This window comes from Chryseobacterium cucumeris, from assembly GCF_001593385.1.
GTDB lineage: Bacteria > Bacteroidota > Bacteroidia > Flavobacteriales > Weeksellaceae > Chryseobacterium > Chryseobacterium cucumeris.
Genome location: NZ_LUVZ01000012.1, coordinates 1 through 115,343 on the forward strand (window position 1 = coordinate 1; position 115,343 = coordinate 115,343).

Consider the following 115,343-nt stretch of genomic DNA (forward strand, 5'->3'; position numbering starts at 1 on the left):
ATCTTTATATCTTTCGCTTTTCAACGAAGCAATCTCTCTGTCAGTGTCGCTCCGTATTTGCGAGTGCAAAAGTAAAACTTTATTTTTTAATGACCAAATGTTTTTGAAGAAAATTTTAAAGTTTTTTTAAGTAACCTTAATCCTTCTCAAAACCTTAATCTCTCTACTCCTGCGCTCCCTCTAATTGGGACTGCAAAGATACAAACTCTTTTTAAACTGGCAACTTTTTTTTCAAAAAGTTTTAAAGTTTTTTTCGTCCGTCTCTTTTTGGAAGTAATATCGTTTCTGCCCAGCTAAAGGCTCTTCTGCGCTACTGAATGTCTTTCGTTTTTCAGTGGGGCAAAGATAGTAACTTCATACAACGCAAAACAAGTTTATTTAACATAAATTTCATATTCGGATAGGTTTTTATCCTAATCAGCTGGAAGGCAGAGAGAAAAATTTTAAACATTTGTTTGGAGGAGTGGTTGGAGAGTAAGTGGGTTAGAGGGTTGGAGGTGAATCTGTGTGTGTGAAGAGGGAATGTCAGATCCGGGATGCGGGATGCGGGGTGATTATGATCAAATAGGATATATATTATATAATAGAGACTAGACTAGACTAGAGAGCTGACTTTCCTCGACGAAGACTGAAGAGTATATTTAATATATAATAATATAGAGTAATAAGATTTAACTCCTGTACCCGTAATTAATTATAATGCTTCGACTCAGCTCAGCATGACATGACTAATACTAACTACTAAAAGGCCTCAGATATTATCCTGCCAACTTACAAGCGCTCTTGTAAAGAATTTGGATTCCTGCGGAATGATACAATAGGAATAGGGATTTATACTCAATAATATGTTTACATAGAATTCTGCAATATGAAAATTCAAACCAATATTTCTTTTATACCTGGAAACCCGAACCTCGAAACTCAATAACCAGAACCTCATCATTCATCATTCACCACTTATCATTAACGACTCCTACCCTAGCCCTGATAGAAATGGTTACCCCGCAGCTTGCCTCGGAGGGTGGGTTTTAGGTGTGGAGCCCTTCGGCTTCGCTCAGGGTGACAGCGTTGGAGTGCACGGGCGCGAGGAGTAGGAATGGATAGCAGGAATTAGCTCCTGAAAAAAGTTCGAGAGTTTGAGAGTAAAAGGGTTTGAGAGTGCGGGAAGAAGAATAAAGAGGTAGGCTCTATTTTATATTATATATATAAGGCAAGCTTAATCAAATAACCGTAGCTGCTGATCACGGGATCCAGTAAAGTTAGACGTTGAAAGCTTTGGAAACTCTTTGCCTTCAAAAAACTTCTTTTTGCCGATCTTAAAGGTGGTATGAATCATTTCTGCAATATTCCCTTCTCCTTTCTGTCGTTCAAAATATCTTTTATCACCCAGTTTTCCTCCTCTCATGGAGCGGATAAGATTTAAAACTTTTTGCGCCCTGTCCGGAAAATGGGTTTCAATCCAGTTTATAAAAACTGGTTCCACGGTATCGTTTAGTCTTACAAGGGTATAACCGAATCCTAAAGCACCTGCATCCGAAATAGCTTTTAATATGTTTAAAGGCTCATCACTATTGAGTCCTGGGATAATGGGTGCTACCATTACATGTACGGGGATATTGTTTTCAGAAAGAATTTCAACTGCTTTTAATTTATTTTTTGCAGAGCTTGTTCTCGGCTCCATCTTTCGTCTCAGTTCTTCGTTGATGGTTGGAATGCTTAGAGAAACAGATACCAGATTCTGTTCTGCCATAGGTTTTAAAATATCTAGATCTCTTAGCACCAGTGCATTTTTTGTCAAAATATTGACAGGATGTCTGTAATCAAGACAGAGTTGCAGTAATTTTCTGGTAATTTCAAATTGTCTTTCGGCCGGCTGATAGCAGTCGGTATTTCCTGACAATAGAATCGGGGCAGCTTTGTATCCTCTTTTCTGAAAAAATTTCTCCAGCAACTCAGGGGCATTTTTCTTTACCATGATTTTTCTTTCAAAATCAACCCCGGCACTATAACCCCAGTATTCATGAGTAGGTCTTGCAAAGCAGTAAGAACAGCCATGTTCGCATCCCTGATAAGGGTTCATCGAATATTCCATTGGAAGGTCTTCACTTTTGACCTGATTGACAATGGTTTTGGGAAATACTTCCGTAAAAGAAGTCTTTACGGTTTCGAAATCCTCATCTTCTGGTTCATAGGTATACCTGTCGAAACGATTGACAACGTTTCGCTGAGCTCCCTGACCTTTTATGAAATTTTCGCTTTGCATTCCGGTGTAAAATTAGAATGGAATTTTTATAAAATAATGAGTTTTAACATTAAAGTTTTCCACAAAAAAATCCAACACTTTCAAAAGCGTTGGATTTAAACATAATTAAATATATTTTTTTACTACTTCAGCGCGAATAATTCTACTCCATGAGTTTCATCATCATTATTTTTTTCATCAAAGTGTCTGTGATAGTCCGAATAGGAATCACTATATTTTTTATCTTTTTTAGTCAAAATTTTTTTAATGCTTATTAAACTCAATACTGCCAAAAGACCAACTCCTCCTGCCAGTAAAACTCCAACTTCTTTTTTCATATTTTCTCTGATTTATTATTGATACCATTGCAAAAAGCATACCTATTTTATTTTTTTTAATTATAAATTTTGTTAACATTCAACTTTATTTTTAGGAAAATTGCAATCTGCTATTTTTCTTATATTTAAAGTTTGCAATGGTTTAATTATTGTACTTAAAAATAAAAATATTATTATGGAAAATCCAGAAAACATAGACAGAATGACAACCTTGAGCCAGGTGATGAAAACACTCTCTGAAAGAGGAATACACAGGGAGTTCAGAATGAATGATAAATGTGAAATGAAGTTTGAAAACTCTGACAAGGTGTATCAACCCTCTGAAATGGTCATTTTAAAAACTTATCGCTTCGAGGGAGACAGCAATCCTGATGATAATGCTGTACTTTATGTTGTGAAGGACAATGCAGGAAATCGTGGGATGATTATAGATTCCTATGGTGCAGACAGCAATTATCCAGGCGAAGAATTTGATAAGTTTTTAAGAGATATCCCTATTCAGGAAAGTGATGAATTCAATTTTTAACAACTCAATCACATATTAATTTTTTAAACCATTAAGGTTGTTTTCAATTAAAAACTGTACAGTGGTTATGACTGACCGCAAAAGGATCTGTCTTAATGGTTTAAAGAATTATTCTTCAGTTTTTTCCTTTTTTCTGAACACATTATTCAGGAAACCTTTCTTTTCTTTTTTCTCTGCTTCCGGTTGGGGAGTTTCTTTTTTATTTTTTATTTCCTGTTTTATTTCTTTTACCGATTGTTTCATATCCTTTACAGAAGAAACTGCTTCTTTGACTTTCTTTTCTGTTTTTTCAACATTTTTACCAATCAGGGTTTTCTTCAATCCCTGCTCTATTCCTCTCCAGAAAAGATTAAAGAAAGACTTTGTAGGGTCACGTTCTACATTTTCTACCGTAACAGCTTCCGGAAAGCTTCCTGAATCTGATTTCAGAAAAATATTGGCTACTGCAGTCAGAAACCCTTTTTTCTCATGGTTATTCTTATTTAATACGGCAATTTTTAAGTCTTTATGTTTAAGATTAAAAGTTCCGTGTAATCCGGCAGGGTTTCCTTTAAAGTTAAAAAGCATTTCCTGAATAGTTCCTGCAGTAGCGGTCACATGAAGATAAGGTCTGATAAAGGGATTGATTCCACTTGCAGGGAGATTGGAAGTTTTCCCTGAAATTGCAAATCTATCATTCTGATCAGCCACATCAAAGTTCCAGTTGACGGAAAGTGGTGAGAGGTTCATGAAAGAACAATTGATGTTAATATCTACTTTTGTTGGCTTTCCTTTAATTTTAGATGAATTCAGGTTTTTAACGTTCATATTAAAGTTGCTGAAGGTCAGTTTTCCCGGTCCCATACTTTCAGGAGTATCTTCTTCGTAGACCAGGACAGAGTTTTTTAGATCCAGATTATGAATGGTCATCGGAATCTTAATGGAACGCAGCATTTTAGAATATAATGCTTTTATCTTCGGATCATCTTTAGGAATTTTGCTTCTGAAAATATTCGCATTTGCAGACTCAATGTCTACCTGGGAAGCATTAACCATTTTGTTGTGAGAAAAAAGATCCCACTCTCCTTTTGCAGTAATTTGTCCGGCTTCTAAATTATACAGATCTCTTTCAACGGGTATCATTTTGATAAACTGTGCTCTTGAAACGAGAGGCTTCATGGCAAAATTGTTAATCTGTACCTTATTTTTATTCAGTTTAATAAGCCCAAGGCTCATATTGTAAAACTGCGTTTTATAAGCCAGATTTCTAGTGGTAATATAATAGTCTTTTACTTTGAAGGACAGCCCTTTTTGATTAGGTCTAGGTGATAATTCAATATCATTTACCGTTGCGTTAAGATCATGGAAAGTCAGTGGTTGTTTTCCTTTATCATAAGTAATGTTTGAGTTTTTTAAGGATGTTTTTCTGATGATAAAGGAATTAATAATCCCTGGTCCGGCAGATTTATTGGTTGTTTTTTCACCTGCTTTAAAAGTTCCGTTAACATTTTCTACGAGAAGATCTTTAAGATCCACATTCAGTTTTTTATCAACGAATTCCAGTTTATTGATATTAAAAGCAATATGATCTGTTTTTAACACTACTGTTGCTTTTCTCTCTGCAGGATGCCCTGGTGTCAGTATGACGTCCCTGATTTCACCGTTTGCAGGCTTCAGCGCAAGACTTCGTATTGTAATATTCTGAGCATTGGAATATTCAATATTCCTTGCGGCTATAGTAAAATCTTTATATCCTATCGGAATAACCTGCTCAGAAGTTTCTTTATTAAACATCAGCTGATTGATATTTACACTAAGATTCCCTACTGACAGAAGATTATTTCCATCCGTTTTTGTGATCTTTACTATGGCATTATTCAGCTTTATATTTTTTAAATCAACTTCAAAATTTGTTTTTTTTTCGGCTTTCTTGGTCTTTACTCCTGTATTATAGACTGTCAGAACAGGATTCTCAAAGTCTGCATTCGTAAGTGAAACTTTATTTTTGTTTAAAATAACATCCGTAAAATCCATTTTGGGAACTGCAAATTCAAATAATTGAGCCTTCTTAGGATAAAACTTTTTAAACTGAGCAAAAGAGAGCAGCGGGGTCAGCCTGAAATTCTCAACAGCCATCTGTCCGTTACTTGTATTTATACTGCTGATGGTAACCGCATATGTTTCATCTGGACGAAGAAAGAATTTTTGTCCTTTGATGCTGTATTTGTCAAAAACAACGGGTAGTTTATTTTCTACGGATTCTTCCGTCATCTGTAAATTTTCTACAAACAGATCCAGTTGTTGAACAGACAGAAATTTCTGCTTTGTATGCCTGAAAACAGCAATTTTACCTTCGTTAATTCTTATATTTTCAAATGAAACCGGATTTCTTTTCTTTTCGGTTTTGCGGTCGACAGGTTTGGCAAGAATGACATTTAAATTGGGTTTAGCCAACAAAAGGTCTGACGAGCTGATTCTTTTATTAAAAACAGCATCATAAATTCCGAAACGGCTTATTTTCAAGGTATCAATAGTTCCCTGCAAACCAATAACGTCTGTATTTTGCGGATCTTTACTGTTAACTGAAATTCCTGTTGCAAAGATATTTCCTGTTCCCAGATCAACATCCAGCGTTTTGTAAGAAACTTTATAGTTTGTATTTTTTTTGATGTATTCCGGAAGCTGGGTTTTGAGCCATAGATTCAGTCCGAAATTCGCAGCAAGAAGAATTCCTGCCAGGACTCCGAAAGTTATTAATAGCCTTTTAACCCATTTTTTCATATTTTGTGATTTGGTTCTTTCCTATTATATAGATCAATTCTTTATTTCCAGTTCTATTACATACCCTTCATGCCCTCTTACATTGATAAAATTACCTCCTTCAAATCCAAGATACTGACCTTTAATTCCTGTAAGCTTTCCTGTAAACTCAGGTTTTTTATCTAATGTAAACGATGAAACTTTCTCCGGTTTTTCAAAAGGATAATCAAACATCCACAGCTCTTCACCGTCACTGTAAAATTTCTGGAAATCGTCGGGAAAATATTCTTTTATCTTTTGTCGGAAATCAGCAAGGTCTACTTCTCCTTCAAAATCATCCTGCAGCATCTTTCTCCAATTGGTTTTATCTGCCAGATGTTCTTTTAAAGCTACTTCTATCATTCCTGCTTCATAACGGTTTTCCGTTCTTGCGATGGGTAATGCAAAAGTTGCACCCTGATCAATCCATCTTGTAGGAATCTGTGTATTTCTGGTTACGCCTACTTTTACATCTCCTGTATAGGCCAGATAAACAGTGTGTGGCTGCAGCTGAATTTGTTTTTCAACTTCAAGATCTCGCTCTGCAACCCCCAAATGAGCTGTAGATAGTTCCGGGCGGATAATGGTATCGCTTGCATAAGGGCTTTCAAAAAAACAGTTTTTGCAGAATCCCATTCTGTAAATTGGTTTATTTTCACCACAATTTACACATTGAAATCCGGTATGTTTGATGCTTAACTCCTTTCCAAACAGCTCATTCATATGGATCAGATCTCCAGAAAGATTGAGGTAGTATTGGATTGGCTTAGCATCGACGCTTGTCATCTTTAAAATTTGCCCTTGAAACTGCATATTATATTTATATTACTTTTTTAAGTAAATTTAATGATTATATTTTTCAAAAAGTAAAATTTATATTTTTGTGCTCATAAAAAATACAAATGGTTTATCTTGTAACAGGCGGTAGTGGGTTCATCGGTTCCCATTTAATTGAACGATTATTAAGAAATGGACATTCTGTCATAAACATTGACAATTTTGATGATTTCTATGACTATCAGGTAAAAATTAAAAATACTTTGGAGTCAATCAGTAAAAATTCGGATTTTGAGTTCTCAGATAAAGAGACGGATATTCCGCGTTTGGTTTCCCTCACCCATTCAGACCAATATTCCCTCTATTGGCAGGATATCAGGGACCTAAAAGGTCTTGAAAACATCTTTAAGAATCATCATATTGACATGGTGGTCCATCTTGCTGCACTTGCCGGTGTTCGCCCTTCTATTGAACGTCCTCTGGAGTACGAAGAAGTGAATGTACGAGGTACTATGAATCTTTGGGAACTGTGTAAGGATTTCCATATTAAAAAATTCATTTGTGCATCTTCATCAAGTGTTTATGGAAACAATGAGAAAATTCCCTTTACGGAAACAGATAATGTAGACAATCCTATCTCTCCTTATGCTGCTACCAAGAAAAGCGGAGAAATTATAGGACATGTTTACCATAATCTATACCATATAGATATGATCCAGCTCAGATTCTTTACGGTATATGGGCCAAGACAGAGACCTGACCTTGCTATACACAAGTTTACAAAGCTCATTTCGGAAAATCAGGAAATTCCTTTCTATGGTGACGGAAATACGGCCAGAGACTATACTTATATAGATGATATCATTGATGGAATTACTAAGTCTATTCTTTATCTTGAAAACAATTCAGGAATTTATGAAATTGTGAATCTGGGCGAAAATCAAGTAATCACTTTGTCTGAAATGGTGGCTACAATCGAAAAGACGCTGGGAAAATCTGCCATCAAAAAAATTCTGCCATTGCAGCCGGGAGATGTCACAAAAACCAATGCCGACATTGCAAAAGCAATGGATTTGATAGGGTATAAACCGGCCACAGACTTCCAAAATGGCATAAAAAAATTTGTGGAATGGTTTTTGAGAAAACGACAATAAGTAAATTGCTGACATAGCTGCCAGTTAGTTTGTGACAGCCATTTATAAGAAAAAATTATAAAAAGAATTGAAAATCAAGTATAAAAAAGTTTATTATACAACCTATTTTTATACTTTTGCAAAAAATTAGAAAATTATGTACTGGACATTAGAATTAGCTTCATATTTAAGTGACGCACCTTGGCCAATGACAAAAGCAGAGCTTATCGACTACGCCATCAGAACTGGTGCACCTATGGAAGTAGTAGAAAACCTTCAGGCTATTGAAGACGAAGGAGAAATTTATGAATCTATCGAAGAGGTATGGAGTGACTATCCTACTGACGAGGATTTCCTTTGGAACGAGGACGAATATTAATAAAGCGATAAGCTTTAGGCTGCATGCTTAGAGCTTTTTTGCCCTTTTTATATATAATTTACACGATAAGTGTTATTTAAAACGCTTAAAGCATTTTGCATTAAGCATAAAGCAAAAAATTTATGAGTTTTTTAAACAAAGTTCTTAAAGGGTTTTTGGGAGACAAAAAAGCGCAGGACCTAAAAGAAGTAAAAAAAGTTGTAACAAAAATCAGAGCTGTAGAACCTAACATTCAACAATTGTCGGATGATGGGTTGAGACAAAAAACTGCTGAGTTTAAAGAGAATATAAAATCTGCAACCAGTAAGATCACAGCTCAAATAGAACAGATAAAAGAGCAGATAAAAAATTCAACCAACGTTGATGAAAAAGAAGCTCTTTTCTCAAAAATTGAGTCTTTAAAGAAAGAATCTTACGAAATTGAAGAGAAAGTTCTGGTTCAGGTTCTTCCCGAAGCTTTTGCATTGATCAAAGAAACGGCAAGAAGATGGGCTCAGAATGGAGAAATCCGTGTAACTGCTAGTGACTGGGATAGAGAACTTGTCGCTTCAGGAAAAGATTTCGTTAGCATTCAGGGAGACACAGCTATTTGGAAAAACTCATGGGACGCTGCCGGAACTCCTGTAGTTTGGGATATGGTCCACTATGATGTTCAGTTTATCGGAGGGGTTATTCTTCACAGTGGTAAAATTGCCGAGATGGCAACCGGTGAAGGTAAAACTTTGGTAGGAACATTACCTATTTACTTAAATTCACTTCCGGAAAGAGGAGTGCACGTTGTAACCGTAAACGACTACCTAGCAAAAAGAGACTCCGCTTGGATGGGTCCTCTTTATCAATTCCACGGAATGTCTATCGATTGTATCGATAATCACCAGCCGAATTCAGACGGAAGAAGAAAAGCATACAACTCAGATATTACTTACGGAACGAACAACGAGTTTGGTTTCGATTATCTGAGAGATAACATGGTGACATCACCTTCAGAATTGGTACAAAGAGAACTTAACTTTGCTATCGTGGATGAGGTGGACTCTGTTTTGGTAGATGACGCCAGAACACCATTGATCATTTCAGGTCCGGTTCCTCAGGGAGACAGACAGGAGTTTGATGTTCTTAAGCCTTCTATCGACAGAATTGTTGAAGTACAAAAGAAAACCGTTTCTGCTATTTTCAATGAAGCGAAGAAATTAATCGCTGCAGGAAATACAAAAGAAGGTGGTTTCAAATTACTTCAGGCATACAGAGGTCTTCCAAAAAACAGACAATTAATCAAATTCTTATCGGAAAGCGGAAACAGAGCATTGCTTCAGAAAGTTGAGGCGCAATACATGCAGGACAACAACCGTGATATGCCGATCGTAGATAAAGATCTTTACTTCGTAATCGAGGAGAAAAACAATCAGGTAGACCTTACAGACAAAGGTGTTGAATACATGTCTCAGGGTAACTCTGATCCTAACTTCTTCGTACTTCCTGATATCGGAACTGAGATTGCTGAAGTAGAAGCTAAGAACCTTTCTAAAGAAGAAGAGTTTGAAGCAAAAGAAAGACTTTTCTCTGATTTTGCTGAAAAATCCGAGCGTGTTCACACAATGAGCCAGCTATTGAAAGCGTACACATTATTTGAAAAAGATGATGAGTATGTAGTCATTGATGGTGAAGTAAAAATCGTTGATGAGCAGACAGGTCGTATCATGGAGGGACGTCGTTATTCAGACGGTCTTCACCAGGCGATCGAAGCGAAAGAGAATGTAAAAATTGAGGCAGCTACTCAAACTTTTGCAACCATCACGCTTCAGAACTACTTCCGTATGTATAACAAGCTTGCGGGAATGACGGGTACTGCTGAAACTGAAGCTGGAGAGCTTTGGGAAATCTATAAATTAGACGTTGTGGTAATTCCTACCAACCGTCCTATTTTAAGACATGACAAGCAAGACTTAGTTTTCAAAACTAACAGAGAAAAATATAATGCTGTAATAGAGGAAATTGAAAAATTAACAGCACAGAAAAGACCTGTATTGGTAGGTACTACTTCTGTTGAGATTTCTCAGTTACTATCAAAAGCACTTCAGTTAAGAAAGATTCCACACCAGGTATTGAACGCGAAGCTTCACAAAAAAGAAGCTGAGATTGTAGCTGGAGCAGGACAGCCGGGAGTTGTAACCATTGCAACCAACATGGCAGGTCGTGGTACCGATATTAAGCTTTCTAAAGAAGTAAAAGATGCAGGAGGTTTAGCCATCATCGGTACAGAAAGACACGATTCAAGACGTGTTGACAGACAGCTAAGAGGTAGAGCGGGACGTCAGGGAGATCCGGGAAGTTCTCAGTTCTATGTATCTCTTGAAGATAACTTAATGCGTTTGTTCGGTTCTGAAAGAATTGCTAAAATGATGGACAGAATGGGTCACAAAGAGGGAGAAGTAATTCAGCACTCTATGATCAGTAAGTCTATTGAAAGAGCTCAGAAAAAAGTGGAAGAAAATAACTTCGGAACAAGAAAAAGGCTTCTTGAGTACGATGACGTTATGAACAAACAGCGTGATGTAATCTACAAGAGAAGAAAGAATGCTTTATTCGGAGACCATTTGAAATATGATATCACAAATATGATTTTCGATGTTGCCAATTCTATCGTTGCGAAAGGAAAAGCTTCAGGAAATTATAAAGATTTTGAATACGAAATCATTAAAACATTCACAATGGAATCTCCGGTTTCTCAAAGTGATTTTAATAATAAAAACGTTCAGGATCTGACCAATATCTTATTCAAAGCAGCTCAGGAAGACTACAAAATGAAGCTGAACCTATTGAAAGAAAAATCATTCCCAATCATTGAGAATGTATACCAAAATCAAGGTTCAATGTTCAAAATGATTCAGGTTCCATTCACAGATGGACACAAAACAATGACAATTGTAGCTGATCTTAAAGAAGCTTACGATACTCAGTGTGAAAGTTTAGTGAACGATTTTGAAAAGAATATCACTTTATCAATTATCGATGAAAACTGGAAGCTTCACCTTCGTGAGATGGACGACTTAAGAAGATCTTCACAAGGAGCTGTTTACGAGCAGAAAGATCCATTGGTAATTTACAAGCAGGAATCTTTCCACTTATTCAGTGAAATGATCGATAAATTAAACAAAGAAATTATTTCTTTCTTATATAAAGGAGAAATTCCGGCTTAAGAAAAATTTAATAAAATCATACAAAAACCGCTCTGGCATTGGCCATAGCGGTTTTTTGTTATTCGGTATATAATAATTTTATGATAAATATCAATCTTATTATTTATTTAGAACAGTTAAAAATAATATATTTGCAGAAAATTTGAGTTTCATGAAAAATGTACTGATCTGTGCTTCCGCACTGGGAACAATGTTGGTTTCTGCGCAAAAAAAAGACACCATCAAATCCAATGATATTGAAGAAGTAGTTGTTAACGGAAGATATTATCAGAAGTACAAGCTGAATGAGGTTTCAGGTTCACTGAGAATTCAGACGCCTATTCTTGAGCTGCCACAAAATGTACAGTCTGTAAGTTCACAGGTTCTTGCTGATCAGATGACTCTAAATATGTCTGAAGGAATTGTCCGTAACGTAAGTGGGGCAAGAAAAGTAGAACACTGGGATAATGTATATTCCAATGTTTTCATGAGAGGAGCAGGTATTGCTACTTTCATGAACGGGATGAATGTTTCTTCTACTTGGGGACCCATCAATCCTGACGCATCTATCATAGACAGAATAGAGTTTGTAAAAGGTCCTGCCGGATTTATGGGATCTATGGGAGATCCTGCCGGATTTTATAATGTAGTAACTAAAAAACCTACAGGAAAGTTTGCCAACAGTGTGCGTTTCACAACGGGAAGCTATAATCTTTTCAGAGGAGAAGCTGATCTGGATGGAGTTCTTGTAAAAGACGGGGTTTTAGACTACCGTATCAATTTGATGGGAAGCTCTAATAAATCCTGGGTGGAAAATGACAAAACAAACAAATTCATTGTTGCCCCTTCCATTACTTTCAGACCTACAAAAACCACTACATTTACAGCTCAATACAACTATCAATACTTAAAATTCAACCAGCCTGGAGCTTATTTGATGTCAAACGACGGATACGCTTCACTGAATGTACATACCAACTTTAATGACCCTAACTTTAAGAAAACTGAAGTAAAAGACCAGAGTTTATTCTTAAGTTTAGACCAGAAGCTTTTCAAAGATTGGGTTTGGAGCACACAATATGCTTATATGGACCTGAATTACGACGGAGGTTCTTGGTGGGGAACTTTTGATGCGAACAATAAGAATGTTTTCAACAGAACCTTAAGCAACTGGCAGGCAAAAGGAAAAAATCACATTTTCCAAACCTATGTAAGAGGTAAGCTTAACACAGGAAACATTGTACATAAAATAATTGCAGGATTCGATTATGGAGACAGAAAGTATAATGCAGACTTTTCATCTTTTGCCGGAGGTCCTTTCCCTATTAATATTTATAATGTAAATTATGGAGTAGATCCTTCAAAACTTCCTTCTTCTGACTTTTATAGCTTAAACACTTCTGCTCCGTTTTATAACGATCAGGGCGTAAAATATACTTCTTATTACGCTCAGGATCAGATTGAAATGTTCAATAATAAATTGAGATTAACATTAGCAGGAAGATATACAAGCGGTAAAACTTATTCCGCATATCCTAATCTAAGTCCAGGGACTCCCATTGTACCTGATACAGCTGGTGAGTTTACACCAAGAGTTGGAGTGAGTTATTCTATTAATGAAAATTTCTCTGCTTACGGTATCTATGATAAAACCTTCGTACCACAATCCGGAACAGGAATTAACAAAACCAAAATTACAGATCCTTTCAGAGGACAGAATATTGAATTCGGATTGAAAAAAGACTGGTTCGGAGGAAAATGGAACTCTACTTTTGCAGTATACGAAATCAGAAGACAAAATATTCTTGTTGCGGGACCTAAAGAACAAAATGAAGGACAGCCCTTCCAAGTGGCTACAGGTGAGCAGAGAGCAAGAGGTTTTGAAACCGATATCAAAGGAGAAATCATCAAAGGATTGAACATCATTGTAAACTATGCCTACACTGATGCAAAAACCATCAAAGACACAGATCCTGCAAGAATTGGAGTTCAGTCTCCAGGAAATGCAAAAAATGTTCAGAATACCTGGATCAACTATAGATTCCAGAATGGTGTTTTAAATGGTTTCGGTATTTCTGCAGGATATCAATATCAGGGAGGAAGACAATCCTGGTATGGGGTAAGTGCCACAAAAGATCAGAGTCTTCCTGATTATTTTGATACCAACTTCGGCGTTTCTTATGTTGCTAAAAAATTCGATATTAACTTTATGTTGAACAATGTTCTTAACAGAAAGCTTTACAGCGGATATAGAGGTGATGGAGGAGAATATGCCTGGATCTACAATGCTCCGCGTAACTGGAGAGTATCAATAGGATATAAATTTTAAAAAATCAAAGGTTAGCCCCTCATGGGGTTAACTTTTTGCTATGAGAAAAAAGCATCATCATAAAAAGAAGGTTTCTTCCACAAAAAAATGGTCTGCAAAGTTTCATTTGTGGCTGGGTTTATCTGTTGGAATCATTGTATTTATAGTCTCTCTTTCAGGGACTTTATATGTTTTTAAGGATGAAATACAGAATAGCTTACGCAAAGAAGCCATTTACCTGAAAAAGGAGGATATCGGAAAAAAGCCATTGTCTATTAATCTGCTTCGTGAAAAAGTTACGCTGGAACTTAATGAAAAATATCCTGTAAGCGCTGTAGAAATTCCTTTGGATAAAAATAAATCCTACCAGTTTGAGTACTATGACAAAAGCAAAAAAGGATGGAATTATTTTCAGCAGGTACACATTAACAAACTGGTCTATGTAAATCAGTATACCGGGCAAATTCTGGCGGTTTATGATGAAAAGTATGATGTGTTCAACATCTTGAAATATATCCACTGGGGACTTCTGCTTAATTCAGAATGGGGACCGTATACTGTAGGAATCCCAACTGTTATTTTCGTCATTATGCTGATTACAGGAATCATTTTATGGTGGCCTAAAAACAAAAATGCAAGAAAAGGACGTTTTTGGTTCAACTGGGAAAATGTAAAAAACTGGAAGCGTAAAAATTATGATCTTCATAATGTTCTTGGATTCTATGCATCATTTATTGCATTGCTATTAAGTATTACAGGGCTTTATTTTGCTTATCCCTATGTAAAAAACACTTTTACTTTTGCATTATCAGGTTCATGGGAACTTCCAAAGGAAAAAGAAAGAAAATCTCCGGACTCTCTGATAGCAAAGAATGAAGCTGTTTTTGATCTCGCTGCGGCACAAACTCAAAAGCTGTATGCAAAATCATCCAGCTTCAGAATTACTTTGAACGGAAAGAATAAAAAAGGAAAAGAACTGAAGAATCTTCCTGTAACGGTTTACGGAATGGATGGAAGATACAGTGAAAGAAACATCCTGACATTCGACAAATACTCCGGAAAACTACTCGCCAATAAACCTCATCACAATCTCAATACTGCCGAGAAATATTCCAACGCCAATTACGACATCCATACCGGTTCCTACTTCGGAATCATTGGAAAGGTCATCTGGTTTATAGCCGGCCTCACATGTACATCGCTCCCTGTAACCGGATTTCTGGTCTGGTGGGGAAAAAGAAAGAAAAAAGGAAAGAAAATATAATGAAAAAAGTGCTTTTATCAGCTGCCTGCTTAGGAACTGCCACTGTTTTTGCTCAGGTAAAAGATAGTTTACAAACTAAAAATGTAGACGAGGTTGTCATGACTGCTTCCAGAAAAAAGGAAAGCATCAAAGAAGTTCCAAGCTCCGTAACGGTGGTAGGAGAGAAACAGATTCAGTCTCAGCTGACCGTTAACTCAGATATCACAAGCATCCTGCAGTATACCGTTCCCAGTTTAGGAACCAATTCGGGACAGACATCCAATACAGGACAGACCTTAAGAGGACGTCAGGTTCTGGTTTTGATTGATGGAATTCCACAGTCTACCCCACTTCGTAACGGAGCAAGAGATTTAAGAACCATTGACCCTTCAGCGATCGAAAGAATAGAGGTAATCAAAGGAGCTTCTTCCATTTATGGTAACGGAGCAGACGGAGGGATCATCAATTATATTACAAAAAGAAGCAAAACAGATAAAAAAATCTCCGGGATTTCACAGATCGGGCTTACAGGGCAGCCTTATGGAGGTACTTTAGGAGTAAGAGCCAGTCAGCTTTTATCGGGAAAGATCAACAAGTTTGATTATACCCTTTCATTAGCCTACGAAAGAACAGGATATACAAAAGACGGTGATGGTGTTTTGATAAGTCCTACGTATAGCATTGCGAAGATGGACAACTACAACGGACTGTTGAAAATAGGTTATGACATCAACGAAAATCAGAGAATTGAGGCTTCTTACATTGGCTATTCATCAAGATCAGATCTGAATGTAGGATTAAAAACAGGAAAATACGGCATCAAGCCAACGATTGGTGAAGGAATTGGGAAAGGTTTGGAAACCACTCCTCAGGGAACTCCTAAAAACCACAACATAAGAGTAAGCTACGACAATAAGAACCTGTTTGCAGGAACGTCTTTGAATATCAACCTTTACTATCAGGATTTTAAAACCGTTTACGGTTACAGCGACACCTTTTTCAACGGCGGGCAGTCGAATGTAATTTCAAAAAAAGCAGGAGCAAGATTCAATTTTGATACCCAGCTTTGGAATTCAGCGAACTCTCAGGCAGAAATCATCTACGGAGCCGATATTCTGAATGATGAAACCGTTCAAAAGCTGGAAGACGGACGTTTCTGGACTCCGAATATGAACATGACCAATATTGCACCTTTCGTACTGGCAAAAATAGATCTGTTTAAAAAGTTCACCATCAAAGGAGGACTTCGTTACGAAAACATCAAAGTAAATGTAGATGACTTCAATACCCTTTCTACCCTGAAAAGTGACGGAACTTTCACCAAAAGTATTCCTGTCGCGGGTGGAAAACTGAACTACAATGCATTGGTAGGAAATATTGGAATTCGTTACAATATTGAGCCTTATATCAACCTTTTCGGAAGCTTCTCTCAGGCCTACTCTATCAATGAGTTAGGAAGAATTTTAAGAACCTCAACCTCTGAAACCATCAAAAGCCTGGAAACAAAACCAATCATTGTAAACAACTACGAATTGGGAGCAACAGGACAGCTTTCCAGCTGGTTGAATTATGAATTAACTTCTTATGTAAGCACATCGAAACTGGGAGCATCATTCGTACAAAGTCCAGACAGAGCATTGATGATTCAGAGATCTCCCGAGATTGTATACGGGGTAGAAGGATTTTTACACTTTAGCCCTAAAAAATGGATTCAGTTTGGTGGAAGCTACAGCTGGATGGAAGGAATTACCTCTATAAAGGACGACGGTGATTATTCTACCAAGATCAACAACAGCAGAATTTCTGCGCCTAAAGTATTGGCTTATGTTCAGGCAAGACCTGTTCCAGCTCTATCCGTTGGTCTTGATATGCTTCACTCTTTCCAGCAAAACAGATTTGAACCAAATGCCAAGACGGGATTGTATGCTTATGGTGAAGGATATGTACCTGAGTATACTGTTTTCAATTTCAAATCCAGTTATGAGGTTGACAACAACTGGAGAGTATCATTAGGTATTGAAAACATTTTCAACAAACTGTATCAGCCTGCTATTTCATGGTGGACTGCAAGAGACAGTGATTTTACCAATGCTCTTGGATTGAGAGGGACATTCATGATTGAATACAAATTTTAATTAATCTAAATAAAAGTAAAGCATATCTTTGCTTTACTTTTTACTGTTATATGAAGAAAAAGCATCATCATAAAAAGAAACCGGGCTTTATCAAAAAATGGTCTGCCAAGCTGCATCTTTGGTTCGGGTTGGGAATAGGATTTCTGATCTTTATTATCTCTATTACCGGAGCATTATACGTATTTAAAGATGAAGTGGAAAATATCACCCGAAAAGACGTCATCTACCATCACGAGCAAAATATAGAGCAGAAACAGGTCCTTCCCATCAGAGTGATGGAAAAGGCTGTTGCGGAGCAGGTAAAAGAAAAGTATCCTATCCACTGGGTAAATATTCCTATTGATAAAAAAATGTCCTATATGTTCTTCTGGTATGAACATAATACAGATGCCTGGAACTATTTTGATGAATTTCCTATCTACAAACAGGCCTATGTAAACCCATACACAGGGAAAGTACTGAGAGTCTATGATGAAAAAAACGGATTCTTCAATATTGTAAAAATGATCCACTGGAGCTATCTTTTGAAGCAGGACTGGGGAACGTATGTGGTTGGAATTCCTGTTATCATTTTTATCATTATGCTGATCTCAGGGATTATCCTCTGGTGGCCAAAGAACAAAGCAGCAAGAAAACAGCGATTTGCCTTCAAATGGAAAAATCTCAAAAGCTGGAAACGAAAGAACTACGACCTCCATAATGTCTTAGGATTTTACGCGTCGATTTTTGCTTTAATCTTCTCAATTACAGGTCTTTTCTATGCTTTTTTTGTAGTACAGGCGATGATTTACGTGATATTTTCCGGTGGACAAACAAAGTATCCTGACTTCTCACACATTAAAACCAAAGCTCCCATTGAGTTGAGAACGGAAGGAACACTGGATAAAATCATCAATACAGTACAGACAAAATATCCTGAATCTTATGGTTTCGCTATCGATTTAGGACATCCGCATATGGATGACCACGAACATCCCAACTTTGAGGTGTACGTAAAACATCTTTCTTATTCTTACCATAAAAGCAGCAGCTTAATCTTTGATGAGAACTCAGGGGAATTGCTGCACACTCATGATCCTAAGGACAAAAACTTTGGAGAAAAGGTTGTGAGCGCCAATTATGATATTCACGTTGGTGCTATTCTGGGACTTCCCACCAAGATCATCGCTTTTATTGTAAGTATTATCTGCGCTTCTCTTCCGGTTACCGGATTTATGATCTGGTGGGGGAGAAAAAAGAAAAAACCAATAAAAACAGCTTAAAGTATTAAATAAAACCTACTTAATAATCCATTAATACAATCTTTTTTATAATTTTAGCCCCTAGAATTTAATAATAGAAATGTCATTAATAGATTTATCAAAACAAGTTGCCCTTGGAGTTGACATCGGCGGAACCAATACTAAATTCGGAATCGTAAACCACCGTGGTGAAGTTCTGGATAAAGGAAATCTGAGAACTGATGCCTATGACAAAGTGGAAGATTTCATCGATGCTTTATATGAACATGTTCGTCCAATGATGGAAAAGTATGGTACTGAAGCTCACTTTGACGGAATCGGAGTAGGCGCACCAAACGCTAACTATTACAAAGGAACCATAGAACTTGCCCCTAATCTTCCATGGAAAGGTGTTATTCCTTTCGCTGAGCTGATGACGGCAAAATTTGGCCTTCCTTGTACAGTAACCAATGATGCGAATGCTGCGGCACTGGGAGAAATGCTTTTCGGAGCTGCAAGAGGAATGAAAGATTTCATCATGATTACGCTGGGAACAGGAGTAGGAAGTGGAATTATTGCCAACGGAAGCTTAATCTATGGACACGATGGGTTTGCCGGAGAATTGGGACATACGATTGTAAAGCCAGGCGGGAGAAAACACTGGAGCACAGGTTCTGAAGGAAGTCTGGAAGCCTATGCTTCTGCCACAGGAATTACCATTACAGCAAAGAAAATGAGAGCTGAGTTCCCGGAATCTATGCTGAACCAATATCCTGAAGACGAGATCAATTCTAAAACAGTATTTGAATGTGCAATGAAAGAAGATCCAATTGCAATTGAAGTTTTCAGATATACCGGACAGAAGCTGGGTGAAGCCTTAGCCAATTTTGTGATGTTCTCTTCACCTGAAGCGATTCTTCTTTTTGGAGGAGTTATCAAGGCAGGAGATTTTATTTTAAAGCCTGCAAAACTTCATATGGAAAGAAACCTTCTTCCAATTTTCAGAAATAAAGTGAAACTGGTATTCAGTGAACTTGACGAAGCCGATGCTGCCATTCTTGGAGCGAGTGCTTTGGTTTGGGAAAAATAACTGAAAGCATTTTAAATAATACAGAGCACCTTTTTTAGGGTGCTTTTGTTTTTTGACAACAGATTGCGCAGATTTTCACAGGTTATTATTCTATATTTCCTTGGGTTTATTGGTGAAAGCATTTATGTTATTCCTGTTTAAAATTAAAATGCTTCGACTAAGCTCAGCATGACATACCTAATACTAAATGCTTTAAAATACTTTGTGGTGATTAAATGCAAGAAATTGTATTCTTATTTCCCTTGTGTTATTTGTGAAAAGCATTCGTGTTATTCATGTTTAAAATCATTTGCTACATCTATCATTGCAATTTAAGTTTAAGAAGTAAAAGCCTGTTCAAATGAAAAAGTTTTTCATATTTTTGATTGCATTTTCCGGATCAGGGAATGATAATAAAACAATATAATTACCAAAAATGGACAACAATAATTTAGAAGAGATTACTTTCGGAGGCGGATGTTTCTGGTGTGTGGAAAGCTGTTTCAATATGCTTAAAGGGGTACAATCTGCTATTTCAGGATATTCAGGCGGACATAAAGACAATCCGACTTATCAGGAAGTATGTACGGGAGAAACCGGACATGCAGAAGTGGTTCAGATCACTTATGATCCTGCTGTTATTTCCTACGAGCAATTGATGGATGTATTTTTCTTTTTACATGATCCTACCCAACTTAACAGACAAGGGAATGATATCGGGACTCAATACCGTTCCGTTATTTATTATAAAGATGATGCTGAAAAAGCAAAAGCTGAAGAAGCGATCAAAGTATCTCAGGAATCAGGAAGATGGACAGGAACTTATGTAACAGAATTAACGAAATTCAACAAATTCTGGCCGGCAGAACAATATCATCAGGGATATTATAATGAAAATCCGACACAGCCATATTGCAGCGCTGTGGTTGGTCCTAAAATCCAAAAGTTTAAGAAACATTTTGGGGAACTGGGAATGCTGAACGCAGATTAAAACGTGATATTTTAAATTTCTGCTAGGCAGATATTTTATCAAACAGACTAAAAGTCCGTTCTTACTGATGTTTAATATGCATCCTGAATACTTACAGCTCAATAAAATATAGAAGCGAAGAGGGAATCTCTTCGCTTTTTGTTTGATATAAAAATGAGTCCCCTGACAAACATTCCAATTGAATTTTAAATATTGGTGAAGGAAGTTTATTCTGTCTGCACGATTTCATTTTTCCCCGAATATTTTCTAATGATGTATTCTGTGGCCGGCTTTAATTCTTTTTTGTTTTCCGGATCTACTCCATCCATAGTAAAAAACTCAACTTTCCCCCTGACCTTTGAATACCACATTTTTCCCAAAGCATTTTCTACTGTAAGTGTATCTTTTCTTGTAACACGTTTAAAGTATTTAATCTGAATATCATCCTTAGGAACAGTATTCAATACAAGACTTTCTTCATTGCAATCAGCAAGCTTATATTCATTTTGATCCCAGTACATACAATTCTTTTCAACTGCGGGAAGAGTCAAAAAACCGAATGGTTCATATACGTTTCTGTTTCCTGATGAGCAGTAATAATTTCCGATCAAAAATCCTCCAAGCATTAATACCCCTACAAGGCCAAAACTATTTTGTCTGACAAACTCAGGCATTTTAAAGTGCTGTTCATTAATAATATTTATATTGATCTTAGAAAGTCTTTCCGATATAATTTCCTCATCCTGATCCACACTTATTTTTACAGTGGTCAGATTTTTTTTTTCATCATTTTTGATAAAAGTCCTTGAAAAATCTGTAAAATCTTTGTAGCCGATGTACTGGCTCATTTTATTCAGTCTCTCAGGTTCAATATTCCTACAGCTATTGCCTTCTACAAAATCTTCATAATACCGTATGAAGGTTTTCTCTGAAATATCATAGAATTTCAGGTTATCAATAAAACAAAGATGCAGATAAGTAGCCAGCCCACTTTTTGTGGTCTTCTCTGACTCTCTCCTTGCCTGCTCAAATACTTCATTAATCAGTAGTTTTTTCTTGGACATATACAGTGTTTTCGGGCATTACAAAGTAGATGATTTTCAATCACACCACATTACGGATTTCCGTAATAACTCCACGCTTACTAACTGTCTATTGATGTCTATGTTTTGTCTAACATCCCTTTTCTTTTTTGCCGCAAATTTGCTTCAGAAATCAACAAAAACATTAAAAAACTGATTTCAGAAAAACCAGAGAAAACAGAGATTAAACTCCGGATTGGGAAGCAGATGTTTCTTCTCCGTTTTTAAAGGTTCACTTCCCTAAAAATTAAGAAGCGCTTCGAAATTTTAACAGTGTACAGCTTACGATAAATACTTCGTGAGAGGAAGAAATACGATTTCAACTTCGAAAATTTTAAAGGAAATGATCCAAATTATAATAATGCTATTAGGATTAGCATTTTCAGATAATAATACCAACACTTCAACAACTGATAACAATAATTACGAATCCACTACAATAAGCCCCTCTACGGGAACATTAGGAATGGCACCAGAAGACACAAGCGGCGAAACAGGACAGATTTTGCCACCAAAAAAATAATTAAATAAAGGGCAATGAAAATTGTCCTTTTTTTAATACCTTTAGTTGCTATCAATTATTATCATGTATGCTGGTTTTAAATTTGTAGGAATTTTTCTTTTATTCATTAGCTGTAATTTTTCCGAAAACAGGAATCCTCCGGCAAAGGCCCCTTCAACTGAAGCGGACAAAATGTACAATGAAGCAGCTTCTTTATACAATAATGATAATGTAAAGGCATTTACACTCCTTTCAAAAGCGGAAAGTATCTATAAGCTAAAGAATGATTCCGCCAATATTGCATCCTGTTTAACCTTGAAGGCTATTATACTGAATGATATCGGAGATTATCTTAGCAGTAATGAAAGAGCTATCGATGCATTGTCCTTTTTAAAACTACCCAGAGACTCTGCTTATCTTCCTTCCATTTATAATAACCTTGCAATATCTGAAAAAAATCTCAAGCATTATTCTGAGGCTCTCAACTGGTATCATAAAGCTTTACAGGTAAGTTCTGATAATTTTCAGAAAATAACGATCAAAAATAATATTGCTGACGCCTACGGAAAACAGAAAAGCTACCCGCAGGCCATCAATATTTACCAATCTCTTCTCAAGAATAAAACACTGCAAAAGAACGAGATTGAATATGCCAGAATTTTAGACAATTACAATTATATCAGCTGGCTTGAAAGTAATAATTATAAGGCAGAAGAAGGCTTATTAGCCGCAGTTGTTTTAAGACAAAAGATCAATGATAAATCTGGTCTCATATCCAGTCATTCTCATCTTGCTGAATATTATCTACGCTCAGATAGAGCTAAAGCACTGTATCATATCAATGAAAAATATCGTTTGGCAAAGGTGATCAAAAATCCCAATGACAGATTGGAGGCTCTTGACTTTCTGGTAAAAAATGACAAAGGAGTTCACTTACAAGGTTACTTCACAGAGTACCAGCAGCTTAATGACAGCATTCAATTATCAAGAGATAAAGCAAAAAACAGATTTGCTCTGATAGAATTTGATGTAGAAAAAAAGAAAGCTGAAAATCTTTTGCTTCAGAAAGGTCTCGTCCAAAAAGAATATCAAATTACTAAAAAGAATATTTTAATTATAAGTATAAGTTTAGGAACGCTTGCCCTAATAATCGGTGCTTTCTTTTGGTATAAAAAACGTAAGCAGACCATGCTTTTGGAATCTGATAATAAGTTAAAAGAACAGCAGCTAAAAGTTTCCAAGAAAATTCACGATGTAGTAGCCAACGGAATTTATCAGGTAATGACGAAGATCGAAAATCAGGAAGATTTTGATAAAGAAAAAATACTTGACGAATTGGAGTTTGTATATGAAAAGTCAAGAGATATTTCCTATGAGAAGGCTGCCCCTGAAAATAAATCTGAGTTCAGCAAAAGAATATCTACTCTTATTGCATCTTTTAATAATGAAAATGTAAAGACTTATCTGGCCGGAAATGATGAAAATATATGGAAAACACTGAAAGAATTTACCAGGGAAGAAATATATCAGGTGATGCGTGAACTTCTGATCAATATGAAAAAACATAGTCAGGCTACCCTTGTTGCTTTTAAATTTGAAAGAAAAAATAACAGGATACAAATTCAGTATACAGACAATGGTATAGGCATTTCAGAAGGAATTACTTATAAAAATGGTTTAACAAATACGGATTCCCGTATTGAAGCTATCAATGGAGAAATTATTTTTGATACCGAAACCGAAAAGGGGTTGAAAATTTATATTTCATTTCCTGCTTCTTAAAAAAGAAAAAGAATGTTCAAAAAAATTTTAATAGCTGAAGATCACGAAAGCAGTAGTATTTCTGTACAGAAAACATTAGAAGACCTTAGTATTTCCAACACAGATTATGTCTATTATTGTGATGATGCATTAGCTAAAATTCAAAAATCCATTCGTGAAGGTGATCTTTATGATTTGTTAATTACAGATCTTTCTTTTGAAGAAGACCATAATATACAAAATCTCAAAGACGGAAAAGAGCTGATAAAGACCATTAAAGAACTACATCCTTCATTGAAAGTCATTGTTTTTTCTGCAGAACATAGATCCGGGGTGATAGACAGCCTTTTTAACGAATATGGAATTAATGGTTTTGTTCGCAAGGCCCGAAATGATTCAAAAGAGTTGAAAAAAGCAATTGCTTCAACCTATGTAGACGAAAATTATCTTTCACTGGATCTTAAACAAGAGGTAAAGAAGCTCAACAATTATGAATTCTCTACTTATGATATTACTTTAGTATCTCTTTTGTCTCAGGGAGTTTTACAGAAAAATATTCCTGTTTATCTCCAAAATAATGATATTAAACCCAATAGTTTAAGCAGTGTAGAGAAAAAACTGAACAGCATGAAAGAAGATCTGCAGATAACAAGCAATGAACAACTTGTGGCTTTCTGCAAAGATTTGGGAATTATATAAGTAATTACGGTTTTCCGTAAGGTTAGTTTTCTCAATAGTCTTACTTTTGATGTAAGAAATGATGAAAAAAAACTAATAGCACCCAATATAATTTTATACAGTTCGAAAAAAGGTATCTCGTTTGAGATACCTTTTTATTTTCTTATCATTTCCGTATGCGGAATATCGTCTTCAAGATATTTCTTTCCTGTATCTTCAAATCCGAACCCACTGTAAAATCTTAAAAGATAATCCTGTGCCGATATTTTGATTTCAGAAGTGTGAAAACGGTTTTCTATAGTTTCCACAGCATACTGTATCAGCTGTTTTCCCAAACTTTTTCCTCTCGCCAGCTTTGTGGTCAGAACTCTTCCTATAGAAGTTTCATCATACTTTATTCCTTTATCAAAAATCCGGCAGTAGGCCAGTACCTGTCCCTCTTCTTCAGCCCAAATATGAACCGCTTTCTGATCATAATTATCCAGATCAGGGTAAGGACAGTTCTGTTCAATAACGAAAACATCAATACGGGCTTTCAGTACTGCATATAGTTCCGGAACAGTAAACTCTTCAAATGTTTTGATTTTCCAGATCATATTACTCATCGAAACTTATATTATTATTAGTTAAAAACTCATTGGTCTTTTGGATAAAGTCAAGAATTTTATCTCCTCCTTCTTTCTTTTCTGCTGAGGTGATATACAATTCGGGAAGATCTTCCCATGTTTTATGAAGCTCGGCTTTATAGTCTTCAACATTTTTGACAACGGCATTCGGTTTCAGTTTATCTGCCTTTGTGAAGACAATGGAAAACGGTATTCCACTTTCACCACACCACTGGATAAATTCCAGATCGATTTTCTGCGGAGTATGCCTTACATCTACCAATACAAAAAGATTGACCAGATTTCTTCTGTTCAGAATATAATTGGTGATCAGCTTTTCAAAATCCTTTCGCTGGACTTTTGAAACCTTTGCATAACCATATCCGGGTAAATCGGTAAGGTACCAGTTCTCATTCACCAAAAAATGATTGATCAGCTGAGTTTTCCCCGGGGTCTGCGATGTTTTAGCCAGGTCTTTATGATTCATCATGGCATTGATCAGTGATGATTTTCCTACGTTCGACCTTCCAATAAAAGCATATTCTGGAATATTTGGTTCAGGGCATTCCTGCCATTTTCCACTACTCTTTACAAACTCTGCTGTCTTGATAATCATTTTTGAATGTATTTTAGAAAAATAAACCATTAAGAAAAGCTCTTAATGGTCTTTTATATGTTTTAAACTTTATCTTTTATCCAGTTATACAGGATTTCATTGAATTCATCTGGTTTTTCCATCATGGCTGCATGGCCGCATTTATCAATCCAGAATAAGTCCGAATTAGGAATAAACTTGTGCATATCTTCGGCTACTTCGGGTGGAGTAACATTATCCTGTTTACCCCAGATCAGACAGGTAGGCGTCACAATCTTGGGAAGATCATTCAGCATATTGTGTTTGATGGCACTTCTTGCCAGCATTACTGTTTTTATTCCTTTCATTCTGTCATTGACAACTGCAAAAACTTCATCCACAAGATCTTCTGTTGCTACCTTTGGATCATAGAAAACTTCCTCCGTTTTCTTCCTGATATAAGATCGGTCATTTTTTCTCGGAAAACTGTCTCCGAAAGTTCTTTCATAAAGCCCGGAACTTCCAGTAAGAACAAGATTCTTAACCAGATCAGGTCTTGCTAAAGTCAATATAAGTCCTACATGACCTCCCATTGAGTTTCCTACAATAGAGACCGGCCCCTCAATATGACTTTCTATAAACTTGATAATATATTTTGCAATCGTGGTAAGATTCGTATTGAGTACCGGCAGATCATAGATCGGCAGCTGAGGAACATATACTTTAAAGCCTCTATCCGAAAAAAAATCTACCATTTTATCGAAATTACTCAAACCACCCATTAACCCGTGCAACAGCACTAATGGATGTCCTTCTCCCGCTTCTACATAGGAATATTTCTTTTCTTTTTTTGTACTAAATATCATAAAACGCCTTAATAAAGCCCTGCAAAAATACAAATTAAACCTCAAAAAAATTTTGATTATCCTAATTTAAGATAAAAATAATATAATATTCTCCTTTTTAACTTTTTTTTTCAAACGCGCTTTATTATGGCCTAAATAGCACTTTTAACAAGTCTCTTCATATCAGCATTTTACATTATTGAAATTCAATCTTTAATAAAACTTATTAACATTGAGTCAAAAAGTGGGAAAAAGTGGGAAATTTTGGAAATTATTATATAAATTTGTCCCAAATGAAAAATTTCATTGGGACATATGAGTGTAAAATTGACGACAAAGGCCGCTTAAAAGTTCCTTCATCTTTAATCAAACAGATGGAAAACTTCGACGATAAGGCATTTGTAGTCAAAAGATCTGTGTTCCAACCTTGTCTGGAAGTTTATCCTATGAATGCATGGGACAAACTGATGGGTAAAATTAATAAACTGAACAGGTTCATAAAAAAGAATGCTGATTTCATACGAATGTTTACGGCAGGAGTAAAAACAGTAGAATTGGATAATGCAGGAAGATTACAGATCTCCAAAGACCTGACGGTTTTCGCAAATCTTCAAAAGGATATTGTGATTACCAGTGCAGGAGAACTCTTCGAAATCTGGGATAAAGATGCCTATGAAAAGGTAATCTCCACTAACGAAGCTGATTTTGCAAGCCTTGCCGAAGATGTGATGGGCTCTTTCGATGAAGAATAACTGTTGTAGGTTATTAATTGATTATATAGTAAATAAAAAACACAATTAAGCATGTATCATAACCCCGTTTTGTTGAAGCAGAGTGTTGATGATTTGGTAACGAATCCTGACGGAATATATGTGGACTGCACCTTTGGAGGCGGAGGCCATTCAAGAGAAATCTTGAGCAGACTTTCCGACAAAGGGAGATTGTTCAGTTTTGATCAGGACCTGGATGCACTTAAAAATACAATTGATGATGCCAGGTTTACATTAGTGAATCAGAATTTCAGATTTCTGGAAAACTCATTGCTGATGTATGGAGTTTCACAGGTGGATGGTGTTTTGGCAGACTTAGGCGTGTCTTCTCACCAGTTTGATGAAGCAGACAGAGGTTTCTCTACAAGAAGCAATGCTCCTTTGGATATGAGAATGAATGTAATGCAGAATCTGGATGCCAAAAGAGTGATTAATGAATATGAAGAAAGTGAACTTGCAGATCTTTTCTATCACTATGGAGAATTAAGAGAAGCAAGAAAGCTGGCGAGAGAAATTGTTCATCACAGAAAAACTAAAAGTATAGATACGACGGAAGATCTGAAAAAATTGTTCAGCTATATTCCGCCTCACAAGGTGAATAAATTCTATGCTCAGCTTTTTCAGGCGATAAGAATTGAAGTCAACCAGGAACTTGAAGTGTTGAAAGAAATGCTGGTTCAGGCTTATAATGTTTTAAAACCGGAAGGAAGATTAGTCGTTATTTCCTATCACTCTTTAGAAGACCGCTTGGTAAAAAGATTCCTGAAAAACGGAATGTTCGAAGGAGAGCCGGAAAGAGATATCTACGGAAATTATAAAAAGGCATTCGAATTGATAAAGAGTAAAGCGATCATTCCTGACGATCAGGAAATCGAAGAAAACTCAAGAGCAAGAAGTGCCAAGATGAGAACGGGAATTAAAGTATAAATGTGAATGAGTGAATCGTGAATTATTTAGCAAAATAAAATTGACTATTGACACGAAGTAAATTCACTGCGAAGCAAATTGACATCATAAATTGGCAAAAAGAACAACAAATCGTCCCCAGAAAAGACTCACTTTTATAGACATTATAAAAGGAAACTTTCTGAATCGTGATGAGATCAAAATACATTACAAGTATTTTCTTCTCTTGTTCGTTCTGATGATGGCCATGATTTATACTAACCATCTCGTCAATAAAAAAATAAAAATTGTAAACGCCTTAAAGGAAGAAACAGAAGAATACAAATCACGAAACGCTTACGCCCAGAGTAAGCTGATCAAAGTAAAAATGGAATCAGAGCTGGGGAAAGAGGTTGCCCGGGATTCATTGATGACCCTGGAAAACCACCCTCACAAATTGCTAATAAAACTGGATAGTACAGATGCAAAAGCAAAATGAATACGACAATAAACGTAAGAAAACGTTACGATGGGGCTACCTCTTTGCAGTGGTAGCTTTGTGCGTGTTTGTCATGTTCTTGGCAAGGATTGTCATCCTTCAGAATACCAATGTCCAGGAAATAAAAGATGATTACATTAATAAAAACTATCGTGAGGCCACTTTAAAAGCTGCCCGAGGTAATTTGTTTGCTTCCGATGGTTCTATTCTCGCTACAACGGTGATGAGATATGACATCTATCTTGATTTCAAAACAATGAAAGATACGGTGTACTCCAACAATATCGGAGCGCTTACTGATTCTCTGAGCAAAATGTTCGGAAAACCAAGAAGTGAATTCAGACAGAAGTTTGACGAGCAGAAGAAAAAGAAAAACCAGTACTATACTTTGGTAAAAGGGCTGGATTTCGATCAATACGACAGAATCCGAAAGTTTCCAATCTTCAAAAGAGGAAAAAATAAAGGAGGATTTATCGTTGACAGAAACTATAAAAGAGAATTGGCCACTTCAGAAATCGGAGCCGGAACCATCGGTATGGACAACGGTGAGCTTAAATCCGGACTGGAAGGTGCTTTCTCAAAATATTTAACCGGAACAGACGGTAAAAGGCTGGAGCAAAGAATCAATTCTTCCCAATGGAAACCGATCGACTTCTGGAAAGTTCAGGAACCGGTAGACGGAGAAGATGTTTATACGACTTTAGACCTTAGAATTCAGGACATTGCGCACTCCGCACTTGAGAAGCAACTGATTAATTTCGAAGCTAAGCACGGAACCGTGATTGTGATGGAAGTGGAAACCGGAAAAGTACGTGCTCTTGTTAATTTAAGAAGAACAGAAGAAGGAGAATACGAAGACTCTTACAACTACGCGCTGAAAGATAACATCGAGCCCGGATCTACTTTTAAAACCATTTCGCTTCTGGCAGCAATGGACGATGGATTTATCGATGAAAACACAACGGTAAACGTAGGAAACGGAGTTTGGGTCTATGCAAAACAGAGAATCTCTGACGGCCACGGAGGAGGAACATACGATATCAGTGATGTGTTGGCGAAGTCCAGTAACGTAGGAACAGCCAAACTGATCACAAAGTATTATGCTGAAAAGCCTCAGATATTCCTTGACCACCTTAAACGTTGGAAATTATTTGATAAAATGGACATCGAGCTTCCGGGAATCACAAAACCGAAGATCGTGACACCACAAAATAAAAGATGGAATGCCGCAACACTGGCTTCCATTTCTTACGGATACTCTTCCAACATCAACCTGCTGCAGCTGACAACCTTCTACAACGGAGTTGCCAATGGAGGAAAAATGCTTAAGCCTTTATTCATTGATAAAATCATGAAAGACGGAAAAGTGATGTACAGCGCAAAACCTGAAGTAATGGTAAACAAAATGGCTTCGGAGAAAGCTATTAAAATGATGACCAGTGCATTAACCAAAGCAGTAGAAAAGGGAACCGGACGAAGCATCTTTACTCCCAACCTGAAAATGGCAGGAAAAACAGGTACCGCAAGATTCGAATACTGGCTGCCTGGCCCAATGAAATATCGTGCATCGTTTGCAGGATTCTATCCAGCTGATGCTCCAAAATATACTTGCTATGTCATGATCAGTGAACCTAATACCGCAAAAGGATTTTATGGAGGTTCCGTTTCAGCGCCGGTGTTTAAGGAAATTGCAGGAAAAACATTCCTGAAAACGCCTCAGAATATTGAAAAAGAAATGCTTGTAGACAAAAAGGTAAACCTTAGCAAAATGGTGGAGCCTAATGTCAAAGTAGCGGTCAATGATAAGCAAATGCCTAATGTGGTAGGATTAATTGGGAAAAATGTAATCCCGCAGCTGGAAAACTTAGGCTACCGTGTCGATTATAAAGGAGTAGGAAGAATTAAAGAACAATTCCCTCTGGAAGGCACCACGATAAGTAAGAACCAGAGAATTTATTTGTCTCTGCAGAATTAAAAAACAAGGATTTAAAACAGAATAAGGCAATGCCTTATTGATAAAGATGATTATAACAGAATTAGTAAACAGAATCCCAGTACTGGAAATCCACGGTGATAATAACCGTGAGGTAACTGAATTGGTGATCGACAGCAGAAAAGTTACAGAGAACTCTCTTTATATTGCCATGAGAGGAACCGTGGTGGATGGTCATTCATTCATTGCATCTGCTATTGAAAAAGGAGCTGCCACAATTGTTTGCGAAGAATTCCCTGAAACATTGGTGGAACATGTAACCTATGTTCAGGTAAAAGATTCATCTAAGGCATTAGGTCATCTTGCCTCCAACTTCTACGGAAACCCTTCTCAGAAATTAAAACTGATAGGAGTTACAGGAACTAACGGAAAAACATCCGTTTCGACCCTTCTTTTTGATGTCTTTAAAAACATTGGATATCCGGCCGCTTTACTTTCTACTGTTGAAATCAGAATTGGTGAAGAAGTTATTCCGGCAACCCACACCACTCCTGATGTGATTACCATCAACAGGATCTTGGCGGAAGCGGTAGAAAAAGGATGCGAATTTGCTTTCATGGAAGTAAGCTCACACGGAATTGCCCAAAATAGAATTGAAGGACTACACTTCAAAATAGCAGGCTTCACCAACCTTACTCATGATCATTTAGATTATCATAAAACGTTCGAAGAATATTTAAAAACAAAGAAAAGATTCTTTGATCAATTAGAAGATACCGCTATTGCCATCACCAATGTGGATGACAAAAACGGGAATGTCATGCTTCAGAACACCAAGGCTAAAAAGAAGTCTTACGCTTTGAAAACCATGGCAGACTATCACGGGAAATTATTGGAAGTGGATTTCAACGGAATGCTGTTGAACTTCAACGGAAAAGAGTTCTGGACGACACTGACCGGGAAATTCAATGTATATAATTTACTGCTTGTCTTTGGAATTGCTGCTGAACTAGGTTTTGAGCAGGATGAAATTCTTCAGGCTATCAGCAAATTAAAAAGAGTTTCCGGAAGATTTGAAACCTTCAAATCCGATGGTGGAATTTTCTTTATCGTAGATTATGCACACACTCCGGATGCTTTGGAAAACATTCTGGACAGCATCAACGATATCAGAACCAAAAACGAAAGATTAATCACCGTATTCGGTTGCGGAGGAGACAGAGATCACTCCAAAAGACCTGAAATGGGAAATATTGCCACTAAAAAATCAACCCTGGCAATCATCACTTCAGACAATCCGAGAACAGAAGATCCTGCGCAGATCATCAAAGAAATTGAAGCAGGCGTTGAACCACAGAACTTCAGCAAATACACTTCAATTCCGGACAGAAAAGAAGCCATAAAAATGGCCATTAAGTTTGCAGAACCTAAAGATATCGTTTTAGTTGCCGGAAAAGGCCACGAAAACTATCAGGAGATCAATGGTGTGAAACATCATTTTGACGACAAAGAAGTAATTAATGAGCTTTGGAAATTAATGAGCAAATAAATTACAAATGATAACTGAAAGAATAATTGTTCAATCATTAATCAATTATCAATGATCATTTATTAACAATTGAAACTATGCTATACTATCTATACGAATATCTAACCAACCATGGAATTCACGTTCCGGGATTAGGATTGTTGAAATACATTTCCTTCCGTGCCGGAATGGCTGTACTATTCTCATTGATTATTGCTCTTGTCTACGGAAAAAGAGTAATCAATTACTTGAGAACAAAACAAATGGGAGAATTGGTGCGTGATCTGGGATTGGATGGGCAGAAACAAAAAGAAGGAACTCCTACCATGGGAGGGCTTATCATTATTTTGGCAACCATCATTCCTGTATTGCTGTTTACAAGAATCACCAATGTGTACATTGTGCTGCTGTTGGTTTCTATGTTCTGGATGGGTGCTATTGGTTTCCTTGATGATTACCTAAAGAAGATTAAAAAAAATAAAGACGGTTTAAGTGGTAAATTCAAAATTGTAGGACAGGTCGGATTAGGGCTAATTGTCGGAATTACAATGTATTTCCACCCGGATATTACCGTTAAAAGAAAATATGCAGATGCTAAAGTAGTGAACAGGAACAATGTAGAGCAAAACTTTATGCCTACAGAAAAAATTACCGTTTCCACTGTTCCTTTTGCAAAAAATAATGAATTCGATTATAGTGGAATTTTGTTTTGGATGAATGATAAAGATGCCCATGAGTGGGCATGGATTGTCTTTATTCCCATTGTAATCTTCATTGTAACAGCCGTTTCCAATGGAGCCAACATCACCGACGGAATTGATGGTCTTGCAGCAGGAACAAGTGCTATTATACTGCTCACGCTGGCTCTTTTCGCGTACCTTTCCGGAAACATCATCTTTGCAGACTATCTCAATATCATGTTCCTTCCCAACATGGGGGAAACCACCATTTTTGCAGTCGCAATGGTAGGTGCTGTAATTGGATTCTTCTGGTACAACACTTATCCTGCGCAGGTTTTCATGGGAGATACCGGAAGCTTAATGCTGGGAGGTGTAATTGCTGTTTTAGCCATTATTTTAAGAAAAGAATTGTTGATTCCCGTATTATGCGGAATCTTCTTAATTGAAAACCTCTCTGTAATGCTTCAGGTAGTTGTTTTCAAATACAGAAAAAGAAAATATGGGCTGGAATACGCTCAAAACAACAGACTCTTCAAAATGTCACCATTACATCATCATTATCAGAAAGAAGGTTTCCACGAGAGTAAAATCGTGAACCGAATGATTATCATCGGAGTAATATTGGCCATTGTATGTCTGATCACATTAAAAATGAGATAAAAATAAAAGCTGTAAGCAATAAGCATAAAGCTTAAAGCCTATAGCATAAAGCTTTTATAATATGAAAATAGTTGTTTTAGGAGGTGGAGAAAGCGGATGCGGAGCTGCTTATCTGGCTAAAAAGAAAGGTCTGGAAGTATTTCTTTCAGATAAAGGAGCCATTAAGGATAACTATAAGCAGTTTCTTACCGAAAATGAAATTGAATTTGAAGAAGGAAACCACGATGAAGAAAGGATTTTAAATGCTGACTGGATCGTAAAAAGCCCGGGAATTCCGAAAAAGGCTGATATCATCAATAAAATTCATGAAAAAGGAATCAGACTTTCCTCTGAAATTGAATTTGCTTCAGAATTTACAGATGCAAAGATCATTGCCATTACCGGAAGCAACGGAAAAACAACCACAACTTCACTGATCTACTACATCCTGAAAAATGACGGATTGAATGTAGGTTTAGGAGGAAATATCGGATACAGCTTTGCCAAGCAGGTAGCAGATGAAAACCATGAATATTATGTATTGGAAGTAAGCTCTTTCCAGCTGGATGATATTCAGAATTTCAGACCTTATATTTCTTTATTGTTGAATCTGTCTCAGGATCACCTGGATCAGTACAACTACAATTATGAAGAATATGCATTGGCCAAATTCCGAATCACAGAAAACCAGGAGAATGATAACTTCTTCATCTACAACAAGGATGATGAAATGAGTAAAAATCTTCTTGAAAAGCTTGAAATAAAGGCGAAAATGATTCCTTTTTCAACCAAAGAGAAATTAACGGAAGGAGGTTTTGTGAATGATGATGAAATTGTGGTAAAAATGAAAGACGAATTCGCAATGAAAGTTGATGAATTGTCTCTGCTGGGAAATCACAATGTAGCCAACAGCCTGGCAGCATCTATTGCCGGTAAAATATTAAAAATCAACAATGAAAGCATCAGACATTCATTGATCACCTTCCAGGCCGTAGAGCACAGATTAGAGTTCGTTACTGAAATTGATAACGTAAAATACATCAACGACAGTAAAGCAACCAATGTAAATGCTACTTACTATGCCTTAGAAAGCATGAAAACGCCAACCGTATGGATTGTTGGCGGTTTAGATAAAGGAAATGACTATACCGAAATTGAAGATTTAGTCAAAAGAAAAGTAAAGGCAATTGTTTGTCTTGGAGTAGATAACAAGAAGATCATCGATTTCTTTAAAGATAAAAAAGAGCTTATTTATGATACTTCAAGTATGGAAGAAGCCGTGAAAATTTCAAAATCACTGGCTAAAAAAGGCGACACGGTCTTATTATCTCCATGCTGCGCAAGCTTTGACTTGTTCAAAAGCTATGAAGACAGAGGACGCCAGTTTAAAGAACAGGTATTAAATGCCAATGGCCATTAGCCATTAGCCAATAGCCAATAGCCAATAGCATTAAATATGGACGAACAGAACACAGAAAACAGATTTGAATTTCTAAAGGGCGATAAAGTACTTTGGATGGTCATCCTTGTGATCTCCATTTTCTCTATTTTCCCGGTATACTCTGCAAGTTCAAATCTCGAATACATTGTCAATAACGGGACCACAACAGGCCACGTTATCAAACATATGTTCTTTGTAGTTCTGGGACTAGCCATTATGAGACTGGTAGGAACTATAAAATATGAATACATCGGAAAGCTCAGCAGTATCCTGCTCGGCCTGATGATTATTCTGTTGGTTGTTACCATGTTTACCGGACAAACCATTGATGGAGCAAGTGCTTCCAGATGGCTGAAAATTCCGGGAACACCAATCTCTTTCCAGCCTTCATCATTTGCCTTTTTAATGCTGATCATCTATCTGTGCAGGTATCTGACCAAAAAGATCACCAGGGAAAGGCTTCCGATAGAGAATATCATGTATATTTTCGGGCCTATCCTGCTTGTTTTTGTATTGGTAGCCAAAGATAACGGTTCAACGGCATTAATGATTTTAATGGTTTCCGTAGTGGTTCTCATAATAGGACAGCTTCACTGGAAATACATTGCAGGATTTATCTCCGCATCATTTGTAGCCATTGTGTTCTTTTTATTGATTGCCTTAAATACCAATATGATCGGTGGAAACCGTGTTCACACATGGATGAGCCGTATTGAAACCTTTACATCAAGCAAAGCCAAAACAGCCGATGTAGATGATGAAAGCGTAAAAGCAAAAAATTATCAGGTAATGCAGGCCAAAGCAGCCATTGTACACGGCGGAATTACCGGAATGGGGCCAGGGAAAAGTGCATTGAAACAAATGCTTCCGCAATCTGCCTCCGACTTTATTTTCGCAGTGATTGTAGAAGAATATGGAGTGATAGGAGCCGCTTTTCTGATCAGTTTGTACCTGATTATGATGATCAGGATTGTGATGATCGCCAGTAAAATGCCGGCATTTTTCGGATCGTTGCTCGTGCTCAGTCTCGGGGTAATGATCTTCATTCAGCTTTCGGTAAATATTGCCGTTGCTGTAAACCTAATCCCGGTAACAGGACAGCCGCTGCCTTTAATTAGTTATGGAGGAACATCCATGCTGGTGACCTATTTACAGTTAGGTATTATTTTAAATATAAGCTCAAGAATTCAGATTTATGATGAAGAAGGAATGGGCAAAAAACAAAGTATAGCAGAAATAAACGATATCGCTTAAAATGGACAAAAAATTAAGAATATTATTATCCGGCGGAGGAACAGGAGGACATATCTTCCCTGCCATTGCCATTGCTGATGAGATCAGAAAAAGATTTCCTGATGCAGAATTTTTGTTCATTGGTGCCAACGGAAAAATGGAAATGGAAAAAGTTCCTCAGGCAGGCTATAAAATTGAAGGAATTGATATCGCAGGAATCGACAGAGGTAATCTGTTATCCAACCTGGGACTTCCTTTTAAGATTCTGAAAAGTTTATCAAAGTCTAAAAAGATTATCAAAAACTTCGCTCCTGATTTTGCTGTAGGAACAGGAGGATTTGCCAGTGGACCTGCTCTTTATGAAGCTAGCAAAATGGGAATTCCAATTTTCATACAGGAACAGAACGCTCACGCTGGGGTAACCAATAAAATTTTAAGCAAGAAAGCAAGAGCCGTTTTCACAGCCTACCCAAAAGTAGAAGGCTTTCCTACAGAGAAAATAAAGTTTCTGGGAAATCCGATTCGTGAGAATATTGTTTCAGGAATGCAGGATACCGCTCAGGCAAAAGAGAAAATGGGACTGGATAAAGACAAACTTACGATTCTTTCTGTAGGAGGTTCTTTGGGATCCAGAACATTGAATAATGCCTGGAAAGAAAATATTGAGAATCTGAAAGAAAAAGGATATCAATTAATTTGGCAAACAGGAAAGTTGGATTACAAAGAATTATCTTCCAGCCTCCAGCTTCCAGTTTCCATTCATTTGAAAGAATTTATCAAAGACATGGAACTGGCGTATTCTGCAGCTGATATCATTGTTTCCAGAGCCGGAGCTATTGCCATTTCAGAGTTGGCTGTAGCACAAAAGCCGGTGCTTTTGGTACCTTTCCCTTTTGCAGCGGAAGACCATCAAACCAAAAATGCCATAAACCTGGTTGAAAAAAATGCTGCCAGAATGGTAAAAGACTCTGAAATGCAGGAAAAATTCTGGAATACATTATCAGAAATCTGCGAAAATGAAAGGATAAGAAAAGAAATGTCCGACAATCTGAAATATTTTGCCAAACCTAATGCAGCAAAAGAGATTGTAGACGAGATTTTTAACGTAATAAAATAGTTAGGAAAGGCTTCGACAAGCTCAGCCTGACATGAGTAAATAAAACAGTTAGTATTAGAGGTGTCACCCTGAGCTTGTCGAAGGGCCAGTAAGCAAACACTAATGAATGAAAATATATTATGTATACATTGTAAAATGTTCCGATAATTCTTACTATACAGGCTTTACCAATGATTTGGAAAGAAGAATTAACGAACATAATGACGGATTAAATTCTGAAAGTTACACGTATACAAGAAAACCTGTGGAACTTGTTTTCTACCATGAGTTTAATGATGTTAATCAAGCTATAAGATTTGAAAAACAAGTTAAAGGCTGGAGTAAGAAAAAGAAAGAAGCAATAATAAATGATAACTGGGATTTATTACAACTGCTATCAAAAAATAGGATGAAAGATTAGAAGGCTTCGACAAGCTCAGCCTGACACCGTTAAAATTTAATTCATTAACGAGTCACTAGCGTAAGTTGATGAAAGCCTTATAATACAAAATATAGTAATAAAACTCTGAACTGATTAAAGAGTTATTAAAGATTAAAATATAAATGAACATTTTACAAACATATCAGACTTTTTACTTCGTTGGAATCGGAGGTATAGGAATGAGTGCATTGGCACGCTATTTCAATGCATCCGGAAAAAAAGTATTGGGTTACGACAAAACCAATACAAAGCTTACTCAGAATCTGATGAATGAAGGCATTGATATTGTTTTTGAAGATCTTATTGATGAAAGGATTACTTCCCTTCAGAAAGAAAATACGTTGGTAATTTATACTCCGGCTATCAAAACGCTTGGAATATTGGATTATTTCAATCAAAATCAGTTTGAAGTTTTAAAACGTGCTAAAGTTTTAGGCTTAATTACTGAAAATACAGACTGTATTGCCATTGCAGGAACTCATGGGAAAACCACCACGTCTACCCTTGTAGCTCATTTGTGTAAAGAGGCTGATCTTCCTTTCTCATGCTTTTTGGGAGGAATTTCTGAAAACTTTAAATCCAACTTCCTGTACAACGGTTCTACCTATTCTGTAGTAGAGGCAGATGAGTATGACAGAAGCTTCCTGAACCTTTCTCCGGACTGGGCAGTAGTAACTTCTACAGATGCAGATCACCTGGACATTTATGGAGACATTAATCATATTGAAGAAGGATTCAGACAGTTTGCAGCTTTAGTTCCTCAAGACAAACAACTTTTTGTAAGAAAAGGATTGGAAATTGGCAGAGGGCATCAAACTTATGCGGTAAATGAGCCTGCAGATTATTATTCAGACAACCTGCGTATGGAGCATGATAAAATTTATTTTGACTTCCATACTCCAACGGAAACAATAAAAGATTTTGTCTGGGAAATTCCGGGAATTCATAATGTGGAAAATGCCACTGCAGCACTGGCTATCCTGCATAATTTAGGCGCAGATTTTGATACGCTGAAAAAAGCAATTGCCAATTTTAAGGGAATTAAAAGAAGATATACCAAACATATTTATCAAAACGGTAAAATTTACATTGATGATTATGCTCACCACCCTACAGAAATCAATGCTGTAATGAGCTCAATCAGAACATTTTATCCGGATAAAAAACTTCTGGTAGCCTTCCAGCCTCACCTTTTCAGCAGAACAAGAGATTTCGCAGACGGATTTGCGGAAAGCTTAAGTAAGGCAGATGAACTCATTCTTCTTGATATTTATCCTGCAAGAGAACTTCAGGAAAATTTTGAAGGAATCACTTCAAACTGGCTGCTAGACAAAGTAACATTAGATAAAAAAGAAGTATCAACATTATCCGGTGCTTTTGAAAAAATAAAAGAAAAAGATTTTGACATCCTTCTTACGGTAGGCGCAGGAAATATAGACACCCTTTATGACCCTATTTGTGAATGGATAAATAAATTGTAAAAAGTAATAATGTATTTACGTATTCATGAATACATTTTACATAAATACATGAATACAAAAAATGTATGAAAAATAAATACAGAATATTAAAAATTGTTGTCACCGTAATTATCCTGGGATTGTTACTGAGCTTCTCATTGAGGAGATTCAGCCGTGAGCAGATTACGGATAACAAGATTTCTGTAAAAATGAACGAGAAAACTCCGGTATATTTTGTTGATGAAAAAGATATCAGGGAAATTGTAAAAAAAGAAAATCCTTCAGGAAAAGTGGGAGATCTCAATATTCCTTCTTTGGAAAAAAAGATCAATTCCCTGCCAGCGGTAGACAGCGCCAATGTTTATCTGAACCTGAACGGAAAGCTGAATCTGGATATCAAACAGAGAGTGCCTGTTTTCAGATTAAATAAAGACGGAAAAGACTTTTATGTGGATGAGAAAGGAGTTGAATTCCCTATTTCAAGAACCTATTCCCACCCATGTATGCTGGTAACAGGAAACGTAAAGCCTGATGAATATGAGAAGCTGGCAGAACTGGTAGAAAAAATTGATAAAGATGATTTCAGTAAGAAATACTTTATCGGAATCTCAAAAAGTAAAGACAGCTATAGCCTTCTGACAAGTGAAGGAAATTATAGAGTGGAAATTGGAGACCTTGATAATATTGATTTTAAAGTAAAAGGATTTAAAACGTTTGTGGAAAAATACCTTGTGTATCAGGACCCTCAGAAATACAGCATGGTTTCGGTGAAATATCAGAATCAGATTGTCACTACTTTAAACCCTTATTTTAAAGAAAATGACAGTATTTTAAAGGCAGGAAAGATGGAATTGGCAAAAGTTCCTTCCCCAACAGCCGCTAAAAAGACGGAAGCTAAACCCAAAATAGCAGAGGTAAAAAAGACCAGCTCCACCTCGGTAAAACCGAAAGAGAGTACCAAACCGAAAGGACAAACAAAAGAAACTAAAAAAGCAGAGAAAAAGCCTCCCGTCAAGGCGCAGTCCAAGCCTAAGGCAAAAGTAAAAATAGAATAAGTCCCTCAGGGCATTTAATACACAAATAGGAGCCTATCCTTATAGATAAAAAAGTAGAAAAAATCAAATCGATATAAAATGGAAAATCAAGAGTATTCAGTAGGTCTGGACATCGGGACAACGAAGATAGTCGCGATTGTCGGAAGAAGGAATGCACACGGGAAGATAGAAGTTCTCGGTGTAGGAAAAGCTAAGAGTCTTGGTGTTCATAAAGGTATTGTGAATAACATTTCACAAACCATTAATTCAATCAAGGCTGCAGTATCCGAAGCACAATCCAGCGCCGGAGTTCCTATCCGCAAAGTTACGGTAGGTATTGCAGGAAAACACATCCGTTCTCTGCAGCATTCCGATTATATTATGCGTGAACATCCTGATAAATTTATTACAGACGATGACATCGAAGCATTAAAAGATCAGGTAAAAAAGCTGGTTATGCTTCCTGGAGAAGAAATTATCCACGTACTTCCTCAAGAATATAAAGTGGACTCCGAGGGGGAAATTCAGGAACCTGTCGGAATGCATGGAAAACGTTTAGAAGCCAACTTCCACGTCGTAGTAGGGCAAATGGGCAGCATCAGAAATATTGCAAGATGCGTTCGTGAAGCCGGATTAGAAATGGAAGCCCTTACTTTAGAACCATTGGCATCTTCTGAAGCTGTCCTTACAAAAGAAGAAAAAGAAGCCGGTGTAGCCATTGTTGACATTGGTGGTGGTACAACAGATATTGCAATCTTTAAAGATAATATCATTCGTCATACCTGTGTGATTCCATACGGAGGCGGAATTATTACCGAAGATATCAAAGAAGGCTGTTCCATCATAGAAAAACATGCAGAACAACTGAAAGTAAAGTTTGGTTCGGCTGTTCCCGAATTAGAAAAAGACAGTACTTTTGTAACCATTCCCGGACTTCACGGAAGACCGGACAAAGAGATTTCTTTAAAAACTTTAGCGCAGATCATCAATGCAAGAGTAGAAGAAGTTTTGGAAATGGTAAATACAGAACTGAAGGCTTATGGTGCTTTTGAACAAAAGAAAAAACTGATTGCCGGAATTGTTCTTACGGGTGGTGGTTCAAACCTGAAACACCTTCGTCAGCTGGCCAATTATACAACAGGTTTTGACAGCAGAATCGGTTTTGCGAATGAATATATCGCCAATGATAAAAATCAGTATCTGAAAGGCCCTGAATTTGCTACTTCTATCGGATTACTGATGGAGAGTTTGAAGATTAGAGACAAAAAGCAGAATATTGACGAAGTTGTAGAAGTTGTTACAGAGCAGCCAAAACCGGAAGTCACTGCAGCACAGGCAGAAACGGTTCAACCCGTTCAGCAGGCAGCCCCGGTTCAGGAGCAGCAGTCTTTTGAAAATGAAAAGCAAGAGAACAGAAAAGCGAAACTGACCTTCGGGCAGTCGCTTATGGAAAAAGTAAAAAAATTCTTTGAAGAAGTAGAGTAAATAAATATAAATGATAAAAGATTAATGATCAATGATACCTGAAATAGATTAATATTTATTAAATTAAAGACGAATATCATTCATCAATTATCATCTGTCACTTATCAATTATTAAAAGTATAGTTATGGAAAATATAGGTACACAAGGATTTTCATTTGATTTGCCAAAAGGAAATTCATCCATTATAAAAGTAATCGGTGTAGGGGGCGGTGGAAACAACGCTCTGAAGCACATGTACGAGAAAGGAATCCACGGAGTAGATTTCGTGATTTGTAATACGGATGCTCAGACTTTAGATAATAACCCGGTAGCCAATAAAGTTCAGTTGGGAACTTCTATCACAGAAGGTCTTGGAGCTGGTGCCGATCCTGAAGTTGGTGAGAAATCAGCCATCGAAAGTATTGAAGATATCAAGGCTGCTATGGGCCAAAACACCAAGATGGTATTCATCACTGCCGGAATGGGTGGTGGTACAGGAACCGGAGCCGCTCCTGTCATTGCTAAAGTAGCGAAAGACATGGGAATTCTTACCGTAGGTATTGTTACCGTTCCTTTCAGCTTTGAAGGGAAAAGAAGGTTGGAGCAGGCAGAAAACGGTCTGGATAAATTAAGAAACAATGTTGACTCGCTTATTGTGATCAACAATGATAAACTAAGACAGCAATTCGGAAACCTTGGATTTAAGCAGGGATTCTCAAAAGCCGATGAAGTGTTAACCAATGCTGCAAAAGGGATGGCAGAAGTTATTACAGGTTACTTTGATGTAAACATTGACTTTAGAGATGCTAAATCTGTACTTCAGAATTCCGGTACAGCCTTGATGTCTACTGGAACAGCTTCAGGTGAAAATAAAGCTGAAGAAGCTGTAAGAAAAGCCCTTGATTCTCCGTTATTAAATGATAACAAGATCACAGGTGCTAAAAACGTATTGTTATTGATCAGAAGTGGGGCTGAAGAAGTTACCATGGATGAGATCGGTATCATTATGGATCACATCCAGAAAGAAGCAGGAAACACTGCAGATATCATTTTTGGGGTGGGTGCAGATGAAGAATTAGGAGATGCAGTAAGTGTTCTTGTAATTGCAACTGGATTCTCTAATGATAATAAGAAATTCGCAGGACCTACTGAGAAAATCAGAATCAGTCTTAACGACAGTTTTGAAGCACCTAAAAATTCTCCTTTCAAAACAAGAGAAGAAAGAGAATCAGCTCCTGAGACAACGCATGATTTTGGAGGAAAAAACCTTTTCAGGCTGGATGACGAAGATCACGACACTCCGTTCAATGTGACCTCTGCTGAAAAAAAAATGATTATTGAAGAAGAGCAGCCAAGAACTGAAATCAAATTCTTTGATAAAGAAGAAGATACAGTAAATACACCGGAACAAAACTGGAGAAATGAAGAAGAAGGAGAAGAAGAATATAGCTTATTAGCTATTGATGAGGAACATGATGATCCTAACGATCTTGAGATCCAGTCTTTTTCATTTGATTTTGAAAACAAAAAAGAGGAACCACAATCCGGAACTTCCTTCAACAATTCATTTTCAAATGAAAAACCTGTTGAGTTCAGCTTCTTTGTAAACGAGCCTATCAGAAACGAGCCTAGTAAGGATTTCGGGCAGCCAAAAGCAGAGTTTAATACTCCTACCAATGCTGCGGTAGCTGAACCAGCTCAAAAGATTGAAACGTTCTACCAAAAACAGGAAGAGCCAAAGGTTGAAACAAGATCAACTTTTGAACACAAAACAGAAATTGAGACTCCAAAAACTGAAGAATCAGAATTCACTTTCGTGAATAAAACGATTGATCAGGACAGAGTAATTGAAAGAAGAAATAAATTAAAAGAATTCAACTCCCGCTACCAGAATTTTGACAGCACAAGTGAATTCGAATCTATTCCCGCTTTTAAAAGAAAAAATATTTCAATCGACGGAAACAATGCATCAGACCAGAACATCAACACTTATCTGTCTGATAACAATGGATCCATGCAGATCAGAGAAAACAGATTTTTAAATAAAGATGTAGACTAAATAATATAACAATGTAGAAATGTACCAATGTAACAATTACCAGACATTTATTGGTAAACTGTTACATTGATACATTGTTAAATTTGAAACCATGAGTTTAGAAAATACAATAAACGAAGCTATAAAAACAGCAATGAGAGCCAAAGACAAAGTGGCTTTGGATTCTCTGCGTGCTGTGAAATCTCAGATATTACTGCTTAAAACGGAAGCTATCGGAGCTGAAGTAACAGCGGAACAGGAAATTGCTATTCTTCAGAGAATGGTAAAACAACGTAAGGATTCTTACGATCAATTTACTGCACAGGGAAGAAATGATCTTGCAGAAGTAGAAGATGCTCAAATGAAAGTTATTGAGCAATTCTTACCTAAACAGCTTTCTGCTGAAGAATTAGAAACAGAAATTAAAAATATTATTTCTGAAACCGGAGCTGAATCTGTTAAAGATTTAGGGAAGGTAATGGGAGTGGCATCAAAAGCATTAGCCGGAAAATCAGACGGAAAAAGTATTTCTGAGATGGCTAAAAAGCTCCTTTCTTAATGGTGATATGTTTTTAAACTTAGATTCATTTCAAAGTTTAAAAACGATTCTCACTCCATAACTATAGGATATACAACCTTTGCATATCGATTTGATTAGAAGCCCGGAACTGAACAGTTCCGGGCTTCACTTTCTTTGGATATTAAAGTTTGTTAATCAGTTTGATTCTAAACTGAAAGAGAATTAAGCTACTACCATATTTCAGAGAGTATTTAAGTGATTGATTGCTTGAGGGAAAGCTTCAAATGTTTTTTTCACGGTCGTTTGTTTTTCAGAATCATTTCAAATTTAATAATAATATTTTATTATTCCTAGTGTTAATTCACTTTTTTTAGAATATTATTACAATATTAATACTTGGTTAATTTTATATGACTAATCAATTGATAGTTTTTATATATTGAACAAACGCAAAGAATTGCTTAACTTTGTACAGATAAAAAACAAAATATATGTATCCAACAGATTTAGTAATGCCTATGAAGGCAGAGCTTACAGATAAAGGTTTTCAGGATTTAACAACTCCTGCTCAGGTAGAAGATGCGTTAAAACAATCCGGAACCACATTATTGGTCATCAACTCCGTATGTGGTTGTGCTGCAGGTGCTGCAAGACCGGGAGTAGTATACTCTTTAACGGGAGACAAAAAACCAGATCATCTAACAACTGTATTTGCAGGATTTGATACTGAGGCTGTAGTAGAAGCAAGAAAACACCTTGCTCCATTCCCTCCAAGTTCTCCATGTGTAGCACTTTTCAAAGATGGTGAGTTAGTTCACATGCTGGAAAGACACCACATCGAAGGAAACCCTGCAGGAGCTATCGCAGCTAACCTTCAGGCAGCTTACGATGAATATTGCTAAGAATCAATAAACTAAATATCAAACCGTTACAAAATTTGTAACGGTTTTTTTATTTAATCACGTAAAAAATTTTCTGAAAATTCAAATATCATTATATTTGTTGAAATGGCAACCAAAGCACTTTTCAATACCGTAGTCAACTGGTTCATCCGTCAAAGGATTGACCAGATACAGAATTTCATGGACCATCCTATTGAAACCCAGAAAGGTATACTCTTTTCTCAGTTGTTTCATGCGGAAGACACGGAATATGGCAAACTATACGGATTCAATTCAATATCAAGTTATCAGGATTTTAAAAGCAAAGTTCCTATTGTTAGCTATGAAGAAATGGAACCTTTTATTGAGAAAGCAAGACAAGGCCATAAAGATGTAAGCTGGCCAGGCCTCATAAAACATTTTGCCAAATCATCGGGTACCACCAATGCTAAAAGCAAATTCATTCCGATCTCTGCAGAAAGCCTTGAATACTGTCATATGAAAGCCGGAAAAGATATGGTTTCTATCTACGCCAACAACCATCCTGAAAACCAGCTTTTTAATTATAAAAACTTACGTTTAGGCGGAAGTTCTGAGCTGTACGCTGATTTCAATACAAAATTCGGAGATCTGTCTGCTATTCTCATTGACAACCTTCCTTTTTGGGTAGAAATCACCACCACTCCGAGTAAGAAAGTTTCTTTGATGGGAGAATGGGAAAGTAAGCTTAAAGCAATCACCTCCGAAGTAAAAAATGAAGATGTAGGAAGTATTCTTGGAGTACCAAGTTGGATGATGGTTCTTCTTCAAAGGGTATTAAAGGAAACTCATGTAGAAAGTATTTCTGAGCTGTGGCCTAATTTAGAGGTGTTTTTTCACGGTGGAATCAGCTTTAAGCCCTACAGGGAACAATTCAGACAGATCATCGGAAAAAACATCAATTACTACGAAATTTACAATGCTTCCGAAGGCTTCTTCGGTATCCAGGACAGATCAGATAGTGATGAGATGCTGCTGATGCTGGATTATGGAATATTTTATGAGTTTATCCCTATGGATCAGTTTCATTTTTCAAATCCGAAAGTCGTAAGTCTGGAAGATGTGGAAGTAGGGAAAAACTACGCAATGGTAATCACCACCAATGGAGGATTGTGGAGATATCTGATTGGCGATACCGTTGTCTTTACCTCGATCAATCCTTTCAGAATAAAAATAACAGGAAGAACAAAACATTATATCAATGCTTTTGGGGAAGAACTGATGATCACCAATGTGGAATCTGCCCTTTCAAAGGCCTGCGAATTAACAGGAGCACAAATCACAGACTTTACAGGAGCTCCGGTTTTTATGAAAGGAAATGAAGGTGGTGCCCACGAATGGATCTTTGAATTCAGTCAGCATCCTGATAATCTGGATCATTTTATTGATGCTTTTGATAAACATTTAAAGACCATCAATTCAGACTATGAAGCGAAAAGATACAACAATATGACTCTTAAAAGACCGATTGTACATATTGCAAAAGAAAATCTGTTCTATCACTGGCTGGAAGCTAAAGGAAAGCTAGGCGGACAAAATAAAGTACCAAGGTTAAGCAATGACAGAGAATATATTGATCCATTATTGGAAATGAATAAATAAGAGAGAAAGATTCCTAACTCTCAATTGCATATAAAAAAGCCGTAATTCTATTGAACTACGGCTTTTATTATTTATTTGCTTAAATCTTCTTTTACTTTTTTCGCGGCTTCTTCTACTTTTGAAGCTCCTTTTTTAGCAGCTTCTTTTGCATCCTGCCCTACTTTGTTAGCTTCAGTTTTGATATCCTGTCCTGCTTTGTTAAGATCTTGTTTTGTCTTATCTGCAGTGGCATCAATCTTATCTTTCGCCTTCTGAGCAGCGGCATCAATCTTATTGCCTGCTTCATCTACTTTAGCCTTAACGTCTTCTTTCGCGTTGTTGATTTTTGCAGTATCCACAACGTTCGGTGTTTCGGTAGTAGTAGTTGTGGTTGTGGTAGTAGACCCGTCAGGATTTTCTACCTGTTCTGTTTTTGTTGTTGATTTTGTACATGCTACAGTGAATATTGAGATCACCACTACAGCTAAAATTTGTTTTTTCATATTGTTTATTTTTTAATGGAATTTAGATTTATTCTGATTTGATTTCCGGTGTTACCGGTTTTTCTGTTGCCTTCAGTTTCTTTTCAGCTTCTGCTTTTTTCTTTTCCTCTTCCTGTTTCGCTTTGGTTTCCTTTTCAAGCTCTGCTTTAAGCTTATTTTCTTCCTCCTGCAGCTTTCTAGCCTGTTTTACAGAATCAAGATACTGAGGAGAGGACATTCTTATTTTTCGTGCAATATCCACTGAAACAGCTCCTGTAGAAAAGGAGTCAACAGCAGTTGTATCATAACGTACTCTCACTTCCTGTTCAGCCCCAAAACCCGGAGATTCTTTCTTGGAACACGCAGTAAAAAGAATGGTAAAAACAAAAATTGCAGCCAGTAAATTTTTCATGGAACTAATTTAACAGAAATTCTGCAATTACAGGATAGTGATCCGATAATTTCACAGATTGATCTACTTTATAGCTTAAAGGAATGATTGATTTTGAAGTGAAGATATAATCAATCCTTAACGGGACTTTATAATCATGAAAACTGCTTGCACTACCCTTTCCTGCTACTAAGAACGCGTCCTGGAGATCTTTTCCGAGATTATAATACTCGTATGAATTAGGAACAGAATTAAAATCTCCTGCCAGGATAACAGGATAAGGAGATAAATCTATCATTTTTCTAATTCTTTTTACCTGATCTTCATGTGCCTGAAAGGTCGGTGTCATATGAGAAAGCAATGTTGAAACATTTCCCAAACCTAATTTATCAAGTTTCGTAAACATCGATTTATGAAGCCTGAAGGGTTCAAGATACACATTAATAATTCTGATTACTTTCCCATTAATGTCTATATCAGCATAGAATGAATTTCCGCGAGCCTTTTCATCAATAAGTTCCGCTTGTCTTACAATTTTATGCTTAGTTTTAAGAATAACTGACGGATATTTTATAAGATCACGTTTTATAACACGGTTTGTATCTTTTTCCTGTACCAGAATAATGTCTGCATCCTGTGCTTTGATATAATCTTTTACTTTATCCCAGCCATATTCTCCGTATTTCACATTAAAAGTCAATACTTTAATATCCCGTATTGTTTTTAAATTTTCTGTTTTGGGAGAAAAGTTCACCCATCGTCTGATCGGATTGTAGAAAATAAGTGTACCCAGTGCAAAAGCAATCGCAATTTTTTCTTTTTTTACGATCCAGATCAGTGTAAGAAGCAGGTGTGACAGGATCAGATAAGGAAAACCAAGAGACAGAAGATTCAGGTTGCCTAAAATATTAGGTGGAATCCATGCATTCCCCAATGTGCATAACAGCAATACAGCAATAACGATATGTATAAATAGTAATATCTGGTTCGACTTCATGAAAAAACGGTCTTGGTACGGTTTTCTTTCAACAAAAATCCTACCAAGCAGATAACTTTAACTATTTTTATGATTATTTGCCTTCCGTAGAAAACTTAACTGTGACAGGATAATGATCTGAAATACTTACAGAACGGTCAACTTTATAAGATATTGCCCTTACAGTTTTGGAAGAGAAAATATAATCTATTCTAATGGGAAATTTATAATCGTGAAAACTGGTTGCACTTCCTCTTCCTGCTTCCACAAATGCATCTTCAAGCCCTTCTGATAAATGATAATATTCGTAAGAATTGGGTACAGAATTAAAATCGCCCGCTAGAATTACAGGATAAGGAGAATTGTCAATAGCTTCACGAATAAGTGTGACCTGATCCTGATGTTTTTTAAAGGTGGGAATCAGCCTTTTAACAACATCTTTTATTTTTTTTTCGTTAGTATCTGTATTTGTGTTAAGCTTCACCATATCTTTTTCGAAGCGGAAAGGATGAAGGTAAACATCAATAAACCGATATATCCTTCCATGAATTTCTATATCAACCTGTAAACCGGGAACCTTAATGCTTTTATCTTGTGGTTCTATAACCTTTTGACTGATAATTTTATGTTTGGTCAGAACAGTTGTTCCAAAAGGTGGATTAGCTTTTTGGTATCCATCAAAATTATATACGATCCCTGCATCCTCCTGCAAAAGAAGAACATCTGCATCCAGAGAGTTCAGATAAGGCCCAATAGCATCACTTCCTCTTCCCCCAGCATTGGTATTGAAAGAAACCACTTTTATTTCGGAACCTCCTTTCTTATCAGAATAGTTAACCCAACGTTTTACAGGATTTATAAATGCTAACCCAGCAAACATAAATACAAATGCCCTTTTTTTCCAGCTGAATACCCAGAAAATTGTAAGAATCACATATACTATAATAAGCACAGGAAAACCTAAGGAAAGCAGATTAAACCAAGGAAAAATCTTTGGCGGAACATAAGCGTTCAATAAAGTACCCAACAGCAGAAATAAAATTCCCAGATGGATAATTAATACGATAAGTCGGAAAATCTTCACAAAATTATTTTAATTGAAACGGTACAAATGTTTTTTCCAAATTCTTGCCAGCAACCATCCAACCAAAGCACCACCAACGTGGGCAAGGTGGGCAATGCCTCCTCCATTTCCTGACACCCCAAGATATATTGAAATCACAACAATAATTGGTAAAAGATATTTTACTTTCATAGGAACAGGGATAAACATAATTCCGATTTTTGCATCCGGATACAATGTAGCAAAAGCAGCTACTACTCCGAAAATTGCTCCGGAAGCACCCACCATTGGTGTTGCAACAATAGCCTTAAAGCTTTCCAGTAATTCTTTTTGTTTAAGAATGGAACCTGTATTTCCTGTAAATTCAACACTTGCTCCGGATAAATAAGCATTTACATTGAACCCCAGCTGATCCAGTTCGTGGGAAAGCTGCTGCACTTCAACAAAATTCCATAGGTTAAAAAGGAAGAATGCTCCCAGGCCACTTGCAAAGTATAGAATCAAATATTTTTTATCCCCTAATGTCTGCTCCAGAATTGGTCCAAAGCTGAAAAGGGTCATCATATTAAATAAAATATGCATGATACTTCCATGCATGAACATATGGGTAATAACCTGCCACGAATGGAAAAAAGGTGAGAACGGATAAAAACCTGCGAGGTAACCAATCATCTGGTTTCCCATAAAGTAAGTAGCAATAAATACTATAACATTGATGATAATAATATTTCTTGTGATGGGCGGTATATTGTTAAACATATTCTTTAAAATTTGTTTTTAAAGTCGTTAAACGGAACTTCATAAAAGCATCTTTTACCGTCCGGTAAAAATTCCGGGAAGCCTAATGCTGTAAAGTCTTTAATCAGTTGTTCCGCATCTTTTTTATAAATAAAGTCAAATCTTGACTTCGACTGCATTTTATTCCATTGATTATGGTAATACTGCAAAAATTCTTCTTCTGTCTTGTAGTCGAGGATCTCAAAAAGGTTTTCCAGGAACTTCATGGCCTGGGTTTCTTTCAATCCTTCAGGAAGTGAATCTATTCGAAGTACACTTTCATGAGCAATTTTCATGTCAAACCCTAATTCCGGAAGATATTTTTTTATCGAATTATACTTTGTCTTTTCAATTTCATTCATATGATACTCCAGAGAGAAAAGAAGAGCATGACTGTTTGTATTGGATTTTCTGGTAGATTTATTTCCTTCAGAAACCAATAGTCTGTGCATTCTTCCCAAATCCAGCATTAAGGTGACATCACCTTTGTTGAAAAGCCAGTATCCATTAGGAAGTCTCATCAGATCTTCATCAAAATCCTCATCTTCAAACAGGTTAATTTTTGAAGGTTCTGCTGTAATATTCTGATGATACATTTCCGTAAGATTCTGGATTTCCTCCGGATGTACTACGTTTTTTTCTTCCAGAAACGGATTATAGTCTTTATCTACAATAATTTCAGGCATTTTAAAAACCCCGCCGCTGGACCCGCCTCCATTTCCTTTGCTGGGAATCGGCTTATTCATCATCTCATCCAGTTCGGGATCTCTATCAAAATCTAGGCTTGGAGAAACATTATAAATTCCTAAAGATCTTTTTATAGTTGAACGAAGCAAGGCAAAAATAAGATGCTCATCTTCAAATTTCACTTCAGTTTTCTGTGGATGGATGTTAACATCTATTTTCTCCGGATCAAGTTCCAGAAAAAGGAAAAAGGATGGCACATATCCAGGCTGAAGCAAGCCTTCAAAAGCTTCCTGTACTGCTTTATTGAAGTATGGACTTCTGAAATACCTCCCATTCACAAAAAGAAACTGTTCGCCTCTTGCTTTCTTGGCACCTTCAGGCTTGGCAACAAAGCCATGCAGTTTACACCAGATAATATCCTCTTTAATAGGAATTAAAAGCGGCTGAAGCTTTCTTCCGAAAACATCCACAATACGCTGCATCTGGCTTCCTTTTCTCAACCTGAAAACAGCTTCGTCATCATGGAACAGGGAAAACTCCAGGTTTTCATGAGCTAGTGCAACACGCTGAAATTCATCGATTACGTGTCTGAATTCAATATTATTATTTTTCAAAAACTTCCTTCTTGCAGGAACGTTATAGAAAAGATTTTTCACTAAAAAATTTGATCCGTCTGCTGTCTGAACCGGGTCCTGAAACTGGAAAATCCCTCCTTCGATATAGATATTGGTTCCAATCGAAGTATCTTTCTGTTTCGTTCTGAGCTCCACCTGGGAAACCGCTGCTATAGAAGCCAGTGCTTCACCACGGAAACCTTTTGTGGCGATTTTAAAGATATCTTCTGTTCCTTTGATTTTGGAGGTAGCATGTCTTTCAAATGCCATGCGGGCATCTGTTTCAGACATTCCTTTTCCGTCATCTACCACCTGAATAAGGTTTTTCCCGGCATCTCTGATGATCAGTTCAATTTTCGTTGCATCTGCATCAATAGCATTTTCCAAAAGTTCTTTCACGATGGATGCAGGCCTCTGCACCACCTCTCCTGCTGCAATTTGGTTGGCTACATGATCCGGTAAAAGCTGAATAATATCTGACATAAAAACGTAAATCAACTTACAAAAATAGTCAATGGAAACGGGAATTAAAATACTAAAATCGTGATTTAATATTTAATTATCAACATTTTTACCTATTTATCCCCAACCGATTTTTTTAATGTTTGTAATGAAGGGCGTTAGCAAGTTGATGCGTCTCATCCGGAAACTTTTATTTTAACAGACATGAAAATATGATTAAAAACAATAGAAATACCGATCCAGAAGTTGATTTTTCAGAAAAACACCCCTATTTCATAACAAAATAAGGGCATTTACAGCTAGTTTATACAAAAAATTAATAGTGTGTTTTTCTATTTTAATCCTCAAAGACAAGCTTTCTTTTCTTCTCTCTTTTAGGAATACCGTGAATTTTCTCATACAGATAAGCAAAAATATTGGGCTTTCTGTAAATCCTGTTGTATCTGTACTTCGTGTTGAAGTGACGGATATGAATTTTATAAGCATCGTACCCGATGACAATCAGAAGACATATACTGATGACATAGAAGACTCTGAATTCCAGATAATAGTATGTCAACCCTGAAAATACAGCTCCCATTACATAGGCAAGCATAATACTCATCAGAAGTTTTGCTCTGCCAATCAGTTCTCCGTTTCTCCTGTATTTTTTCTGGGTAAACATGGATACCAGAATTCCCAGGTCGGTAGTTGTTCCCGTAAGGTGGGTTGTTTTTACAGAGAAATTGGAGATACTTGCCGTTAAACCGTTTTGCAATCCTGTCGCGAAAAGCATCAATGCTACTAGATATTCTGTCTCTTCTAATGTTTTCTGATAATAAAACTGCCCGTATACACCTACAAAAAGGAGACATATGATTTCCAGCACAATGGGCATGGAATGGGCAAAATATTTACTTTTCTTATTAAAATTGATGACAATGAAGTTGGACAGAAAGCTTCCGAAGAAGAACAAAAAGATCCATCCTCCTACAACTCCTACCTGCGTCCAGTTTCCTTTACTGATTTCCGCTGCTAAAATAGCGTAGTGTCCCGTTACGTTCGATGTAAAAGAGAGAAATATCAATAGGGAAGCAATGTTTATAGTACCTGCTGTGAAGGCAGTCAGCGTCCCCAATCTGATATTGTCTCCCAGTGTCCTGCTGTTACTATAATTTCTTAACATTTTTAATCGTTTTTAAATTGTGTTTAATCTTTAGACCTCTACAAAGATCTCTGCCAGTCTTCCTCTTTCCGGAAGCTTTTCTCTTACTTCGATGGCAATTTCATGAGACTTCAGCTCTTTGCATTTTTTGATATAAGGAATCAGATCAAATTTGCCTTTTCCTTTGCTTTTAATAGATGGAGCATAGTAAGCTTCCTCAATATTTTCCGCCTTTACATATTGATTGAATGTTCTTTGGAAACTTCCTGTAAACACATCACAGATGATTTTATTAACCAGGTGAGGATATTTATTACTGATAATTCCAAAGGCATCGCAGAATTCTGTAGGTCTTATTTTATTGAAAACTGATGTTTTAGTACTGAACAAAAGATCTCTGATAGAATCTCCGGAATCATACCCGGAAGTCAGAAGAATGTTATATTGGTTTTGATCTTCAGCGGCATCTTTCTCTTTAAGTACTTTTTTCAATATATTCAATGACTCAAGAGAGTAATCTGTTGCAATTAAAATTGTTTTAGTCATGTTCTTATTATTTTGTATTGTGTTTATCTTTTTTGATGATACAAAACTAGAACGACCATATTAGAAGATCTTTGGAATGGAATTAAAATGTGATTAAAGAGATTAAAATGAGATTAGAAAATTGTTAAGAGCCCTTAATATAGGAAAGAATCAGGATCAAAAAAAGATATAAACATTTGTTTTTCAAAACAAAACAAATAAAAAATGAGTAAAAAATGCTAGAATAGAGATTCTTATTTGTTTATCTCTTCGCCTTTCTGCATGCTATAGAAATTCGGGAACTTCATCTGTACGGTTGTTCCCTGATTCTCGTGCGAACTTACAATCAGTTCACCATGATGCATTCTTACGATGTTTCTCGCTAATGGAAGTCCGATTCCGTAGCCTTCATAATTATTGGTATTAGAAGCCCTGAAGAACGGGTCGTAGATTTTGTTCATTTCCACTTCAGGAATTCCAATACCGTTGTCTTTTACAATGATGTACACATCCGAATTGGTTGCTCCCAGAGAGACTTTAACCTGTTGGAAATTAGAATATTTACAGCCATTACTGATGATATTGGCTACTGCAAGATGCAATAACTGCTCATTCCCTTGTACTTTCAGTTTCTTCGGGTTATCGGGAAGCATACTGATATCCAGATAGATATTATTCCGGGAATCAATTCTTCTGAGCGTTTCTATAACGTCCCAAAGCAACTGATCAATTCTTACCTTATCCATTTTCTGGATTTTCCCATCGAATCCGGTTTGGGCAATCATTAGTAAGGCTTTGATCTTTTTATCCAGCTTTTCGGCTTCATCCAGAATAATTCCCAGGGTTTCTTTATATTCATCCGCTGTTCTGCTGATAGAAAGGGCAACATCGGCTTCTCCCATAATAGAGGTAAGCGGAGTTCTCAATTCGTGGGAAACATTTCCAATCAGATGATTCTGGGTTTCGAAAGAAGTTTCAATGCGGTTGAGCATATCGTTGAAAGTATCCACCAGTTCGTTAAGTTCTTTATTATCAGGCTGAGACTCCAGTCTTAAGTGAAGGTTTTCAGAACTGATCTCCTTTACTTTTCCAGTGATTTTTAAGATCGGTCTGAATAAAGTTTTAGATAAATAAAAAGAGAAAATCATACTAAAGAACAGAGACAGTACAATGCAGGTAAGCAGTGTTCGCTTTAAAAAACCCAGATAATAAACAACATAATGGTTTTTAGCAGAAGCAATAGCAATATAATCTTTATCATCATATTTGAAGCTCTGTCCTATATAATAGAATTCTTCATCATTATAATTGGACTCTCCTTCCTTGATAATATTTTTAAAGAAGTATGAAGGAATATGAATTTCCTGAGATATTTTTTTGAAATTGGAATCTGTAGGAACGGCAAAAACATAGTCTTTTTCCATTGGAAGTTCCTCATCATTCAGGCTGTTGAGAACATAATTTTCCGGAAGGTCGAGATGATCTTTGCTTTTTTCGATCTGAACAATCGTTGCTGTCCTGATCTTGAGCAGTTCATAAAATCTCTGGTGTGAAAAATTAACAATTGAAAAGTACACCAAACCACTGAACAGCAAAATGATGGCGGTAAAAACCAACATCAAGAGTACCATCGTTTTGGTTTGATTTGTAATGACTCTGTTAAACATTCATTATGTCTTTTTTAACACATACCCCATCCCTATCACGGTATGAATCAACTTATTATCGTCCTGGCTATCCAGTTTCTTTCTTAAATAATTTACATAAACATCTACTACATTGGTTCCCAGCTCGTAATTAACGCCCCAGACGGCATCCAGAATTTCCGCTCTTGAAATTACTTTTTCAGGATTATTCAGGAAGTACAGCAGCAATTTATATTCTGTGGAAGTAAGAGAAATCTCTTCTCCGGCGCGGGTTACTTTCTTGGTATAATCATTTACCATCAGATCCGAAAACTGGAATACATGTTCATTATCAGGCTCCGGTTCGGCAATTTCCTGTGGACCGTTGTTGTTACTTCTCCTTAGTAAAGACTTTACACGGGCTACCAGTTCAATGAATTTAAAAGGCTTCACCAGATAATCATCTCCACCACTTTCCAATCCGAGAACGATGTTTTCAGAAGTTCCCAAAGCAGTCAGAAATAAAATCGGAACACTCTGATTGGTTTTTCTTATTTCTTTACACACGTCCAGACCATTCATTTCCGGAAGCATAATGTCTAAAATTACCAGATCGAAATCATTAGCCTGCACCAGCTGCACTCCTGTACGCCCATCAAAAGCTACAGAAATTTCATATCCGTTTTCCTGAAGTCCCTTTTTAATAAAGGACACCACACTGGTTTCGTCTTCGATAAGAATAATTTTTTTCATAGATGAAATAAGGAGTTTTACAAAAATAGGGAAATTTTCTTGGGGAGAAAAAGTGAAAGAATCCGGGGAAGCAAGCAACAAATAATAATTTTCAATGAATTGATTCCCTCCTGTATCCAAACTCTATGGAATAATATTACCTTTGTTTGAATATAATTCAGGTTAAATTACACACAGTATGAATGACTTTTTAATAGGTATCGGCAAGAGATTAAAGGATATTAGAAAAAAGAATAATTTAACCATTAATGAGCTGGCCTTCAAAGCGAATGTAAGCAACGGACTTGTTTCTAGAATTGAAAACGGAAGAACGATTCCTTCACTACCTGTGTTATTGGATCTGATTCAGTCGCTGGAGATTGATGCCAGTTATTTTTTTGAAGGGGTTGAGAAAAAATCCAACGCCAAATTCATTTATGTTCCGAAAGAAAGCCAGCAAGTCATTGAAAAAGAAGTAGAAGCTGAAGGATTTAAGTATATGCATATCTTCAGCAAGAGTCTTCATTCTTTAGGTTTTGAAGCTGTTTTACTAACTCTTGAGCCCAATTCTAAAAGGGAAAAAGTAATTACGGATGCGTGGGAATTCAAATATATCCTGAAAGGAGAAGTAAAATACGTAATTGATAATGAAGAAGTCATCTTGAAAGAGGGTGATTCTTTGTATTTCAACGGAAAATTTCCTCATGTTCCGGTAAGCATCAGTGATGAAAGCTGTCTGATGCTTGTTCTTTATTTTTATACGGCTTAACTATTTCTTTTTTTTGCTTTTGTTATTCTGAATGACACGTCAAGAATAGATTCAGTCCAAGTGTATGCAACGCTTCATCAGCGACAAGTAGCAGCCTTTGATTCCTTAAAAACATACTGTTTCAATCATAAAACTTAGTGTCTAAAATATCATCTACTTTAATCATTATCCTTTAATTTCTGATTTTCAGGCAATACAAAAGTTTACAAATATGCAACTTTCATTTTCCTGTTTTCTTCCAAGATGAACGAAATATGAATTAAAAAAGGCCCATTTTCAACTGATTTCAATTCTTATTATTTATGGTAAATATTTACTAAAAACGTTGAAACATTCACTTCAAAGCTTGTTTTCCCGAATTTTTAAAGGTTAACTCCTATTGGTTTTAAAGTAAAAAAAGCGTAACAAACCGGGCTTATTTGTTAAACAATACTTAATACAAAATATTTATATATATTAAAATTATTAGCGTGATTTGCATAAAAAATTTAATATATGTAAAAATGAAAACAAATTTAGAGAAATTATTCACCCTTGTTTTTGTCTGTTTCATAGTCTTTGTTACAGCGCAGAAACAGTTAATTATAGGAACTGTGCTTGACGACAGCCAGCCTCTCCCCGGGGCCACAGTCAAAATAAAAGGCTTATCTAAAAATATAACGACTGATATTGAAGGGAAATTTGCCATCAATGATATCAAAGAAGGCCAGTACACTCTACAAATCAGCTACATCGGTTATGAATCTTCAGATATCAATGTAGATCTTAAACCGGAACAAACGGTTGACTTAGGAATTATTAAACTATCCCAACCGAGAAAAAATATTGATGAAATTGTCGTTACCGGAACGTTAAAAAATACGGAAGCGAGAGCTTTAAACCTTCAGAAAAATGCCATTAATATCACCAATGTCATCGCTTCTGACGGAATCGGAAAGCTACCGGACAGAAATGCAGCAGAAACCGTACAGCGTGTGCAGGGAGTTTCTATTGAAAGAGACCAGGGAGAAGGAAGATTTGTTTCCCTGAGAGGACTTCCGCCATTCTGGGCATCCACAACCATTAATGGAAACAGACTTCCCACCGCAGAGGAAGAAACGACTTCCAGAGCTACGGCATTTGATTTCTTTCCTACAGAACTGATCTCCTATGTACATGTAAACAAGTCTTTTACCCCAGATATGGAAGCTGACGGAATAGGCGGCGGTGTCAATTTTATCACCAAAACTCCACCGATGAAAACAGAGTTCAAAGCTACTGTGGGAAGCGGTTATAATGCAAAGTCTGATAAAGGAGTTTACAATCTTGGATTTTTGTATGGGGGAAGAACGAAGGATAAAAAGTTCGGGTATTTATTCAACTTTGCGCATTTCATAAGAAACTGGTCTACAGATAATTTTGAGGCTAGAAGAAGTGGCGATGAAGGAGTTTTCAGACTGGAACTTCGTGATTATAACGGAGTCAGAAAAACAACAGGGATCAATACCGCTTTTGAATATGTATTATCTCCAAAAACAACCTTCTATTTAAAAGGAATGTATGGTACTTTATCGGATGACGAAACCCACTATAAACACAGAATCCGTTTTGATAAATTCAGCAGTGCTAATAATACAGCAAGAGTAGAGCTCCAGAATATCCACAATTTACTGATAACAGAACTTACTTCTGTTTCTTTGGGAGCAGTTCATAACTTAAATAAAGGGAAAATCGACTGGGATCTCTCTTATTATGACAACAAATTTAAGTACGGCAATATTCCTGATAAACAGAACAATTCTTACTACGTCATCAAGTACACTCAATCAGGAGTAGGCATCAATCCTGATTATATTTCAAATCATGGAAATGGTCCGAGAGCATATTGGAAAGCTGACGGTGGAAAATTAGATTATAAAAATCCGGATGCTTTATTTGGTTTCTACAGTGACCAGAACTTTAAAATGGATGCTTCTCAGATGAGATTTACAGATCTTGAATTATATAAAGTCTTTGTGGAGGAAAAGGATAAAATCGTAGCGGCTTTCAACCATGAGATCAATGCTTCTGATAAACTGACTTTAAAATATGGTTTTAAATACAGAGATAAAGAACGTAATGCAAAATTCTCCGATATTTTCTACAACTGGAGCAGTGGAACAGCCCCTCTTCTATCAGATTATTCACAATATCTCACAACACAGCCCAACGGACCGAAATATTTAAGTGAAATGAATGCCCATATCGGCAATACTTTTGGTCCGGTACTTTCAACCACAGGAATGAACCAGTTTTGGTATGACAACCAGGGAAATTTAAAAATCAATACTGCTGATTCCGAAGCATTGCAATATAATAAAGCATTAGGAAGAAACTTTGATGTGTTTGAAAAACATGCAGATGCTTACGGAATGGCAACCTATAAACTGAATGATAAAATCATCATTTTAGGAGGAATCAGGTTATCCAATACCAATACTAAAGTAAGAGGATACAGCGTGAATGATAACGTACTGACACCGGTAGAAAATACTAAAAACTATCTGGCTGTTCTCCCAATGATTCATTTAAAATATACGTTAAACGATAAAACCAATCTTCGTTTTGCTGCGACAAGAACTTTCTCAAGACCTAATTTCGGAGATCTTACTCCGGGCGGAACTTATATTGAAGCAGATAACGAGTTCAAAGGGGGAAACCCAAATCTTAATCCTACCTATTCTTTGAATTTTGACCTGATGGGAGAATATTATTTTTCCAACGTAGGGATTCTGAGTGGCGGTGTTTTCTATAAATCGATTACTGATCCTATTTTCCAGGACTCTTTTATCGGAAATTACAACGGAATCAATGGCGTACAATTCACAGCTCCTAATAATGGGAAAGCAGCATGGTTAGGAGGAGTTGAGTTGGGAATTAATAAAAGATTTGACTTCCTTCCAGGGCTTTTACAATACTTTGGAGTACAATTGAATGCCACCTTCATGACTTCCGAAATGGAAAAGCCAGGCGGAAGAACGGTAGCACTTCCCTACCAGGCAAAAGAATTGTACAATGCGCAGCTTTTCTTTGAGAAAAAAGGATTCAATGCAAGACTGGCTTATAACTACAAAGGAAAGTATGCTGTAGAATACGCTGAGGAGGATATCAATGATTCTTATTATGGTAAATACAGCAATCTGGATTTCGGAGGTTCTTATCAATTTACCAAATATCTGACTTTGTATGCGGATGTGAATAATATTCTGAACAAACCACTGATTTACCACTTCGGAAAAAGCGAAGACCGTCCTGAACAGGTGGAATATTATGGAGTACGTTTCAATCTTGGAATAAAACTGAACTTCTAAACCATTACCATGGCCAGAACCATCAATAAAAAAACACTGGTAACACTGAAGGCCGCATTTGCTGCTTTCGGTGTTTACTTCTGCATGTACGGTTTCAGGAAACCTTTTACCGTAGCTTCCTTCGAAGGGCTTTCCTATTTCGGAGTAGATTATAAGATTCTGATTATCATTGTCCAAGCTATTGGATATTTTATCTCAAAATTCATCGGGATCAAATTTATTTCGGAATTGAAACCTGAGAAACGAATCGCTTATCTCTTTACTTTCATTGCTATTGCTGAGCTTTCTTTATTAGGATTTGCAGCCGTTCCTGCTCCTTACAATATTCTCTTCATGTTTATTAATGGTATTCCGCTGGGAATGATCTGGGGAATTGTTTTCTCTTATATTGAAGGACGAAAAACCACCGAAATCATAGGATTATTTTTATGTTCAAGCTTTGTGGTTTCTTCAGGTTTTACAAAATCTGTAGGAAAATTTCTGATGGATACTTTTTCCATTTCAGAATTCTGGATGCCTTTTTCAGCCGGACTTATTTTCATTATTCCTCTGATTCTTTTCGGATTATTGCTTGAAAGAATTCCCAAACCTTCAGAAGAAGATATTTTGCTTAAAAATAAGAGACAACCGTTGAATGGTAAAGAAAGAAAAGCCCTGATCCAACAGTTTTTTGTTCCAATTGTGTGCATCATATTTTTATATATCAGTTTAACCGTTTTAAGGGATTTCAGAGATAATTTTAATCGTGAAATCTGGGACGGACTGAACTTTACTTTTGACAGTTCTATTTTCACTTTAACGGAAATTCCTATCGCCGTAATGGTTCTGGTAATTTTAAGCTTTATGGTAAAAGTAAAGAACAATAAAAAGGCATTTGCCTATTATCATTACATTCTTTTTATGGGAATTCTTACGGTAGGGCTTTCTACGTATCTGTTTCAGCATGGTTCTCTGTCACCTTTTTTATGGATGACGGTTTCAGGCTTCGGAATGTACATTTGCTATATTCCTTTCAATGGAATTTATTTTGACCGGATGATTGCCGCTTTTGAAATTAAGGGAAATGTTGGTTTTCTGATCTATATTGTAGATTCTTTTGGTTATCTGGGAAGTGTTCTGATTCTTTTGTATAAAAACTTTGGCTCGGCCAAGACTTCCTGGTTGCATTTTTATATCCACTTAAATTATATCATTACCATAGCGGTTTTCGTTCTTTCCGTGATTGCTTTTCTGGCTTTCAGAAAAAAGTCAAAACCCAACTCTAAATCTAATCAATTCATCAATTTCGATACGTCGAAAATTTTATAAACTATAGTACAATGACAACAAAATTTGATTTACTCGTTGTAGGAGGTGGAATTTTAGGAACATTCCATGCTTATCATGCACTGAAGAAAAACCTTAAGGTAGCTTTACTGGAAAGGAATTCTGTTCCTCAGGGTGCCACGGTAAGAAATTTCGGACAGGTAGTACCTTCCGGAATGGATCTTAAATGGCAAAACTTCGGTAGAGAAAGCCTTACCATCTACAATGAACTTCATGATCAGGCAGACCTTACCATCAGACAAAATGGTTCCATCTATATTGCTTCCAATGATGAAGAGCTTCAACTGATTGAAGAGCTATATGAAATCAACAGAAATAATGATTATGAATCTGTTTTATTATCTAAGAACGACTGCATCAAGAAGTTTGATGGTCTTCGTTCAGACTATTGCAAAGGAGGTCTGTTTTTTCCTCAGGAACTTTCCGTAGATTCTGCAGATATGATTGTAAAGCTTCACAAGCTGCTTCAGGAAAAAATGGGATTACAGATCTTCTACAATACATCTGTACTGGAAACCCATGAAGATGATCAGAAATGTACAGCGGTAACGGCTGATGGAACGGAATTTAACGCTTCCAAAATCGTGATTTGCGGCGGGCATGAGTTTAAAACTTTATACCCTAACATATTCAATGACAGTGATCTGGAAGTGAGTAAGCTGCAGATGCTTCAGACCAAACCACAAGGAATCTATTCACTTCAGGGAAATATCCTTACTGGACTTTCTGTAAGAAGGTATGAATCTTTCAGCGAATGTCCTTCTTTTAAGAAAATCAAGGCTTTAGAAGATCCTAATTCGTTTGAGAAGAAATACGGAGTTCATATTTTATTCAAACAGGCTCTTGACGGTTCTGTAATCATAGGAGATTCTCACGAATATGCAGATGCCAAAAATGCCGATGATTTGGGGTATGACCTTAATATGGAGATTGATGAATTCATGATTCATGAGGCTAAGAAAATTATTGATCTTCCTACGTATGAAATTCAGAGGAGATGGTTCGGAATCTATTCCCAGTGCAAAACAAAAGATATTTTTGAGCACAGCCCATCTGCCAATATTCATATTGTAACAGGGATCGGAGGAAAAGGAATGACGGGAAGCGGTGGCTTTTCCAAATTTAATATTGAAAAAATTTACGCATAAAATTCAAATGAAAAATATAGAATTACTCGTTCTGGATATGGCCGGAACAACAATTGATGAAGATAACGTAGTCTACAAAACACTTACCAATGCTGTAAATGATTACGGCTACGCAGTAAGCCTGGAAAAAGTATTATCCAGCTGTGCCGGAATGGAAAAACTGGAAGCGATCACAAGTCTTTTAAAAGAAATCAATGGGAACGAAGAAGATGCTCCTGCTATTTTTGAGAATTTTTCTGACCAGCTGAAAGAATCTTATCAAAATCTGGATGTAAAACCCATCAACGGAACGCAAGATTTCTTATTGAATATGAGGTCTCAAAACAAAAAAATTGTTTTAAATACAGGGTATACCTCAGAAATCGCCCACCAGCTTTTAGATAAACTCAACTGGAAAGAAAGTATTCATTTTGATGCTTTGATTACTGCTGATGATGTTTCAGAAAGCCGTCCAAGTCCTGAAATGATTCATCTTGCAATGAAGAAATTCAATATTACTGAAGCTCATAAAGTTTTAAAGGCAGGTGATTCTGTGATTGATATTGAAGAGGGCAAAAATGCAGGCTGTGGATTAACAGTAGCGGTACTTTCCGGAGCTCAGAGTAAATCAGAGCTTGAAAAGGCAGCTCCTGATTATATTCTGAATACGATTTCTGAAGCTGAGGGAATCCTTTAATCCATTTTTTCAGATTATTTTTAAATACTTCTTGACACAAATGTTTCCATGGTTTTTCTATTGGAAATGTTTGTGTTTTTACCGCCCCGTCAAAAATTCTTTGAATTTTCGACAGCCCTCCGGAGGATGGGAATGTAGTACGGATCATTAGGTAATTGTTATAACCGACATATTCAGAAACCTTTTTTGATCTCTATTCACAAAGCATGTAACTTAAAATAAACAGAGTCATTTTTCTTTTGTGGCTTTTGTGGTTAATATCTAAGCTTTTTTCGGTGATCTTTTTAATTATCAATTAATTAACTTTCCGTTCATAAATTTTTACAAATAGTAAACTAATTTTACAATAGTTAAAAATAAATTACTATTTGTAAACTTTCACAATTCTAAAAACCCTTTTCCCCATGAAAACAAAACTATTCTCAATGGCTGTTGTTATAAGCTGTTTCCTTGGAGCTCAGACCAAAAAAGTTCTTTTTATCGGTATTGACGGATGCCGTGCAGATGTCATGATGTCTACCCCAACTCCCAACATCCAAAACCTCATTAGTCAGTCTATTTATTCTATTGACGGGCTTTGCGCTGCTACTACCTGGAGCGGAAACGGATGGAGCACCATGCTTACAGGCGTATGGCACACCAAACACAATGTTCAGGACAATAACTTTACCAGCCCGAACTATGTCAACTACCCTGATTTTTTAACCAGAGCAGAGACTTATAATCCCGCACTAAGAACCATTTCTCTGGCTCATTGGTCACCTATTAACGACAAAATCATTCAAACCGCTGATGTAAAAAGTAATCTCGCAACGGATCTTGCAGTGAAAAATGCAGCTCTTACAGCTTTACAGAATGATAATCCGGATATTCTCTTTGTAGATTTTGATGATGTAGACCATGCCGGACATTCTTATGGATTCTCATCCACTGTTTCTCAATATGTCAATTCTATTAAGACTACAGACTCTTATATTGGAGAAATTGTGACTGCAATGAAAAACAGACCTTCTTATAATAATGAAGACTGGCTGGTTGTATTAACCACAGATCATGGAGCGATCGAAAGTTCTCATGGAGGTGGAAATCTTACCGAAAGAAATATTTTCACGGTGTATTCCAATCCTGGATTTATTCCTCAGCAGATCAGCAAAACTGTTCTGGAATCCAATAAAACATTCAATCAATTGAACTTCCCGGCAGGAACTTATGCAAAGCCAGCAAGCCAGACTCCTTTTAATTTTGGAGCTAACCAGGATTTCACCATCGAGTTTTGGGTAAAGCCTAATGCAGCTTACTCCAGTGATCCGGTGATGATCAGTAATAAAAACTGGGCTAATGGGAAAAATAAAGGATTTGTGTTCTCAGGATATTCAGGACAGACTTTCAAAATGAATATTGGAGATGGAACGAACAGAATTGACCTGGTAGGCGGAAAAGTGGAAACAAATAAGTGGAAACATATTGCGGCAAGCTTTGACAGAGATGGCCTTGTAACATTGTACGAAGATGGTGTTCCGGTAACTTTTGCTAAAATGAATACCATCGGAAATATTGATTCCGGGCTTCCTTTGAGTTTAAATCAGGATGGAACCAATGCTTACGGAATTAATCTGGCGGCTTCTTATAAAGATGTAAGAATCTGGAAATCGGCTCTTCCCAATGATGTTATCGTGAATTGGGCGAACCAGGATATTACAACTTCACATCCTTATTATTCTCAATTATTAGCCAACTGGAAGTGTAATGGAACTTCAGGAACTACATTGACAGACTCTGGTCCAAACGCCAATCATATGACTGTGACAGGTTCTCCTACTTATAATGCGGGTATAGTGAATAATTTTAAAGTGTATGATTACACCTCAACGACAAGAGAAACGGATCATTTCCCTACGGTATTGAACTGGCTTTGTATTCCGGTACAGTCTTCATGGGGAATAGATGGAGTGAATAGAATTCCGGCATGTTCCAAAGAAATATTGGCAGCAAAAGAAACGAAAGCAATCATTGAAGATTTTAAAATTTATCCTAATCCAGTTTCAACATTCCTTGGAATCCAGTATCAATCTGAGGATAAGGAAATTAAAGCAGAAATCATCGACAGTAAAGGATCAAATGTTTTAACAACCCATTTAAAGTCTTCAAGAGGTTTTTACGATGAAAAAATCAATATCGGAAATCTTCCGGCTGGGGTGTATTTCATTAAAATCAACGGAAGCAAAAAAGCACTGACCAAGACATTCATCAAGAAATAAAACAGTAAAGCAATTAGATTTAAATTTGATATTAGAACAAGGATATTCCTATCCGAGTTCTAATATTTTTTTGTTTATGCAAAGATCAACTCCATTCTGACATCTGCACGGTCGTACTCAGCATGACCGATAGGGATATGGATAAAGCCCAGCTTTTCGTACAACTTAATAGCCGGAACAAGGATAGAGTTGGTAACTAGAAAAACTTTTTCTGCCTTTAATTCTTTTGCTTTTTCCACTAGAGCATTTCCCAGCAGATAGCCTATTTTTTTTCCCTGAGCTTTAGGACTTACTGCCATCTTTGACAGCTCAAAAGTAAGAGGATGATCTTCCGTTTTTACCAATGCGCAGGTTCCTACAACTTCTCCATCCAGCAAAGCAAAGGCTATATGTCCTCCTTTATTTAAAATCTCTTCTTCCGGATGATCCAGCAGTTTATAATCTCCCGCTTCCATTACAAAAAATGTTTTGATCCATTCTTCATTTAAAGCTTTGAAGGCTTCTTTATACTGAGGTTCATACGCTATAATTTTTACTTCATTCTTGATATCATTCATCACTATAAGGTTTATTAAATTCTGTTTTTTATCATTTTTCCCAGCTTTTCCAGATCACTTTCCACTCTGTCTGTCCATTCTAATGCATAATTCAGGCGCATACAGTTCTGATACTGATTATATTGCGAAAACATCCTTCCCGGGGCAAAGTTTACTTTCTGGCTGACCGCCAAATCATAAAGATCTTCTGTGCATATTCTCTTATCCAGTTCCAGCCAGAGCATAAAACCGCCTTTGGATTCTGAGATTTTGGTATTATCCGGAAAATATTCAATCACCGATTTCTGGATCTGAAGGTAGTTGGCGTATAATTTTTTTCTAAACATTCTAAGATGATGATCATAGCGTCCGTGGGCAAGAAAATCTGCAATCACATCTGAAAACAAAGAAGGTCCGCTCACCGTCTGAACCAGTTTTTGGCGAATAATTTTCTCTTTAAATTTTCCAGGTGCTACCCATCCTACTCTAAATCCCGGAGCCAATGTTTTGGAAACCGAGCCTACCCACATCACAATTCCTGCTTCATCATAAAACTTACAAGGCTTTGGTCTTCCTGCTCCGAAATAGATGTTTCCGTAGACATCATCTTCTACCAAAGGAACATTGTGTTCGGTAAGCATTTTAACCAATTCTCTTTTGTTTTCATCCGGCATCTGAAATCCTAGTGGATTATTATAATTTACCACAAAACAACATGCAGACAGCTTTGGAAGCACTTTCTTTAGAGCATCCAGATCCACTCCTGTAATAGGATGCGTAGGAATTTCTACTGCTTTCAATCCCAATAATTGAATGGCCTGAAGAATTCCAAAATACACAGGGCTTTCCACTGCCACCGAATCTCCCGGTTGCGTCACGGCCATTAAGCAATTATAAACGGCATTCATCGCTCCGGAAGTGATGACCAGATCATCTTCTGTGATTTTCCCTTCCATAACCATTGACCATTTGGCAATTTCCCGGCGCAGCACTTCGCTTCCCTGCACGGGTTCGTAGTTGGTTCCGCTGTCACTTTTCCTTTTCATCACATCAATCATGCATTTTTTCATCTTAGCTACCGGAAGAAGACTTTTCCCCGGAATTCCAAGAGCAAATTGTGTAACATCTGTTCCTCCGATACTTCCGAACACCTTGTCAATCAAATCCTGAGGGGTATTTTTACCTTCAGAAACCTTCATCTGTGTCACAGAAGGCAGCGCCAGTTTTCGCTGGGAAGTCTGGCTTACATAATATCCATATTTCGGACGTGATTCTACCAGCGAACGGCTTTCGAGTTCCATATACGCCTGTTTTATGGTATTCAGACTTACATTATATAATTTCTGGGCACTTCGCAATGAAGGAAGCCTGTCCCCAAACTGCAGAGTTTCACTTTTAATCTGCTCTGTGACAGAATTGGCTATTTTAAGGTACAGAACATCTTTAGACATAGAATCCGGGTTTTAAGTAAATGTACAATTTTATCCTGTTTTTATTCAGGATTCAGCCAACTGATCATACTGTTGATACTGCTTTTTAATTGCTCCGGATCCTTGAAATTGGATGTATTATTATTTTTGCAATATCTTTCAGCCCGGGAATAAAAATTCCTTTTTTCTGATTCCGTCATTCTATTTTTATCATAGATTTTAAAAGATATTTCATCCTTTTCGTTGATGATAAGACTGGCAAAAGCAACAGTTTCTTTTCCGTTTTTAGCCAAAAGAAAAGGAAGTCCGAAATTCTGATCTACCTGCTTCAAATTCTGTGTTTCCAGAAAAATGTTTTTCAGCACCAACATGTCTGATACATAAGCCTCAGCATATTGAAATTGTTTCTGATGTTGAGTGATTGTTTCCATATTTTCTTCTTTAGCTAAACAAAATTATGGAGTATTTAATTTTGGACACAGATACAGAACTATAGAATATTATGGGTACAGATTTTTTATCTGATCTTTTTCCTGTCGCATATAAAGCAGATTTTGTCTGGAAGAAATCGTTATTCGCACAATTGATAATAGCATAGAAATAAAAAACAGACTGTTTCACATAGAAACAGCCTGTTGACAACTATTTAAAGTCTCATGGTTATTGTTCTGCTTTTTTAAGAGCTTCTTTGATTCCTTCCAGTCCGTCTCCGAATTGCGCAAGCAGTGCTACAATCTGCGACATTCTATCATTTTCACCCAGTCCTTTCAGAGTTTTATTTTTAACAAAGGTTTTCTTTATTTCATTCCAGCGTTTTGTTTCTTCTTCTGAAAGAATTCCTATCAGTTCTTTCAGTTTCAGCATATTGGCTTCTGCTCCGGTTGTCAGTGTCTGAGATTCATTCTGATAGTGATTCAGGACAATCTGGGTAACTTCATTATCTTTAAGAATAGGCTGTATTTGTGCAATCAGCTTATTCATATTACGGTAAGATCCCTGCAGTTTGAATGGCGGTTCATTTCTGTAATCGTCTGACATAGCTGCGGACGCGATATATTCTTTGTTCACCTTCAACACCATATTTCTCACTGTGATTGTGCTTTTCAGTACTGATCTGAAATCTGATATTTCACTGGAGCTGAAATTTCCTTTCAGGCTATCGGCAGGATTATCTGTAAGTACACAATCATAAAGTTCATACAGGTTTTCCATTCCCGGATTGGTCAGCCTGGTCAGATATTCATTAGACATTAAAGCATTTTCAATAAGACTCAGGTCAAAAAGATCTGTTTTCGATCCGGATATTTCTCCCAGATTGTATGTATCTGAACGGTTGGCCAGCATGTCCGGAATTTTAAACTTTTCTCCACTCTCTGTGTATGGATTTCCAGCCATGACAAGGCAGAATCTTTTGGATCGAAGGTCATAAGTTTTACTTTCTCCATTATATATTCCTTCAATCTTTCTCTGTCCGTCTGCAAGAGAGATGAATTTCTGTAAAAACTCAGGATTACAGTGTTGGATATCATCAAGATAAAGCATAACATTATCTCCCATTTCCAGCGCAAGATTCAGTTTTTCAAGTTCTTGTCTTGCCCCAGCATTTTTGGCTTCAGAAGGGTCTGTTGATACAATATCGTATCCTAAAGATGGTCCGTTGATCTTCATAAATACCAGTCCCATACGCTCTGCCATATATTCCATCAGGGTTGTCTTTCCGTATCCGGGTGGAGATACCAGAAGAAGCATTCCCATTCTGTCTGTTCTTTTGTCTGAACCTGCTGTTCCCAATTGCTTGGCAAGATTCGCTCCGATAAGAGGAAAATAAACATCATTAATCAGTTTATTTCTCACAAATGAGCTTAATACCTGAGGCTTGAAAGTATCCAGCTTCAATGCTTTTTTCTTTTCATCTACCCAGTTGTATTTCAATTCCTGAAGCTGTTTGTATTTAGGAACGGTAACTGTATTAAAATGGCTAAGGCGGGATACAAACTCAAAGTAGTTAAGATGATATTCTGGCTCTTTTTCAAGCGACTTCAGCTCTTTTATGGCTACTTCATACGCAATGTGTTTGATATTTTTCGGATCAAATTTTTGGGTAATGATAAATGCTGCCACTTCCGGCATAATATCCTGGTTAGCCTCTGAACCCAAGGCCTTTACCGCGCTTTCCGCAATATAATAACATGCCTTAGGATATTCATACATCACCTGTAGCTGGTTAATAAACTCAAGGTCTTTGCCTTTTTCCTTCAGTTCTTTCAGGAACAATTCATACAATGCTGCTGCTTTTTCTGAAATCAGGAAGTTTTCTTTATCTTCCTGTTTCAGGTAGGTGGCAGCATTGATACAATCCGTTTCTTTAAAAATACCATGGGCCGATGCAAAAGATTTCATTTCTTCTGAAAGTTCTCTGCTTAAATACTCAAATCCTTGCTTTATAGTGAATGATTCAGCAATAATAGCGGCTGCTTCAAACTGTTTGGTATAATATTCTTTTTTATCATTTTCCAGGAAAAACCAGAAAAGCTGTGCTAATGATCTTTCCTCTGCTGTGAACCTCATCAGTCCCAGCTCATTGTGCATCCGCTGAAGTTTCAATACAATTGTCTCAGCATCTTTATCATGAATTCCTTTTACCAGTCCTTCTCCGAAATGCTCTGCTGTAAACTGCTGTACAGCCTTTTCGTTTTCAGCCTCTGAGGTTATTTCCTTATGAGCGGAGAACACATTCCAGGCAAGATATTCAAACCTTTTTACTTTGTTATTTTCTGAAACAAATTCCTGATTCCATACTTCTTTGAATTCATCAGCTGTGAAGTTTAAAGGTTCATAAAAGCTGGTTCCGGTAAGGTGGTAGTAATATTGAGCATTTCTAAGCACCAAAGTAAGGTCCAGCTTCTGCTGATTGACTGCAAATTTATAATCTCCCAATGCAATAACGCTTTCCCCGTCTGCGTAGATCTCTTTTTTATCTTTCAGCTTTCTAACTGCTTCCTGCTGCTGGGTTTTTAACAAGGTCTGAACCTCCTCCGACTTTGCTGAATCTTCCAGTTCTGCGAGCTGTCTGGAGAGATCTCTCACTTTCTCCACCATCAGATCGGCGGCGAAATAGCCATTGATCTCATTTTCTGAGTCAAAAGATTCTGCTTTGGTCTGTACGGATTTCAGGATTCTCTGTGCAGCATCAAAAAGATTCTGAGTCCTTTTATTTCTTGCTTCGGTAAGCTGTACCCTTTTATTTTGGAAATGTCCGTAAACCTCTTCTCTTTTGATTCCTATCTGCTGAATGAATTCTTCGAAATCGATAAATTTCGTTTCCATTTCTTCCAACTGTATGGAGAGTTTAGTCAGATATTCATCACATTTCTCAGGAGTTTGCGAAAGCTCCAGAAAATTGATCACAGACTGGTCAAATAAGGTAATCTGAGCCTGAAAATCTGAAGCCAGTTCTTTCCCTGAAATTTCTCTTTTTCTTTTGCTGAGTTCAAGTCTTTCCTGATTCAGTTTTGCAAAAATCAGAGAGATGTTTTCAATAATCTTGGTAGACTGGGAGGTGTCTTCAATTTTAAGGTTATTAACGATATCCACCAATAATTCAAGCTGCCCGGAAAGGGTATTGATATTTTCTTCAATTGTTTTGGCATCAATGGCTTTCTGTAATCCAATGATATCTTCGGAAATCTGCTGTGCTCTTTCTTCGTATGGCAATAATGCTCCTTCCTGAAGCAGAAATTCTACACAGGCATTTGAAAGTTCTGTATAACGGTCTGCAAGGGATTTTTCCAATTTATCCAGTAAAGCAGTGTCTGCATATTTAAGCTCTCTTGCTCCTGTCACTTCACCCCTTAAAGCTCTGATCTGAGAAAGGGCATCAATATACTCTGTAAGCTGAGAGTAATGAAGCCTTTTGGTATCATCAAGAATTTTCTCACAGGACTGTTTTATCTTTTCTAAAGCTTCTTCTGTGTTCTTCCGTTGTTCTACTACTTTTTCATATTCATTGATGGCAGAATGGGCAATCGCTCTGATCTCCTTCAATGGTGCATCAAGCTTCTGGACCTCATCTTCACCAAGGAAATAGTAAGTATCCAGAATAAAGGTTGAGAGTTTTACGATATCATCATATAAACCACTGTAAGAGTCTTTTTTGTTCAGAAGGGTGATCAGCTCCTGACTCTCTGCCATTACTCTTACAATATCCTTATTTCCTATTTTGTAAAGTAAACTGTCTGCTTTTTCAATATTGGGTAACAGTTCTTTAGAAAAAGGAGTCTGCCAGATCTGAGACAGATGATGTTTGGTTGTTTCTATGCTTTCTCTCAGATAGATCAGTTTTCCATCATGCAAAAACGTAAATCCACTACAACGGATCGGAGTTTCTATGGTCTGGGTAATGATATTGTAAGAAATAAGCTGATAGTTATTCGTTTTATCATCATAAAAAACATACAAAAAGTTCTCTCCGTTTGGTTCCGTAATGGTTTTCAGATAGTAAAGCCTGTTCTGATCCTGAGAAATCACTTTTAATCCTCCGGTCTGAAGCGCATATCCGTTTGAAAACAATACCCCTTGATTTTCGGGAAGCAAAAGTCCCGAATATTTAAGAGCATCTGCTCTGGAAACGGTCTTTTCTTTGTGGTTATAAATAAAATAGCGTTCTGTTTCCTGATAAGGCTTTATCTTAAACAAAACAAGATTATCCAGATCACAGAAATGAATCTCTGCATCATCCAGATTCTGATCTTTGTGAACGACATCTTCAGAATAAATTCCCTTCCCGGTATCTGTATTGTCTTCTACTTTGATGGTAATATCTCCACCGATGCTTTCTACAAAAACTTTATCTGCTAAGGAAATATGAGGATGTTTTCCGGATCTCTGCATATCTCTTGTTGCCTTTGTCCATACAAAGCCATGCTGTTGAGGATATGAGGTTTCGGAGGCACTTCTCGAATCGATATACGTCAAGTGATTCCCTTTAATCAGCCATTTAAAGGCTTTGATATCTGTAGTACTTTCCGACAGCTGAAAAACCATATAAAGATAGTTTTCCGTGAAGGTAAATCTTGCAAAGAAAGTATTTCTGTAATATTTGTAAAGGTTTTTAAACTCGTCAATGAAAACCTCATCATTGATCAGGGTGTGATCCTGAGGTTCAAACCGGTCATTATTGATTGTATATATTGAAAAAACGTCCGAAATATTGATTTCCGTCTGAAGTCCCAGATGTGCATTAGACCCGAAAATCAGGTGGTCACCCAGTGAATAGATATCTTTGGCAATACAGCTGTGATCCGTAGAAATTCTTTCATTGGCTACAAGCGAAAAATCGACTCCGCCAAATATATTTTTACGGTTTTCATTAAGCTGTTGAAGTCTCTGAATCAGATCATTCTTCTGCTCATTTAAACGGTTCTGAATAATTTCGTAAGTTCCGGAATTAAGTTGTTCTGACATCGTTTTTATTTAGGTTGTCATGACTGCTGAATTACAGCAGGTCTTTGTATAACTTGTGGTACTTTGAAAATTTTTTTGATATAAACCTTATAGATTTTGGAAACCTATAAGGTTTGAGTGTTAGAATCTTTTAAGCATTTAAAGCACTCTTGTATTAAACATGGTTGTTATTCACCGGCTTGTGCTCCACACCCAGGTGTTTAGCCATGTCCAGAGCTCTTTCCAGAATACCTTTTTCCTGTTGATTGGCTACGCCATTCAGTTTAAAGATCAAAGAAGCAATGCTCATATTTTTGATGTCATCAGAAGAGATTTTATATTTATCCACCATTCCCATCACTTTTCCGATGATATTTTCTCCATCACCCAGAAGGTTTTCTTTTACAATCTGTGCATTTTCACTGTGGCTGATGAACTTATCCAGCCCTTTTCCTGCAGAAACCTGTCTTATAACATTGTCGAAGAAAGTATTGTCCCCTCCGACGATATCAATTTTTGCAGATTTGAAAGCTTCCGCCAGTACCATAGACTGCGCTTCTGCGATATCTTTCTGAATAGCGATCTGAGCCAGTTCCACATCTTTTTCTTTGGCAAGCTGAAGACGGAATTCTTCGTGATCTTTTCCGGCATCATTCAGTTTCTTCATGGCTTCTGCTTTCTCTGTGATTCCTGCTGCTTCTGCCAATGCTTTTTCTTTGATGACTTCTGCCTGGGCAATTCCTTCTTTTTTGTTGGCATCAGCTTTTTTCTCAATAACAGTTGCTTCTGCAACGCCTTGTCTTTCTGCAGCATCTGCTTTCGCATGCATTACCTGAGCTTCTGATAATCCTACGGTTGCTTCTTCTTTTGCTTTCGCATCTGCAATGATCTTACGGGCTTCAGCTTCTTTTTCTGCTGCATCTCTCTTCGCCTGTGCTTCAATTACATATTTCTGCGCATCTTTTTCTGCTGCCAATCTGCGGGATTCTGCAGCTCTTGTTTCCTCAATCAGCTTTTTCTCTGCTTCCTGAGTGGCAACGGTAATTTCTACCTGCTTGTTTCTTTCTGCTGTTTTGAAGGCTTCCAGATCTTTGATTCCCTGCTGCTCTTCCACTACGGTTTTCTCCATGGTTAATCGCTCGCGGATCGCATCCTGAATACTTTTCTTCTCCAGCTCTATTGCTTTCTCTTTTTCAATCTGAGCAAGAGAGACAATTCTTTCTCTTTCTGTAGCTTCAAGGGCTTTATCTTTTAATACTCTTTCTGTTTCTACCAGATCTGCACGTTCTTTGTTTTTAGCAGCAATAACGACCTGACGAAGTTTATTTTCTTCTGCAATCTGCAATTTTTCTTCTGTAGCAATACGAACGGTTTCATATCTCAGACGTTCTTCTTCTTCTACTTTCAGAATTTCCGCATTTTCTCGGGCTTTGATATTGGCCACTTCTCTTTTTTGAGATTCTTCTTTTTCTGCCAGCTGTTTTTCAAGTTCCAGAATGGCTTCTCTGGCTTCTACATTTTGTTTTGTAATAGTTTTTTCTTCATCACGACGAACCTGATTGGCTTTAATATTTTGGGTCGCTGTAAGTTCAGTAATTTTCTTAATTCCTTCTGAATCAAGGATATTATCTTTATCTAATTTATCAATTGAAGTCTGCTCAAGGTAGTCTATCGCACAATCGTCCAGAACATAGCCATTAAGATCTGTTCCGATGATATCAAGGATTTCCTGACGGAACTCGCTTCTTGCTTCATATAATTCTGTAAAATCAAATTTCTTTCCTACTGTTTTAAGAGCTTCTGAAAATTTAGCTTCAAACAATTCTCTTAATGTCTGGGCATCAGAAGCACGCTGGCAACCAATAGTTTGCCCTACATTCACAATATCATCTACTGATTTATTGACACGGATAAAAAATGCCACCTGAATATCTGCTCTCATATTGTCTTTGCAGATCAAGCCTGCTCTTCCCTCTCTTGAAATCTCCAGTTTTTTTACGGAGATATCCATAGATTCCATACGATGGATAATAGGAATAACAATACCGGCATTAAAGAAGACTTTTGTACCTCCATAACCAGTTCTTAAAATAACAATTCCCTGAACAGTTTTTTTATACATCGATAAAATCCAGAAAATCAATCCGATTGATGCTACCACAGCAACAACAATTCCAGCAATTAAAGGTAAGTTCATAGTTTTATAAGTTTATAGTTTATATAGATGTGTTTTTTTTGTTTTTATAAGAATTGGAAGATGATATCCTGGATATAATTCAGCAAGATCAAAAAAATAGTTAGCATGGTTATTAGTTTTTTATTTTAATATCTTATTGATTTTTGTACATAGTAAATCCTTTTTTCGGGTTCCTCATCTACAATCATAACCCGGGTTCCATGCTCCAGCCTGCTTCCGTCTTTACTTCTCACCATCAGCGTCATAGGATCGCTTCCGATAAAGACTTCCATCATCCCTATTTTATCATCCTGAATGCTTGATTTCAGGCGGCCTTCTCTTCCTAAAAAGGCGTACGATAATTCACCTTTATGATTGATTTCCTTAAAAAAGGGATTCAGCGGTTTCAGAATGATTTTGGTTAATAGCATTCCTCCAATCATCATTGGAAAAAGGATCAGTATTCCTGCCCAAGTAGGAAGAGGTACGAAATAATTCAGATAAAACGAGCCCAGCCATGTGATCAGCAATGAAAGTGTAAGAAAATACGTGACCGGAACGATATCCAGATTCAGAAATTTCAGGAAATGCATCCAGGCTGAAGGATCATGATCGGATGCGTGAAGATGACCGTCCGGAGCTTCTATATCAGCATCTGCATCCAGGTCGGAATGAATTCCTACATCGATATCCAACCCTGTAAGAATGGTAAAGAGCCAATAGACCACTGAAAGCCCGAGAAGGACTGTCAGAACCGTATTCACCGGAGAAAATGCTATATTTAAAAATTCCTGAAAGGTCATATATTAGCCTTTTTTAAGGGTTTCTTTTAATCTGTTTAAAGCTTCTTCAGCTTTTGTATCATTACTGTTTACCATGGCATCGATCTCTTCATCAATGCTTTTTCCTGATTTTGAAAGGTCAGAATAAGCTTCTGCAAGGGCTTCCTGCTGTACAACACGATCCTTCAGTTTTTCCAGCATGCTTACCGCGCTTCCGGTATCCATCTGGGTCATCTTCTGATTGATATCTTTTGTGGCTTCACTCACCTGAACTCTTGCTTTCAGGGTTTTCAATTCATTTTCCCATTTGGTAATGCTTGATTTCAAATGGTTGATATTACCCTGTAACTTTTCGCAGTCAGCAAACAGTTTCTCATGTTCTTTCTGAAGAGCTGTTGCCTTTTCCAATGAAGAGGTCTGTTTTTTCAGTGCTTCTTTAGCAAGGCGGTCTGCATCAGCGGTTTCCACTTCTCCTTTTTCGGCTTTCTGAACAATGACTATAGCTTTATTATAGTAATCTTTGGCAGTTTGCTCTTCAGTTTCTGCCTCGTTTTTTTTGCGTATGGCAAGAGCTTTCAGCTGAGCGAGAGCTTCTATACTTTTTCCCAGCTGTTCTTTCATTTCGCGGATTCCCTGTTCCGTTAAATTGATTGGGTCTTCAAAGCTGTCGATCACAGAATGGATTTCTGCTTTTCCTATCGTTAACAATCTTTTAAAAATGTTCATTTTAAATATCTTTTGTGAATTACTTACTCATTTCAAGCATTTCCGTTGTAAATTCCCCCACAAGGATTCCTAAAGAATTGATGGAAGCCATCACTTCGTTTTGCGCCATATTATCGGTTGGGAGTGTATCTCTGAAAATCACCCTTCTTCCGCTTCCGTCTAGTACAAATGCTCCGTGAACGATGTCTCTGTTTTTCTGAAGGAGTCTCAGAAATATTTTTTCGGATGGATTTTTGATTTCAAAAAGAAACTGTTCCATGATCAGAATAGAGTCTGATATTATAAGAATCATGTTTTTTATCCCGTTGGATTCTTTTTCGATGATTAAGATTCTCTGAGCCTCATCTTCCAACGTGATGTTAAACTCATAATCTAACAACCACTCTTTGACCGTTCTGAATATTTGATTTCTCATGATGGCTGGTTTAGTGTTTTATTTTTCGTCTAGACAAATATAAAATAAAATCTTCAAAATGCAAATATTATTAGCAAATAATTGTTTCAGATTCTCTATCTTTGCAAAAAAGATTAGACAAAATGAGCTTCTTTGGAACTAATATTAAAAAAATAAGACAGGTTAAAGGACTAAGCCAAAAGGCTTTTGCTGATTTATTTGATTTAAACAGAGGAGTAATAAGCTCTTATGAGGAAGGGCGTGCAGAACCTAAGATAGAAACTATATTAAAGGTAGCTAATCATTTTAACCTTAATCTTGACAAATTATTGACAGAAATCCTCCAGGTAAACCAATTAGTAAGCGTTTCTGATATAGATCAGCTGATGCTTTTCCCGGAGCTGGCTATTCAAAACAGCAAAGAAGCAAAGACAGACATAGAAGAAAATAATCCAAACACGGCAGTAATGCAAAAAATATTAGCATCCGTTGATCTTTTGTATGAATTTACTTCTGAAAAACCTTTGCTACCACAATATCAATACGGTGATATTCTATTTCTGAACAAAGCAGATCAGAAAACAGAATCTATCAACCATCTTCTTATTTATCAGGATGGAAACCTCTCATATGTTACTGATAAACAAACAATAACCAAATCTCGTACGGAATATTATAAAATTGTAGGATACGTTTCTACTACTGAGAAAAATATTTTCACCAGTATTTTTGAAAGGCTGGAGAATCTTGAAAAGAAAGCCGATAACAGATAAAATAAATACGTACACGATTAGATTATTCTTGTAAAATCAAAATTATTCCTTTCTTCTTTTTATTGTAAAAACGCAAAAACTAAACTTTTGTGTAGTAGTAATTCTCTCCCATACCTATATTTTTGTTTCTAAAATATAAATAATGGAAGAGCAATACTCCCGAAACAGGCTATATGTAAAAGAAGAGGAGCAGAAGATTATCAAAGATTTTTCTATATTACTTGCCGGATGCGGTATTGGAAGTAACATAGCAGAATGTGCCTTACGTTTTGGTTTTGAAAACATTACACTCGTGGATGGCGACACCATTGAATTATCTAATCTGAACAGGCAGAATTATACCTACCAGGATATTTCTTCTTATAAAGCAGAAACCTTATATCACCGATTGAAAAGCATTAATCCCAATGCCAACATTCGTTTCCACAGTGAGTTTATTACTAAAGACAATGCTGAGGAAATCATTGGAAACCATAACATCGCTATCAATGCCCTTGACTTTTCAACAGAAATCCCAATTATTTTCGATAAGATGTGTCAGGAAAAAAACATCCCTGTTCTGCACCCTTATAATCTGGGCTGGGGAGCATTGGTTATGGTAATCAGCGAAAATATGGGATTGGAATCTTTGCAGAAAGATGAAGAAAACTTTAATGAATTAAATGTTGTTCAGTACGTATCCAGCCACATGAGATATTGGGGAAACCCTCAGCAATGGCTTGAAGATATTGTAGAAAGTTACATTAAAGAAAACAAACAACTTCCTCCACCGCAATTATCAATTGCTTCATTTCTTGCAGCAGCAAGTTGTGTAAAAATAGCGTTCAATATTGCAACGAATCAACCTGTAAAAAAATTCCCGGAATTTTATTTAACAACTGTTAATTAACCAATTAGCAGCTATACGCAACCTTTTCATTATACTTTATCATTAGCATATGGCCTCCTCTTTTGGAGGCTATATCGATAAGATCGGTTTCACAAAGGGCTTCCATCCTCGCTATCTGGTCTTGTACTGATTTTATACTCCCTAACACTTCATCAAACCCTGCAATGGTTTCAATAGCATTTCTTATAATTGCAGTAAGGTCTTGAAAGCTATCTCCGGAAATATCAATACGATCTATATAATTTTCCAGTCTGCTTCCTTCCCTGTATTGAGGATAGTTTTCCAGTCCCATGAATGCAAGCATCCATTCTTTATTATAACTTCCTAACGTTTTGGCTATCCCAATATAATCAGCAACAAGTTCATCATGAAGATTATTAGAAGCGCAGCCATATCTTTTTAAGGTGTACCAATGAGTACATTCATGCTCAAGTCTTATGGAATAGGAATATGCTTTCCATTCATCCTCTGAAAGCCCCAGGTGAGCTGCCTGAACATTACTGTAAGGTTTTGTACTTACTACAATTATCTTGTCTTTATAAAGCTCCGGATTGGGCAGAATATTTTTGGAAAATTCATTATTCCAGCTGTTTGAAGGATGATTTTCTCCCCATACTTTTTTTAAAGCACGAATTCTCTCCCAGTTATTGATTCCGCTGGCAAGAAATGCTCCCATAGAGGAGGGAATTGGTATTGGATTATTCTTGTAGAGAAGGCTTTGTGCAATGGCAACAAAATCCTGGCTGTCGTTTATCGAAATTACCGGAATAGTACCTGAAATATCCTTGTATAGTTGAATTGATAGGCCTTCAGCATGATTCAACAGTAAATGTGATGGTAAATTTTTAAAAGTCTCTTTTCCTTTCAAAACAGCATGGATATAGTCTTCTGTTGTATTTATTTCTGTCTCTATCGGAAAGTAGAGTTGAGGATAAAAATCTTTTAAGATCTGAAAATGAGACTCATCTGTTTTTTCAAGGTAATATTTCCAGAATTCCACACAGCCATTTTCTTCAAAATCTACCGTTTTTACTCTCTCTGGAGAAAATTTGTTCTGCAGATAGGTCTCAAGTTTTTCTATATTTCTAAGTACGGACATCTATTCTATTTGTACATTAAGCGATCTGTCTTTTTGCCAATTGAGAGAAAAGTCCTTCAAGCTCCATCAGTTCATCATAGGTTCCCGTTTCAACAATAGTTCCTTTATCCATCACATAAATACGGTCTGCATTTTTAATAGTACTTAATCTGTGAGCGATAATGATACGGGTTGCCTGAAGTTTATCAAGACTTTCTGAGACAATACTCTGGGTTCTGTTATCCAGCGCACTGGTAGCTTCATCCATAAATAACAATCGTGGCTTATGAACGATTGCTCTCGCAATCATAAGACGCTGTCTTTGTCCTCCTGAGAATGTTCCCGCTCCTTCACTTACAACGGTATGCATTTCCATAGGCATTTTTTTGATGTCTTCTTCCATCCCAGCCATTCGCGCCGCTTCCCAGGCATCATCTAATGTCAATTCTGAATTTCCTACAATGTTTTGATAAATACTTCCGGACATCAAAGATCCATTTTGCAGTACGACACCGATCTGTCTTCTAACCAATTCTTTATTCATTGAATCAAAAGAGTCTCCATCAAAATAAATAGATCCCAGTTCAGGATATTCAAAGCCTAAAAGCAATCTCATAATGGTAGATTTCCCTGAGCCTGAAGCACCTACAAAGGCAACCATTTCCCCTGGCTTAATTTTAAAAGTAACATTATTCAGGACCAGAGGCTGATCTTGATTATATCTGAAGGAAACTGAATTCATTTCTATATCTCCGGCAAGTTCTCCCGGATCCACGCTTTGTTCTGCAGATTCTGTCTCCTCTTCCAAAATAGGTTTTACTCTTTCATACAGAGTGACAACATTGAGAGATGTTATTAAAGCCATACTCAGCTTTAAACTATCATTCAGGAACTGATTAAATGCTGTAATGAATGCCATAAATGCACCTACCGTTAACATAGCCGTTGTGGTATCAGAATTAAGCACGGTATAATACAGGAAAGAGAAAAAGAAAATGCTTGTAAGAAGTGGATAAGAAGCGTTAAATGTTTCCACAAAGTTCTGATAACTTCCTGAAATAAATCCTAATTTTTTTAGCTTCGAAAACTTATCTGCCCAAAGAGCGAAAACCCTTTTTTCTCCACCTGTTATTCTAATTTTAGAAATCCCTGATAAAAATTCAAACAGAAACCCTTGTATTTCTCCCTGATATTTGGAAACTTCTCTATCATATTTCAATTTCAAACAGCCAATAGTAATCATGAAAATAACTGCAATAAGGCCTAATATTACGCCCATCACCGCTAGCTTTGAATCATAGTAAAAGAGAAGTGCGAGATTCACAAAAGAAAATGCCCCACTCAATACGGCTGTCATCAATGTGTTTGAAACAATCTGACGGATTGCATTGATGCTTAAAACTCTGTTTGTAAGATCTCCTGCACTAAACTTTTTATAAAAAGTAACGGGCAATCTCAGCATGTGGTCCATAACACCTGCCTGTAAATTAATACTGGATTTGGTTTCCAACCTTTGCTGTAGAACTCCTTTAGCAAGATTTAATCCCGCTGTAACTAAAGCCATCATAATCATAATGGAAAAGATCTCAATATGAAGAGACCTGTCTGCTGTAGGAATTACATCATCATACATCATTCCTGATAAGATGGGTATTAATAATCCCATCATACTTCCTGCTAAGGCAGCAAAAATCAATAATTTTGCATCTTTTCTTACTCCTTTTGTAGCAAAACGGGCTACTTTCTTTATGGAATTCATTTTTCCGTCAAACCCAGAGAAGAACATATAACCAATTGGCTCTAATGTTTCTGCAATCTCATTATTTACGGTGGATTCTATACCAGTAGATAGGTTTTTTATAATATAGCTATTGGATGTTGCCTGTAATAAAGCTACAGGTGTTTTGTCTTTTTTTGTAAATGCTAGGAGATGGCCATTTTCATCTTTCCACCAGGTTCCCCTCAGTATAATTTTTCTTATTCTTATTTTAGAACTTTTGGCTATGGCATATAATTGATTCGTAACACTATTTTCGTAAGATTCTATATGCTTGGGTTCATCCATTTTAAATCCGGACTGCTCTCCGATTAACCGACAGGTAGAAAAAAGAATATTTTTTTTGTTAAATAGGGTTGAATTCTGGATATGAACACGTTCATCATTCCCCGCTACAATAGACCTTATTTTCTGTAATGTAGCTCTGATTCCCTCTTCTTCTATTAAAAGTTTCTCCTGAAAATGTTTACTTTCTTCCTGTTTCTGGGTCTCTATAATGGTATTAAGCTGGTTGTAAAAATGTTCTTCCAACTTTGTTAATGAAAGCAAAAAGTAAATTTCATCCTGAAGGACTTCTCTTGTACTTAACACTTTCACTTCAGTACCATCAGTTAGCGACCTGATCCATAGCTTATTAGATACCGGAGTGAGAAATCCAGGAAGTTTATCATAGCTAATATTTGTACTTTCCGCATATATGTTTACTTCTCCTTTCAAAATATGTATCCAATTGATTCCACTTGAAGGGAAGGCGATACTATTCTTTTCTAACTGCGTTATTTTATAATCATCTAATGCCTTGTAAACTCTGGGGCTATTGCTATTGCATACGATAGAGGTTGTTTTTGAGATCCACTTATTCATCATATTCTTTAAAAAGAAATGATCCATCTCCAGAAGGTTGCTCTTATCAATTGGCAGTAGTTTGGCTTCATTTGAAAAAGCAATAAGCCTTGTATTATTTCCAGTATTGTTTTCTGTTAACAAACTGAATATGATTTCTCCTTTCTGCACTGTATAAAAGTGCTTTAACGGGATAAGATAATTGCCTTCTTCATCAACTTTAGTATAGAATACATTTACCTCACCTGAAAGCACCATCCAAAATTTGTTGATATTATTTAGGGTAAAAGGATTTTCAACATTTATATATATCTTTTCTTTTACGGGCATGGTATTAGATTTTATTTCGTTTCAATTAATTTGGAGTAGGCCCCATTTTTTTTCATCAATTCATGATGTGTTCCTCTTTCTACTATTTTTCCATATTCCATTACGATAATCTCATCACAATCAATAATCGTACTCAGCCTATGCGCTACAATCAGACAGGTACAACCTCTTTTTTTAATATTATCCATAACGACCTTTTCTGCTGTTGGGTCTAATGCACTGGTGGCCTCATCCATTACCAGAATTGAAGGGTTGGTAGCCAGAGCTCTTGCTATTTCTAACCGTTGTCGCTGTCCTCCGCTAAAATTGGATCCACCTTCTAAAACAGAACTGTCATAAGCATCACTTCTGGATGCAATAACATCATGAATAGCCGCATCTCTGGCAGATTGAATAATGCTTTTGTCAGATATAGTGGTATCCCAAAAAGAAATATTTTCTTTGATTGTTCCGTTGAATATCAGGACGTCCTGATCTATTACTGCTAATGATTCTGTAATAATATTTCTTGGTATTTCTTCTCTGTTTTTTCCATCAAGTAAAATTTCGCCGTTCCAGGGTTTGTGTAATCCGGAGGCTATTTTAGCAACTGTTGATTTTCCACTTCCTGATCCTCCCACCAGGGCCACTCTGTTTCCGGGCTTTAACTTTAAGTTGAAATTTTCTATAAGAGCGGGTAATGTTGTATTATAACCGAAGGTAACATTCTTCATTTCAAAATATCCTACCAGCTTATTGTCCATTTCAGTTTTAACTATAGGTTTTCCATTTTGGACTTCCTTAAATTGATCATCTACTTCATAATTGATAACATCGTCTATTCTGTTCATATCACTTTCTGTTTCATGCAGCATCGCTCCTACAGAGATCAGTTGATTAACAGGTGATATAAAATTGCTCATCAAATAGGTGAAAGCTACCAATGCACCAAGAGTCATTTCGCCATCCATAATTCTTAATGCTCCTACTCCTAAAATGAATGTTGTGGTAAGAGAGGTTACAAGAGGGGGAATTGCATTAAGCCTGATTGTTAGCCATCCAAGTTCTTGCTGCGCATTCATTACTTTTGCAAGATATCCTACCCAATTGGTAAAAAAATCATTTTCTCTTCCTGATGCCTTCAGGGTTTCGATCATACTGATTCCAGATGTTGTCGTTCCCAGAAGCTTACCATTTTCATTACTCAGACGTCTGTTGCCATCTTTTCTTGCGGTAGAAACATATCGTAAGACCATTACATTGATTCCTGCCATAAATATTCCTATCAAGGTCAAAGGAATATCATAGGAAAACATCAAAAAGGCATAAAAAATAACTACAATTATATTAAGTGCGGCGTTGGCAAGATCTCCACTTAATAATTTGGCTACTTTATCATTAAGAGAAACTCTATTCCCTATTTCTCCACTGTAACGTTGGGTAAAAAAGACGATTGGCAAATGAAATACATGCCACAAAAATTTGCTGGAAGTAGTAAGGGCAAGCTTTGTTTCTAACTTCAAAAGATAATATTGCTGGATATATACCAATACAGAGTTCACTATTAAAACGCCTCCCATAATAAGAAGCAATGGCATCACAAATCCTGAATACCCATTGATCAGATATTTATCTATAAATATTTTGATAAAAGATGGGATAACCAACCCTGGAATCACCAAGAATAGGCTGGCCAATATAAGATAGATAATACTCAGCTTAGAATTAGATATTCTGGCTGCTAAAGAAGACATTAAACCTCTTTTTTCGTTTCCTTTTTCAAATTTTTCACCGGGATTAAAGGTAAGTACAACTCCTGTGTAAGCTTCATCGAACTCATCATGAGTCACCTGATATCTTCCTTGTGCCGGATCACTTAAATATACTTTTTTCTTTGTAAATCCTTCTAAAACCAAAAAGTGGTTAAAATTCCAAAAGATAATAGAGGGGGTCTGAATTTGCATTAATTTTTCAATGGATTTCGAGTATCCTTTTGCTTCAAGCCCAAATTCTTTGGCTGCTTTGATAATATTGGTAGCTTTTAATCCGTCTCTGGATACTCCGCAGGCAATTCTTAGTTTTTCCAGCGGCACAAATTTACCATGATGTCCTAAAATAATACTTAATGCCGCAGCCCCACACTCTACACTTTCCATCTGCAAAACTGTAGGAACCTTTACAGGTCTCGCCAGTTTTCCTATCACAAAATTTGTATTCTTTTCCATCCGTAAAACTCGATTATTAGTATAGATCAAAAAATTTCTTAAATGCAGGAACTACAATGGTAGCAGGAGGTTCTTGTTTTATTGTGATTTTTCCGTTACATGAAGTTCCTTCCTTTATTGAAATATTGGGTCCTTTGGCAGAGGTCCACTTGAAACCGCTATAGGATTTAGGATCTTTCTCAAATTCTACATGCACTTCAAACAGAGGTCCTGAAGCCAATAACCCTTTAGCCAGCTGATCGTTTTTTACTGAAGTCATCATTCCTCTTTCAGTAATAGGAAAATCAGAAACATAGGTTACTTTTCCTTCCATAAATCCATATTCCTGAGGTTGTACAGTAGACGGGACAACAAGAGCTTCCATTCCTTTCTTAATTTTTTTTCCATCCTGAGAAGGGATGTATAAAACTCCTTTGAGTACGGCAAAGTTTTCTGTCCCTTTATTTTTTAATTTAAATAATGGTGTACCTGCTCCTACAACTCCTCCGGCATCCGTTAAAACTTCCACAACCTCTCCATCATAAGGACTTTTAATTTTATTCTGAGTTTCATATCTTTCTGATAAAAACTGAAGATTTCTTTCTGCCTCTGAAATACGTTGATTTTGTAACGTGATTTTTTGTTGCAGATCAAAACCCAGGTTATGCTGCTGGCTCGATGCTTCCGCCATTTGTCCTTTTAATCTTTCTATTGTGTTTTTTGAGGCATCTATCTGTTGTTTCGTACCAGCTACCTGAGATTTTACAATGAGCCCTTTATTCAGCAGATTATTCTCTGATTCCAGTTGGCTGTAAAGGAATGCCAGTTTTTTCTTTTCCGCTTCTATTTCTCCCTGAATACTGACTCTGTTCTGGTTAATTAATTTTCCTTCAAGCTGATTTCCTTGACTGCCATAGGCCATTAGTTTTCCCATCTCAAATTTTCTATCTGAGAGTACAGCCTTGGCATCTTCTATTTGCTGATAAAGTTCGGGCTGTTGAATAGTAGCAATAATATCTCCTTTTTTCACATCATCCCCGATAGAGACATGAAGCTTAACAAGCTGGCCCTGAGAGGTCGCAACTACTTCATGTACTTCTCCTCCAAGTACCACTCCAGTAGCATTCAATTTTGTTTTTACTGTACCCATTACTGACCAGCAAATTCCTGTTACCAATGCAATAAAAACCGTAAAAAGGGCAATCCAAGCTTTGGGTCCTGTAACTTTTATGAGCTGATCTAATTTCTCCGGAGTAGACAGTTTTTCTAATGCCGACTTTCTAAAAAACCCTGCTGACATAATTTTAATATTTAATAATTAGAGATGTTTGGTATCGTGTAAAAAACGTTCTGATTTAAAGTAAATCCTTTATCTCCCTGAGATATTAATGTTCCTGTTTCATGTCTCAGATTAATAATTGCATTGGCAAATTGCTGATACGCCTGCAGGTATTCCAATTCTGAGGATGTAAGCCTTTCCTGAAATAAAATTACATTGAGAATGGTTGTTAGCCCCGCTTGTAACTTTACCTGTTCGTTATTAAAAGCATCTTTGTATGAATTAAGAGCCTCTTTTGCTCTCTCTAAAACAACAACACTATTGTCCAGAGTATTGATGGCATTACTGATATTCAGCTCTATGTTCCTTTGTAGATTATCATTTGAGATTTTCTGATCATTTAAGGCAACAAGACTTTTGGCATAATTTCCTTTCGCAAGATTATTATTTACGGGAAAAGTAAATGTCAACTTAGCACCTGCTCCTAAATTCCTTCCCTCATTATTAGTAAATGAAGAAAATGTTTTGTCAATTCCATTTCCGGCAATGGCGCTCCCATAGAAAACAAAACCGGTAAGATCCAATTGAGGTTTTGTATTGTTTTCTGCAAGTTTATACTGCATTTCCAAAGCATCAGAAATTTTTTCAACCGCTCTCAGATCACCTCTTTTTTCTTTAGCTATTTTTATCAGACTACTTCTGTCAAGTCCTTCTCTGTATTGGGATTCAGCGATAGCCGGAAATTCATTGGAAGGAGCATCCAACCGGAGACTTTCTTCATTACTTAATCCAATTACCCGCCCCAGATTTATTCTTGCTGCATACAGATTTTGTTCTGCAAGAGCTGTCAGTTTTTCTTGGTTTGAGAGGTCTGCGTTTACCTGAGCTAAATCTCCGGCCGGTTTTTTATCTGCTTTTATAAGTTCTCTTGTAACTTCCATTACATTTCTTACCCGGCTTTCATTTTCTTTATAAATTTCTAAACTTTTATAAGCCAGATAATAATTCCAGTATGCTTTACCAATTTGCAGAATGGTATATGAGTTATTAAACTCATTATTGCTTTTAGTATTTTCTATATACAGCTGAGAAACTCTTTCTGACAGAGTAGTAACCTCTCTTCCTCTTCCTCTTAATAAAGGTTGTGTTAATGAAAAATTGACAGACCCGAGATGATTTCCCCAGAAAGGCCCAACAAGTTGGTTAAAGCTGTCATAAGGAAAGTTATTATTATTAAAACCATATTTAAGACTTATGTCTGTTATTTGTCCTGTTCTTAATTTTTTACGTACTCCGGCTGAAAAGTCCAGGGTGTTTGTCTTCAAAAATTTATCTATATATTGATTTCTTGTATCAGCATCGAAAAGTGTGTACCGGTTATGTTTAACAGAAAGTTCAGAGAATAGATTGATATCAAATACGCTTCTCTGGATCTGAAAATCACCCTCTGCATCCTGGATTGTGTAACCACTTCTTATGATGTCCGGGTTTTTTTCAAATGCGATATTCGAAATGGTTACCAAATCGCTACTTATCTTTGACTGTCCATAGAAATTAGTGATACCGATCCCTGTAAATAATAAATAGATAAATTTATAAAGTCTCATTTCGCCAATGAATATTTCTGGGATTAAACTTCTGAAAATCTGTGAAGTATCTGTCCAAAACGAGCTCCTGCATTAGCAACACCATCCAATACATTCATATCAATAAGATCTTCTTCCTCAGGGTTGCCATATCCTAGCTGGTCTGTTGTTTTACGTAATCTGTTTGAAAGAAATAATGCCAGAGCATAATAGAAATTAGATCTGAATTCAGGATTTTCTGCCATTCTGGAACTTATTGTATCACGAGAAATCTGATATATTACTGATGGCCTGGTTACAACTACAGAAACTGATGGCGGCCGTGATTCCAGGAAAGACATCTCTCCTACAATTTCTCCCGCTTCAAGTGTTGCAATACTTTCTCCATTGCTGTTACCTGCATAGATGGATAATTGCCCCGATAAAACAATAAATAAGCTATCTATTGATTCACCTTTATTGATCAGCGTATATCCAATGGGTAGTTCTAATTTACTTCCATTATGAATCATCCATTCTACATCTCTGTCATTTAATTGACCTAAGAAAAAAAGTACTCTTTTCATAATTATATTTCTTTTAAGATTATGCTAAAATATTTTGTTTCACATTGATAATTTCGCCAAAAAAACTGCTATTCCTGACGTTTATTTATTTTTTTCAACGAATTATACAATCCTTTATAATCTGTTATCACACCGTTACTATTCCCTTCATTTGATTTAAGATCTTCCTCCTTATTCATCCTCTGGGGTTTTACCGGGATATTGATGTACAAATAGTCCGGATCTGATTGATCGGTTACTTTAATTTTCTTACCCATAGGAGTTTTTTTTCCAAAAAATTTCTCTAAAGCTTCTTCTGGATTTTCTATTAAATACTTTTTGAAATCTTCATTTTCCCAAGCTTCAGAAATAATTCTAAAAAATGCTTCTTGTCCTCTCTTTTGTTCTTCTGTTAAGTTCATATTTTTGTTTTATACCTGTTATTCTAAAGAGTTTATGAGTTCTTTAGGGGTAATATTATATTGATCTGCAAATAATCTGGAAAAGTAATGCACATCATTATACCCTACTGCATATGCGATTTGAGAGATAGATTTTTGTATATAGTCGTCTATCATCTGTTTAGCTTTATGAAGTCGCAAGACTCTTATATATTTATTAGGCGTCAGATACACCAGGTTGGCCACTTTTCGGTGTAACTGCCTTTCACTCACGGCCATTTTATAGGAAAGCTCATAAAGGTTTAATTCATTCTGGTTCAAAGAGCCAAAAATTTCTTTTTCTAAGTTGACAAGCCAATCCTGATCTACTTTTGCTATTTTCTGGGGATTAATCTCGTCTGTGCACAACCCGCGAACATTTTCATTGGATTCGTAGATATCAAAAATTTCCGGTCGGCCACGAAATGTCAGATTCAGTGTTTTTGCTTTTGTTTTCAGCATCATTTCTTCAATAATATCACTTATTTCCTTGCTGCTTGAAAATATGATTTCATCCTTTTTTTCTTTATGATGTAATGCTGTGCTTTTGCTTACCGTAATGATATTCTCTAACGGGTTTCTAATATTCTGGATAATCTGTTCCAAAACATCAGGAGAGTTCCAGTCTATAGTTTTTGCTGTATTCATTTTAAAAGGGGGATTTTATTAAACAGTTTTGTAATTTCATTTTTAGCTAACCAGATATCTATTGGCATCATAAAAACCTTTAAGCCCCTCATAGTTCATGGATACAGGAATTGTTTCAGATCCCAGATAATTAATAGAATCGCCTATTACATCGGCTTTTATGCCCATCAGGTTCATTACTCTTAAAAGCTTGCTGTCGCATTCTGCAAAGGCAATACTATTTTTGTCATTACAAATTGGAGTAATGGCAGAGACCATTAATCTCTTAAACAATGTACGGTCTTGATTGGTTTTGTTTGTTGCAAATCTTCCAATATGCCATACTGAAGAGGCGTTTTGAGAACAACCAACGTCTAAAGGATTGATATTGAATAACTTTTGAATAGGAAGTATTGTTTTATAATCCCACTTAATTACTCTTATAGAACCTTGAATGCTTCCCATTGTATCTTTTACAACAAAAATTTCAGAATTTTTGAAATAGCTTAGTTCTTCATTATATACATCTTTAACATCATTTTGAATTTCCATTTCTGGTATGACATTATCAGAATGATGATTGAAGTTTTCTTCTACTACAAATTGGGCTAGCTCTGCGAGCTGTTCCAGCTCTAATTGGTTTAAGTAATTTTGTGTGATTCTCATGGCTTAGTTGTTTTTAACAAATCTACTTGGCAGGGATGTCAATTCCACTACACCATATTGTAGTATTCAACTGAAAGCCAAACAACTACACTTTGGTGTAGTCATCTGAGTTTTCTTTATAAAAACTTAATCCCTATTTAGGGATTTAAATAAATAACCATGATTTAATGTGAAAAAGAAAAATTTTATACCGTAATACCATATATTATGTTCATTTTATATTATTTTTGTATAAAACTGACAAAATAAGCATGGATGAAAAGGATTCTTTCTTTAATCATAGGAATACAATAAGCAGCGTAACGGAAGAGGAGAAGGAACAACAATTCAGTTATCTGGAATCGATTAAGGCATTTTCAAGAGCCACCTACACAAGTATTTATGTAATTGACTATATGAAGCAGGGGTTTGAATATGTTTCGGACAACCCGCTTTTTCTTTGTGGCAATACTCCAGAGCAAGTACTGGAGATGGGATATGCTTTTTATTTTAAATATGTTCCTCAAAAGGACCTGGAACTCTTGTTAAAGATCAATTCTGTAGGATTTGATTTTTATGATAAGATTCCTCTTGAAAAAAGGCTGGATTATACCATTTCTTATGATTTTCATATTATAAACAAGGAAAATAAAAAGATTTTAGTTAATCAAAAATTAACGCCTTTATTTCTTAATAAGGATGGAAAAATATGGAAGGCAGTATGTCTTATTTCCATTTCTTCAGAGAGAGACTCGGGGAATATTAAAATATATCAAAACGGAGAAAATAAAGTCTATCATTACAGGCTGGACCAAGATATATGGGAAGCAGAAAAAAAAGCAGTCTTATCCAAACGAGAACTTGAAATTTTACAGCTTTGTGCAAGAGGCTTTACGATCAATGATATCGCAAAAGCTATATTTGTTTCTCCGGATACGGTAAAGTTCCATCGAAGAAAGCTATTTGAAAGACTAGAGGTGAGCAGCATTACAGAGGCTATTGCATATGCTACAAATAATAAGCTGATTTAAGTAAGAATGTCTCCTGTATAATTATAAACAGGGACAATAAAAATATAATATAGGCTCTTCTTCCCTGGATATATACTCAGATGTTAAAATCAGTCCGGTGAAAAGTTCTTTAAGAGTAATAGAAATCTCTTATCTAAAAATGAATACTCCATGGTTTCAAAGAAAACCTGTGGATAGGAGAGCTTGGGTTATTAAAAAAGTAAGAATTATCTTCTGTTGAAAGGAAAAATATTCTAATAAAGATCTATTTCTTTTTCAAATATTGTGAAGTATCAACAAGTTCATATTTAGGGCTTCTTTTCAGGAACTCATTAAGAAATGCTGTATGGGTAGCTCCCATAATGATCAGAACCCGATCATCTTTTGTAACAGGAAGTTGGTTTAAGTTTGAAAATATTCTTAAATTCCTTTTATAAAATTTACTCGCTTCATCTGCACCTTCAAAATTTCCTTTAGTACTGCTATACGTTAATATATCCGCATTAATGTTAATCAAACCTTCTAAAGTCTCTTTTGAATTGAAGAATATTAATTTTTCTAAGGTTGACAAACTCTCCACTTTAGCAAATTTTTTAAAAAGGTTAAGTTTATAATTCTTTGAAGTCAAACTGTCTACCGGATCTTTCAACTCATCTGCAATATTATAGTTGTACATTGCCGTTTCTTTATCATCAATTCCATAGATATTTTTTACCCCTGAAACTTTGGCGACTTGATAGGCTAATGCCTCTACTTCTCCTTTATATTTAGTCTTATATTTTCCGTCATGTAAAAAATTAGAATAATCTTTATTAAGTTCTTCATTATTATTTGGAATGATTTCTACACAAATCATTGTCGGTTTAAAATCTGCCAGCATATTAATTATAGCATCAATCTCAACATTGTTCTTGTCTGAATCGTATTTTACCTTGTTGGCATCAGTAGTATTTCCCATATGGAAAACACCTAAGTTCAAAACTTTAGGTTTTTGTCCAAATAGATTAAACCAACCCAATACGATGATTAATAATATGATTTTTCTTATTTCCATAACTTTAAATGATGTTTAACTATAAATATCTACCTAAGCTGTTCAAATATAACTTTCTTCTGGAACTCTAAATCCTCCTGAGAAAGCTTGTTTAATTTTCTTTCGATGTTTTCTACTGCACTAAGCTCAAAAAAATCTTTTATGACTCCAAATTCTGTGTGTAAATCTCTGGATGATGTATTCACCTCAAAATAAGGAATATCTCCTCTTAACATTTGAGCGATTTCATGTTGCAGAATAAAACGTAAATCAGAGCCTTCGGGAATATCTTTAAAAGCAATGGAAAGATAATCTTCAATTCTATGGGTGTATTTTTTTCTGTCCTTTTGATTGTTGGGTAAATTCATGACATTTAAAATTTTACCATATACATTGGTCGAACGCCATATATACCTTACAGGAAGGTTATTGAATTTTTGAATGGGTGAACGATCAGATAGTAAAAATGCTTTTTCACTTAGAAACAGATTATAACATTTTTCAAAGCCTGAGATAAACTGATCGGAATATTCATCCACGAAAACATTCTTACCGTTGAATGTGGGAATATTGTTCTGAATATAATCTACTTTGACTGATTTGTATTCCATTTTCCAGTCTTTGGTAAACTTATTGACACCTTCTTTTTTGGTCACAAAGGCATGCGTGTTTTTTGAATACCCCAAACCACACATTCCTGCCGGAATAAATTTCGCATCATTCCCAAAAGGTAAAAGCGCACAATTAATTACAGTATCCTGCTTATCTATATTTTCTAAATTAAGAGTATCAAACGATTTGAAATTATCTCTGAGATGCTCTGAAATCTGAGGCTGTATTGAAGTTTCATGATCAATCACTACAGGTGTATCTCCATTAGCAATAAGGTTTTCAGCATGAAAATCCGTAGAATTTAAAAGATAAAGAATACATAATAAGTATCCCGCTCTTTCATAATAACTCTTTATTTCACTTTCTGAATTGCATGGTTTTCCCAGTACAAATTCCTGCCAATGATACTCTTTTTTATTGAGGATTTGATATTTGTAATTGCCCAGGGATATATGATCATTAATCCAGTCTAGGAAATAAAAAAGAGAATGAGAAATTGATGCATTGGTTGGCTTGAAAACCAGTTTATTTCCATTTTCTAAAAAAACCATAGAGGTTGAAAAACCATTATGAAAATCACCCTCTCCTATTTTAATATCCTGAACTGCAATAGATTCATTTTCAATTAACATATTGTCAAATAGTTCTGCAGAACAATCTTTATATGATTCAATGATCTTGGTGTATTGATTGTGAATTTTATTTTTCTGCAGAGGTAAGTACTCCTCTAAAACAGGAAATTGACGACGAATGTTTTGCCAGTTATCTTTTATTAAATATTCAAAGAAATCTTCAAAAGTTAATTCATTATTATTTCTAATAAATTCAGGCAGCATCCTTGTGATATTCCTCTCATAAATAGAGCATAGATAAGATGTCATTCTTTCTTCAACAAAGGTGGGTTCTTTTAAAGTGGAATTGGTCATTTTCTATTAATTTTTAATATTTATAACATTCTTAAAGACTTTTCTTTTCTATAAATGGATTCAAGGTTATTATCTCTGACAAAATTTTTACCATTTTGATTAAATACACTTTATTCATCCAGGCCCGACACTCAATATATTCAATTGAAAATCAATCGCTTTAACAGGAAGTCATGGTGTAAAATAAATAAAAAGAGAATGTGCATTCTCTTTTTATTTATGTATTCAGTTTTTATGAATATACTAACCTTCAGTAGTAGCAGTATCTTCAGTCAAACCGTTTCCAAAGCAGCTTAAGAACTGGCAGCTTCCGATTGGAACTGTTTTACCACCTGCAACCATTCCTAATTCTTCTTCTGATAATTCAAATTCTTCGATATCACCTCCAAATAGAGCATATGAAAGATATGATAGGTTGATGTAGTAGGTATCATTATCTACTTGATCTACAACCACGATTTTTTTGTTTCCTCCAAGAGTAAAATCTGAATGAAGCTCTTTAATTGCCTCAACAGGGTTGTTTACTAATCTTGCTTTGTAATCTGCATCGTTTAAAGCTTTAAACATTACTTCTCTAACTAGTTCTTTTTTCTCTTCTGAAATTGCTTGATAACTCATAATTTTTGAATTTTTAAATGTTAATTAATTTTTTTGTTTTTATTTATTGTATCTAGATTTATACTATTTCTGCAGATGGTTCTGTTATACTACCACCAAAGCAGCTTAAGAACTGGCAGCTTCCGATTGGAACTGTTTTACCTCCGGCAACCATTCCTAATTCTTCTTCTGATAATTCAAATTCTTCAATATCACCTCCAAATAGAGCATATGAAAGATATGATAGGTTGATGTAGTAGGTATCATTATCTACCTGATCTACAACAGCGATTTTTTTGTTTCCTCCAAGGGTAAAGTTCGGGTGCAATTCTTTGATTGCCTCAATAGGGTTACTTACTAATCTTGCTTTATAAGCTGCATCATTTAAAGCTTTGAACATAACGTCTCTAACTAGTTCTTTTTTCTCTTCCGAGATGGCTTGATAACTCATAATTTCTAAATTTTTAAGTTTTAATGTTTATTTTATTTTTATATTCTTTATTTAAGGCGCACACTGCTCCAGAGAAGGCTTTTCAAAGCGCCTTCCAGACAATAGTTATGACTTATATGATGGGTGATCTTTTAGTTAAAAACTAAAGAGATATCTTTTAATAATCCCCCTGGAGTTGGTTTCCATGGATAGGAACAAACTAGAGAAAAGGGGCTTAAGGATAGAGATATATTTTGATTCAATGACTTTATCTTTCCATTTATTAATTTGCACCTCATCAAATTTTTGGGATGAGTAAAGGGAAAATTTCATTTCAAAGAATTGTAATATGAGTTTTATCTCCGGATTTTTTATTTTTTTTCCTTCAATTCCTGCAAATGCCAATGAAAAAAGCCTTTGTTCGTCTTCACTATTTTTAGTCAAGGTGATGATAGCTTTCACGACGATCGTTACCGTTTGACAAACATTAATTACTTCACTTTCTTTTTCAATGTTAAAATTATTTGTCCAATGACCTACAGGATAGGCAAATTGATCTCCATCAATTAAATATTTTAACATATCATTACACAAACTAAATGCTCTATCCACTTCATTAAATAAAAGATGTGTTTTAATTATATTTTGTATCTGCAACGTCTTATGGGTGAATAACTCAGGATATTTTCCCAAAAGATAATCATCATTTTGAATGGCTAGATGAGAGTATTGAATTGATTTTTCATAATTATTCAATTTATAATGATAAAGTGCCATTATTGGGAAATAACCCATATGTAAAATAGCCTTTTCATTGTCATTCAGATCTACTTTAGCCATGCATTCATTAATCTTCGTACAGGTCTCTTCAGATCTTATGTCTTTTTTTTGTAATTCGATAGCAAGGCTAGAGAATAATAAAAATAGATCATTAGTAATCTCAACATTCTCTATTCTTACCTCTTGATCGATAAGTTCAGTTAATTTTTCTCTGGTTAATTTTTCCAATTTTAACAGTGGCATGTCATCATTTTGAAACATAATTTTGAGAAAACTATTTATTGTTTGCATAGAATACTTTGAATGCATTGGTCTTTCCAAAGTGTTTTCTAAATTCCGACTAACCATCATACTATTAAAATTACATGTTAAAATTATTTTTTTAAGTTCTCACTATTATTTATTCTGCGCAGTCATGGATAACAATTCTTTTTGTATGACTTCTACATTCCATGATATTGCTTTTTATATTTTAATACAATTTTTAAAAGCAGGAAATAAAGAGTCGGCTAAATCTTTCCAAATCATTTGTCCTCCTCCTGCAATTATTTCTAATTGTTCTTCTGTCAGTTCTGTATTTTCTAACTCAGGCTCTGCTGGTATATTCAAATACACTTTAGATTTATCTGTCTGATCAACAACAACCAGCTCTTTTCCCTCAGGCAAAACCACTACTACACCTGTCAGTTTTTCTATTGCTTCTATTGGGTTTGAGAGTAGTTCTTTTCTAAATTCCGCATCTTCCCAAGCTTTAGATATAACTGCCTGTATAATTTGTTCTTTTTTGTCTTCCATAACATTGCCATTTTGTTGATGTAAAGGTAAAATGCTTTCTTTGTATAGATTTGCCAAGTTTTACTTCAAAACTGTCAGTTCTATTTCTTTTTGTCAATTATCTTTTTTTAACACCTGCTCCTGATAATATCAATTTTTAATAAGGTAAAAGTAAAAAGTATTTTCTCTATAGATTTGCCAAGTTTTGCTTCAAAACTGTCAGCTCTATTTCTTCTTACTTGGTTATCATTTTTAACATCTGCTCCTGATAACTTCCATTTTTAATAAGGTAAAGATAGCAAGTTGTTTCTCTATAGATTTGCCAAGTTTTGCTTCAAAACTGTCAGCTCTATTTCTTCTTACACGGTTATCATTTTTAACATCTGCTCCTGATAACTTCCATTTTTAATGAGGTAAAGATAGAAAGTTGTTTCTCTATAGATTTGCCAAGTTTTGCTTCAAAACTGTCAGCTCTATTTCTTCTTACACGGTTATCTTTTTTAACATCTGCTTCTGATAACTTCCCTTTTTAATAAGGTAAAGATAGAAAGTTGTTTCTCTACAGATTTGCCAAGTTTTGCTTCAAAACTGTCAGCTCTATTTCTTCTTACACGGTTATCATTTTTAACATCTGCTCCTGATAACTTCCATTTTTAATAAGGTAAAGATAGAAAGTTGTTTCTCTATAGATTTGCCAAGTTTTGCTTCAAAACTGTCAATGATTACTATCTGTTATATTCTTTCCGAATTGGCTTCAACAAAGTACATCTTAAGTTCTCCTTTTCCTTTTGCCTGGATATTTCCGCGGTATTCAAAAACGAAGCAGTCTTCATTTTTAATAAGGTGATAAAGCGATTCGCTTATATTTACTTTTCCTACCATCCCATTACTTTCTATTCTGCTGGCTGTATTGACAGTATCTCCCCACACATCGTACTGAAACTTTTTCACGCCTACAATTCCTGCGACAATAGGCCCTGCATGAATTCCTAATCGCATTTCAAAAGCAGGCTTATTGGTTTGTATGTTTTCAGTTTTTCTTTCTGCCATAAACCCTTGCATTTCAAGTCCGGCTAAAACAATATTCTTCAATGAATTCTGATCAGGTTTCGGAATGCCTCCCGCAGCCATATACGAATCTCCTATTGTTTTTATTTTTTCAATTTGATATTTTTCAGAGATAAGATCAAATGCTCTAAAACATACATTAATTTCTTCTACCAAACTCTGAGGAGACATCCTTTCAGCAGTTTGTGTAAAGGATTTAAAATCTGTAAACAGAATGGATACCAAATTAAAATCTCTGGCATTTACGCTTCCTTTTTGTTTTAGCTCTTCAGCAATCTCTTCCGGAAGAATATTCAGTAAAAGCTCTTCTGAACGATCTTTCTCTACTCTCAGAGCTTCTCTGGATTTTCTTACAAAATTGAGCCTGCTCCATAAACCTCCGGCAACAACAAGGATAAAGCATAAAGAAACAATGAAAATATTCCTTTGCTTTTCTTGTTCCTGTACCTCTTCCTTATGTTTTATCTGAATGATATGTTCTCTCTTTACATAGGCAATACTATCCGTTAACTGCTGTTTCTGAAACTCCATATTCATCATCCTGTTGGACGTTTCTTTAGAGTTTAAACTATCTTCAAAAATATTTGATTTTTCATAATAGCTAAGAGCTCTCTTATTATCGTTCAATTTTTTATAAGACTGGTACAGACAGTCACAGGCATCTTTTTTTAAGCTGAGAGAACCAATTTTTTGAGCAATAGCAAATCCCTTATTACACAGTTTTACCGCTTCATTATTTTTTCCTTGTTCTATATAAATATTACCGATAGCAATTTGAGAATCTCCTATATATTGCTGGCTGTTCATTTCTTTTGCCAGTTGTAATGTATTATTGAAATAGGCCAGAGCATTAGAATAGTCCAGCTTTCTATAAAATAAAGTTCCTAAATTATTGAGTACTTCTACTTTAATCTGCTTATCATTTTGTTCGTTCGCAATGCTAAGGGCTTTATTTAGATTTTTATAAGCAAGATCAAAATCTTTCATCCTAACCTGAATAGATCCGGTTGAATTTAAGTTCTGAGCAATAGCCTTTACATCATTTACTTTTTTATATACATCATATGCCCTTTTATAATATTTCAAAGCGCTGGAATAATCTTCAAGTTTAGAATAAATACCTCCTATATTTTGAGTGGTTATTGCTATGATTTTCGGATCTTTAATTTCTTTCTGTAACTCCAATACTTTCTGATAGCAGCTAAGGGCCTGAGGCAGTTTACCTAGGTAATAATAAGTTCCGCCCATGTTATTGGTAACTGAAGATATTCCTAATTTATATCCGGATTTCTTATATTCAGAGATACTTTTTTCAAAATATGAAAGAGACTGAACATAATTTCCCTGAAGAGAGTAGGAAATCGCCAAATAGCTATAACAATCTCCCGCTTTTTTAAAGTCTTTATTTTCGTAGTAACTCTCCAGACTTTTATTAAAGTATATTACAGATTCCGCAAAATTTCCTGATTCCTGTTTCTTTATACCAATATTCAAAAGACTGTCTGCCTTGTTTTTATTGATTGTAGAGTGATTCTCTTTTTTTACATGAGTCTGAGAAAAAGCTCTAGGGTGATTTCCGATAAATAAAAAACAAAAAAACAATATGTATTTATAATTTATCATAGCGAAAAGGTTTATAGCATTGGTATAAAGTAAGTATAGGGTATATCAAATGAATTCCAGACAATGTTTTGGGTTCATTAAAAATCGTATATAATTCTTGAAAAACAGGAATTATACACGATTTATAGAATCTTACAATCTACCCTCCACCAAAAATGCTTCCATCAGAATTAACTGGTTTAATGTAGATAGGTGGGTCTCCTTCATTCGCACCGCCGGATATGATATCCAACTGTTCCTCGTCTAGTTCCATATTGTCCATATTCGGCTCTGCCGGAATATTTACAAAAATGGTAGAAGAGTCTGTTTGATCCACAAACGCAAGATTCTTCCCTGCGGGCAAATTAATAGGACTTCCCAAAAAATTCTCCATAGTAGCTACCGGGTTCTGGATTAAACTGTTTTTAAATACAGGATCTTTCCATGCTTTTTTTACAACAGACTGTAAAATTTCCTCGTCTTTGATTAAATTCATAATTTTTTTTTTATTGTTAAACGGTATCTGTTCTAATATGGCATGGTAAATTTATTTTGTTTTAGACTGACAGAACTGACAAAAAAACCGACAAAAAAAAGAAAATGAGGAAATATTCTGTCTGAAAATGTTGAATAGAAATTCAACAGAAATAAAAAAGCCCTCCGTAATACATTACAGAGGGCTTTGTACCCCAGACGGGACTTGAACCCGTACGTCCTTGCGGACACAGGATTTTAAGTCCTGCGTGTCTACCAGTTCCACCACCAGGGCATGGTGTGGGCAAAAAAAAAGATTCGAACCAAGGGTTCCAACCTTCTTAAAAACTCTCCAGAGTCTTTCGAATTGTGCGGATGAAGGGACTCGAACCCCCACGCCTCACGGCACCAGATCCTAAGTCTGGCGTGGCTACCAATTACACCACATCCGCTGGTTTTGCTGATCTGAATACTCAGATTCAACCTGATTTCTTACAAATATAAGATTTTTATTTAAAGAACACTCTCTATTAAAACAAAAAACCCTCCGTAAGATATTACAGAGGGTCTTGTACCCCAGACGGGACTTGAACCCGTACGTCCTTGCGGACACAGGATTTTAAGTCCTGCGTGTCTACCAGTTCCACCACCAGGGCATGGTGTGGAGCGAAAAACGGGATTCGAACCCGCGACCCCAACCTTGGCAAGGTTGTGCTCTACCAGCTGAGCTATTTTCGCATAGTGCGGATGAAGGGACTCGAACCCCCACGCCTCACGGCACCAGATCCTAAGTCTGGCGTGGCTACCAATTACACCACATCCGCTGGTTTTTTATATTGTAAGTTTTAAAGAGCTTGCTTCGTTTTTGTGAGTGCAAATATAGGACAATTTCCTTTACTACCAAACTTTTCAGGAAAAAAAAATAAAATTTCCATATTTTTTTTTCACGCCTTCTTTTATTACATTTCATTTTCTTACTTTTACATCGTTAATATTTACGATATGGAATTACAAGGAACGGTAAAGAAACTTTTTGATGCTCAAACATTTGCGAGCGGGTTTCAAAAAAGAGAAATGGTTATTTTGACCCAAGAACAGTATCCACAGCCGATAAACATAGAATTTTTATCTGATAAAATCAGTTTATTAGATAATCTTAAAGAAGGAGAAAACGTAAAAGTAGGAATCAACATCAGAGGGAGAGAATGGGTTTCTCCTCAGGGTGAAACTAAATACTTCAACTCTATTACAGGGTGGAGAGTAGAAAAAGTTTCTGACAATGCTGCAGAACCTACTCAGGCGATGCCACAGCAATCTGCATCTCCAGTTTCTAATGAGAATCCGTTTGCCGGAGACGACGATGATGATTTACCTTTCTAATTAAAGAATAAAGATCAAATATAAATCCTGCTTTTTGAAGTGGGATTTTTTTTCTAAAAATGGTCCGATTAGACAAAAACGAGATTTCATTTCCTGACCCTGAGCTTTATGATGGTCATGAGGGAGTGGTTGCTTTTGGTGGCGACCTGTCTGTAGAACGTATTTGGTTTGCTTATCAGCTGGGCATTTTTCCATGGTACAATCCCGGAGAGGAGATCCTTTGGTGGTGTCCAGATCCAAGATTTGTTCTTATTCCTGAAGAATTAAAAATCTCAAAATCAATGAGAAAAATCTTAAATAGGAATGTTTTTACTTTTTCTGAGAATAAGAATTTCAGGGAAGTCATCAGGAACTGCCAGCAAGCCACCAGAAAAGGGCAGTCAGGCACATGGCTTTCTGATGAACTGATGGAGTCTTTTGTTCAACTCCATGAATACGGCCTAGCCAAAAGCATTGAAGTGTGGCAGGATGAAGAACTTGTAGGGGGTTTTTACGGATTGCAGATTGGAAATGTATTCTGCGGAGAAAGTATGTTTGCTAAGGTAAGTAATGCTTCAAAGGCAGGATTTATCAATTTTGTGGAAAGCAACAAGAAAAATATTGAAATAATTGACTGTCAGTCACATACCGAACATTTGGAGAGTTTGGGGGCAAAAATGATTCCCAAAAAAGAATTTCTAAAAATCTTACACGAAAATAATGAACGCAGATAAAGAAAAGTGGGTTCTTCTGGTTGTCCTCAGCATTATCTGGGGATCATCCTTTATTTTAATCAAAAAATCACTGGAACACTTCAATCCGTTTCAGGTTGGATCTTTAAGAGTTCTTATTGCCGGCATTATTCTGCTTCCGGTTGCTATTTCCAATTACAAACTTTTCCCTAAAAAACATTTGAAATGGTTGATTCTGGCTGCTTTCACCGGAAACTTCATCCCCATGTTTCTGTTTCCGATTGCTGAAACCGAAATAAGCAGTAGTATTGCAGGGATTATCAACTCCATGATGCCTATTTTCGTCATTATTGTTGGAGCTTTGGTATGGAAGTTCGAAACAACTAAAAAACAAATTGTGGGCACATTAATAAGCTTCACCGGAGTCTGTATCCTCGCATTTGGAGGCGGAGACAGCGGAGAATTGAAAATGATCCCGATTCTGTTGCTTTTATTGGCTACTTTATGCTACGCAATGAGCACAACGACCGTGAAATCCAGACTAATGGAGGTATCTTCCACGGTTTTATCTGCTTTTGTTTTCTCATTTGTTTTATTACTTCCGTCCATTATCGCCTTAACAGGCACAGGATTCTTTTCAGAGTTCAGCTTTTCAAAGGATAATCTGATGGGACTTATGTTTGTCAGCCTTTTATCTGTTTTCGGAACCGGATTGGCAATGATGATGAATTATCGTTTGCTGAAAGTTTCCTCTCCTCTTTTTGCTTCAACGGTTACTTTGGTAATGCCAATCGTTGCAATTATCTGGGGAATCATTGATGGTGAAAAACTCACTTATTTACAATTTATAGGAGCCGGAGTTATTATTGCCGGACTCATATTTTTAAGAACAAATACAAAAAAATAAAATCATATTATAAATTAAATTATATTTGGATGATTTAACTTATAACTATGAAAAAACTTCTACTTTTTTGGGCTATAGCCTTATCTACACTTTCTTGTTCCAACTCTGATGACACTCCTTTTGACAACAGTGATCCGTCTAATCAAAGCGTAATTCTTCCCACTAAGATGACGATGGACGGTATTGTAATGAAAATCAATTACAACGGAACCAAAATCATCAGTATGATTAACAACATTAATCATGGACAAAGAGTGGAGTTCTCTTATACCGATGATTATGTTTCCGGGATTAAACATTACGAAAATAATGTTCTTGAAAGCTCTGTAGAATATGGATATTCTAATGGGCGCATGGCTTCGGCTGTCATAAAGGAATATTCCACTACCGGAACTGTACAGAATACGGTTGCATTTACTTATAACTATACCAGCAATACGGAAATCAATGTAAAAAGACAGACGAATTCAGGAACTACCGGTTCTTATACGATCAACAGTGTATTTACGTACAGCAATGGAAATATGGTAAGTAACGTAGGATCAGGAACCGGAATCGTCAATGGAAATACGGTTAATTATACAGAAAAAGAGACTTATACCTATACTGATAAGAACTATCCTTTCAAAAATGTCAAAGGTTTTGACAAAATCATATTCAATGGAAATGAAAGCAGTGATGGGATAAGCATGCTATTTTCGAATATTAAGAACAGCTTAAGCACTTATAAAGGAGAGTTTACCAATACGACTGCCGGAGGAGGAACAGCAACCGGAACAACGTCTCACAAGTATACAACTACTTTTAATACTGCCGGTTATCCATCTGAAGAAAGCAGACAATCTCTTGATGTGAATGGAAATGCAAATACCAGTGTTCCGGATAAATTTTTCTACGAATACAACTATCAATAAAAAAACCTGCATTTCTGCAGGTTTTCTGTTATTTGTTAGAGACATCTAGTTCTTTTTCTTCACTTTATTGGCCTTGACCTTTTTCACTTCGTCTTTAATGAAAGGATATTTTTTCTGCATATCCTTAGCTAAAGAAGGATCAAGTTCCAATGCTTTTTGAAGAGATTCCATTCCTTTATCCTGTTCTTTCAGATTGTAAAAACAATTGCTCAATTGATAAAACAGCTCGGCTCTGTGATGTTTTTTAATGGCTCTGTTCAAGACTGTTACCGCATCTTCATACTCTCCTACTAACATTAAAACTTCTGAATAGGCATACCAGTTGTAGAACCTTGAAGGTTCAGCATCCACCAGTTTTTTAAGACAAGAAAGGCTTTCTTCAAACTTCCCCGAATCGATGAATAAAAACGCCAGTCTCTTCTGATAGTCAAGATTGTTTTCATTCAGCTGGGTAGCTTCTTTGGCAAAATGTAATGCTTCAGACATTCCTCCCATTTCTTCATAAAGATAAGACTGTTCCATCATCGCAAGATAAAACTGAGGGTCTTCTCTCAATGATTTTTGGAATGAATTTAAAGCTAAAATAGGCTGTTTTAAAGCCTTGTTGCATAATCCGATCTTATAAAAAGTAAATGCTTTTGTATATTCCAGCTCCAGCATTTCTTCATAAGTTTCGATGGCCTTCTGGTATTGTCCCAAAGCTTCATAACAGGCTGCTTTATTGGCATATACTCCTACAGAGTTTGAGTTGATTGCCAGTAAATAGTCATAGCCTCTTATCGCTTCATCATAATTTTTTCTGTTGAAATAGAATTGACCGTATTCAAACCAGGCGGTTTCAGAATAAGGGAATTCATCTAAATATTCATTAAGAAAGGCAATAGCCTCCTCACTCTTATTCAGGTCACTGAAACACACCATACAGTTTTCCAGCGAATATTCATCCGTAGGATCTTCTTTCAGTGCTTTTCTGTAATGTTTAAGAGCGTTAAAAGGATCTCCGAGATTCACATATTCATCCGCAATAAAGTTGTGGAGAAAGTTTTCTTCTTCCTCTAATGTCAAAGCTTTTTTACAGATTTCAATGGATTTTCTGGGATTTCCTAGGTTCGAATAATACTTGGCGTAGCAAACCAAAAAGTCTGTATGCTCCATAGAAGCACCTTTCAGTTCGTCAATAAGTTCTTTCGCCGTATTATACTCTTCCCACTCCAGAAGGATCTCAAGTCTTTTGATCTTGATATCCAACGAATTGGGATGAAGCTTTAGCCCATAATTAACAGCCATGTCAGCGTAATTAAAGTCACCAAGCTCCAAATAATAAACAATAATGTCTTCTAACTCTTCGGTATCGAAGTAGAATTCGTCATTGTTTTCCATCATTTCCTCGAACTTTTTTACAAGTTCATTTCCAAAATACTCTTCCAATAGTGTCCTCTTTGTCGGCCCAACGCTTGAATTTGCTTACAAACCTCGGCAAACGTTTAGTTAATAATACATCTGAAACTGATATTCAAATATTTATGCAAAGTTGCAACTTTTTTTTGAATATTCCATTTCATAAATTTCTATTATAAAAATAGTAAAAAAAGAAAACCGATAAAAGGATTGTGGATAAAAAAACGGAAATTGGGGTTAAATTCTTATGACCAGACGTTTTCCGCTTTCTATTTCAGCGTTCCATATGGTTTCGATATCTTTAATATCAACTTCGTGAGTTTCCATTTTAATTTCCCCTTCAACTGCTGCCTGAAACATTTCCGGGATAATTTCCGAAAAAAGTAGCGCTGATTCTTCTTTTGTCCAGCTTCCCAATCCTGATCCTGAAATCTGAATATCAGTTCCTCTGAGGATCTGAGAAGACAGCTGAATGGTATCCCCGCTCATTCCTCCTATCGTTACAAGCTTTGTCTTATGGGAAAAGGTTCCGTCTCCTTTGAAAGCAGACAAAATCATTTCTACAGAATGACCCCAGACATAATCTATGATAATATCTATCGGTGTTTCCTGATGAATTTCTTTTATTTTTTGTTTAAAATCATTGTCCTCCAATTTTAGAGAAACGATCTCATCAGCACCCAGTTCAAGTAAAGACTGCAAAGATTCTTCATTTCTTCCGGTAACAATAATTTTCTGTGCTCTATATAATCTGGCGATCTGGACAGCCATTCTGCCTGTAATTCCTGTTGCTCCATTAATCAGTACAGTATTTCCAGGCTGTATTCCTGCTTTGAACTTTAATGCCATTGCTGAGCCCATAACGGCGTTGGGCAATGCTGCAGCCAGAGAAAAATCAAGTCCTTCAGGAATTGGAATGATCATCTTTTTATCTGCTACAGCTTTTTCGGATACAGTCCCTTTTTTGCTGAAAAAATAGACTTTACTTCCGTTTTCCAGATATCCTACGCCGTCTGTTCCGATAACCGCTGGCTGGTGTTTCTGATTTTCTGTTGAATAATGATTTCCACCTGCTCTGGCTCTGTCGAGATTTTTAATTGATGCGGCTTTTACTGAAATCAAAATTTCATTTTCCTGTACTTCAGGCTCCTGGAAATCTGCATATTGAGGAATGCTTCCTTTTGCAAATACTACGGCTGCTTTCATTCTTTTAATTTTTATACAAAATTAGGAGTGTAGAAGGCTGTGAAGCGATAACATTTGTTATCAGTTTGGAAAAGGGAGCTGGAAGCGGGAGGTTGGGACTTTATAAAGCCGGTAACAGAGTTAACAAACGCAGCAATCGCTAGGAAACATGATATTGTTATTATTATTTGTTCACAAGGACATTTCGTTCAGCAAAGAATAGCTACCCTTGATGAGTGGAACACCTTTGCGAGCATTTTTATTATTCTTCGCGAACATCGCGTTTAAAATTTAAACAGGACAAATACAAAGTAATGCGGTGTCTTTTTAAATATCCAGCTTCTGGCTTCCATCTTCCATCCTCTTAAAGTCCTTCTTTCAATATTTTGCTTTTGATTCTGCTGAGATGTACAGTAGTAATGCCAAGATAGGAAGCAATATAATGCTGGGGAACTCTTTTGATGATCTCAGGTTTTTGTTTAACTAAATTCAGATATCGCTGCTGCGGAGTATCCTTAATGAATGAAAAGAAATGTTTCATATAATCGAATACCCTTTCGAAAAGAGCATCCATAAAAAGATTTCTAAGCTCCGGATTTTCGTAAACTTCTTCCAGAAAAGCTTCCACATCAGGTTTATTAATTTTGTATAAAATACAGGGTTCTATGGTCTCAAATGAAACCATGCTTGGTAAACCTTTTTTAAAGCTTTCAAGAGAGGAAAACATTGTGTTCTCAGGGAAAAACTGAAAGGTAACATCTTTTCCGTCATTATTATACCAGGCTCTTACCATCCCTTTTTCAAGATAATAGGCATTGCAGGAAACTTCACCTTCTTTTAAAAGCAAAGTCTTGGCAGGAACATTCATACGCTGGAAGCTGCCCAGAAATTTTCTCCACTTTTCTTTAGGGAAAGGAAATCTGTTTTTAATATGTTCAAACATTTCTGGTATAAAAAAAGAACGGACTGTTTGTCCGCTCTTCATATATTTTTAGATTAAACTCTTGATTTTAGCAATGATATCATCTCCCAACTGATCTGCCTCTTCCTGAGATTTAGCTTCAGTATAAATTCTGATGATTGGTTCTGTATTGGATTTTCTAAGGTGAACCCAGTTGTTTTCAAAGTCTATTTTAACACCATCTACTATAGAGACTTCTTCATTCTGATATTCCTGTTCCATTTTGCTTAAGATCGCATCTACATCAATCTCCGGCGTAAGTTCTATTTTCTTTTTACCCATGAAATAGCTTGGATATCCTGCTCTTAATTCAGAAACGGTCTTGTTTTCTTTAGCTAAATGTGTTAGGAATAAAGCGACTCCTACTAAAGAATCTCTTCCGTAATGCAATTCAGGATAAATAATTCCTCCGTTTCCTTCTCCTCCGATCACCGCATTTTTCTCCTTCATCAAAGTAACAACGTTTACTTCTCCTACAGCACTTGCAAAGTATTCTGAATTGTGGCTTTGTGCCACATCTCTCAATGCACGGCTTGAAGAAAGGTTGGAGATTGCTACTCCATTTTTATTTTTCAACAGGTAATCTGCAACGGCTACCAGGGTGTATTCTTCCCCGAACATTTCTCCTTTTTCATCAATAAGGGCTAATCTGTCTACATCCGGATCTACCACCACTCCTAAGTCTGCATTTTCTTTTTTCACAAGGTCACAGATATCTCCCAAATGTTCTTTCAACGGTTCAGGATTGTGTGGGAAGTGTCCCGTAGGTTCACAATATAATTTGATGGTTTCACAACCTAATTTATCTAAAAGCATTGGAATAGCAATTCCTCCTGTAGAGTTTACAGCATCAAGAACTACTTTAAAATTCTTTGCTTTGATTGCTTCCACGTCTACCATCGGTAAATCCAGGATCTGCTGAATATGGATATCAAAAGCATCGTCTCTTGTTTCATATTTTCCAAGATCGTCTACTTCTGCATAGTTGAAATCTTCGCTTTCTGCCAAAGCCAGTACTTCAGCTCCGTTTTCACCACTGATGAATTCTCCTTTTTCGTTTAATAATTTAAGGGCATTCCATTGTTTTGGATTATGAGAAGCAGTAAGGATGATTCCACCGTCTGCATTCAGCTCAGGCACCATTACTTCAACAGTCGGGGTTGTAGAAAGACCCAGATCTACCACATTAATTCCTAATCCCTGCAATGTAGCTGTAACTAAAGAGGAAACCATCTGGCCAGAAATTCTGGCATCTCTTCCGATGATAAGGGTAAGATCTTTTTTGTTTTTATTATTTTGAAGCCAGGTTCCGAAAGCGGATGCGAATTTTACAACATCCAGCGGTGTTAAGTTATCATTTACTCTTCCACCAATGGTTCCGCGAATTCCGGAAATAGATTTTATTAATGACATGATGTTTTTGCTTTTATTTTGTTCTTTCTGAATTTTTCCAACGCAAAGATACTTAAAAGACCCTTCAACTTATAGAACGGGAATCTTTTTTTGGACTTTATCGTAGGTATTTTTCACAACTTTCGGTGGTGCAAAACGATACCCAATATATAACAGTCCATAAAGGTTATTATTTTCAACTGCTTCTCCGTTTTTCTGATACGTATAAGCCCTAAAGTTCATCCTTCCTCCAAAAAGAAAGCGGTCTGAATTATATCCCACGTGAAGACCTCCTTCCATTCTCAGGGTTACAAACTGTTCGTTTTCTTTCTGCTCATTGTTCTCCTGGGAGCCTGAAAACTGTCCTCCAAGTCCTACAGAAAGGTAGGGAGCAACATTCACTTTATCTCTTATAATCCAATTATAAAAGTATCCCATATTGGCCCCTATTTTATACTGAACTTCCTTGTTTTTCACTTCATTTATTGTATTGGTGAAAAAGCTGACATCATAATCCAGATAAGGAATCCAGCTTCCGCTGCTTTTTTTCTGCCATTCACTGTGAGTATATACACTTTTGGCTGAGAAGTTTTTATTGAACACATACGATGTTGTTCCTCCAAAACTCACCACTTTTAAGTCTGGAAACTGTAAATAAGCATCTGCTTCCTGCCAGTCCGGAACAAAATCTTTCATATTTTCCACGTAAAACCCTTTTACTTTTTTATAATAAAAAGTCTGGATAAATCTTTTTGGAAAAAACCTGAAGCTCAGATCTGTATAAGAACTTTTCCCTTTCAGATCATCCTCATTATTTCCCGGGATAAATTTTGGGGAAAAAGAGAGGGTTGCACTAATGGCACGGTAGTCAATAGATACGGACGTTCTTGTTTTGTTATTGATGGACAGTTCCATTTTATCATTTCCTCGCTGGGAAAGAATATACTTTTCAAGATTGGTATCCAGATTAAGGCGGATCATCACCTGATCTCTATACGATTTTACTAGTGTTGTATCTGTCTGACACCTAGCGTAAAAAATGCATGAGAACAACAAGAGAACTGAAATTGTGTTTTTTAGAGTCAAAATAATTAATATTTTCAAAGGATGAAAATACTATTATTTTTTTATTTCTATTAAACCTTGTTTAAGAACAGCCGCAATCTTTATCACAGTTGGTTCTTTTGGAGCTGAATTTCTTAGGAGCGAAATTTTTTTTAAGTACTTTAAATAAAGAGTAACAAGCAAATGCTACAATTAATACAATAAGTACGTACTGAATGATTAATGATGAGTCCATTACTTTAAAATCTGATATACTATCATCGACACAAAATATGCCAAACCTGTCATCATGACTACCTGAAAGCCAGTCCATTTCCAGCTTTTGGTTTCTCTGTAGACTACTGCAAGTGTAGAAACACACTGCATTGCAAATGCATAAAAAAGAAGCACCGAAATTCCGGTTGCAAAACTGAAGACTTTTTCACCGTTTGGTTTTACATCTCTTCTCATTTTATCAATAACTTTCACTTCCGGAGCATCATCTTCCAGGCTATAGAGCGTAGACATTGTTCCCACAAAGACTTCCCTTGCCACGAAGCTTGTAAGGATTCCTACTCCCATTTTCCAGTCGTAACCAAGAGGAGCAATTACAGGTTCTATTCCTTTACCCATCTTAGCAAGGTAAGAATGGTCCAAGTGAACATCTGCAGCTACAAATTCATTTGTTTTCTGGCTTGGCCCGAAATAGCTTAAAAACCAGATAATGATACTTACGATGAAAATTATTTTCCCGGCTCCGGTAATGAAGTCCCATACTTTTCCTAAAACCATTTTAAAGTCATATCCGAAAAGTGGTTTTTTATAGGCTGGAAGATCCATTACGAGATACGTTTTTCCTTTACTTTTAATAAATCTTTTAAGGATTGCTGCAGAGAATAAAGCGACTAAAAACCCAAGGAGATACATTCCCATCAGGACCAGTGCTTTGTATTTGATTCCTAAAAATGTTCCTTCTGATATAATCAGTCCGATAATGATGCTGTAAACAGGAAGTCTCGCAGAACATGTCATAAATGGGGTTACCAATATCGTAAGCAATCTTTCTTTTACATTTTCAATATTTCTTGTAGAGATCACCGCCGGGATCGCACAGGCAGTCCCTGACACAAGGGGAACGATACTTTTTCCGTTAAGCCCGAAAGGACGCAGTAATCTGTCCATCAGGAATACTACTCTTGCCATATATCCTGAATCTTCCAATAAATAAAGGAAATACAAGAGAATTCCGATCTGTGGTGCAAAAACCACAATTCCTCCGATTCCGGGAACGATTCCATTTGAAATCAATGAATTAATTGGTCCTTCAGGAAGATGTTCGCTTGTAAATGCGGCCAGCCAGGAGAATGTATCTTCAATCCAGCTCATCGGGTATTCTGCAAGGAAGAAAACACTTTGAAAAATAATCAGCAGAATAGCTAAAAAGACCACATAACCCCAGAATTTATGAACCAAAACTTTATCCAGTTTCTCGGTTAATAATTCTTTGAACTGAGCCTTTTTAAAAATAACATCAGCCAGTATTTTGTCAACATTCTGGTACCTTCTTACAGTTTCCTGAACCTGTAATCTTTTAGGAACCAAACTTTTAGAATCAGGTTCATTGAGCTGTTCCATTACTCCGCCGATTCTTCCAAGATCTGTTCCCAGAGAAAGGCTCATCCATGCTTTATATTCGTTATCGAAACCTTTATGTGCTGCCAGTTTCTGAATAAAGTCTCTGTGTTCGTTTGGTGTTTCAAAAGAAAGTTGATCTGTTTTTACGAATTCATTGTTATAAACAGCTTCCCTTACTTCATCAATCCCGATTTGTTCTTTGGCATTGGTCTGAATAATTTTAATGCCTAATGCTTCGGAAAATTTTTGAATATCGATAGTAATTCCTCTTCTTTCTGCCTGGTCAATCTGATTGACAATCAGAATCATTGGAATGCCAAGGTCCTGAATCTGCTGAAACAACAGCAGCCCTCTTTTTAAACTTAATGCTTCAAGAATATAAACAACTCCTGCGTAGTTTTTCTGCTCGTCAATAAGATATTTGGAGAAAATGGCCTCATCTTCTGAGCTCGGGTATACACTGTAAGAACCTGGAAGATCTATCACCTCAACTTCTTCATTTTTGTATATGTAGTTTCCCGAATGACTTGCAACGGTAACGCCGGCGTAGTTCCCGGTCTTCTGCTTTTTGTTGCAAAGCGTATTAAAAACCGTTGACTTTCCTACATTAGGATTCCCGACTAAAAGTATCTGTTTTTTCTTGTTTTCCTGCATTAATTCAATTCTTCAACAATGATGTAATCTCCTTCTTCCTCACGAAGAGCAATCCGGCTTTTTTCTGCTCCAAATTCTACATACATTGGCCCGCTGAACGGAGCCTGATACAAAATTCTGAAAATGGTCTCCGGAAGAAGCCCCATTTCAATAATTTTATTGGGCATTTTAAGATGGTCGTTATCATATCCCAATATCTTCCCCATTTTATTTTTAGGGAATCCACTTAATTTATGTAATCCTTTCTCTTTCAAAGCCTAATTTTTAGTCCTGCAAATATACGCTATTTAAATTTAATCTAAATAACGTTTTGAGATAAAAGAAATAAGCCCAGACACATCGTTGTATCTGGGCTTATTTATATCTTATTAAGATTATCCTTCTGCTCCAAGCTGAAAACAATGAACAGGAGGCCCCGCAATTACAGGACCAACAGCAAGTTCAATAGCACATTTTTCTTCTGTAGTCAATTCCTTTTCCCTCTCTTTTGCAGTTGTGGATAATGTAATAGGTTTTTGTAGTTGATCTGTTTTTTCAATAGTCTTCTTAGTGACTAAAACAGTTTCTGTTGCCTTTTGGGGCTCCGTATTTTTATTTGGAGATTCATTTTTAGCAAATAGCAATGCAGATGTTGTCAGCAGAACTGCGACAATAGATTTTTTCATGGTATAATTTTTAAATTAGTTTTAGCAAACATATGAGAATAAAAAATAAAATCAAATTTTTTCAGAGAATTTTTTAAAATTTCTGCTGGTCAAACGTAGAATTTACCTGATAAAAAGAAATCAACCCAAACACATTGCTGTATCTGGGTTGATTCAAAATATAATTTAGTTGATATGAAGTCTTACTTTTTCTTCTTGTCAGAAGGCTGTTCTTTTTCTATGGGATTATCATTGGACCCGAAGAAATCTTTCACCTGCTTTTCCAGCCTTTTCATGAAATCTCCTACAGTTCCGTCTGTTCCCGGCATGGGTCTGCTCATATTCTCTGCAGTCATATATGGACGGGATTCTGCAAAAGGATCTGCTTTGTATCCTTCATAAGATTTAAGAAACTTTTCTTTTGATGTAGGTGTTACTGTATTGCTCATCATTCCCATCTTAGCATTGATCTTATCGGCATATGATAATTCATCATAATTTTCGATCTTTTTATTTCCGCTCAATTGCCATGAATAGTTTTTATCAGCGTCTTCGATTTTTACAATCAGACCAGGAAGTCCTTTAAATTTGTAAGGTCCATCCTGAAAAGGGATATCCGAACTGAACCATGCAGTCCATGTTCTTCCTCCAAATTCAGTAGTTGCTTTCTGAGCATTGTACGCGCCTATTTTTTGTTTATCTGGTAGAATACTCCATTGCAGCTTCGGATCGTCTTCATATGAGAACAGATTTCTGCTGATTCTGTCTACATACTGTACTTTCATGTCAGGATAAGTCTTAATAATTTTATATGAAAATTTCGGCCACCTAATCAACTTGGTCATATCCTTAAAAGATTTGGTTTTCTCCATTTCTTCTATCTGAACTTTAATGATAGAATCCTGAGCCGGCATTGTATAATCCTGGTAGATTGATTTCTTTGGGGTTATATCAAGAATAGTAATAATCTTATCCATTCTCGCCGAATCTTTTTTCGGCTTAAAAGTCAGTTCATAAAAGAAACGGTTGGCTGTTTCTTTTGACTCCTGAGCTCCTGCAAATGCAAAAAGAGCAATAAGAAATACTGAGAATAACTTTTTCATTGTAACAAGTTTTATATAATTAGTAATCACTTGTCTTCTTTTGTTACAGTTTTTCTGAAATTTTATTTTTCGGTAAAAAATATTCACCTGTTTCAAATCTTTACTAATTAAAAAATTATGATTCTCTTAAAACAGTTTCATATTTAAAACGCTTACCTTTAAGTTTCTAAAAAACAAAATATTATGGATACCTTATCTCAATTAAAATCCGAACTGGAGGGAGAGTTCCAAACCACAAAAAAATTTATTGAACTATTCCCTGAAGGAAAAAACGATTATGCTCCGCATGAAAAAAGCATGAAAATGATGCCTCTTGCTACCCATCTGGTAGAAGTTTTTGAATGGCCGAACACTATTTTAAAAACTTCGGAACTGGATTTTGCCAAGGGAGATTATAAACCTACCATTCTTTCTACTAGAGATGAACTCATGAAAAAACTGGAAGATGATTACCAGTCTGCAAAAACAGCATTGGAAAACAGTACAGAAAACGATCTGAATCCCAGCTGGACGATTAAAAATGATGGGCACGAACTGGCAAGCTGGAGCAAGTACGGAGCCATCCGGCATGCTTTAAACCAGATTACGCATCACAGGGCTCAACTGGGAGTGTATTACAGACTAAACAATATTCCTTTGCCGGGAAGCTATGGGCCTTCAGCAGACCAGCAAAGCTTTTAATTTCAGTATATCTCAATAAAAAACCAATCCGTATGGATTGGTTTTTTTTTATTTAAAGTTGAATTTTACACTTAGCATCACCTGACTTGGGCGGAGTTGCATACTTGTTTGTGTGATATTCGTATTATCAATATCGATTCTTTCAAACACTCTCTTATTTGCTATATTCATCCATTTTAATTCAAAATCAATTTTCTTTTTAGCCCATGAGAACTGATATGAAACATCAAAGAAACCATTATTATACTTTATGTCTGCAGATTTTGAATTGATCTGATCCCAATAAAACCCTATGGTATGGTTTTCTAATGGATAGAAAAATACGTTAAGATTGTGGCTGTATCCTTCTGACTTTCCTTTATTATCTGTAAGGAAAATATTAGATGTCTTATTCCATGTTTTAGATGCGTTAAAATCTACACTCATCCATGAGAAATAAGTATTGTTAAATTTAATTCCTAGCGTATTTCCATTTGTTTTATTATCAATATTATCAGTATTTCTGATGGATTGAGATTTAGAAATGGTATTGTTATAACTTAATGAAGCATTGGTTTTAAATTTTGGAAAATACTTTCCTATTTCTGCATAATAGGTATTGCTGGTCCTTTTATTTTCTTTCTCCAAGTATTCTGTTACTCTGAAGCCTGATTCACTAACGATACTTGAAGCAATAAGGTTATTTTTTGCATCACTTATTCTATATCCAACGTTAAAGAAAAGGTTATTTAACGGATTTCTGTACTCCAATCTTGTTCCTGCATTTTTAGTAGTAGTCTGAGGGATCGGATTTTTAGGGTTCATCACATTAAATCCTCCTGGACTTGTGAGAATATATCCTGCATAAGCTGTCTGAATATCTCCGAAGTTATTACTAATTCCTCCATTCAAACTCGCTTTGAAGAAGGAAGCAAATGAATATTGAGCAAAAACATTAGGAGTAAAAGTTACTTTACTTAATGATTTGGAAACATTTCTAAATGCATCTTCAGCCTTAATATTATTGAAGTTTACAGGGAAACTTGAAAATAAACTCCATGACTCAGATTTATAATTGATTCCTACGGAAGCCGATGGATTAACTCTCGTAAATTTCAGATCATTTTCATAAGTTAAATTTGCAAAATCCGGTTTATTATCTACAGTACTTCCATCAAAATTTGTTGTCAAATTATCAGTTGAAAAATCAAGTCCTACCTGTGGTGTGAATGTCCATCCTTTTGAAGTGAAACTGATATTTGCAGAATGTGATGTATCTAAAGATTTAATCCTGAAATATTGCAAAGCAGTACTGCCTGGTGTGAATTTTATGGTTGTAAAATCAGTACTTCCAGGTTCTTTATATGGAAACTGTAAATAATTGGCAGGAGAAATTTCTAAAATCTGTTTATCATTCTGATAGCTCAGATAGGATTTGAAATTCACCATTTTTTCTTTCCATGGAATAATTGTACTTAAGGAGTTCTGGAAAGATGTTGTAGGTGATTCCAATGCTTCG

General features: G+C 36.2%; 97 protein-coding genes and 5 tRNA genes (1 of these 102 running past the window's edge). 44 read left to right on the forward strand and 58 right to left on the reverse strand.

Features of this window, described 5'->3' with window-relative positions; translation table 11 throughout:
• Nucleotides 1–1,216: 1,216 nt before the first annotated feature.
• The gene (locus tag A1704_RS08890) at nt 1,217–2,263 is read right to left on the reverse strand and encodes a PA0069 family radical SAM protein (RefSeq protein WP_062672600.1); all 1,047 of its coding nucleotides are present in this window, start codon (nt 2,261–2,263) and stop codon (nt 1,217–1,219) included.
• A 122-nt stretch (nt 2,264–2,385) separates the two neighbouring features.
• Nucleotides 2,386–2,580: a hypothetical protein gene (locus A1704_RS08895; RefSeq protein WP_047426218.1), complete on the reverse strand. Its 195-nt coding sequence runs from the start codon at nt 2,578–2,580 to the stop codon at nt 2,386–2,388.
• A 175-nt stretch (nt 2,581–2,755) separates the two neighbouring features.
• Between A1704_RS08895 and A1704_RS08900 the strand changes: the two genes are divergently transcribed.
• The gene (locus tag A1704_RS08900; protein WP_062672602.1) at nt 2,756–3,106 is read left to right on the forward strand and encodes a hypothetical protein; all 351 of its coding nucleotides are present in this window, start codon (nt 2,756–2,758) and stop codon (nt 3,104–3,106) included.
• A 108-nt stretch (nt 3,107–3,214) separates the two neighbouring features.
• On the opposite strand, the gene A1704_RS08905 is transcribed toward A1704_RS08900, so the two are convergent.
• Both A1704_RS08905 and A1704_RS08910 read right to left on the reverse strand, forming a co-directional pair.
• Nucleotides 3,215–5,866 (reverse strand): DUF748 domain-containing protein, encoded by a 2,652-nt coding sequence (locus tag A1704_RS08905; RefSeq protein ID WP_062672604.1) that lies wholly within the window; start codon nt 5,864–5,866, stop codon nt 3,215–3,217.
• Nucleotides 5,867–5,899: 33 nt separating this feature from the next.
• A complete protein-coding gene (locus A1704_RS08910) occupies nt 5,900–6,697 on the reverse strand; it encodes a DUF2797 domain-containing protein (protein WP_062672606.1) in 798 nt (265 codons plus the stop codon).
• 89 nt (nt 6,698–6,786) lie between these two features.
• On the opposite strand from A1704_RS08910, the gene A1704_RS08915 reads away from it, so the two are divergent.
• The 9 genes from A1704_RS08915 (at nt 6,787) to msrA (ending at nt 20,315) form a co-directional block, all read left to right on the forward strand.
• Nucleotides 6,787–7,815: a GDP-mannose 4,6-dehydratase gene (locus tag A1704_RS08915; RefSeq protein ID WP_062672608.1), complete on the forward strand. Its 1,029-nt coding sequence runs from the start codon at nt 6,787–6,789 to the stop codon at nt 7,813–7,815.
• A 136-nt stretch (nt 7,816–7,951) separates the two neighbouring features.
• The gene (locus A1704_RS08920; protein ID WP_002662059.1) at nt 7,952–8,173 is read left to right on the forward strand and encodes a DUF2795 domain-containing protein; all 222 of its coding nucleotides are present in this window, start codon (nt 7,952–7,954) and stop codon (nt 8,171–8,173) included.
• Nucleotides 8,174–8,295: 122 nt separating this feature from the next.
• Nucleotides 8,296–11,370, forward strand: coding sequence for a preprotein translocase subunit SecA (gene secA / locus A1704_RS08925; protein WP_062672610.1), 3,075 nt, complete (start codon nt 8,296–8,298; stop codon nt 11,368–11,370).
• Between the two features lie 151 nt (nt 11,371–11,521).
• A complete protein-coding gene (locus tag A1704_RS08930) occupies nt 11,522–13,678 on the forward strand; it encodes a TonB-dependent siderophore receptor (RefSeq protein WP_062672612.1) in 2,157 nt (718 codons plus the stop codon).
• A gap of 40 nt (nt 13,679–13,718) precedes the next feature.
• Nucleotides 13,719–14,921, forward strand: a complete 1,203-nt coding sequence (locus A1704_RS08935; protein ID WP_062672614.1) for a PepSY-associated TM helix domain-containing protein — start codon at nt 13,719–13,721, stop codon at nt 14,919–14,921.
• Nucleotides 14,921–17,035 carry a TonB-dependent receptor gene (locus A1704_RS08940; protein ID WP_062673726.1) on the forward strand — a complete coding sequence of 705 codons (2,115 nt, stop codon included), beginning with the start codon at nt 14,921–14,923 and terminating at the stop codon, nt 17,033–17,035. The genes A1704_RS08935 and A1704_RS08940 overlap by 1 nt, the downstream gene beginning before the upstream one ends.
• A 50-nt stretch (nt 17,036–17,085) precedes the next feature.
• Nucleotides 17,086–18,297, forward strand: coding sequence for a PepSY-associated TM helix domain-containing protein (locus tag A1704_RS08945; protein WP_062672616.1), 1,212 nt, complete (start codon nt 17,086–17,088; stop codon nt 18,295–18,297).
• A gap of 79 nt (nt 18,298–18,376) precedes the next feature.
• Nucleotides 18,377–19,345, forward strand: a complete 969-nt coding sequence (locus A1704_RS08950) for an ROK family protein (RefSeq protein WP_062672618.1) — start codon at nt 18,377–18,379, stop codon at nt 19,343–19,345.
• Nucleotides 19,346–19,760: 415 nt separating this feature from the next.
• Nucleotides 19,761–20,315 carry a peptide-methionine (S)-S-oxide reductase MsrA gene (gene msrA / locus A1704_RS08955; RefSeq protein WP_062672620.1) on the forward strand — a complete coding sequence of 185 codons (555 nt, stop codon included), beginning with the start codon at nt 19,761–19,763 and terminating at the stop codon, nt 20,313–20,315.
• Nucleotides 20,316–20,521: 206 nt separating this feature from the next.
• Here msrA and A1704_RS08960 read toward each other — a convergent pair whose 3' ends face one another.
• Nucleotides 20,522–21,358, reverse strand: coding sequence for a hypothetical protein (locus A1704_RS08960; RefSeq protein ID WP_062672622.1), 837 nt, complete (start codon nt 21,356–21,358; stop codon nt 20,522–20,524).
• A 361-nt stretch (nt 21,359–21,719) separates the two neighbouring features.
• On the opposite strand from A1704_RS08960, the gene A1704_RS24300 reads away from it, so the two are divergent.
• Genes A1704_RS24300 through A1704_RS08970 form a run of 3 tightly spaced genes read left to right on the forward strand, consistent with a single transcriptional unit; the run spans nt 21,720 to nt 24,338 of the window.
• A complete protein-coding gene (locus A1704_RS24300) occupies nt 21,720–21,899 on the forward strand; it encodes a hypothetical protein (RefSeq protein ID WP_131797496.1) in 180 nt (59 codons plus the stop codon).
• A 45-nt stretch (nt 21,900–21,944) separates the two neighbouring features.
• Nucleotides 21,945–23,660, forward strand: a complete 1,716-nt coding sequence (locus A1704_RS08965) for a tetratricopeptide repeat-containing sensor histidine kinase (protein WP_131797497.1) — start codon at nt 21,945–21,947, stop codon at nt 23,658–23,660.
• A gap of 12 nt (nt 23,661–23,672) precedes the next feature.
• Nucleotides 23,673–24,338, forward strand: a complete 666-nt coding sequence (locus A1704_RS08970) for a response regulator (RefSeq protein WP_062672626.1) — start codon at nt 23,673–23,675, stop codon at nt 24,336–24,338.
• 134 nt (nt 24,339–24,472) lie between these two features.
• Here the strand turns inward: A1704_RS08970 and A1704_RS08975 are convergent, their stop codons facing one another.
• The 3 genes from A1704_RS08975 to A1704_RS08985 all read right to left on the reverse strand — a co-directional run bounded on the left by A1704_RS08975 (nt 24,473) and on the right by A1704_RS08985 (nt 26,362).
• Entirely contained in the window at nt 24,473–24,922 is a 450-nt protein-coding gene (locus tag A1704_RS08975; protein WP_062672628.1) for a GNAT family N-acetyltransferase, read from the reverse strand.
• Nucleotides 24,915–25,538 (reverse strand): ribosome biogenesis GTP-binding protein YihA/YsxC, encoded by a 624-nt coding sequence (gene yihA / locus A1704_RS08980; protein ID WP_062673728.1) that lies wholly within the window; start codon nt 25,536–25,538, stop codon nt 24,915–24,917. Before yihA ends, A1704_RS08975 begins: the two co-directional genes overlap by 8 nt.
• Before the next feature lie 62 nt (nt 25,539–25,600).
• Nucleotides 25,601–26,362 (reverse strand): alpha/beta fold hydrolase, encoded by a 762-nt coding sequence (locus tag A1704_RS08985; RefSeq protein ID WP_062672630.1) that lies wholly within the window; start codon nt 26,360–26,362, stop codon nt 25,601–25,603.
• A gap of 272 nt (nt 26,363–26,634) precedes the next feature.
• On the opposite strand from A1704_RS08985, the gene mraZ reads away from it, so the two are divergent.
• The 17 genes from mraZ (at nt 26,635) to A1704_RS09070 (ending at nt 46,526) form a co-directional block, all read left to right on the forward strand.
• Nucleotides 26,635–27,093, forward strand: coding sequence for a division/cell wall cluster transcriptional repressor MraZ (gene mraZ / locus A1704_RS08990; RefSeq protein ID WP_062672632.1), 459 nt, complete (start codon nt 26,635–26,637; stop codon nt 27,091–27,093).
• 51 nt (nt 27,094–27,144) lie between these two features.
• Nucleotides 27,145–28,038 (forward strand): 16S rRNA (cytosine(1402)-N(4))-methyltransferase RsmH, encoded by an 894-nt coding sequence (rsmH, locus tag A1704_RS08995; protein ID WP_062672634.1) that lies wholly within the window; start codon nt 27,145–27,147, stop codon nt 28,036–28,038.
• A 91-nt stretch (nt 28,039–28,129) separates the two neighbouring features.
• Complete coding sequence (locus tag A1704_RS09000) at nt 28,130–28,495, forward strand: FtsL-like putative cell division protein (protein WP_002981890.1); 366 nt, start codon at nt 28,130–28,132, stop codon at nt 28,493–28,495.
• Entirely contained in the window at nt 28,479–30,470 is a 1,992-nt protein-coding gene (locus tag A1704_RS09005) for a penicillin-binding transpeptidase domain-containing protein (RefSeq protein ID WP_062672635.1), read from the forward strand. The genes A1704_RS09000 and A1704_RS09005 overlap by 17 nt, the downstream gene beginning before the upstream one ends.
• A gap of 46 nt (nt 30,471–30,516) precedes the next feature.
• A complete protein-coding gene (locus tag A1704_RS09010) occupies nt 30,517–31,977 on the forward strand; it encodes a UDP-N-acetylmuramoyl-L-alanyl-D-glutamate--2,6-diaminopimelate ligase (protein ID WP_062672636.1) in 1,461 nt (486 codons plus the stop codon).
• Nucleotides 31,978–32,054: 77 nt separating this feature from the next.
• Complete coding sequence (mraY, locus tag A1704_RS09015; RefSeq protein WP_034693896.1) at nt 32,055–33,296, forward strand: phospho-N-acetylmuramoyl-pentapeptide-transferase; 1,242 nt, start codon at nt 32,055–32,057, stop codon at nt 33,294–33,296.
• Nucleotides 33,297–33,357: 61 nt separating this feature from the next.
• Nucleotides 33,358–34,695, forward strand: coding sequence for a UDP-N-acetylmuramoyl-L-alanine--D-glutamate ligase (gene murD, locus A1704_RS09020; RefSeq protein ID WP_062672637.1), 1,338 nt, complete (start codon nt 33,358–33,360; stop codon nt 34,693–34,695).
• 36 nt (nt 34,696–34,731) lie between these two features.
• A complete protein-coding gene (locus tag A1704_RS09025; protein WP_062672638.1) occupies nt 34,732–35,970 on the forward strand; it encodes an FtsW/RodA/SpoVE family cell cycle protein in 1,239 nt (412 codons plus the stop codon).
• A gap of 1 nt (nt 35,971) precedes the next feature.
• Nucleotides 35,972–37,066: an undecaprenyldiphospho-muramoylpentapeptide beta-N-acetylglucosaminyltransferase gene (gene murG, locus A1704_RS09030; RefSeq protein WP_062672639.1), complete on the forward strand. Its 1,095-nt coding sequence runs from the start codon at nt 35,972–35,974 to the stop codon at nt 37,064–37,066.
• Between the two features lie 106 nt (nt 37,067–37,172).
• Complete coding sequence (locus tag A1704_RS09035; RefSeq protein WP_062672640.1) at nt 37,173–37,466, forward strand: GIY-YIG nuclease family protein; 294 nt, start codon at nt 37,173–37,175, stop codon at nt 37,464–37,466.
• 143 nt (nt 37,467–37,609) lie between these two features.
• Nucleotides 37,610–38,968 carry a UDP-N-acetylmuramate--L-alanine ligase gene (gene murC / locus A1704_RS09040; RefSeq protein WP_062672642.1) on the forward strand — a complete coding sequence of 453 codons (1,359 nt, stop codon included), beginning with the start codon at nt 37,610–37,612 and terminating at the stop codon, nt 38,966–38,968.
• Nucleotides 38,969–39,033: 65 nt separating this feature from the next.
• A complete protein-coding gene (locus tag A1704_RS09045; RefSeq protein WP_062672643.1) occupies nt 39,034–40,002 on the forward strand; it encodes a cell division protein FtsQ/DivIB in 969 nt (322 codons plus the stop codon).
• A 78-nt stretch (nt 40,003–40,080) separates the two neighbouring features.
• Entirely contained in the window at nt 40,081–41,466 is a 1,386-nt protein-coding gene (ftsA, locus tag A1704_RS09050) for a cell division protein FtsA (protein WP_062672645.1), read from the forward strand.
• A 125-nt stretch (nt 41,467–41,591) separates the two neighbouring features.
• Complete coding sequence (gene ftsZ / locus A1704_RS09055) at nt 41,592–43,505, forward strand: cell division protein FtsZ (RefSeq protein ID WP_062672647.1); 1,914 nt, start codon at nt 41,592–41,594, stop codon at nt 43,503–43,505.
• A gap of 91 nt (nt 43,506–43,596) precedes the next feature.
• Nucleotides 43,597–44,043 (forward strand): GatB/YqeY domain-containing protein, encoded by a 447-nt coding sequence (locus tag A1704_RS09060; protein ID WP_062672649.1) that lies wholly within the window; start codon nt 43,597–43,599, stop codon nt 44,041–44,043.
• A gap of 452 nt (nt 44,044–44,495) precedes the next feature.
• Nucleotides 44,496–44,906, forward strand: a complete 411-nt coding sequence (locus A1704_RS09065) for a BrxA/BrxB family bacilliredoxin (RefSeq protein ID WP_027372869.1) — start codon at nt 44,496–44,498, stop codon at nt 44,904–44,906.
• Nucleotides 44,907–45,011: 105 nt separating this feature from the next.
• The gene (locus A1704_RS09070) at nt 45,012–46,526 is read left to right on the forward strand and encodes a GH3 auxin-responsive promoter family protein (RefSeq protein ID WP_062672651.1); all 1,515 of its coding nucleotides are present in this window, start codon (nt 45,012–45,014) and stop codon (nt 46,524–46,526) included.
• A gap of 71 nt (nt 46,527–46,597) precedes the next feature.
• On the opposite strand, the gene A1704_RS09075 is transcribed toward A1704_RS09070, so the two are convergent.
• From A1704_RS09075 to A1704_RS09120, 10 genes are all read right to left on the reverse strand, one after another.
• Nucleotides 46,598–47,008 carry a hypothetical protein gene (locus A1704_RS09075; RefSeq protein WP_062672653.1) on the reverse strand — a complete coding sequence of 137 codons (411 nt, stop codon included), beginning with the start codon at nt 47,006–47,008 and terminating at the stop codon, nt 46,598–46,600.
• Between the two features lie 28 nt (nt 47,009–47,036).
• A complete protein-coding gene (locus A1704_RS09080) occupies nt 47,037–47,399 on the reverse strand; it encodes a hypothetical protein (RefSeq protein ID WP_062672654.1) in 363 nt (120 codons plus the stop codon).
• 4 nt (nt 47,400–47,403) lie between these two features.
• Nucleotides 47,404–48,375, reverse strand: a complete 972-nt coding sequence (locus A1704_RS09085; RefSeq protein ID WP_062672656.1) for an endonuclease/exonuclease/phosphatase family protein — start codon at nt 48,373–48,375, stop codon at nt 47,404–47,406.
• Between the two features lie 73 nt (nt 48,376–48,448).
• Complete coding sequence (locus A1704_RS09090; RefSeq protein WP_065119591.1) at nt 48,449–49,438, reverse strand: endonuclease/exonuclease/phosphatase family protein; 990 nt, start codon at nt 49,436–49,438, stop codon at nt 48,449–48,451.
• Nucleotides 49,439–49,447: 9 nt separating this feature from the next.
• Complete coding sequence (locus tag A1704_RS09095; protein WP_062672658.1) at nt 49,448–50,176, reverse strand: rhomboid family intramembrane serine protease; 729 nt, start codon at nt 50,174–50,176, stop codon at nt 49,448–49,450.
• Between the two features lie 5 nt (nt 50,177–50,181).
• Nucleotides 50,182–51,978, reverse strand: a complete 1,797-nt coding sequence (mutL, locus tag A1704_RS09100) for a DNA mismatch repair endonuclease MutL (protein WP_062672660.1) — start codon at nt 51,976–51,978, stop codon at nt 50,182–50,184.
• A gap of 316 nt (nt 51,979–52,294) precedes the next feature.
• A complete protein-coding gene (locus A1704_RS09105) occupies nt 52,295–53,122 on the reverse strand; it encodes a YoaK family protein (RefSeq protein WP_062672662.1) in 828 nt (275 codons plus the stop codon).
• A gap of 30 nt (nt 53,123–53,152) precedes the next feature.
• Nucleotides 53,153–53,647 carry a hypothetical protein gene (locus A1704_RS09110; protein ID WP_062672664.1) on the reverse strand — a complete coding sequence of 165 codons (495 nt, stop codon included), beginning with the start codon at nt 53,645–53,647 and terminating at the stop codon, nt 53,153–53,155.
• Nucleotides 53,648–53,880: 233 nt separating this feature from the next.
• Nucleotides 53,881–55,293 (reverse strand): sensor histidine kinase, encoded by a 1,413-nt coding sequence (locus A1704_RS09115; RefSeq protein WP_062672666.1) that lies wholly within the window; start codon nt 55,291–55,293, stop codon nt 53,881–53,883.
• A 3-nt stretch (nt 55,294–55,296) separates the two neighbouring features.
• Complete coding sequence (locus A1704_RS09120) at nt 55,297–56,004, reverse strand: response regulator transcription factor (RefSeq protein WP_062673733.1); 708 nt, start codon at nt 56,002–56,004, stop codon at nt 55,297–55,299.
• A gap of 178 nt (nt 56,005–56,182) precedes the next feature.
• On the opposite strand from A1704_RS09120, the gene A1704_RS09125 reads away from it, so the two are divergent.
• From A1704_RS09125 to A1704_RS09150, 6 genes are all read left to right on the forward strand, one after another.
• Nucleotides 56,183–56,752 (forward strand): helix-turn-helix domain-containing protein, encoded by a 570-nt coding sequence (locus A1704_RS09125; RefSeq protein WP_082798748.1) that lies wholly within the window; start codon nt 56,183–56,185, stop codon nt 56,750–56,752.
• A 503-nt stretch (nt 56,753–57,255) separates the two neighbouring features.
• The gene (locus A1704_RS09130) at nt 57,256–60,081 is read left to right on the forward strand and encodes a TonB-dependent receptor (RefSeq protein ID WP_062672670.1); all 2,826 of its coding nucleotides are present in this window, start codon (nt 57,256–57,258) and stop codon (nt 60,079–60,081) included.
• A gap of 9 nt (nt 60,082–60,090) precedes the next feature.
• Nucleotides 60,091–61,389 (forward strand): DUF5690 family protein, encoded by a 1,299-nt coding sequence (locus A1704_RS09135; RefSeq protein WP_062672672.1) that lies wholly within the window; start codon nt 60,091–60,093, stop codon nt 61,387–61,389.
• An 11-nt stretch (nt 61,390–61,400) separates the two neighbouring features.
• A complete protein-coding gene (locus A1704_RS09140) occupies nt 61,401–62,555 on the forward strand; it encodes a TIGR03364 family FAD-dependent oxidoreductase (RefSeq protein ID WP_062672673.1) in 1,155 nt (384 codons plus the stop codon).
• Nucleotides 62,556–62,562: 7 nt separating this feature from the next.
• Nucleotides 62,563–63,231 carry an HAD-IA family hydrolase gene (locus A1704_RS09145; RefSeq protein WP_062673735.1) on the forward strand — a complete coding sequence of 223 codons (669 nt, stop codon included), beginning with the start codon at nt 62,563–62,565 and terminating at the stop codon, nt 63,229–63,231.
• 404 nt (nt 63,232–63,635) lie between these two features.
• Nucleotides 63,636–65,489, forward strand: a complete 1,854-nt coding sequence (locus A1704_RS09150) for a LamG-like jellyroll fold domain-containing protein (protein WP_062672676.1) — start codon at nt 63,636–63,638, stop codon at nt 65,487–65,489.
• A gap of 74 nt (nt 65,490–65,563) precedes the next feature.
• Here A1704_RS09150 and A1704_RS09155 read toward each other — a convergent pair whose 3' ends face one another.
• From A1704_RS09155 to A1704_RS09190, 8 genes are all read right to left on the reverse strand, one after another.
• The gene (locus tag A1704_RS09155) at nt 65,564–66,046 is read right to left on the reverse strand and encodes a GNAT family N-acetyltransferase (protein ID WP_062672679.1); all 483 of its coding nucleotides are present in this window, start codon (nt 66,044–66,046) and stop codon (nt 65,564–65,566) included.
• A 14-nt stretch (nt 66,047–66,060) separates the two neighbouring features.
• Nucleotides 66,061–67,476 carry an aminotransferase-like domain-containing protein gene (locus A1704_RS09160; RefSeq protein ID WP_062672681.1) on the reverse strand — a complete coding sequence of 472 codons (1,416 nt, stop codon included), beginning with the start codon at nt 67,474–67,476 and terminating at the stop codon, nt 66,061–66,063.
• A gap of 41 nt (nt 67,477–67,517) precedes the next feature.
• Nucleotides 67,518–67,886: a hypothetical protein gene (locus A1704_RS09165; protein ID WP_062672683.1), complete on the reverse strand. Its 369-nt coding sequence runs from the start codon at nt 67,884–67,886 to the stop codon at nt 67,518–67,520.
• A gap of 229 nt (nt 67,887–68,115) precedes the next feature.
• Nucleotides 68,116–72,918 (reverse strand): DNA repair ATPase, encoded by a 4,803-nt coding sequence (locus tag A1704_RS09170; protein ID WP_062672686.1) that lies wholly within the window; start codon nt 72,916–72,918, stop codon nt 68,116–68,118.
• A 154-nt stretch (nt 72,919–73,072) separates the two neighbouring features.
• The gene (locus tag A1704_RS09175) at nt 73,073–75,094 is read right to left on the reverse strand and encodes a flotillin family protein (RefSeq protein WP_062672688.1); all 2,022 of its coding nucleotides are present in this window, start codon (nt 75,092–75,094) and stop codon (nt 73,073–73,075) included.
• Between the two features lie 125 nt (nt 75,095–75,219).
• On the reverse strand, nt 75,220–75,876 hold the full coding sequence (locus tag A1704_RS09180) for a hypothetical protein (RefSeq protein WP_062672690.1): 657 nt from the start codon (nt 75,874–75,876) through the stop codon (nt 75,220–75,222).
• A 3-nt stretch (nt 75,877–75,879) separates the two neighbouring features.
• Nucleotides 75,880–76,581, reverse strand: a complete 702-nt coding sequence (locus A1704_RS09185; protein ID WP_062672692.1) for a PspA/IM30 family protein — start codon at nt 76,579–76,581, stop codon at nt 75,880–75,882.
• A 19-nt stretch (nt 76,582–76,600) separates the two neighbouring features.
• Entirely contained in the window at nt 76,601–76,996 is a 396-nt protein-coding gene (locus A1704_RS09190) for a type III secretion system chaperone family protein (protein ID WP_034693957.1), read from the reverse strand.
• A 122-nt stretch (nt 76,997–77,118) separates the two neighbouring features.
• Here A1704_RS09190 and A1704_RS09195 point away from each other — a divergent pair, with 122 nt between their 5' ends.
• Both A1704_RS09195 and A1704_RS09200 read left to right on the forward strand, forming a co-directional pair.
• Nucleotides 77,119–77,748, forward strand: a complete 630-nt coding sequence (locus A1704_RS09195; RefSeq protein ID WP_062672694.1) for a helix-turn-helix domain-containing protein — start codon at nt 77,119–77,121, stop codon at nt 77,746–77,748.
• 142 nt (nt 77,749–77,890) lie between these two features.
• Entirely contained in the window at nt 77,891–78,637 is a 747-nt protein-coding gene (locus tag A1704_RS09200) for a ThiF family adenylyltransferase (protein WP_062672696.1), read from the forward strand.
• A 4-nt stretch (nt 78,638–78,641) separates the two neighbouring features.
• On the opposite strand, the gene A1704_RS09205 is transcribed toward A1704_RS09200, so the two are convergent.
• The 9 genes from A1704_RS09205 to A1704_RS24175 all read right to left on the reverse strand — a co-directional run bounded on the left by A1704_RS09205 (nt 78,642) and on the right by A1704_RS24175 (nt 89,991).
• On the reverse strand, nt 78,642–79,736 hold the full coding sequence (locus A1704_RS09205; RefSeq protein ID WP_062672698.1) for a DUF7005 family protein: 1,095 nt from the start codon (nt 79,734–79,736) through the stop codon (nt 78,642–78,644).
• 16 nt (nt 79,737–79,752) lie between these two features.
• Nucleotides 79,753–82,665 (reverse strand): NHLP bacteriocin export ABC transporter permease/ATPase subunit, encoded by a 2,913-nt coding sequence (locus tag A1704_RS09210; RefSeq protein ID WP_062672700.1) that lies wholly within the window; start codon nt 82,663–82,665, stop codon nt 79,753–79,755.
• Between the two features lie 11 nt (nt 82,666–82,676).
• Entirely contained in the window at nt 82,677–84,869 is a 2,193-nt protein-coding gene (locus tag A1704_RS09215; protein WP_082798749.1) for an NHLP family bacteriocin export ABC transporter peptidase/permease/ATPase subunit, read from the reverse strand.
• Nucleotides 84,870–84,885: 16 nt separating this feature from the next.
• Nucleotides 84,886–86,148 (reverse strand): NHLP bacteriocin system secretion protein, encoded by a 1,263-nt coding sequence (locus A1704_RS09220; RefSeq protein ID WP_062672702.1) that lies wholly within the window; start codon nt 86,146–86,148, stop codon nt 84,886–84,888.
• A gap of 11 nt (nt 86,149–86,159) precedes the next feature.
• Nucleotides 86,160–87,734 carry a TolC family protein gene (locus A1704_RS09225; protein WP_062672704.1) on the reverse strand — a complete coding sequence of 525 codons (1,575 nt, stop codon included), beginning with the start codon at nt 87,732–87,734 and terminating at the stop codon, nt 86,160–86,162.
• A 23-nt stretch (nt 87,735–87,757) separates the two neighbouring features.
• Complete coding sequence (locus A1704_RS09230) at nt 87,758–88,279, reverse strand: cyclic nucleotide-binding domain-containing protein (protein ID WP_062672706.1); 522 nt, start codon at nt 88,277–88,279, stop codon at nt 87,758–87,760.
• Between the two features lie 68 nt (nt 88,280–88,347).
• Nucleotides 88,348–88,680, reverse strand: a complete 333-nt coding sequence (locus A1704_RS09235; RefSeq protein ID WP_062672709.1) for a hypothetical protein — start codon at nt 88,678–88,680, stop codon at nt 88,348–88,350.
• Between the two features lie 18 nt (nt 88,681–88,698).
• Complete coding sequence (locus A1704_RS09240) at nt 88,699–89,346, reverse strand: helix-turn-helix transcriptional regulator (protein ID WP_062672712.1); 648 nt, start codon at nt 89,344–89,346, stop codon at nt 88,699–88,701.
• Nucleotides 89,347–89,388: 42 nt separating this feature from the next.
• On the reverse strand, nt 89,389–89,991 hold the full coding sequence (locus A1704_RS24175; protein ID WP_062672714.1) for a hypothetical protein: 603 nt from the start codon (nt 89,989–89,991) through the stop codon (nt 89,389–89,391).
• A 251-nt stretch (nt 89,992–90,242) separates the two neighbouring features.
• Here A1704_RS24175 and A1704_RS09250 point away from each other — a divergent pair, with 251 nt between their 5' ends.
• Nucleotides 90,243–91,001 carry a response regulator transcription factor gene (locus A1704_RS09250; protein ID WP_062672716.1) on the forward strand — a complete coding sequence of 253 codons (759 nt, stop codon included), beginning with the start codon at nt 90,243–90,245 and terminating at the stop codon, nt 90,999–91,001.
• Between the two features lie 244 nt (nt 91,002–91,245).
• On the opposite strand, the gene A1704_RS09255 is transcribed toward A1704_RS09250, so the two are convergent.
• From A1704_RS09255 to A1704_RS09315, 13 genes are all read right to left on the reverse strand, one after another.
• Complete coding sequence (locus A1704_RS09255; protein WP_082798750.1) at nt 91,246–92,034, reverse strand: DUF5694 domain-containing protein; 789 nt, start codon at nt 92,032–92,034, stop codon at nt 91,246–91,248.
• A gap of 29 nt (nt 92,035–92,063) precedes the next feature.
• Nucleotides 92,064–93,551, reverse strand: a complete 1,488-nt coding sequence (lanM, locus tag A1704_RS09260; protein ID WP_062672718.1) for a type 2 lanthipeptide synthetase LanM — start codon at nt 93,549–93,551, stop codon at nt 92,064–92,066.
• 243 nt (nt 93,552–93,794) lie between these two features.
• Nucleotides 93,795–94,169, reverse strand: a complete 375-nt coding sequence (locus tag A1704_RS09265) for a hypothetical protein (RefSeq protein WP_062672720.1) — start codon at nt 94,167–94,169, stop codon at nt 93,795–93,797.
• 58 nt (nt 94,170–94,227) lie between these two features.
• A complete protein-coding gene (locus tag A1704_RS09270; protein WP_062672722.1) occupies nt 94,228–94,599 on the reverse strand; it encodes a hypothetical protein in 372 nt (123 codons plus the stop codon).
• 135 nt (nt 94,600–94,734) lie between these two features.
• The gene (locus tag A1704_RS09275) at nt 94,735–95,649 is read right to left on the reverse strand and encodes a hypothetical protein (RefSeq protein WP_162268225.1); all 915 of its coding nucleotides are present in this window, start codon (nt 95,647–95,649) and stop codon (nt 94,735–94,737) included.
• Nucleotides 95,650–95,823: 174 nt separating this feature from the next.
• On the reverse strand, nt 95,824–96,210 hold the full coding sequence (locus A1704_RS09280) for an NHLP leader peptide family RiPP precursor (RefSeq protein ID WP_202967941.1): 387 nt from the start codon (nt 96,208–96,210) through the stop codon (nt 95,824–95,826).
• A 654-nt stretch (nt 96,211–96,864) separates the two neighbouring features.
• Complete coding sequence (locus tag A1704_RS09285) at nt 96,865–98,823, reverse strand: adenylate/guanylate cyclase domain-containing protein (RefSeq protein ID WP_062672728.1); 1,959 nt, start codon at nt 98,821–98,823, stop codon at nt 96,865–96,867.
• 139 nt (nt 98,824–98,962) lie between these two features.
• Nucleotides 98,963–99,298 (reverse strand): NHLP leader peptide family RiPP precursor, encoded by a 336-nt coding sequence (locus A1704_RS09290; protein ID WP_062672730.1) that lies wholly within the window; start codon nt 99,296–99,298, stop codon nt 98,963–98,965.
• Between the two features lie 189 nt (nt 99,299–99,487).
• Nucleotides 99,488–99,571: transfer RNA gene (locus A1704_RS09295), tRNA-Leu, on the reverse strand.
• Nucleotides 99,572–99,646: 75 nt separating this feature from the next.
• Nucleotides 99,647–99,728 (reverse strand) — tRNA-Leu (locus tag A1704_RS09300).
• A gap of 120 nt (nt 99,729–99,848) precedes the next feature.
• Nucleotides 99,849–99,932 (reverse strand) — tRNA-Leu (locus A1704_RS09305).
• A 6-nt stretch (nt 99,933–99,938) separates the two neighbouring features.
• A tRNA-Gly gene (locus A1704_RS09310) sits at nt 99,939–100,014 on the reverse strand.
• A 4-nt stretch (nt 100,015–100,018) separates the two neighbouring features.
• A tRNA-Leu gene (locus A1704_RS09315) sits at nt 100,019–100,100 on the reverse strand.
• 178 nt (nt 100,101–100,278) lie between these two features.
• Between A1704_RS09315 and A1704_RS09320 the strand changes: the two genes are divergently transcribed.
• Genes A1704_RS09320 through A1704_RS24645 form a run of 4 tightly spaced genes read left to right on the forward strand, consistent with a single transcriptional unit; the run spans nt 100,279 to nt 103,148 of the window.
• A complete protein-coding gene (locus A1704_RS09320) occupies nt 100,279–100,656 on the forward strand; it encodes a DUF3127 domain-containing protein (protein ID WP_062673742.1) in 378 nt (125 codons plus the stop codon).
• A gap of 59 nt (nt 100,657–100,715) precedes the next feature.
• Entirely contained in the window at nt 100,716–101,369 is a 654-nt protein-coding gene (gene aat, locus A1704_RS09325) for a leucyl/phenylalanyl-tRNA--protein transferase (protein WP_062672732.1), read from the forward strand.
• Nucleotides 101,356–102,234 carry a DMT family transporter gene (locus tag A1704_RS09330; protein WP_062672733.1) on the forward strand — a complete coding sequence of 293 codons (879 nt, stop codon included), beginning with the start codon at nt 101,356–101,358 and terminating at the stop codon, nt 102,232–102,234. Before aat ends, A1704_RS09330 begins: the two co-directional genes overlap by 14 nt.
• A 47-nt stretch (nt 102,235–102,281) precedes the next feature.
• Nucleotides 102,282–103,148, forward strand: coding sequence for a hypothetical protein (locus A1704_RS24645; protein WP_062672735.1), 867 nt, complete (start codon nt 102,282–102,284; stop codon nt 103,146–103,148).
• A 45-nt stretch (nt 103,149–103,193) separates the two neighbouring features.
• On the opposite strand, the gene A1704_RS09340 is transcribed toward A1704_RS24645, so the two are convergent.
• The 9 genes from A1704_RS09340 to A1704_RS09380 form a co-directional block, all read right to left on the reverse strand.
• The gene (locus A1704_RS09340; RefSeq protein ID WP_062672737.1) at nt 103,194–104,576 is read right to left on the reverse strand and encodes a tetratricopeptide repeat protein; all 1,383 of its coding nucleotides are present in this window, start codon (nt 104,574–104,576) and stop codon (nt 103,194–103,196) included.
• 207 nt (nt 104,577–104,783) lie between these two features.
• Nucleotides 104,784–105,752: a quinone oxidoreductase family protein gene (locus A1704_RS09345; protein WP_062672739.1), complete on the reverse strand. Its 969-nt coding sequence runs from the start codon at nt 105,750–105,752 to the stop codon at nt 104,784–104,786.
• Nucleotides 105,753–106,095: 343 nt separating this feature from the next.
• Nucleotides 106,096–106,716 carry a Crp/Fnr family transcriptional regulator gene (locus A1704_RS09350; protein WP_228432366.1) on the reverse strand — a complete coding sequence of 207 codons (621 nt, stop codon included), beginning with the start codon at nt 106,714–106,716 and terminating at the stop codon, nt 106,096–106,098.
• A gap of 6 nt (nt 106,717–106,722) precedes the next feature.
• On the reverse strand, nt 106,723–108,105 hold the full coding sequence (gene glmM / locus A1704_RS09355) for a phosphoglucosamine mutase (protein WP_062672741.1): 1,383 nt from the start codon (nt 108,103–108,105) through the stop codon (nt 106,723–106,725).
• A 69-nt stretch (nt 108,106–108,174) separates the two neighbouring features.
• Nucleotides 108,175–109,188 carry a DUF4421 family protein gene (locus A1704_RS09360; RefSeq protein WP_317041196.1) on the reverse strand — a complete coding sequence of 338 codons (1,014 nt, stop codon included), beginning with the start codon at nt 109,186–109,188 and terminating at the stop codon, nt 108,175–108,177.
• Between the two features lie 195 nt (nt 109,189–109,383).
• Nucleotides 109,384–111,417, reverse strand: coding sequence for a ferrous iron transport protein B (feoB, locus tag A1704_RS09365; RefSeq protein WP_062672744.1), 2,034 nt, complete (start codon nt 111,415–111,417; stop codon nt 109,384–109,386).
• Nucleotides 111,417–111,671: a FeoA family protein gene (locus A1704_RS09370; protein ID WP_082798751.1), complete on the reverse strand. Its 255-nt coding sequence runs from the start codon at nt 111,669–111,671 to the stop codon at nt 111,417–111,419. Before A1704_RS09370 ends, feoB begins: the two co-directional genes overlap by 1 nt.
• Nucleotides 111,672–111,791: 120 nt before the next feature.
• Entirely contained in the window at nt 111,792–112,082 is a 291-nt protein-coding gene (locus A1704_RS09375; protein WP_062672746.1) for a hypothetical protein, read from the reverse strand.
• 182 nt (nt 112,083–112,264) lie between these two features.
• Complete coding sequence (locus tag A1704_RS09380; RefSeq protein WP_062673748.1) at nt 112,265–113,164, reverse strand: GLPGLI family protein; 900 nt, start codon at nt 113,162–113,164, stop codon at nt 112,265–112,267.
• Between the two features lie 183 nt (nt 113,165–113,347).
• Here A1704_RS09380 and A1704_RS09385 point away from each other — a divergent pair, with 183 nt between their 5' ends.
• Nucleotides 113,348–113,845, forward strand: coding sequence for a DinB family protein (locus tag A1704_RS09385; protein ID WP_062672748.1), 498 nt, complete (start codon nt 113,348–113,350; stop codon nt 113,843–113,845).
• A 48-nt stretch (nt 113,846–113,893) separates the two neighbouring features.
• Here A1704_RS09385 and A1704_RS09390 read toward each other — a convergent pair whose 3' ends face one another.
• A protein-coding gene (locus tag A1704_RS09390; protein WP_062672750.1) for a TonB-dependent receptor crosses the window boundary here: on the reverse strand, nt 113,894–115,343 show its 3' portion. 1,262 nt of this gene lie beyond the right edge of the window; 1,450 of the gene's 2,712 nt are visible here — the last part of the coding sequence; its start codon lies beyond the right edge, outside the window; its stop codon occupies nt 113,894–113,896.

Excerpts from the sequence above, each read along its gene's own strand:
- A1704_RS09060 (WP_062672649.1), top strand. The coding sequence starts at position 43,597 with ATGAGTTTAGAAAATACAATAAACGAAGCTATAAAAACAGCAATGAGA.
- A1704_RS08960 (WP_062672622.1), bottom strand. The coding sequence starts at position 21,358 with ATGTCCAAGAAAAAACTACTGATTAATGAAGTATTTGAGCAGGCAAGG.
- A1704_RS09210 (WP_062672700.1), bottom strand. The coding sequence starts at position 82,665 with ATGCCCGTAAAAGAAAAGATATATATAAATGTTGAAAATCCTTTTACC.
- A1704_RS09150 (WP_062672676.1), top strand. The coding sequence starts at position 63,636 with ATGAAAACAAAACTATTCTCAATGGCTGTTGTTATAAGCTGTTTCCTT.
- A1704_RS09240 (WP_062672712.1), bottom strand. The coding sequence starts at position 89,346 with ATGAATACAGCAAAAACTATAGACTGGAACTCTCCTGATGTTTTGGAA.
- A1704_RS09010 (WP_062672636.1), top strand. The coding sequence starts at position 30,517 with ATGATTATAACAGAATTAGTAAACAGAATCCCAGTACTGGAAATCCAC.
- A1704_RS09135 (WP_062672672.1), top strand. The coding sequence starts at position 60,091 with ATGGCCAGAACCATCAATAAAAAAACACTGGTAACACTGAAGGCCGCA.
- ftsZ (WP_062672647.1), top strand. The coding sequence starts at position 41,592 with ATGGAAAATATAGGTACACAAGGATTTTCATTTGATTTGCCAAAAGGA.
- A1704_RS08915 (WP_062672608.1), top strand. The coding sequence starts at position 6,787 with ATGGTTTATCTTGTAACAGGCGGTAGTGGGTTCATCGGTTCCCATTTA.
- A1704_RS09160 (WP_062672681.1), bottom strand. The coding sequence starts at position 67,476 with ATGTCTAAAGATGTTCTGTACCTTAAAATAGCCAATTCTGTCACAGAG.
- A1704_RS08895 (WP_047426218.1), bottom strand. The coding sequence starts at position 2,580 with ATGAAAAAAGAAGTTGGAGTTTTACTGGCAGGAGGAGTTGGTCTTTTG.
- A1704_RS09045 (WP_062672643.1), top strand. The coding sequence starts at position 39,034 with ATGAAAAATAAATACAGAATATTAAAAATTGTTGTCACCGTAATTATC.
- secA (WP_062672610.1), top strand. The coding sequence starts at position 8,296 with ATGAGTTTTTTAAACAAAGTTCTTAAAGGGTTTTTGGGAGACAAAAAA.
- mraY (WP_034693896.1), top strand. The coding sequence starts at position 32,055 with ATGCTATACTATCTATACGAATATCTAACCAACCATGGAATTCACGTT.
- A1704_RS09095 (WP_062672658.1), bottom strand. The coding sequence starts at position 50,176 with ATGTTTAACAATATACCGCCCATCACAAGAAATATTATTATCATCAAT.
- A1704_RS09205 (WP_062672698.1), bottom strand. The coding sequence starts at position 79,736 with ATGTCCGTACTTAGAAATATAGAAAAACTTGAGACCTATCTGCAGAAC.
- A1704_RS09375 (WP_062672746.1), bottom strand. The coding sequence starts at position 112,082 with ATGAAAAAATCTATTGTCGCAGTTCTGCTGACAACATCTGCATTGCTA.
- mraZ (WP_062672632.1), top strand. The coding sequence starts at position 26,635 with ATGAAAAATTTCATTGGGACATATGAGTGTAAAATTGACGACAAAGGC.
- A1704_RS09080 (WP_062672654.1), bottom strand. The coding sequence starts at position 47,399 with ATGAAAAATTTACTGGCTGCAATTTTTGTTTTTACCATTCTTTTTACT.
- A1704_RS09175 (WP_062672688.1), bottom strand. The coding sequence starts at position 75,094 with ATGAACTTACCTTTAATTGCTGGAATTGTTGTTGCTGTGGTAGCATCA.
- A1704_RS09265 (WP_062672720.1), bottom strand. The coding sequence starts at position 94,169 with ATGAGTTATCAAGCAATTTCAGAAGAGAAAAAAGAACTAGTTAGAGAA.
- A1704_RS09170 (WP_062672686.1), bottom strand. The coding sequence starts at position 72,918 with ATGTCAGAACAACTTAATTCCGGAACTTACGAAATTATTCAGAACCGT.
- A1704_RS09145 (WP_062673735.1), top strand. The coding sequence starts at position 62,563 with ATGAAAAATATAGAATTACTCGTTCTGGATATGGCCGGAACAACAATT.
- A1704_RS09025 (WP_062672638.1), top strand. The coding sequence starts at position 34,732 with ATGGACGAACAGAACACAGAAAACAGATTTGAATTTCTAAAGGGCGAT.
- A1704_RS09110 (WP_062672664.1), bottom strand. The coding sequence starts at position 53,647 with ATGACTAAAACAATTTTAATTGCAACAGATTACTCTCTTGAGTCATTG.
- A1704_RS09275 (WP_162268225.1), bottom strand. The coding sequence starts at position 95,649 with ATGCAAACAATAAATAGTTTTCTCAAAATTATGTTTCAAAATGATGAC.
- A1704_RS09215 (WP_082798749.1), bottom strand. The coding sequence starts at position 84,869 with ATGGAAAAGAATACAAATTTTGTGATAGGAAAACTGGCGAGACCTGTA.
- A1704_RS09005 (WP_062672635.1), top strand. The coding sequence starts at position 28,479 with ATGCAAAAGCAAAATGAATACGACAATAAACGTAAGAAAACGTTACGA.
- A1704_RS09195 (WP_062672694.1), top strand. The coding sequence starts at position 77,119 with ATGAGCTTCTTTGGAACTAATATTAAAAAAATAAGACAGGTTAAAGGA.
- A1704_RS09180 (WP_062672690.1), bottom strand. The coding sequence starts at position 75,876 with ATGACCTTTCAGGAATTTTTAAATATAGCATTTTCTCCGGTGAATACG.
- A1704_RS09330 (WP_062672733.1), top strand. The coding sequence starts at position 101,356 with ATGAACGCAGATAAAGAAAAGTGGGTTCTTCTGGTTGTCCTCAGCATT.
- A1704_RS08985 (WP_062672630.1), bottom strand. The coding sequence starts at position 26,362 with ATGATATTTAGTACAAAAAAAGAAAAGAAATATTCCTATGTAGAAGCG.
- A1704_RS09285 (WP_062672728.1), bottom strand. The coding sequence starts at position 98,823 with ATGATAAATTATAAATACATATTGTTTTTTTGTTTTTTATTTATCGGA.
- A1704_RS08905 (WP_062672604.1), bottom strand. The coding sequence starts at position 5,866 with ATGAAAAAATGGGTTAAAAGGCTATTAATAACTTTCGGAGTCCTGGCA.
- A1704_RS09255 (WP_082798750.1), bottom strand. The coding sequence starts at position 92,034 with ATGGAAATAAGAAAAATCATATTATTAATCATCGTATTGGGTTGGTTT.
- feoB (WP_062672744.1), bottom strand. The coding sequence starts at position 111,417 with ATGCAGGAAAACAAGAAAAAACAGATACTTTTAGTCGGGAATCCTAAT.
- A1704_RS24645 (WP_062672735.1), top strand. The coding sequence starts at position 102,282 with ATGAAAAAACTTCTACTTTTTTGGGCTATAGCCTTATCTACACTTTCT.
- glmM (WP_062672741.1), bottom strand. The coding sequence starts at position 108,105 with ATGTCATTAATAAAATCTATTTCCGGAATTCGCGGAACCATTGGTGGA.
- yihA (WP_062673728.1), bottom strand. The coding sequence starts at position 25,538 with ATGATTATCAAGACAGCAGAGTTTGTAAAGAGTAGTGGAAAATGGCAG.
- ftsA (WP_062672645.1), top strand. The coding sequence starts at position 40,081 with ATGGAAAATCAAGAGTATTCAGTAGGTCTGGACATCGGGACAACGAAG.
- lanM (WP_062672718.1), bottom strand. The coding sequence starts at position 93,551 with ATGACCAATTCCACTTTAAAAGAACCCACCTTTGTTGAAGAAAGAATG.
- murG (WP_062672639.1), top strand. The coding sequence starts at position 35,972 with ATGGACAAAAAATTAAGAATATTATTATCCGGCGGAGGAACAGGAGGA.
- murD (WP_062672637.1), top strand. The coding sequence starts at position 33,358 with ATGAAAATAGTTGTTTTAGGAGGTGGAGAAAGCGGATGCGGAGCTGCT.
- A1704_RS09230 (WP_062672706.1), bottom strand. The coding sequence starts at position 88,279 with ATGAAAAGAGTACTTTTTTTCTTAGGTCAATTAAATGACAGAGATGTA.
- A1704_RS09140 (WP_062672673.1), top strand. The coding sequence starts at position 61,401 with ATGACAACAAAATTTGATTTACTCGTTGTAGGAGGTGGAATTTTAGGA.
- A1704_RS08935 (WP_062672614.1), top strand. The coding sequence starts at position 13,719 with ATGAGAAAAAAGCATCATCATAAAAAGAAGGTTTCTTCCACAAAAAAA.
- A1704_RS08945 (WP_062672616.1), top strand. The coding sequence starts at position 17,086 with ATGAAGAAAAAGCATCATCATAAAAAGAAACCGGGCTTTATCAAAAAA.
- murC (WP_062672642.1), top strand. The coding sequence starts at position 37,610 with ATGAACATTTTACAAACATATCAGACTTTTTACTTCGTTGGAATCGGA.
- A1704_RS09290 (WP_062672730.1), bottom strand. The coding sequence starts at position 99,298 with ATGAATTTAATCAAAGACGAGGAAATTTTACAGTCTGTTGTAAAAAAA.
- rsmH (WP_062672634.1), top strand. The coding sequence starts at position 27,145 with ATGTATCATAACCCCGTTTTGTTGAAGCAGAGTGTTGATGATTTGGTA.
- A1704_RS09120 (WP_062673733.1), bottom strand. The coding sequence starts at position 56,004 with ATGAAAAAAATTATTCTTATCGAAGACGAAACCAGTGTGGTGTCCTTT.
- A1704_RS09065 (WP_027372869.1), top strand. The coding sequence starts at position 44,496 with ATGTATCCAACAGATTTAGTAATGCCTATGAAGGCAGAGCTTACAGAT.
- A1704_RS09225 (WP_062672704.1), bottom strand. The coding sequence starts at position 87,734 with ATGAGACTTTATAAATTTATCTATTTATTATTTACAGGGATCGGTATC.
- A1704_RS09155 (WP_062672679.1), bottom strand. The coding sequence starts at position 66,046 with ATGAATGATATCAAGAATGAAGTAAAAATTATAGCGTATGAACCTCAG.
- A1704_RS08890 (WP_062672600.1), bottom strand. The coding sequence starts at position 2,263 with ATGCAAAGCGAAAATTTCATAAAAGGTCAGGGAGCTCAGCGAAACGTT.
- A1704_RS08910 (WP_062672606.1), bottom strand. The coding sequence starts at position 6,697 with ATGCAGTTTCAAGGGCAAATTTTAAAGATGACAAGCGTCGATGCTAAG.
- A1704_RS09350 (WP_228432366.1), bottom strand. The coding sequence starts at position 106,716 with ATGAAGAGCGGACAAACAGTCCGTTCTTTTTTTATACCAGAAATGTTT.
- A1704_RS09190 (WP_034693957.1), bottom strand. The coding sequence starts at position 76,996 with ATGAGAAATCAAATATTCAGAACGGTCAAAGAGTGGTTGTTAGATTAT.
- A1704_RS09380 (WP_062673748.1), bottom strand. The coding sequence starts at position 113,164 with ATGAAAAAGTTATTCTCAGTATTTCTTATTGCTCTTTTTGCATTTGCA.
- A1704_RS09250 (WP_062672716.1), top strand. The coding sequence starts at position 90,243 with ATGGATGAAAAGGATTCTTTCTTTAATCATAGGAATACAATAAGCAGC.
- A1704_RS09320 (WP_062673742.1), top strand. The coding sequence starts at position 100,279 with ATGGAATTACAAGGAACGGTAAAGAAACTTTTTGATGCTCAAACATTT.
- A1704_RS09200 (WP_062672696.1), top strand. The coding sequence starts at position 77,891 with ATGGAAGAGCAATACTCCCGAAACAGGCTATATGTAAAAGAAGAGGAG.
- A1704_RS09270 (WP_062672722.1), bottom strand. The coding sequence starts at position 94,599 with ATGAGTTATCAAGCCATCTCGGAAGAGAAAAAAGAACTAGTTAGAGAC.
- A1704_RS09085 (WP_062672656.1), bottom strand. The coding sequence starts at position 48,375 with ATGAAGTCGAACCAGATATTACTATTTATACATATCGTTATTGCTGTA.
- A1704_RS08970 (WP_062672626.1), top strand. The coding sequence starts at position 23,673 with ATGTTCAAAAAAATTTTAATAGCTGAAGATCACGAAAGCAGTAGTATT.
- A1704_RS08920 (WP_002662059.1), top strand. The coding sequence starts at position 7,952 with ATGTACTGGACATTAGAATTAGCTTCATATTTAAGTGACGCACCTTGG.
- A1704_RS09105 (WP_062672662.1), bottom strand. The coding sequence starts at position 53,122 with ATGTTAAGAAATTATAGTAACAGCAGGACACTGGGAGACAATATCAGA.
- A1704_RS09165 (WP_062672683.1), bottom strand. The coding sequence starts at position 67,886 with ATGGAAACAATCACTCAACATCAGAAACAATTTCAATATGCTGAGGCT.
- msrA (WP_062672620.1), top strand. The coding sequence starts at position 19,761 with ATGGACAACAATAATTTAGAAGAGATTACTTTCGGAGGCGGATGTTTC.
- mutL (WP_062672660.1), bottom strand. The coding sequence starts at position 51,978 with ATGTCAGATATTATTCAGCTTTTACCGGATCATGTAGCCAACCAAATT.
- A1704_RS09235 (WP_062672709.1), bottom strand. The coding sequence starts at position 88,680 with ATGAACTTAACAGAAGAACAAAAGAGAGGACAAGAAGCATTTTTTAGA.
- A1704_RS09070 (WP_062672651.1), top strand. The coding sequence starts at position 45,012 with ATGGCAACCAAAGCACTTTTCAATACCGTAGTCAACTGGTTCATCCGT.
- A1704_RS09125 (WP_082798748.1), top strand. The coding sequence starts at position 56,183 with ATGAATGACTTTTTAATAGGTATCGGCAAGAGATTAAAGGATATTAGA.
- A1704_RS09385 (WP_062672748.1), top strand. The coding sequence starts at position 113,348 with ATGGATACCTTATCTCAATTAAAATCCGAACTGGAGGGAGAGTTCCAA.
- A1704_RS24300 (WP_131797496.1), top strand. The coding sequence starts at position 21,720 with ATGATCCAAATTATAATAATGCTATTAGGATTAGCATTTTCAGATAAT.
- A1704_RS08900 (WP_062672602.1), top strand. The coding sequence starts at position 2,756 with ATGGAAAATCCAGAAAACATAGACAGAATGACAACCTTGAGCCAGGTG.
- A1704_RS08975 (WP_062672628.1), bottom strand. The coding sequence starts at position 24,922 with ATGAGTAATATGATCTGGAAAATCAAAACATTTGAAGAGTTTACTGTT.
- A1704_RS09185 (WP_062672692.1), bottom strand. The coding sequence starts at position 76,581 with ATGAACATTTTTAAAAGATTGTTAACGATAGGAAAAGCAGAAATCCAT.
- A1704_RS08950 (WP_062672618.1), top strand. The coding sequence starts at position 18,377 with ATGTCATTAATAGATTTATCAAAACAAGTTGCCCTTGGAGTTGACATC.
- A1704_RS08930 (WP_062672612.1), top strand. The coding sequence starts at position 11,522 with ATGAAAAATGTACTGATCTGTGCTTCCGCACTGGGAACAATGTTGGTT.
- A1704_RS09035 (WP_062672640.1), top strand. The coding sequence starts at position 37,173 with ATGAAAATATATTATGTATACATTGTAAAATGTTCCGATAATTCTTAC.
- A1704_RS09220 (WP_062672702.1), bottom strand. The coding sequence starts at position 86,148 with ATGTCAGCAGGGTTTTTTAGAAAGTCGGCATTAGAAAAACTGTCTACT.
- A1704_RS09075 (WP_062672653.1), bottom strand. The coding sequence starts at position 47,008 with ATGAAAAAACAAATTTTAGCTGTAGTGGTGATCTCAATATTCACTGTA.
- aat (WP_062672732.1), top strand. The coding sequence starts at position 100,716 with ATGGTCCGATTAGACAAAAACGAGATTTCATTTCCTGACCCTGAGCTT.
- A1704_RS09130 (WP_062672670.1), top strand. The coding sequence starts at position 57,256 with ATGAAAACAAATTTAGAGAAATTATTCACCCTTGTTTTTGTCTGTTTC.
- A1704_RS09345 (WP_062672739.1), bottom strand. The coding sequence starts at position 105,752 with ATGAAAGCAGCCGTAGTATTTGCAAAAGGAAGCATTCCTCAATATGCA.
- A1704_RS24175 (WP_062672714.1), bottom strand. The coding sequence starts at position 89,991 with ATGAGAATCACACAAAATTACTTAAACCAATTAGAGCTGGAACAGCTC.
- A1704_RS08940 (WP_062673726.1), top strand. The coding sequence starts at position 14,921 with ATGAAAAAAGTGCTTTTATCAGCTGCCTGCTTAGGAACTGCCACTGTT.
- A1704_RS09115 (WP_062672666.1), bottom strand. The coding sequence starts at position 55,293 with ATGTTTAACAGAGTCATTACAAATCAAACCAAAACGATGGTACTCTTG.